We start from the raw sequence: 110632 nt of genomic DNA, 5'->3' as shown, positions 1-110632 counted from the left end.
TTTTATCCGTACTTCATCTGCCAAAAGAGCTTTTCCTGCGCCATTTGTACGGATAAGATGGCTCTTTACCGTAGAATAAATCCCTCTAAAAAGCAAAAATGGAATAGTAGTCCGTGAATAGGACTCACTGATAGCGCATCCGCGCCGAAATTTAAAAGATTGCCACACCAAATGCCGCGCCGATACTGGGCTGCATTGATCAGGTGTGGTCAAAATGTTGTCAAACAAATAAATTGTTGTCAGAATAATTGCTCTGAAATCCGCATAAACACTGGATTTCAGAGCAATTATGATTTTAGATGTATTTAAGTGTTCTAAAAAAATTCTAAATCAAAAATCTCCGCAAACCCGCATGAATACTGAGGTTTACTTATCAAGAGATTTTAGGGTCGGGAAAAGCAGCACATCACGTATACCTGCACTGTTAGTCAACAACATGCAAAGTCTGTCGATACCGTAGCCGATACCGCCTGTTGGTGGCATACCAATCTCAAGGGCGTTGAGGAAGTCTTCATCTGTGTGCTCTGCTTCTTCGTCGCCGGCAGCTGCGTTAGCATCCTGAGCTGCGAAACGCTCACGCTGATCGATAGGATCGTTAAGCTCTGAATAAGCGTTACACATCTCCCAAGTATTGATGAAGAGCTCGAAACGCTCAACCTTCTCAGGATCTGAAGGTTTCTTCTTGGTAAGAGGTGAAATTGCAAGAGGATGATCCATGATAAATGTAGGCTGGATCAGTTTCTCTTCGCAGAACTCTTCGAAGAAGAGGTTGATGATGTCACCCTTAGTGTGACGATCTTCAAATTCTACACCACGCTCTTTGGCAATTGCCTTAGCTTCTTCGTCAGTCTTAACTGTATCGAAGTCAACGCCTGCGTATTTCTTGATTGCGTCGTTCATTGTAAGACGCTCAAATGGCTTTCCAAGGTCAATGATATTGTCGCCGTAAGGAATCTGTGTTGTGCCACAAACCTTCTCTGCAAGGTAACGGAACATGCTCTCTGTAAGTTCCATCATACCTTCATAATCTGTATATGCCTGATAGAGCTCCATAAGTGTGAACTCTGGGTTATGTCTTGTGTCTGTACCTTCGTTTCTGAATACACGGCCAATCTCGAATACTCTCTCCATGCCGCCAACGATAAGTCTCTTGAGGTAAAGCTCAAGTGAGATACGAAGCTTTCTCTCTTCATCAAGAGCATTGTAATGTGTGAAGAATGGTCTTGCAGCTGCGCCACCTGCATTCTCAACAAGCATAGGAGTCTCTACTTCCATGAAATCTCTGTCTGCAAGGAAGTTACGGATCTCTCTGATGATAGCTGATCTCTTCTTGAATGTTTCCTTAACATCTTCATTCATGATGAGGTCAACGTATCTCTGTCTGTAACGAATTTCTGTATCAGTAAGTCCATGGAACTTCTCAGGAAGTGGCATAAGAGACTTGGATAAAAGAACCAGCTCCTTAACATGAACTGAGATCTCACCTGTCTTTGTTCTGAAAGCAAAGCCCTTAACACCGATGATGTCACCGATATCCATTTTCTTGAAATCAGCATAAGCCTCGTCTCCAAGATCATTTCTTGAAACGTAGAGCTGCATGCGGCCATCTCTGTCCTGAAGGTTAGCAAAAGAAGCCTTACCCATTACACGCTTGCTCATCATACGGCCTGCAAGTGAAACAAGTTTCTCTGAAGGTATATCAGAAAGAGGAACTACTACTGCCTTACCCTCTTCGTCTACAGGAGGAACAAACTCTAATGAATCAAAGTTGTCTCTGATCTCCTTTGTATGATGTGTCTGATCGTATTTTACGATCTTGAAAGGATCTCTTCCTGCTGCCTGAAGCTCAGAAAGCTTATCTCTTCTAACCTGACGAAGACGACCAACGTCTTCCTGTGGTGCATTGTTGTTCTGCTGATTATTATCTGCCACTTTACTTCCTCCTTATGAACATGTACATGCTATATTCTTGATTACTGATCGGGTAAAAGAAATATCAATACAACTTACCCACTTGCAATCCAAAAATCTGATTAAGTTTATAATCGAGTAGTGAAGATGGAATCACACTCTACTCTCCCGCAAGTCGCCGGTCAGTTTTAGCTTAAACATTCCTTCCAGCGGCCCTGCGATATAAAGAGCCAGCAAGTCTTCTGACCGCTGGCTCATAAATTACATCTCTGCAATACTCAGAGTCTGATAGTTTTATCAGTTCTCTGATCTCTCAATTCCAAGTACTTTGTACTTAAGAACACCAGCCTGTGTCTCTACAGAAACTGTCTGTCCTTTTTTAGCACCGATAAGAGCTCTTCCAACCGGTGACTCGTTTGAAATCTTACCCTTAAGGCTGTTTGCCTCTGATGAACCTACAATCTTATATTCAAGATCCTCATTGAACTCAAGGTCACGGATCTTAACTTTACAACCGATGCTGATCTTATTGAGGTCTACATCCTCTTCTACAACGACTTCTGCGTTCTTAAGGATTTTCTCGAGAGCTTCGATTCTAGCCTCGATGTCGCGCTGTTCGTCTTTTGCTGCATCATACTCAGCATTCTCAGAAAGGTCGCCCTGTTCTCTGGCTTCCTTGATCTTTTCAGCTACTTCTTTACGCTTAACTACCTTTAACTCATGAAGCTCATCTTCATACTTTTTAAGTCCTTCATAAGTTAATATGTTTTTCTTTTCTTCCATTATGATATTCCCTACCCTTCATAAAGATTGAATAATAAATCTATATAAAAGCATTTGCTAAACAAGCTACTTTTAACTTTGCCATTATACAGTCTATAAGTTTTCATGTCAATGAAACATAAACACTATTTTAGACAATTTTCTAAACATTTAATAATTGCCTTAAAGCATTATTTCTGCACAGGCTTTTTTTAGGGAATCCATGTCTTCCATCTGGTTTATCTGATTCCTGAATTTGGCACTTCCCGTCATTCCTGTTGTGTACCAGGAAACGTGCTTTCTCATCTCTCTAATTCCGATGTAATCGCCCTTGTACTTAAGCTGCAGATCCGCATGTCTTATGACGGTATCGTAGATTTCCTTATTGGTCGGGCGTGGACAAGTCGTTCCTGTTTCAAAAAAGCTCTTTATCTCTCTGAATATAAATGGATTGCCCTGAGCTGCTCTTGCGACCATTACGCCGTCGCACCCTGTCTCATCAAACATTCTCTTTGCGCTCTCTCCGTCTACCACATCGCCATTTCCGATAACGGGGATCTTAACCGCCTCTTTTACTTGTCTGATGATGGACCAGTCGGCCTGCCCTGAGTAGTACTGTTCTCTGGTTCTTCCGTGAACTGCAACTGCTGCCGCTCCGCCTTCCTGAGCAGCCAGCGCGCATTCAACCGCGTTTATGCTCTTATCATTAAAGCCTTTTCTTATCTTCACAGTGACAGGCCTGTCAGAAACTTGCACAAGTGCAGCTACTATCCTTTGTATCAGCTCCGGATTTTTCATAAGAGCTGAGCCCTCGCCGTTTCCAACAACCTTCGGAACAGGACATCCCATGTTTACATCCAGGATATCGTAAGGTCTGTCTTTTATCATCTCTACTGCCTGCTGCATGACCTCTGGTTCTGAGCCAAAGAGCTGAAGAGATACCGGATGTTCGTCCTCATGAATATCCATCAGCATTCCGGTGTTCTTATTTTTATAGGTAATGGCCTTGGCACTTACCATTTCCATACATACAAGACCAGCGCCCATTTCTCTGCATAACAGACGAAAAGGCAGGTCTGATACACCTGCCATTGGTCCGAGTATTATATTATTATCAAGGGTTACGCTTCCAATCTGTAACTTGCCGTATCCGCTCATCTTTCTCCTATCTAATGTAGTTCTGCTCACGCTTTACTCGCCAGAATAAGCTTCGTTCAATCTAATGTAGTTCTGCTCTCGCTTTGCTCGCCAGAACAAGCTTCGTTCACGCAAATCATAGATTTGCTATCTCAGCTTTCATCCAGGATATCAGCCGGATTCTCATGAAGAACATAGATCCTGTAGTAGAGTCCAAGTGCCTCGAAGAGGTCCTGTCTCTTTCTTCTTACTTCTCCTACCAAAAGACCTGCTGTGATCTCGTCGTATGTGATGTCCTCTTCATCAGCGTTTGTCTCGATACTGATATTTCCATCCTCTTCAAATACGATCGTGAAGATTCCTCCTGCTTCCTGTGTAAAAAGAACACTGATAATATTCAGCTCTTTTTTAATGCTTTCAGGAATCTCCTTAAATAAGGGATTAAAATAGTATTTCTGCTCATAGGCATTGGCTCCGCAGAGAACTATCCTTCCGCCTGCTGCCTCTTCGAATATTCTGCCCTTATTGGTCTTTTGCATTTCATCTATTTTAAGGTCTTCTTTTTCCTCAAATTCTTTTTTGTATTCTTTTTCAAAATCCTGTGCGCTCATTCTTTAACTCCAATTATTCCGGTCTGTCACCGTCTTCAAATTCACGAAGCTGAGGTTTGCTCTTTCTGTTTTTCTCGTAAAGAATCTGAAGTCCCCTGAGTGTAAGGGTTGGATCATAGACATCTATCTCTTCTGTTTCATCAGCAATAATCCTGCCAAGGCCTCCCGTTGCAACTACCTTCATGTCGGTATAGCCGGAAGCTTTTTTCATCTCATTGACAATGTATTTAGTCTGGCCAATCTGTCCGTAGATGAGTCCAGCCTGCATGCTGGAGATTGTCTCTTTAGCCAGGATGCTCTCAGGCTTCTTGATCTCTACTTCAGGAAGCTTAGCTGTGTCTTCCCAGAGGGCTTTTGCTGATATTCTGATTCCAGGCGATACCACTCCGGTAAAAAACTCGCCTTTTTCATTTACAATAATATAAGTAGTTGCTGTTCCAAAGTCAATGACAAGTACAGGGCCGCCATATAGTTCAAAACCGGCAACCGCATCTACGATCAGGTCTGGACCGGCTTCTCTTGGATTGTCGATCTTAACTTTGATTCCTGTCTTGATTCCCGGGCCAACGATATATGGCTTTTTGCCAAGGTATTTCAGAATAGAATTCACCAGAGCATGCATGACCTGCGGTACAACACTTGCGATCATTACGCCCTCAATATCTTCTTTTTTAATATTGTTCAGGTTCAAAAGAGATATGAGGTTAAGCCCATATTCATCAGATGTATGAGAAATCTGTGAGATCATTCTAAATGAAGTAACAAGCTTTTCCCCTGAATATACGCCAAACGTAATATTTGTATTTCCAACATCAATTACAAGAATCATTTCTTTCTCCTATAGAAGAATATCATTATCAATCAATTGTTTATTTGACCAACCTATAATCATCTTAGCTGCATTTTACACGTAGCTGTATAGTCCTCTGACTGTGACTTCGCCGCCGTTTATTATGTGCTCTTTTCCATCCCCGGTAACAACTATAAGGGCTCCCTCATTGGTAATACCTCGTGCGACAGCTTCATATTCGCCTTTTGGGTCAAGCACTTTAACGTGTTTATCTATATTAATAAGTCTCTTTTCATACTGCTCTTTTAAAAGAGACATATCAAAAGTCTTATTATATTTTTCGTAGTTATCTTCAAAACATTTCATGCAATGAGCAATAACCGCATTTCTGTCTGTCATGATTCCTGTCTCAGAAAGGATGGACCCGGCTATGTCTTTTATGGAATCAGGGAAATCTCTCATATTGACATTTATTCCGACGCCTATGACCACATCATTTATGGTGTTGTCGCTCTTCATGTGAAGCTCGGTGAGGATCCCGCAGATCTTTTTACCTGCGATGACTACGTCATTGGGCCATTTGATCAGAGGAAAAACTTTCACCTCAGAAAGAAGCTGTCTTGATATATCAACGTCAGTTCTTTTGCCAATCTGCTGATCTTTGGCCTGAATGATTGCGTTCTCTATGCCCTCAGCAACTGAAAGCCCCATTATAAGGGTCAACATGGAAATCTTTTCAGGTGGAGCATCCGGTCTTATCATAAGACTCATAGCGATATTTGTTCCGCTTGGTGTCTCCCAGCTTCTGCCACGTGATCCTCTACCGACTGTCTGTTTGTCAGCTACCACAAGACTTCCATGTGGTGCGCCTTCTTCGCCCAGTTTTTTGGCATCATTATTTGTTGAATCTGTTACTTCCTTGTAGACAAGATTACGGGCAGCCCATTTTGTATGGAGCTGCCCTTCAATATTTTCTTTAGTTAACATTTTCAGGCTTCCTTTAGTGTAGCATACATCACTGCTTTGATAGTGTGCATACGATTTTCTGCCTCTTCAAAAACGATAGATCTGTCTGATTCAAATACTTCGTCAGTTACTTCCATTTCATCGAGGCCATATTTATTCTTTATGTCCTTACCAATGCCTGTGTTAAGATCATGGAATGATGGAAGGCAATGCATAAATACACATTTTTCACCTGCATTATTCATAATATCCATAGTTACGCGGTAGGGTTCAAGATCTTTTATTCTCTCTTCCCATACTTCATCCGGCTCCCCCATAGATACCCAGATGTCTGTATAAATAACATCTGCCCCTTTTGTTCCCTCCAATGGATCCTCTGAAAAATCAATTACTGCGCCTGTCTGTACTGCTATTTCCTGACAGGTCTTAACAAGTTCTTCCGATGGGAAATACTTCTTATTGGATACCGCAGTGAAATGCATTCCGAGTTTTGCACACAGAACCATTAATGAGTTACCTGTATTGTATCTTGCATCGCCCATATATACAAGATGTATTCCTGAAAGCTTTCCAAAATGCTCTTTTATCGTCAGTGCATCTGCAAGCATCTGTGTCGGGTGGAACTCATTGGTTAGTCCGTTCCATACAGGCACCTTGCTGTATTTTGCTATAGTCTCAACTATCTCTTGATCAAAACCACGATACTCAATTCCGTCAAACATTCCTGCAAGAACCCTGGCGGTATCTGCGATGCTTTCCTTTTTCCCAATCTGAGAATCGTTTGGATTAAGATATGTCGATCCCATTCCAAGATCGTGAGCAGCTACTTCAAAAGCACATCTGGTACGGGTACTGGTCTTTTCAAAAATAAGAGCTATGTTCCTGCCCCTTAAGACATCTGTAAGTACACCATTTTTCTTTTTCTCTTTCAGCTCTGCTGCAAGATCAATAAGATAAAGAATCTCCTCAGGTGTGTAGTCCAACAGTTTCAAAAAGTCGCGTCCAAATAAATTCATATCTCATCCTCCGTTCTGTGGGAAATAGTATAAGGGATTGCTACTGCAATCCCTTATATATTAGCATAAATATTCATTTATGTGAATGATTTTGTATAAATATTCAATTGTTATGCATTACCAGAATACATGTGCTCCGATAACAATACCATCCCTTCCGTTTATCCTTCTGAAGTGAAGGGCTGTTCCAACAGTTGTTTCACCACTTATGGCTGCCTGAGCTGCCTGATAGTTTGTATCAGAAATCTTACCACTGTTGTATACCTTGGCAACTGTTCCGTTAAGTGCAGGTGTAAACTGACCTGATGCGTAGATTACACTGTAAATACTGCTAGGATAAGCTCCACTCTTGACACGGTTCATAACCACCGCACCTACCGCAACTCGTCCTTCATAAGGCTGATTACCTGCCTCACACTGGATAAGCGCTGCAAGAAGCTTAACTTCATCTGCATCTGCACTAACAGCTCCGGTATTCTTCGTGAGGGCTTTTTTTCTTTCTTCCTCTTCACGAATCTTGATTGCTGCTATTGTCTCACCCTGGTCAATCTTGAACTCAGTAGTGACATACTCTGACTGAACATATCCTGTCTCATCATTATAGTCTACGCTGATCCAACCATTTCCCAGATCTTCCATCATATCTACGAAGGCTTTTTCACCGAGAACTCCGATTATCTCTGAATCCTCTGAAGCCTCACTTCTAACATTCAGAGCACTGCTCTGACTTGTCACAAGCTGCTTGCCTACATCAGATGCAAGTTTTTCAGCATCTTCTCCAAATAAAAGATACTCATCCTTGGCCCAGCCGATGAGATCACCTGACTGAAGCTTTGTCCAGCCATCTTTCCTCTCAAGAATCTTACCACCGCAGTCCTTATAGAGAACTCCGACCTTCTGTGCGTCCTCTGAAGGCTCTTCTCTTACATTCATAGCCTTGCCAACATTGGACATAACTAAAGTTGACTCAGTCTCTTCTGATGATGCAGCAGAACTCGCTTCTGAAGATTTCTCAACACTTGCCGCCACCTTTACTTCTGTAGCTGTCACATCAATTCCCAAAGGTGCAATCGGACTAACAATGTTAGAAATGCCTGCAGAAACAGAAATACTGTTTGCTCCGCCAACTGCATGTACCGTCATCACATGGGAATCAAATAGAACTAAGATGAGACCGCAAATCATGATAAGTCTCATTATCCCACGGGATAACTCTAGCTTTTTTTTCATATCTTTGCTTTCCTCTTTGCTACCCTAGCGAACGCCTGGGTAAATGTTACGAAAATATTTCAACTTGTTACCAAGTCGAAAACACTCTGAAAGAGATATTAACAAACATATGATATTTTGTCAAATATTACGACTTTTTTCAATACAGGCTTGGACTGCATCCATAACTGTTCCTCTAAATCCCTCCTTCTCAAGGACATGTACAGCCTCAATGGTTGTACCGGAAGGAGAACATACCATATCCTTTAATTCTCCGGGATGTTTGCCTGTTTCAAGAACCATTTTTGCACTTCCAAGAACAGACTGCGCAGCGAACTCGTAGGCCTGCTTTCTTGGCATTCCTCCTGCCACTGCAGCATCTGCCATTGCTTCTATGAAAAGAAATACATACGCAGGTGATGAACCGCTTATTCCAACTACTACATCCATCATGGATTCAGGGACTGTATAGGCTTTTCCAAAACTCTCCAAAAGTTCCATTACAAAATGGAAATCATTGTCCGTAACAAGATCGTTTCTGCAGACTGCAGAGCAGCCTTCCAAAACAAGAGCAGGAGTGTTAGGCATTACTCTTATGATCTTAACCGGTTTCTCAAACTCTTTTGCAAGCCAGTTGATGGTCTTACCAGCAGCGATGCTTACTATGATCTTGCTATCATCTACTGTGTCCATAATATCTGCGATAACAACCTTGAGATACTGCGGCTTTACTGCAAGGATGATGATATCTGCGTCCTTGGCTACTGCTTCATTGGAGCTTCTTGTCTGAATTCCGTACTTGTTTGCGACCTTTGTTCTTGTGGTTTCAGTTGCTGCTGTTCCTATGATCTCGTTTGGTCCCATAAGTCCTTTGGCTAAAATGCCTCCGATCATAGCTTTTGCCATGTTTCCAAGTCCGATAAAACCAATTGTCATTTTAATTACCCCCTTCTTTGTCTGGATGCTTCAAATGTAAGTATTGCTGCTGATGTTGCAGCGTTCATTGATTCTACTTCACCTTTCATTGGAATAAGAATGTACTCTGTTGCTGCATCCGCAGTCTCTTTTGTAAGGCCATTTCCTTCATTTCCTATCAAAAAAGCTGATGGTTTTGTATAGTCAAATTCATCATAGCTCTTTTTCCCTTTAAGATGCGCAGCATAAGTATTGATACCATTTGCAGAAAGTTTTTTTATCATTTTAGGAAGGCTTTCTACATATATAAAAGGCATTCTGAAAATTGAGCCCATGGTGGATCTGATGACCTTTGGATTGTAGATATCAGCCGAGCCTTTGCTGAGGATCACTCCGGTAACACCGGCTCCTTCACCTGAACGAAGCATTGTTCCAAGGTTTCCTGGATCCTGAATGTTCTCAAGAATAAGGATGAGCGGTTTTGCGCCTTCATCATCTTTATTATAACCTTCCAAAACTTCCTCTTCTGAATAATGGTACTGGGAAATCACCGCCAGAACTCCCTGAGGCGTTTGGGTATCTGCCATTTTCTTCATGACATCATCTGCCACTTCCTCTGCACCATATCTCCAAAGAATCTCTTTATCTTCCTCAGTGGCTTTATCAAGAAATCTCTGCGTTACATACACTTCTCTTACCTGAAGAACAGGCGCCTCTCTGAGCATTTTCATACCCTCAATGACAAATACGTCTCCGTCCTTGCGGGCCTTGCTCTTTTGCACATAAGCCACTACCTGTTTTACTCTATCGTTATTAGTACTTGTTATCATTATCTTTCCTCTTATTCCATATACCCGATTAGTGTATATAGTATAACACAACAAACAAAGGATAAAAAAACGACGGATATAAAAAATCCGCCGTTGAATCAATCTGTTATCAAATATGCTATTAAAGAATACGTGCGATTTCGTACATGTACTCGTTTATATTCTTTTTCATTGCAAGAGCTTCGTCAATATCGTAGTCAACGAACTGGCCATTGCGATATCCAACTACTCTGTTTGTCTTGCCTGCTGCAAGAATATCTGCTGCATAGCATCCCATCATAGAAGCATATACACGATCCTTACATGTTGGGCTACCACCACGCTGCATGTAACCAAGAATTGATGCTCTTGTCTCAAGGCCTGTAGCAGCCTCAATTCTGCGGGCCATTGATGTTGAATGTCCGATACCTTCAGCATTTACGATGATGTGATGTGTCTTACCTTTCTTACGGTTATCAATGATATTATCAATGATGCGCTGCTCATTGTAATCATATTTCTCTGGAAGAAGGATATCATCAGCACCGTTAGCAATTGAACACCAAAGAGCTATGTAACCTGCGTGACGTCCCATAACCTCTACAATACTAACTCTTTCGTGTGATGAAGATGTATCACGAATCTTGTCGATTGCTTCCATAGCTGTATTTATAGCTGTGTCAAATCCGATTGTGTAATCTGTACAGGAAATATCAAGATCGATTGTTCCCGGGATACCTACTGTATTGATACCCTGCTGTGAAAGCTTCTGAGCTCCTCTGTATGAACCGTCACCACCGATAACGATAACTCCATCTATACCATGCTTACGGCAGATCTCAGCTCCCTTAGCCTGTCCCTCAGGTGTTGTGAATTCCATACAACGTGCAGTTCCAAGAATTGTACCACCGCGCTGGATGATATCAGATACACTTCTTCTGTCCATATCAATGATTTCTTCATTGAGAAGACCCATGTATCCTTTCTTGATACCCTTAACCTTAAGACCATTAGCTAAAGACTTACGAACAACTGCTCTGATAGCAGCATTCATTCCAGGTGCGTCACCACCACTTGTTAATACGCCGATTGTTTTTATCTGCTTTGCCATATGATTTCCTCGATTCCTAAAATGCAATACCTAAACACAAATAAATATTGATAAATTTATGACATTTTTTCTAGAATATATTAGCGCAATTATTTTAAATCTGCAATGGAAACGTTTCTTATTTCAGCTTTTTTTAACATTTTCACTAATTATTTTATCATATTGTCTGCTTTCTTGTAGTATTGGATGTTAATGTCTTTGATGCTATAATCTTCTAATAATCATTAAAGTTGAGGAAAAACATGGCATTTACGCATCTTCACGTCCACACTGAGTACAGTCTTTTGGACGGTTCTAACAAAATAAAAGAATATGTAAAAAGGCTTAAGGACCTTGGCATGAACGCCGGCGCAATTACAGATCACGGAGTAATGTACGGCGTGATTGACTTCTATAAAGCATGCAAAGATGCCGGTATAAACCCTATTATCGGCTGCGAAGTATATGTTGCTCCTTCTTCGCGATTTGATAAGGAAGCTTCTGCCACCGATGACAGGTACTATCACCTGGTACTTCTGGCTGAGAACAACGTAGGTTACGCCAATCTTTCACACATCGTAAGCCGGGGATTTACCGAAGGTTACTACTACAAGCCCCGTGTTGATATGGAGCTTTTGGAGAAATACCACGAAGGCATCATTGCTTTGAGTGCATGTCTTGCCGGCGAGATTCCCCGCAACATATTAAAAAGAGAAAACGCCAAGGCAAAAGAAGCTGCCATCCGCATGGACAAGATATTCGGTCACGGGAATTTCTTTTTAGAACTGCAGGATCACGGAATTCCTGATCAGAGAATTGTGAACAATACTCTTTTAGCCCTCTCCGATGAGCTTGATATTCCGCTGGTTGCAACCAACGACTGTCACTACACTTATGCTGACGACGCGGAAGCTCACGATCTTCTTTTGTGCATCCAGACTGGTAAAAAAGTCGGTGACGAGGACAGACTTCGCTACGAAGGCGGACAGTACTATGTAAAGAGTGAAGATGAAATGAGAGCTCTTTTCCCATATGCAAAAGAGGCTCTTGATAATACGCAGAAAATTGCTGACAGATGCCATGTTGAAATTGAATTTGGTGTCACAAAACTCCCACATTTTGAGGTTCCGGAAGGGTACGATTCATGGACTTACCTGAATAAGCTGTGTCTTGATGGACTTCACGAGAGATACCCCGATGATGACGGAACTCTAAAAGAGAAGCTTGACTATGAGCTTGGCGTCATAAAACGCATGGGTTATGTGGATTACTTCCTTATTGTATGGGATTACATCAACTATTGTCGTGAGCACGACATTGCGGTTGGCCCGGGGCGTGGTTCTGCTGCCGGAAGTATTGTTTCCTATTGTATGCACATAACCAACATCGATCCAATTAAGTATGATCTTCTCTTTGAGAGGTTCCTTAATCCTGAGCGAGTGTCCATGCCTGATATTGACGTGGATTTTGAGTACGAGCGCAGACAGGACGTTATTGACTACGTAACTGAAAAATACGGTGCGGACAAGGTTGTGCAGATTATCACTTTTGGTACTCTTGCTGCCAAGGGTGTTATTCGTGATGTGGCGAGGGTTATGGATCTTCCTTACAGCTACGGCGATCAGATTGCAAAGATGATTCCAAACGAGCTGAACATTACGCTTGAAAAAGCTCTTTCCATGAATCCGGAGCTGCGGACTCAGTACGAAACTGACGGAACAGTTCATAAGCTCATAGACATGTGTAAAAAGCTTGAGGGTCTTCCAAGGCACACCTCTATTCACGCGGCCGGTGTTGTTATCTGCCAGGCTCCAGCTGAGGACCTGGTTCCTTTGTCCCGCTCTGCTGAAGGAAATATCACAACTCAGTTCACCATGACCACAATAGAAGAGCTGGGACTTCTTAAAATGGACTTTTTGGGACTTCGCACTCTGACTGTTATCAAGGACGCTGTGCGCTTTGCCAACAATTCCATCGGCGCCAAAAAAGGTGATCCTGATTTCATCGATATAGATAAGATTGATTACAATGACCCCAATGTCCTTGCGCTTATTGGAAGTGGCAAGTGCGATGGTATATTCCAGCTTGAATCAGGCGGTATGCAGGCCTTCATGAAGGAGCTTCGCCCGCAGTCTCTCGAAGACATCATTGCAGGAATATCTCTTTATCGTCCGGGCCCAATGGACTTCATTCCGAAATATATTTCAGGAAAAAATGATGCTGCATCCATCAGCTATCAGACTCCTGAACTTGAACCTATATTAAAGCCTACTTATGGCTGTATCGTATACCAGGAGCAGGTTATGCAGATAGTTCAGCAGCTTGGTGGCTACACTCTCGGACGAGCTGACCTTGTAAGACGTGCCATGAGTAAAAAGAAACAGCATGTCATGGAGGTTGAAAGAGCTAACTTTGTATACGGCAATCCCGATGAAAATGTTCCGGGATGCGCTTCAAAAGGCATTTCTCCTGAAATTGCCAATGCCATTTACGATTCCATGATGGACTTTGCAAAGTATGCATTTAACAAATCTCACGCTGCCTGTTATGCAGTAGTTGCCCTGCAGACAGCATGGCTTAAAAACTACTATCCTGTGGAATTCATGGCCGCACTCATGACTTCAGTTATTGATAATCCTAGCAAAGTTTCAGGCTATATCATGAGCTGCAGAAACATGGGAATAACTCTTTTGCCTCCTGATATCAATGAAGGCTACTCTGGATTTTCAGTTACAGACCATGATGGTAAAAAAGCCATAAGATACGCGCTCACTGCCATCAAGGGTGTCGGAAGGCCGGTAATTTCAGCCATTGTAAAAGAACGTGAGCTTCGTGGAAAGTTCAAGAATATCAACGATTTCCTTACCCGCATGCAGGGAAGAGAAAGCGACGTCAATAAAAGAGCTATTGAAAACTTCATAAAGGCCGGAGCTCTTGACTGCTTCGAGGGCAGCCGAAAACAACTCATGACTGTTTATGTACAGATAATGGATCAGCTCCATAACAGCGGAAGGAATTCAATGGCCGGCCAGATGTCACTATTTGATTTTGCCGGAGAAACAGAGAAGAAACAGTACGAGGTACCACTTCCGAACGTAGGAGAGTTTCCCCGTGAGCTTCTTTTGGAGTTTGAAAAGGAAGTCCTTGGAATCTATGTTTCAGGTCATCCTCTTGAAGAGTATGTGGGAATGTGGAAAAAGAATATCACAAATACCACAGCAGATTTCTATCTTGATGATGAGACGGGCGTTCCTAATGTAAAGGATAACGTCAACGCAAAGATAGGCGGCATCATAAGTGATAAAAAGATCAAATACACCAAGACTGATCAGGTTATGGCATTTTTGTCCTTGGAAGATATGGTTGGAACTGTAGAAGTAATTGTCTTCCCAAAGACCTACGAAGCCAATGCGCCGCGCCTTAACACAGATGCCAAGGTGTTTATTGAAGGCCGCGTATCTGTCGAAGAGGACCGCAATGCCAAGCTCATTGCCAGCAAAATCACGCTGTTTGATGAAATCGCAAGAACAGTGTGGATAAGATTTGCCAATATAGATGAATACTCTGCTAAGGAGAGGGAGCTCTTTTCGATGCTTGCAGAAAGTGACGGCAAAGATGAAGTCACTGTGTATCTCACCGATACCAAGCAGGTGAAAAAACTCGGCAAAGGCTACACAATAAGAGCTGACAAAGATATGATCGAAATACTCTCAAATGCATTTGGAAGAGAAAACGTTCAGGTTGTTTGATACAACCTGAACGTTTTTTACCTGGTCATAAGATTCCAGAGCTCATCATCTGTTAGGTGCGCCTTGATCCTGAGTATAAGGTGTACTTTTTCTCCACCGGATTCTTTTTGGAACTTGCGCTGCCACTTATAAAAGTGCGGGCCATCTCCCAGTACTCTAAGATATGACATAAGGCTCTCAGCCACAAATCCTGACTGCCTGATATCTGCTTCGCAGTCATTTTCATAAAAGCCTTCCCATATGCCGTGTTCATGGCTTCTCATAACATTGTAGCCTTCAAAAAATGCCTTTTTTGCAAGACCGGCTTCATAAAAAGCTGTGAGATAATCAACCGGCTTACCATTAGCCCCCTCCTCAAGCACGTCGATAAATTTGCCGCCTTCTTTTTGATCATCAAGACAGGTCAGTATTGCCCTGCAAATATGGTATGCCCCAAGATAGCTGTAATAGTGGTACTGAACCTGACAGATAAGGTTGTTATCGAATCTTTCTGCTGCAACATGGTTTCCTTTTGCTATCATAGCTTCTTTTATCTTATTGCAATCTTCAAGGTACTTATTGTAATCATCAAGTGCTTCCTTATATTTTTCTTCATGCCACTTTACCTGTTCTAAGAGAGTATCTCTTTTACAGATCCAGTTAAGTTCAGAAAGCGCCTTGGTTCTTGAAGGTTCAAGCTTATCAAAATTGCTGATAAAACCGCAGGCAAGAATCCTTGATCCATGGTTGCTGAACTGCTCTCCTGCGTGGTCATCATCATTAGGACCGTACTTGGGAGTATAATCAGGCCATGCTTTATAGGCATCTTCTATCCTTGAAATAAAGTCAGGCGTGGTGATACTGCCATAATATTTTCTTACAAAGTCATGAAGATGTTCAATCCCATATTCCTGCGCATTTAAGCTCTCTCTGCTATTACAATCAGAATTACTCTCATCGCAAGCACTCCACATTTTGGCTATCAAATCCAGATAATAAGTGTGGGGCTTAATATTGGAGCAGTTAATTATCCAAAAATCATCTGCGCCATGGGCATAGACATCAGTAAGCTCTTTTACCACAAATTCAGGAGCATTGGGAAGCATGGTCATCATGGCTGCTGCCTGAAGGTCATAGAAAGATGCATGGTAATAAATTCCATGAGCACTGTTATCCCCTTCATGAGGCAGAGCATAAACCCTTGGATTATGGTTATTCTGTCTTCTTGAAACCATCTTGCCAAAGCCGTTGTCTGCCCAGATTTTAATTACATCCTCAGGGAAAGTCAAAAATCCATCCTTATACAGCTCCATTGTCTCGCCGTAAAGGTTTGTACAGCAAACTGCGTCCTTATCCGATTCTTTTACCAGCTTGTACTGTTCAAGGATCAGATCGCTCATTAACTTGCCACGGGCTGCAGGTGTATCATAGGTTGGATCATCTGCCCAGAAAGGTCTGTCACCCTGACCTCTAAAGCCCAGATTCCACACAACCTTACAATTCTTTTGATCTTCTATAGCCTGCTTCCAGAGACCTCTGAAAAGATCCGGATACTTGTCAAAGCTTGCCTCCATGTCAGGATAAGCCCTCGCAAACATCTGGGCTCCCAAGGGTTCCGCATGATGGTGAGTTATCCAAAGTCCGTAATCATTAGCAAGATCTTTGTACCTATGAGAATTGTGGTCTGTCCCGGGGATTGTCATATTTCCACCACAGCGAAGAAGTGCTTCAAATGCCATTTCCCAGGGAAAGTTCTCGCCTACTTTTTCCCGCCATCCATCAAAAAGGACTTCATCATTGATAAACCACCCTCTGAATCTTACTTTTGCCGGCTTTGATTCATAGTGATAGTTATCAGGAACTACGTGTTCAGGTTGTTTATAAAGCTCCTGCTCATTCCAAAACCAGAAATTCTGAACCCCAAGAAATTCTCTGCTGATATGATAAATACCATAGATAAGTCCAAAGTCACTTTCAGAAGTAATCGTTAGCTCATGGTCCTTCCGCTCAACTATAAACCTTTCCTTTGAAGCGTCATATGAAATTGACTTTTGTATTACCGGTGAAGTCATGGTATTTGTTTCATTTTCTGCTGTTTTTTTAGTTCGAATCAGCCTGATCTCAAGTCCGGATTCTGAGTTTTTTTCACATGTGTTTTTTAAATCCCTCTCAAAAGCCTTAACTGCCTTTTGTATCGGTACGCTATCCACATCACCGGTGATTTTTGTGTTGATATTGATCTGCATCATTTCTATTTATAACCCCATATCACTTTAATATGCATTCTTGAATCAACAATTCAAGAATGCATACATTTGTATATCACATTTGTTGAAGCTTTACCTTTAGAAGTCTGTATATTATCTCATGTCCGTCATCATTAGGATGGAGTCCGTCAGGACAATATCTTTCTTTTAAGAAATCCTCCTGAGGTTCGATACCACTTTCCTTATAAAGGTCAACGACAGGAAGTGCATAGTACTGTGCCACCTCCCTGATAATCTTAACATAGTCCATGAGCGTACCCCAGTTGCGGATTCCTCTCTCGTTATATGCCCTGTCTTCTTCAGCCCTGTGCAGGGGAGTCATGACTACTACTTTTGCTTTTGGATATCTCTTAAGAACCTTCTGATACAGATCATGGAGTGCCCCATAAAAAGTATTAGGAGTCCTGTCTGTCATATATCCTTTTGCTGCATCACCATGTCCATAATCATTAGTACCGCCAAATATGACAACAACATCAGCATCCTTTTCCATCGAGTCAACTCTCGACGCAAAGTACTGGTCCATCCTTTCATCATATGGCACCTGCTGTTCTGCAATTCTGGTGCCACCTATCCCGTATCCTCTGCAGATGCATCCATCTCTTTCAAATCTCTTCCAAAAGAAATTCTCAGGAAGGCTCGCTCCATGCCCTTCCGTAATACTGTCTCCGAGAAAATTGATCTTTAGTCCCTCTAGTTTCATTTCATCTTCCTCCAGTAATACTATTAGTTATAAAGTAAAGTATTATACTATTTCCATAATCCAAAGGTCATAAGGCTCTATAGTCATACTCCCTGTAGCAGCCATAGTTTCAAGCGTGTATGGGTTCCAAAGTGAAATGCCTCTGTACTCTCCATCCTCCCAGTTAACTGTAATGGGCTCCAAGCCTTCATTAGCAAGTATAAGAAGGTTCTTGCCATCCTTCACAATGTGACTGCAGCGAAGGTCATAGATATCACCGGAAAATGCAAGTTCTCTGTGAACCCGCTCAAGAACCGGATTTAGAAGTTCCTGTCCCTGCCCTATAAGCACTTTTCCGCCGCTTTTTTCAAATTCCTCGATAACCTTTCTGCCACTCTCATCAAGGGCATTGTATTCATCCGCTTCTGCCAGCAAAACCGAATACTCCTGCGCAGCAATACACAGTTTTCCCTCTGCAAGCCGGCACCTTCCAAGAAGCTCCGCTTCCAGATAATTGAACTCTATCTGATTGGTAAAAAGAGGCTTTGCAAGCTTCCATGACAAAGTATCCTGTCCGCATAAAATGGCGACCTGAGCACAATTCACAGAATCAGTGTTTAGATAACACATCCTCTTAATAAAGTCGCTCATCTTGCGATACTCCGGCCAGAAAGGATTGTTAAGTCCCACCTCCGGCGGACGCTCATCTCCCCTGTCTTCTCTTATTGAATAGTAGAACGCATGAGGGTAAATCAGATTTACTCCTCTGACAAAAAGCCAGTTAAGATACCATCTCATATCCTTTTCTGTGAAAAGCTTAGGATCCTGTCTCTCTCCACAACAACCAAAGCACTCATTGCCGTTTCTTCTTTTTCCCCGATGCCTTGCACTGTCTGAAGAACATTTTCCCATTGTAGAATGCTCTCCCTGAATTGCGTGTCCATCCTCAGGCTCAACAAATCTCCATACTATATCCTGGCATGGTCTCTGGAAATACTTAAGATATCCAATATCTGTGCTCTTCTCCGGATGGCCCGTAAGGTCAATGCCGTGGGATGTACACCAGTCCGAAAGCTGTTTGTAGTAGCTGTTTGCAAGTCTGTTATGAACTACCTGCCTGTATATCCTTTTTGTATCAGCTGCCGCGTTTGCGTTTTCTTCCTGTCCTGCAAAATCGTCTTCTCTTTTTTTGGCATCTGCTTTCTCAAACAGATACTTTATATCTTCCTCTTTTCCTCCTGCGGCCTTGAACTCATCAATAAGCCCCTCGGTCCAGGGAATGATATCTTCTCTTGCGTTTCTTCCGAGTATATTAGGTTCGTCGGTAAAAAAGGCTATAATCGTATCCCCAAAATACTCAGAAAGTTCAGCATAATACTTTTCATGAGTAAGCTCTATAAACTTAGCTACAGCCTTAGGATTTAGAAGGTCTGCACTTTTGGGAGCATTTTCCTCTCCATCATCTTCCCCGGGATGAACTCCTCTTATGGTGCCGCCGCTTGAAACAAGTACGTAGACTATCTGATGTCCATCCTCTGTAGTTTCCGCAACAATCTTCTCTCCTTCATCGCCAAGATCCTCTTTTCTAATTTTCTTAAGTCCCTGTGAGGCAAAAGAAGAATCCGATTTTACCACTTCTCCATGGGCTGAACCTGAAGGATACATGGCTTCGTCATAAAGCACCACCTTCATATCCATTTCTTTTGCTTTTTTCACTGCGAACTTAACATAATGAAAATACTCATCAGACAAATAACCAATGGAAGAGGGCAGCCCCTTTCTGGGATGAATTACAAAGCCATCCACCCCCTTGTCCTTCATTTCTTTCATCTGTCTTAAAATCTCATCCTCTGACAGATCGTCATTCCAAAACCAAAACGGAATTGGTGTAAACTCCTTAAGCGCCTTGATTTCCATACCTTCTCCCTCATCAATTAATCCTTATATACTTAAAAGCTCCTGATGATTCGCCTTCCCCGCCAATAATTCCAATCCCCAGCATTGTTCCTACAAAACTTCTGTCCATTACAGATGGAGAAAGAAATCTGTTTGAGACAGCTGCACTTATGCTATCATGCCCCTCGCATGATGCTTCAAACGCATAACTGTCTTTATTTCCTTTGATTTTCAAGCAAACAACGTCTCCGTTAACTTGCGGCAAATCCACATTAAGATACGTTGCTTTAATCTCATCTGCTTTTTGATCCAGTACAAGCTTATACTGATCTTTTTCCCTTTTTATTCCCCAAAAGATATTAAAATCATCAGCAAGAAAAACCCGTATTCCAGCGGCTGCGCCTTCGCCAAGTCTACTTCCGGATACTATTATTTCCACCTGACATTCAAAGTTAAGATCCGGCTGCCTTACATATGCAAATGCTTCCGAAGTGCCATCTTTAAGCTCTGCTAAAAGACATCCGGGCTGCCTTTTAAAATTATTCTCCCCTTTTCCCCTAAGAAATCTCCACTCAACAGGCCATTTATCATTTGTAAAAGAATCCACAAATGACTTATCAGTTTTCTGCAGCCCCACAAGATCATCACATTCATTTTCAATGTGCGCCATTTTCCCCTTCACCACAGGCCATCCGTCACTGAATTCCACCGGAGAAAGAAATGTTTCTCTACCAAGATGGGAAACCGAAAGCTTACCGGGTCTGCACCCCAAATGAACCATATAATAATGCCCCGTTTCTGTCTTTATAAGGTCTCCATGGCCGGTACAGCTGATTGCTTTACCGGTATCATTTCTATTTGTAAGAATGGGATTCATTGGGCAGTTTTCGTAAGGTCCTAAAATATCTTTGGATCTTGCCACTATTTCCATATGCCCTGAATATGTACCTCCCTCAGCTGCCATCAGATAATAATACTCGCCTATATGATAAATATGCGGTGCCTCAAGCCAACCGCCATCATTTCCTCTATACACGCACTTAAAGTCCTGCAATATTTGTCCTGAATAAGGATCCACCACTCCGAGCCACACTCCCGGTCTACCATCACTCCAATCATTGGTGCAGAAGTATGCTTTTCCATCCTCAAAAAATAATGATGGATCTATTCCACCAAAATCTACCCATACCGGCTTTGACCATGCTCCCTCAGGATTAAAAGTATGAATTATCAGATTGCCAACCTTCTCAACCGCAGCGCAGATAAAAAATACTCCATCCAGATATCTTATTGTCGGTGCCCAGACGCCTCCATTTATATCAAGATTATCTGTATCAATTTCATCTATGCTATCCAACGCATTTCCCACCTGTTCCCAATTCACCAAATCCTTGCTTCTAAATACAGGAATGGCCGGAAAATAAGCAAAACTTGAATTAACAAGGTAGTAATATCCTTTTGCAAAGCATATACTTGGATCTGCCGCAAAGCCTGTTATTATCGGATTATTAAACCTCATAGTGTTCACTCCTATACTGTCCAGGAGTTTTACCGGTATACTTTTTGAATCTGCGGGTGAAGACATGATCATCTTCGTAACCTACTTCCATGCTTATATCCCTAATTTTCTTATCAGTATGCCTAAGCAGCTCTTTTGCTTTCTCCATTCTTACCGTTGCAAGATAATCAGAAGGGCTGATATCCATTTCATTTTTAAAATTGACAGAAAGCGTAACAGCGCTAACTCCAAGCTTCTCAGCCAAAACACTCATAGTAAAGTCTGAGCTTGCATAATCCTCTTTTATATATTTAATTGCTTTTTGTACCATAGAATCATCTTCGGATGTTTTTTCAGACTTGTTGCGCATAAGTCCCCTGCAAACATCCAAAAGTACCCCTCTAAAATCCTGAACAGTCATACACTGCGACAAGGTATAAACACTGAAAATATCACTATTCTCATTATCATCCCATTCATCAATCAAAAGATGAATAATATCGTTGCACATAAGTCTGAATCCCATCAGAGACTGTCCATTTTGCTGCATATGCTCTGCAATCTCATCGACAGTTTTTTCCATAGCATCTACCTGTCCAAGTCTTATGGCATTTTTCAGTCTTTGCATAAATCCAGCCGGAAGCTCTTTTATGGACTCTATTACAGACACGTCGCTATAGTAAATAACCGCATCGTTATCGGCAAGAAATCTGTTATCGTAAGCTGCATCCGCTTCAAGATATGCCCTTGAAGCTTCGCTATAAGCTCTATGGAAATCACTGGAAGAAAGGATAAACTTTTCGCAGTTATTCTTCCCAACAGCCAGCATTTTATCAAGAAATTCTTTTATGCAAACCTCATCCTCTCCAAAGACAACAAAAAGGCTCTGTCGTTTTGCAATAAGGTTAAGACCGTAGCCAGTAAGTCTCTTTTCAGCTTTTAGCATCTCAAGAATTATGTCGTTAACCCTACGCTCATTGCCATTCTCTTTTTCACCAGTCAAAACAACTGTATAAATCTTATTTGCAATGGCCAGTTCCGCACTAGCCGCATTTTCAAGCACATCTTCATCGTCTTCAAAACCGTCACAGACAAAATTATTGACGAATTTGCCTCTGCGATGTTGAAGTCCCTCTATCTCTGAGGCTTTTTTGTTCTCATCAAGAGCCCTGATTCCTCTCTCAATTGTTGCAAAACTGTCATCATCTTCGTTTAAAAGATTAGAAATATTCTTTACACGTTTTCCCATCCTTTTTCTGATTATCACTACAACTGCAGATAAAACCAAATATGAAATGATTGTTATAAAAAATATGGTCCACTGTCCCTGGACAAAGCTGTCATAAAAGCATGAAGCAGACTGTAAAGTCAGATATTCTAAACCACTGTTACCTTTTTTATAAACAGCTGCATAATTATCCCCATTTATTCTGATGAGTTTGCCTTCAGGAAGTGATTCATAACCATCCAGGTCCGTAAGTTCAATTCCAAGGTTTCCTCTCGCAGCTACAACCTGCCCGTCGTAAATGATCATGGTCTGCCTTTCATCTGCAGGTTCTGAGTTAAGAAGTTCATCATAGTACCTGTTGCCCACTATGAAGGCCACTGTTCCTCCCATACGTGGAATCACCGGAAAGAAAAATATGGAAACTCTGTCGCTAAGTTCACCATATCTGGCTATTACATAACCTTCTGCTTTTTGCTCTGGAATAACCTTCATAACGTCTGCATTTTGAAGATAATCTCTTATAGTATCTTTGGATGAACTTTCAAGAAAAAGTCCATCATTGAGAAACATTGTAAGTTCAATAGACGTTGCCCCATTATATACATAATGATCATCCCGGTAATAATAGAACATCTGATTAAAGGACTGACTGACCTTTGTATACTGGTATAATCGATCAATAAGATACCTTGCTTTCACAGGCTGCTCACTTAATTTGAACATGGTAATATCTTCAGAAAACGAAAGCTGAGTCATGATACTGTTCATTATCTCTATGTCATTTTCCTGTCTATTAACAATGCTATTCTGATACTGCCTGTTTGATGAAAAGAAATTATCAAGCATCGTCCTATAATAAAAAGAATACAGATATCCTGCTATTATCAGAATAATAATTCCAATAAAAGCATTAAGGATCAGCATCGACTTATATATTTCATTTGTAGTTCTTTTTCTATGCTTTCTCATATATCCCCATTAATCAAAAGAAATAATCTCAGCCTCTACTAAAGGCTCGCCATCAGAACTGGCTATAACCTGTAGTTTTCCATTAAATGCATGTCTTTCACAAGCCAACTCACTCTCATGACATGATGGATTCCCATTTCCAGCACCAATAAGCGTTGTTCCTTTGCCTGTAGCAATGCGAATGAGCGGACAGGCATTGGGCACAGTCCTTCCATCTTCATCCACAACATCAATATTCCATATACTGATATTATCACTTGTGAGAATATTTTCTTCGTATTTTCTGACCATTAACTTGTCTATCTTTTTCGTTGTGACAACCTTCTCGCAGTACTCTTTTTCTCCTCTTGTTCCCACTGCTTCCAGTACTCCCGGCTCATATACTACATTCTCCCACTGAACATACCAGTTGCTTTTAACAGCCTTTTTACCATAGCTTTTCCCATTTACAAAAAGCTCAATTTCATCCATGTTGCAATAGGCATAAACTGTCAGCATTTCTCTAGGATTTACCGGATTATTCCAATGAGGAAACAAATGAATAGTAGGTTTTTTACCCCACCAGCTCTGATAGTAATAAAAACTGTCTTTTCTAAATCCGCAATAATCAAGTATTCCGAAAGTAGACGATACTGCCGGCCATGGCATTGGGGTCGGCTCACCTCTGTAATCAATTCCTGTCCATAAAAACGCTCCTGCCAAATACTGTCTTTTGGCGGTTTCTCCCCAAAATTTTTCTCCTATTTCAAATCGTTTTTTTACTCTTTGAATGTCTGTACACTTACTTATGTTATTCGGATCTAAAGTAAAAAAATGTCCCTTCGACTCGTCAGTTGAATATATTCCTCTTGCTGAACTATTCGCGGCATCAATTTCTGTGATTATAACTGGCTGATCAGGAAAATGAGCATGATAATCGTCCCAGGCTGTGTCACAATAATTAAATCCCATAACATCCAAATGCTGTGCAACTCCAAAATATTTTGTTGCGTATTCAAATCGATCTTTTCCATCCCAGCATACGATGGCACTCGTAAAGTTTCTTGTTGAGTCAAGCCTTCTGATTTCTCGTTTAAGCCTTTCAGTTACCTTTATTGTTTCATCCAAATGCTGAACATTTATTTCTTCATTGCCTATTCCCCAAAGGAATACAGATGGATGGTTTCGCCCTTGTTTTATGACTTTTCTTAATTGGTCTATGTCCTCCGCAGCACTGCTCATCCTTCTGTTTTCAGAAAAGACAAGAATTCCTAAACGATCACACAAATCCAGTAGCACATCTGAAGGCTGATGATGAGCAGATCTTATGGCATTCATCCCCATCTTTTTCATCTCACGAAACCGATATTCTACAACACTATCCGGCATTCCAATACCAACTCCTGAATGATCCTGATGTACGCAAAGCCCTTTGACTTCAAGTCTCTTTCCATTTAAATAAAAGCCATCATCGGCTGTGAATTCTACTTTTCTTATTCCGAAAACCACATCCTCACATCTATAGCTCCTGTTATTGTCTTTTTCTTTAATTGTGGTCTTAAGGGTGTAGAGAACAGGATTATCAACACTCCAAAGTTCAAAACTTCCCTCTTTTAAAGAAATTACTGACTTTGCCAGTTCCATCTCCCAATCTGCTACATTTAAGTCCACATGACTTTCTGCAATCTTTGTATTTTTTTCATCTATGATCAAAAAGCTTACAGTGATATCTTTATTCTTATAGGATCTGTTCACAACCTGTGCACTTACTGTAATATCTGCTTTTTTCTTTTCTTCATCCAAAAATACTTCCACTTTATTTTCATAAGGAAGTATCATAAGCTCTTCATACTTATAAATCCAAACATGTCGATAAATACCACCGCCCTCATACCACCAGCCTTCTCGTTCTCTTGGATCAACCCTTACACAGATCAGATTTTCACCTTCAACTAAGAAATCGGATATTTCAAAATAAAAATATGTATATCCACTCCTATAGGAGCCTACATACTTTTGATTTACATATACATCACAGTTTCTGTACACTCCATCAAACTTTATAACATAATTCTTATCAAGATCTTCTTTATTTACTATAAAATATTTTCTGAACCAGGCTACCTTAGGCTCAAGACAACCACCAGCATGCAGCCTTGAACGAATAGACTGCATTTCAGGGATATTTCCCATTCCTTCTGTGTCAGCTGTATCCAGAACAAATCTGCCTTCCCGCACATAATCATATGGAAGATCAACACTTCTCCAATCATCTTCATCGCATTTTTTTGCTGTTGCACCGAAATCATATGCTCCGGCTTTTGCTCCTCCCCATCCGCTCTCAGGGCAATGCGGTTCTAAATCTTCTATCTTAAATTTCCACCCTTTATCAAAAAGAATCTTCTCCATTCTAAAATACCTTCATAAAAAACTATACGCGGAGCCTATGCATTAAAGCATGGCCCCGCCTGCAATCCTTCTATAAAAAATTATTCCATATCCATTGTATTTATTGCATCCTGATAAATCTGTACGTAACTGTCTGTATCCATACCATCAAAAATAGCAACAAACTGATCCCAGGTCTGATCAGTAACTCCATTTGTTATGAATGATGCCACATTCTCAACAACAGCATTGTTAATATCAGTTTCTTTTAATGTAATGCTCTGAAGCTGTTCAGATGTAAGAGGCGCAAACTTAAAGTAGTCATTTGAATATTTCTGAATGATTCCAGCATCATCATAAATCTGACAATACTCAGTCTTTTCTACGCGCTGTGCTGGCATGTTGAAGTTATCATAAATGTATGTTGCAGGAGCAAAGAACATAGTATTACAATCAATGTAATTCTTCACATCAGCTGTTCCATCATTGAGTGAATCAATTTTTCCATTCTCATTGTATGTCCAGCCGGTTCCATCAGTCGCATCTTGTTCACCGTAGTATAGTGAAAACATCATTTCAGTATCAAGCATAGCATCAAGAAGTCTCAATGAATCCTCTACGTGCTCATTGGTGACTGTAAGATAAGCGCCTCCCTTTGCGACCTCAAGTATTCTTGCAAATTTAGCTGAGCTATCAGGTGTATAAAGAGTACATGTTTTCATGACACTATCATCAAAGCCCATAGCTATAAGTCTCCATGCAGCAAAGAAGCCAACATTTCCTGCTTTTAGCTTGGTTTCGATTGTGTTGATATCCTGTGAAATAACTTCTGCATCAACAAGTCCCTCTTCATAGCAGGTATGAAGCCATTCCATGCACTGTCTGAAATTTTCTGTTGTAGGAGCAAAAACTACATTCTTATTATCATCAATAAAAATCCATCTGTCGGAATCAACAGGAACTCCAAACATTGGAAGAATATATCTGATTCCATAAAAGCCTGTATCAAGGCCCATCTCCAATGGTATTTCATTGGTTGTATCACCATCGCCATCAGCATCCTCTGACTTGAAGGTTCTTAGTACATCTGTCAGCTCATCCACATTAGTTGGTGTCTCAAGTCCCAGATTATCAAGCCATGTATTATTTATGAAATAGTGCTGATTCGTATTAATGTTCTGTCCTACCAAATAACCGATTGCATATTTATTGCCATCTGAAGCAATAAGACTTGTTGTGGGATCTGCTTCCTCAGCCTCTCTTCTGGCTGTATAGTTTGGCATATACTGACTTGTAAGATCATCATTAAGTGTCTTCAAAAGCCCCTGTGTAACTCCATACTCTTCATAGTCTACAGAAACTGTGTTGGCAATAATGATGTCAGGATAATCTCCTGAAGCAAACATCAAATTCAATTTGGTTTCCCAATCTGATCCTTTTACAACTTCCCATTCAATGTTAATTCCAGTCTGCTCCTCAAGTCTTTGCACTGCTGGCATTTCTGAAACATCTATAAGAGAATCAACATCTCTTATTCCAAGCATAATCTTTAAGGTTAAATCCTCACCACCTTTAGTAGCTTCACCTGATGTTTCCGTTTCTGAACTTGCCACCTGATCCTCTGATGTTGTGTCTGCACTGCTTCCGCATCCTGAAACGATGCCCATAACCATCGCTGCAGAAATAAGTGCCGCTAAAACTCTTTTTTTCATTGTAAACCCTCCTTATATTTAACAGTGCGTTGACACTGTTATAATCATATCATCCTTTTAGTGATCCTATCATTACTCCTTTTTCAAAATACTTTTGCATCACTGCATACAGAATTACTACAGGGCCAGTAGCCACAACTATGATGCAGTATTTTGCTACATTGGCAATCCTTGTCGCTTCTGCCATTGATGCTGCACTGTCTGCCATTGAGATCATATAATCTCCGGACTTGTCCACCTGAAGTGTAGCCAAAACTTCCCTTAGAACTGTTTGCAGTGGATACAGGGATCGATCTCTTAGGTACACAAGTCCTGTAAAGTAGTCATTCCACTTTGCCACGCCATAATATACCGCTAACACTGCAATGATTGTTTTACTAAGTGGCACCACCACCTGTATAAAGTATTGGAAATGCGTTGCTCCATCCAACATTGCTGCTTCATATAATTCATGCGGAATACTTGTTTGGATAAAAGTCCTTGCCACCATAAGATTCCATACGCTCACACATCCCATAAAGATTATTACGAATGGTGTGTTATAAAGCTTAATGTCTTTTAACGTAAGAAATGTAGGTATAAGTCCTCCGTTAAAAAACATTGTGAAGACAAAATAAATATTGAATAGAGCTTTCCCTTTAAACTTAGGTCTTGATAGTGTATAGGCTGCACAAAGTGTTATGGCAATGCTTAGAATTACACTTACAAAGGTGTAAATAATCGAATTGCCATAGGACCTGATCAATTCACTGTATTTGAATATCGCCTGATATCCCATCAAAGAAAAATCTACCGGATGCCAGATAACTTCTCCCCTTACAATGGCATCTGGATCTGATACAGAAGCTATAATTACCAAATACAGCGGGTATAGTATCAAAAACATTACAAGTACCCAAAATACTGTGTTAACAATTCCAAAGATTCTGTTACTTAAACTTTTCTTAAAATAGGCCGACATCTGTTAACCTCCTCGAAAGCTTATTTACAGTAATAATAAGCACAAAGTTTATTATGTTTATAAAAAGACCTATAGCCGCTGTGTACGAAAACTGACCGCTTCCAAGACCGATGTTGTAGACATATACGCCGATTATGTCAGAAGTTGGAATGTTTCCAGCTGTTTGCATTACCAGGGCTTTTTCCGTATTGCTGCTCAGAAGTCTTCCACAATCAAGCACAAGAACCATCATTATTGTAGGAAGCAGACTTGGAAGATCTATGTAGCGAATCTTCTGCCAGATGCTGGCTCCGTCAATTTCTGCCGCCTCATAAAGCGCCTGATCAACTCCTGCTAGTGATGCAATAAATAAAATCGTATTGTATCCGGCTGACTGCCATATTCCTGATATTATGTATATGGACCTGAAAGCCTCAGCACTGGACATGTAGTCGACAGCATTCAGCCCTGCAAATCCTCTTATGATATTGAGGATTCCACTTGTGGGCGATAAAAATATGTAAAGCATTCCTGCCAAAACAACTGTTGATATAAAATATGGAACATAGATTGTTGTCTGTATCATTTGGCGAATCTTATTTCCTTTTACCTGATTAAGAAGTATTGCCATAATAATTGGTACAGGAAAGCTCCATAACAAGTAATAGACATTGAGCAACAGAGTATTTCCCAACAAGCGCTTAAAATAATAAGCATTAAAGAAGTTTGTGAAATGTTTGAATCCCACCCATTGACTTCCTGCTATTCCACTAACTGCTTTGTAATCCTTGAACGCAATCTGGATACCATACAAAGGCAAATAGTTGAACACAAAGAAATAGATGACAGCCGGCGCTATCAAAACATAAAGCTGCCAGTTGTTCTTAAGATAAGTATGTAATTTTTTCCCCATAAAAATTAATGCACCTCCGTTCCTTTTCAAAAATCACTTTAGAAACAAACGGATACACATAATAGTCCCTTTAATTTTAACCCCTGCGAAAAGCCCTAAAACAGGGCAAAAAAAGGCAAGGGACTAAATTTTAATCCCTTGCCTTTAATATTTGCACCTGTTTTTTATTTACTGAACTGCTGCCTTAAGCTCTTCTACCTTGTTTGTCTGCTCCCAAGGAAGGTTAAGATCGTTTCGGCCAAAGTGTCCGTAGGCAGCTGTCTGCTTGTAGATAGGACGACGAAGGTCGAGCATCTTGATGATTCCTGCCGGACGAAGATCGAATACCTTGCGAACTGCCTCTGTAAGCTTCTCATCAGAAACCTTACCTGTTCCGAATGTATCTACAAGAATTGATGTAGGCTCAGCTACACCGATAGCGTATGAAAGCTGGATCTCTGCTCTGTCTGCAAGGCCTGCTGCTACGATGTTCTTTGCAACGTACCTAGCTGCGTATGCTGCAGAACGGTCAACCTTTGTGCAGTCCTTTCCTGAGAAAGCTCCGCCGCCGTGACGGGCAGCTCCGCCGTATGTATCAACGATGATCTTACGACCTGTAAGTCCTGCATCACCCTGAGGTCCACCGATAACAAAACGCCCTGTAGGATTGATGTAAATCTTAGTACCGGCATCAACCATAGCGCTGTCAACTACTGCATCAATAACGTACTTTCTGATATCCTCATGGATCTGTTCCTGAGTAACCTTCTCATCATGCTGAGTTGAGATTACGATAGCTTCGAGTCTCTTAACTTTTCCATTCTCATCATACTCAACAGAAACCTGGCTCTTACCGTCTGCTCTAAGGTAAGGAAGTGTTCCGTTCTTTCTGACTTCTGTAAGCTTCTTTGTGAGCTTGTGAGCAAGGCTGATAGCGTAAGGCATGTAATCATCTGTCTCGTTTGTAGCATAACCAAACATCATACCCTGGTCACCGGCACCGATAGCTGAAAGCTCTTCATCAGTCATCTGGTTCTCTCTTGCTTCAAGAGCTTTGTCAACGCCCATAGCGATATCAGCTGACTGCTGATCAAGAGCTACAAGTACTGCGCATGTGTTTCCATCAAATCCCTTTGATGAATCATCATAGCCGATTTCCTTGATTGTCTCACGGGCAATCTTAGCGTAGTCAACGTGAGCCTTTGTTGTGATCTCACCTGTAATAAGAACGAAACCTGTACAAGCTGCTGTCTCGCAGGCAACACGGCTCATAGGATCCTGTTCCATGCATGCATCAAGAATTGCGTCTGAAATGTTATCGCATATTTTATCAGGATGTCCTTCTGTTACTGATTCTGATGTGAAAATAAATTTATCCATATAATACCTTTCTGCGCCCTGGCGCTACATAAATGATTCTTCTGCTACACTAAACTCGAAATAACCTAGTGTACAGAAGTGGTTCGCACTAGATTCGAAAAAAAACTCATCAAGTGCTCTGCACAAAAAATCCACTCGATTTATGACGCGTGCATGTCACAAATGAGTGGAACTAATCATCACAAGTTCCTCTTATTGCTCGTAGTCCGAAACTCGGAATTGCACGCTCAGGTTGGCACCTTCCTGAATAATCAAGGGGTTGCCGTGGCTTCATAGGTCCTATGTACCTCCACCACTCTGAATAAGAGAACAATAAATTGTAAAAGCGGATATATTACTATATCCGCCTAAATATTACCTTATATGGATTATAAAATCAATAGGTCAAATGATAACATTTGTCTTATAAAAGTATAAAAAAATGATAGGCACCTATCAGAAAGCCTTATCAAAGGCATGCTCATATGTCATCAAACTATCAGATGATCTTGTCAAAAGTATCAGCAAGTGCAGGATAGATGTTCTTAAACTGCTGGTATCTTGCCTCATATTTTTCAACAAGCTCAGGATCAGGCTTCTCAGTCTTATCAACCTTAACGATTGCAACTGCTGCCTCTTCTACGCTCTTATAAGCTCCACATGCTACCATAGCAAGCATTGCGCCACCCATTCCAGGTCCTTCCTCACAGGCAGGAACATCAACTTCGATATTGAGGATGTTAGCGATCATCTTTCTCCAGAGAGGGCTCTTTGCACCGCCGCCGCAGATCATTGTTCTCTTTGGCGCAACTCCGATAGACTTTGCAACTTCATACATATCTCTTGTAGCAAAAGCAACGCCCTCAAGAACAGCCTGAGTCATATCTTCTCTTGTTGTATCCATTGTGATGCCTGTAAATGTGGCACGTGCGTTAGGATTGTTCCATGGTGATCTCTCTCCCATGAGATATGGTAAAAAGAATACGTGGTTCTCACCAAGCTTCTCAATACCCTTCTGCTCATCGGCATAATCCTTGGTCTTAAGGATTTCATCCATCCACCACTTATTGCAGCTTGCTGCGCTGAGCATGCATCCCATAAGATGGAAATGTCCGTCTGCATGATCAAAAGAATGAAGCGCATTGTTCTTATCTACTGCAAAAGAGTCAGCTGACATGAAGATTGTTCCGCTTGTTCCAAGCGAAATATTACATCTGTTGTTGCCTACTGTACCTGTTCCAACTGCAGCTGCCGCGTTGTCTCCGGCACCTGCTGCCACTACAACACCTTCATTTAAGCCAAGTTCAGAAGAGAGCTCTTTTGTAAGTTCTCCAACCTTCTCATAGCTCTCAAAGAGCTGTGGAAGCATATCCTCAGTGATATGGCAGATATCGCACATCTCCTTGGACCACTTGCGGTTCTTGACATCAAGAAGGAGCATTCCTGAAGCATCTGAATAATCTGTGCAGAATGTTCCTGTAAACTTATATGCAAGATAATCTTTTGGAAGCATTATCTTTTTGATCTTTTTGAAGTTCTCAGGCTCGTTCTCCTCAACCCAAAGGATCTTAGGAGCTGTGAAACCTGCAAATGCGATATTGGCTGTATACTCAGAAAGCTTGTCTTTTCCAATCTCGCCGTTTAAATAGTCAACCTGTTTCTGTGTTCTTCCATCGTTCCAAAGAATAGCAGGACGGATAACGTTGTCATTTTCATCAAGGATAACAAGTCCATGCATCTGACCGCCAAAGCTGATGCCTGCAACCTGCGTTTTATCCACATCCTTAAGAAGTTCCTTAAGACCATCTACAGCCTCTCTGTACCAGTCTTCAGGGTTCTGTTCTGACCATCCCGGCTGTGGGAAATACAAAGGATATTCCCTTGAAGTTGTTCCATGAATAATTCCCTTTTCATCCATAAGTACGAGCTTAACAGATGAAGTCCCCAAATCTACACCTATAAAAAACATACCTTCCTCCTAATAATTGTAAAGAATTTGTTTCTTACTCTGCTTTATCAACATCGTTGGAAAACAAAAATTCAGATTTCCACAATCATTATTATACCTTCTTTACAATCAACTATCCTTGCATATTTTGCTCTAATCTAACTAATTATTTGCATTAACTAAAAGACCACTCTGAATAATCAAAGTGGTCTTAAAATCAGTCGTTAGCATTTCCTTTAAATATCACAATGCCTTTTTTCTTGAACTTCTTTGGAGCCTCAGTAGCTGTTGCTGTCTGAACTGCCTTCGGTGCAGCCACTGGTGTCTCAGCCTTCGCAGCACTTGTAACAGGCCTCTTAACAGGAACAGCTTTTCTGGTTACTCCTGCTGCCTTTGCAACCTGATCAACAACTGAAGTTCTCTTTGGTGCAGGCTTTGAAACTTTGTCCTCAGCTTTTACCTTTGGAGCAGGTCGCTCTGCGGCTTTTGCAGCAGCTTCTGCCGCAACTTTAGCTGGATCCTGAAGCTTCATTGAAAGAGATATTCTCTTTTTATCCAGCTCAACATCAAGAACCTGAACATCTACGATATCTCCCACACTTACAGCCTCAAGAGGATGCTTAATATACTTGTCTGTGATATGTGAGATATGAACAAGTCCATCCTGGTGAACACCTATATCTACAAAACATCCAAAGTCGATTACGTTTCTGACTGTTCCCTTAAGTACCATTCCCGGCTTTAAGTCCTTCATATCAAGGACATCGCTTCTAAGGATTGGTGCAGGCATATTTTCACGAGGGTCTCTTGATGGTTTCTCAAGTTCTGAAAGGATATCTGTAAGTGTGATCTCACCGATTCCAAGTTCCTCAGCAAGTTTCTTTTTATCGGACTCGGATACTTTCTTTGACAGTGATCCTGTTGCTGGAGCTGTATTTGAAGTATTTTCAGTCGCTTTTTCCTTCTTTGAATTTGAAGATGGTGCCTCATTTTCTGTAACAGCAAGGTTACTTCCTGCAAGAGCAGCAGCCAGGGCAGCCCCCATAGCTGTGCCTGTATTCCTGATAACAACCTGCTTTACTTTTTTCTGTGGCTTTGGCTTTTCTTCCTTTTTAGCTGCAGGCTTTTCAAGTGAAGCTTTAGCTGCATTCTTCTGAGCCTGTCTTACGTCATCAAATGTGATTCCAAGCTTATCCATGAGCTTTAATGTAGCATCATAGGACTCAGGGTGAACACTTGTGGCATCGAGAGGGTTCTCACCGTCAGTGATCCTTAAGAAACCTGCACACTGCTCGTATGCCTTAGGTCCAAGCTTTGGTACATTTAAAAGCTCTGCTCTGCTGTTAAACTTACCGTTTTCTTCTCTATATTCAACAATGTTCTTTGCAATAACTTTGCTGATACCTGAAATGTACTGAAGAAGTGGAGCTGATGCTGTGTTGAGGTCTACACCAACTTTGTTAACGCAGGTCTCTACTACACCTTCAAGGGCTTCTCCAAGTTTTTTCTGGTTCATGTCGTGCTGATACTGACCAACACCGATTGACTTAGGATCGATCTTAACAAGCTCAGCCAAAGGATCCTGAAGTCTTCTGGCAATTGAAGCTGCACTACGCTGTCCTACGTCAAACTGTGGGAACTCCTCTGTAGCAAGCTTACTTGCCGAGTAAACTGAAGCACCGGCTTCACTTACAATAACGTATTGAACAGGCTTATCCAGTTCTTTTAGCAGCTCAACAATAACCTGCTCAGACTCTCTTGAAGCAGTACCGTTACCTACTGAAATAAGATCAACATCATATTTATCAATAAGCTTTTTAAGCTCAGCCTTGGCTTCCTCAACTTTGTTTTGAGGAGCTGTAGGATAGATAACCTTTGTATCAAGAACCTTTCCTGTTGCATCAACGATTGCAAGTTTGCAGCCTGTTCTGAAAGCCGGATCCCAGCCAAGTACAGTCTTGCCGGCAATAGGTGGTGCCATAAGGAGCTGAGTAAGGTTTTTGCCAAATACTGAAATAGCTCCATCCTCAGCCTTTTCTGTGAGTTCATTTCTTATATCACGCTCAATTGCAGGTGCAATGAGTCTTTCATATGCGTCCTGATTAATCTCCTTTATTACAGGAGATGTGACAGGGTTATCATTTTTAATCATCTTTTTGTCAAGGTACTGCAAGATCTGTTCTTCAGGTGCCTCAATCTTGACAACCAGGAACTTCTCTGCTTCTCCACGATTAAGAGCAAGCACTCTGTGTCCGAGAACTTTTTTAACAGGCTCTTCGTAATTGTAGTACATCTCGTACACGCTCTGAGCCTTCTCGTCCTTGGCCTTACTTGTAAGCATGCCCTGCTCCATTGTTGTTTCTCTAATATATGTTCTAAAGTCAGCGTTGTCAGAAACATCCTCGGCTATGATATCCATAGCTCCCTGAAGTGCCTCTGCAGGGTCGTTAACTCCTTTTTCCGGATCAACGAATGCTGCAGCCTCCTCCTGAAGCGGCTTGGTTGTCTCTTGTGCCAAAAGAATATTTGCAAGACCTTCAAGTCCCTTTTCTCTTGCAACGCTGGCTCTTGTTTTTCTCTTTGGTCTGTATGGAAGATAAAGATCCTCCAGAGCTACCATTGTTTCTGCAGCTATGATCTTGCTCTTAAGTTCATCAGTCATCTTGCCCTGTTCTTCGATAGAAGCAAGTACCTGCTCTCTGCGCTCTTCAAGTCCTCTTAAGTACTTAAGCCTTTCATCAAGATTACGAAGCTGCTCATCATTAAGTGAGCCCGTTACTTCCTTTCTGTAACGAGAAATAAATGGGATGGTGTTACCTTCGTCAATAAGTTTGACAGCAGCCTCTACCTGCCACTTTTCCACGTTAAGTTCTTCTTTGATCTTTAATACAATATCCATACTTTCCTCGCTTATAAAAAGCTATTTAATAATAAATTTTTGCTGAAAATTCTATAAATCAGCACACTCCCTTATTATACCAAGCATTTTGTACTGTTTTCAAGACTTACATAAAAGCACAAACATTGTAAAAAAGCGGTTAATATTGTATATTTAATATATGAAATTGTGTTCGCGAGGAGTTTTGTATGAGCGATAACGGGGATGATAAGTACTACTACAATAATTACAACTACAACAAGAGTCACAATCAGCTTGACAGTCATGTAAACATGGCAACTGTAGCTCTTGTCACAGGACTTATAGCTATTCCTCTTTGTTTTGTCATGAATATAGGAATTGTTCTTGGAGGTGTAGCAGTTGTCCTTGGCATTTTGTCCAAGGGGGCAGAGAAAAAGTTGCTTCCTCAGGCAAAGCGCGGAATTATATATGGAACTATTGGTATAGTTTTAGGTTACATTGTTTTTGTTTCATCTATGCATACTATTCTTACTGATCCTACCTACAGGCAACAGCTCAATCAGATGTCTGAGCAGATGAACGGTCAGAGTTTTGACGATCTGTTAAAAGAGCTGGGGCTTAGCGATCTGTAACAGTAATAGCTTATGCGAAAAGAGGTGCCTATGAGTATGATCGGTGCAATAGGCGGTGGATATGGAATGTTCAATGGTTATGCAGCCACTTCCACAAGTGCTGCTGAGGGCCCAAAGCCAGTCCTTAATCCAAACGAGTCTACCCAGAAAGCTCCTGGAAAAACATCATCTCCTGCAGAGTGTGAGACCTGCAAGAACCGCAAATATCAGGACGGTTCTGATGAGATGGTTTCCTTTAAGAGCGCACAACACATTGATCCTGCAGCAGCAGGTGCAAGAGTCCGCGGTCACGAGGCGGAACATGTAAGTAATGCATATAAAAAGGCAGCCCAGAACAACGGAAAAGTCTTACAGGCTTCTGTTTCCATCAAGACAGCTGTATGTCCTGAATGCGGGCGCGTTTATGTATGTGGTGGAACAACAGCCACCAAAATAAAATATGAAAACGAGGAGAATCCTTATCAGAAGGCAAGAAAGTCCATGGACAGACTATGGAGCGTGGGGAACAATGTAGATCTTGCCGGATAAGGCAGGGCTTATCATTAAAATGACTAATCTTAAATCATCAGCAGAACTTAAAGCAATCGCAAAAGAGCGCTCTCTTGAAAAATATGGAACACTTATATCAGCGGATCTTATCGTTATCATCATACAGCTGATTCTTTCTGCCATTGTCACTGTTTCCAGTTCCGGAAGCATTGTTCAGTATGTAATAAATGAGGTAATAGTGCTTATTGTAAGCATTCTTTTAGGTGTGCTTGTTTCAGGCAAGACATTCCTCTATATGAATCTGATCTATTCACAGAATGTCACCATCTCAGATCTCTTTTTCGGTTTTAAGATTTTCCCGGAAAAGGCTGTGAAAGTTCAGTCTCTGTTTGTGCTTGTAGACTTCGTTATAGGGCTTCCTGCCACATATCTTCTCTATCTGTCACAGCACAACTCTTCACCAAATCTTTTCCTGGGTACAATACTTGCTCTCTTCATAGAGCTTATAGTAAATATTTACGTTCGTCTGACTTATTCACAGGCTTTTTACCTTCTTCATGATTTCCAGGACAGAAGTGCAAAAGAGCTTTTATCTACAAGCAGACGTATCATGAAGGGCAATCGTTTTAAGCTTCTTTATCTCAATGTATCATTTATCCCGATCATGCTCCTTGGAGTGATAACTCTTTTTATCCCTCTTCTGTGGATAAATGTATATCGCAATGCTACGCTTGCAGCATTTTATCAGGACCTTATCATGCAGTATGCAAATAATACAGTAGAACACTAAAAGGATGGTATATTATGGACTTAATTGATGCAATCAAAGCTATCGATAAGCCCCACGAAGATGACATTCTAAACAGACTCTACACAACTTGGGGTGAAAACATTGATCCTTCCAATCTGTTAAAAGAATATCCTCGTCCGCAGTTCGTCCGTGATAGCTACATCAATCTCAACGGATATTGGGAATATCTTTTTGCCCCGGTTAATTCAAGAGATGAGCTTCCTTCCCGAATGGAGGGAAATATACTTGTACCTTTTTCACCGGAAGCCATCCTTTCAGGAGTCGAAAAGAAGCTCCTTCCGGACCAACTTCTGTGGTACAAAAAAAATCTCCCCTGTATTACAAGAAAATCAGCAACTTCCAGAATACTTCTGCACTTTGGGGCAGTTGACCAGTTTGCTGATGTATTTGTAAATGATTCTCTTGTCGGTTCTCACAGCGGTGGATATCTGCCATTTACAATTGATATAACTGATTTTCTTTTTTTCAAAGAGGATAAATTAAATACTTCTGATAATACTATTTACCTAAGAGTCCGCGACACAAGTGATTCATCTTACCATAGCCGCGGCAAGCAGACTTTAAAACGCGGCGGAATGTATTACACGGCTCAGAGCGGAATATGGCAAACCGTGTGGATTGAAGAGGTTCCCGAAATCTATGTAAGAGAGATCAAAATACATCCGGGTGCAGACCTTCATTCCGTGACTATAGAAGTTGCAACCAACAAGAAGGCTAACGTAACAGTAAAAATTCCAGGACACGAACTTGTGAAGTCGCCTGATTCCGATATTCATCCGGGAACAACCTTTAGTGGCGACTGGTCATTTTCGTCAGACACATATCCTACTATTGGCGTAGATCATTCTGCTGTTGCTCCTTCGTATTATAGCTTTAAATTCAAGATTGAAACTCCTCACCTGTGGAGTCCCGAGGATCCTTATCTGTATCCGATTCAGATTTTATGCGAGCAGGACCACGTAAGCTCCTATTTTGCCATGAGATCTTTTGAAGTCAAATATGATGACAGGGGAAAGTCAAGGTTCTTCTTAAACGGAAGACCATATTTCCTCATGGGAGTTTTGGATCAGGGCTACTGGCCTGACGGTCTCTACACAGCTCCATCTGATGATGCACTTATATATGACATAACTGAGATGAAGCGCCTCCATTTTAATATGATGCGCAAACATATAAAGGTTGAGTCTGCGCGTTGGTACTATCACTGCGACAGACTCGGAATGATAGTTTGGCAGGACATGGTAAGTGGCGGTTCTTCTTATGCCAAGCCCGTAGTTTCTTATCTGCCAACTCTTTTCCCTAAGGTATTCGGACGCATGTCCGACGGACCGGCCTACTACAAGACTTTCTCAAGAGGCTCGGCCGAAGGTCGCAGGGAATGGCTCGACGAGATGCAGAACACCATAAGGTATCTCTATAATGTTCCGAGTATTGCAACATGGGTACTCTTTAACGAAGGTTGGGGACAATTCAATGCTGCAAGTGCCACCATTATGGCAAAAGAGCTAGATAAGACACGCCCTGTTGATCAGGCCAGTGGATGGTTTGATGAAGGAAGTGGAGACTTTAGAAGTGTTCACAATTACTTCAGACCTCTTTCCGTGGAAAACGACCCAAACGGGCGAGCATTTGTCATATCCGAGTACGGTGGATACACTTGCCACATAGATGGCCACTCCAGCGTAGACAGAGTTTACGGCTATAAAAAATACGACACCTTAGATGAACTTGGTGTCGCATACTACAATCTTATAAATGCGGATCTAAAGCCGCTTATTCCAAAGGGCCTTGCCGGTGCAGTTTACACGCAGGTCTCCGACGTCGAAGAAGAGGTCAACGGTCTTATGACCTACGACCGCAAAATAACCAAGATAAATCCTGACATTGATCCAAACATGACAAAGAGGATCAATTCTTAAACTAAAAGCTCCCTGATGATCGGGGAGCTTTTCTTATATCATAGGAAATTGCTTCCTATGATATAAATAAGGATCAGTAAACTTCTACCTGACCTCCAAATATTCTTCGTAATTTATTCCTTACCATAATGAATGCAGGGATAAGGAATAGGTCTGCAAGAATCCATGCTGCCGGTGAAGCAAGGCATATAGCAATAAATCCAAATTTAGGAACAAGGAGAATGGCAACGACGCTTCGTCCTATCATCTCCATGACTCCCGCAAGGACGGCAAACATTGAAAAGCCCATGCCCTGAATCAGGAATCTCACTATGTTAACAAGAGCAAGAGGAACATAAAACATGCTGTTATAGAAAAGGAACATGTGAGCATTATCAAGACAGGCTGCCTCTCCTGCGTCAAGGAATATCATTGAGAACTGTCTTCCAAAGAGGGCAAGCACTACGAATGCAAGGATTGCATAGCCGCATCCAAGCTTAACTGCTGCCACAAGGCCCTGCTGAAGGTGGTCAAGCTTTTTGGCTCCGACGTTCTGACCTCCATAGGTTGCCATTGTTGAGCCAAGAGCATCAAACGGAATACAGAAGAACATTCCCACCTTACCTCCTGTTGTAACAGCAGCTGCCGCATCTGTACCAAGGGCATTGATGGCTGTCTGGAGGATAACGCTTCCAATAGCTGTTATTGAGTACTGAAGTCCCATTGGAACCCCCATATTAAACAGGATAACAAAGTGATCTTTGTCAAGCTCCCAGTCTTCTTTCCTCAAATGAAGGATATCTATCTTTTTGATTATGTATACGAGACACATTGTGCCCGCAGCCAGCTGTGAAATTACCGTAGCGAAGGCTGCTCCGAAAATCCCCCAGTGAAAAGGAATGATAAATAGAAGGTCCAATACAATATTGAGAACTGAAGCAATTATCAGATACTCTACAGGGTGCTTGGAATCTCCAAGGGCTCTTATTATGGCAGAAAGCAGATTATACATATATGTAACCGGTATTCCAAGAAAAATAACGATAATATAAATATATGCATATTCAAAGACATCTTCAGGAGTCTTCATGATAACAAGTATCTGTTTGCAGAAAACGCTGACAAAAAATGTCATTACAACTGCGAATATAGAACAAAGAATGATGGCATGTGACACGAACTTTCTCATGCTCTTATAGTCTTTTGCACCAAATCTCTGAGCTACAGGAATCGCAAATCCGTTGCAAACTCCCATGCAGAAGCCCATTATAAGGAAGTTAACAGCACCTGTTGTACCCATTCCTGTATATGCTTCTTTTCCCAAAAACCAGGATACTATCGCAGTATCTATGATGTTGTATAGCTGCTGGAAGAGCATTCCCCAGAAAAGTGACATGGCAAATCCAAAAATCAGAGACATTGGATTTCCAACTGTAAGATCTTTTATATTACTTGTCTTCTTCATAAATTACCTATTTTTCTTGAATCCTGATTCATAACGCGCTTCGCAAAAAGTTTTGCTCAAACAAATATAAGTCAGAGCATTTATAAACCCTGACTTATAATATCTAACAACGAGATAGTCTACTACTTTTTATCAAAATTTCAAGTGAATTTTTTATGACCAATTATTCCATTGCTGTAAAGCTTGTAACTTCACCCCAATCAGACTCTTCGGCGCCGATATCCTCATTTGCAAGGGCCTTGATTCTGAAGTAGTATGTGTTGCCAATTTCAGGTGTAAATTCAAGGTAGTTATTTATAATTCTGCCTTCTTCTACTGTTGGCTCGACGACACCACATCCGCTCTCAACTTTCTGAGTTAGCGCTTCGTCAAGATAAGTCTCAACCTGGTAACTTGTGAGTGCTTCGCTTGCAAGAGCATCCTTGAGGTCGATTTCAATTCTGTCTACAGTGTGAATATAAGGAATTCCTGGCTGATATGTAGCCTTTGGAGCAGTAAGTACACCGCACTTCTTATATCCGTTAAGGACAGCAACCTGTTTCTCATTATAATTAGCATCAAGCTCATAAAGGACTACTGCATAGTTTTCACCAAATGGCACGCAGTTAATGTTACCAACTCCACCATTTGCAGACTGTGAGCCAAGTACTACCGCACCATCGGCTACGGTTCCGTTTGAAACATCTGAATCGTTATAAACTTTGATAACATAGCTGTTATCTGATGAAGTGAAACTAAAATCACCATTTTCCTGTACTTCAAAATCTTTTACATTTCCACCAGATTCAAGCTTTGATACAGCAAATGCTGCAACTGCAACCACAGCGATAACTGCTACGATTATTGCAACTCTCTTGGCATTACTGTTTTTCTTAAGCTTTTCTGCAGACTCCTCAACTTCCTTAGGTTTTCTTACAAGCATAAAGATGCAAAGAGCAAAAAGTACTACAAATACTGCAATAAGTGCATAAAGTGCTTTCTGCCACCAAGGAAGGACAGCGACAACGATATCATTTGAAGAAATGCCATTCATTGCTGATGAATTTACAACTGCATAGCAGATACGATGACATGCTTCCCTTAAGTTAGACATTACATAAGCGTTATCTTTGTATTCATCAAGCTGGCTTGTACGACCATGATTGTCATACAGACCGTCATACATATCTGTGCCTGTACTAACTGCTCTTGGTGCATACATATAGCTTACACAGATAATTCCTTCATTGTCACTATCAGCATCAGTAATTGTGAATCCATCAAACCCAAACTCGCCTCTTACTACATTGTTGATGTATGAATGCATACCATTCCATGTAGTTCCGAGTCTGTTAAATCCTGTCATTATAGCCTTCGCATTTCCCATATCAGCTCTGAGAACCTTTGAGAATGCATTGAGATAAATCTCTCTTATAGCCTGCTCATTACTCCATGTACCAACACCTTCTCTGTGTGTCTCCTGGTCATTAAGGAAGCAGTGTTTTTCATAAACAATGATACCCTTTGACTGGATACCGATACACTCATTTGTTCCGATTGATCCGGCAATAAATGGATCTTCTGAATAATACTCATAGTTTCTTCCTGAATAAGGAGTACGATGTGTATTTATACCAAATCCATAAATACCTGAAATGTGAGAGTGTAATCCGTCTTCACCAATGAGTTCACCAACTCTTTTTACAAGTTCGTCATTGTATGTCTGTGCACGCATGCTGGCTGAAGGATAAGATGTTCCTTTACCACCGCCAACGAATGTTGTACCAAAACCAGTAGGTCCATTCTGATCTGATGTTGCAGGCTTTGAGATTGAGTTAACGGCTGCTGTTGTATGACCGCCTCTGATAAGAAGAGCTTTCATCTCCTCATAAGTCATCTGATCAAGAAGTTTGTCCCACATAGGATTATCATAAGCTTCGCCTTTTAAGGTAATGAGCTTAAGACCATAATTAGCTCCAAATACCGGCATCTTATATTCATCAGAATTAACTTCCTCAATTTCCGGGAAATAATCGCTCTGAACTTCCTCAAACATTTTGTCTGTCATGTTAAGAACAACAGATTCATGAGGATACGTTGCTACCCAATCATTTCTTGTAAGATATGTTATCTTCTGAGATTCATCATACTTATTGATATCAACATCATCAAACTGGTTTGTGATGTCTGCACCTGTAACAGCAGAGTGCGCAAATTTTTCTTTATCAAGATCAGCTACTGTGATTGTCTTTACAAGATCAGCATTTCCTTCTGCATCCATTCTCTGGTCTGTTGTCTCAGGTGAAAATCCCTTAGCAGCGAGAATGTTGTTAACAGCTTCGTGTGTTCCATTTGCAAGAGTAAAGTAGTATTCTCCGGCATCAAGAATGTATGTCTTGGCATTATTTGAATCGTAAGCAGCAAGTTCTTCTTTAGAAATTGTTATAGTAACTTTTTCACTCTGACCAGGCTCAAGTGATTCTGTCTTATCATATCCGCAAAGTTCAACAGATGCCTTCTCAACACCATTTTCTTTGTCATAGTCTGTATAAGGAGACTGGAAGTATACTTCAACTACTTCTTTACCTGCTACAGAACCTACGTTAGTAACATTAACGTTTACAGTAACATTGTTTTCATCTTCTGTTACTTCATAATCAGAATATTCAAAATCAGTATATGAAAGACCATAGCCAAATGGGAAGGCAACAATATCGTTATAAGCATACTGTCCAGGATTTCCTGTCTGCATTACATAATCTTCATATCTTGTCTCATAATATCTATATCCAATATAGATTCCTTCCTGATAAACCTGATAATTCATCTGGTTCATGAAAGCTTCAGGAATAGAACTTGATTTTACTTTTTCAAGGTAGTCTTTTCTGTAGTTTGCATACTGATGCTCACCAAAGTTCATCATTGCAGGGTTTTTAGTATTGTCATAGCAAATTGTATCTACAAGATGACCTGATGGATTGATATCACCTGTAAGAATTGCACCAAGAGAATCAATTCCGCATTCACCTGTTGTTGAGATTACAAGTACTGCATCTACGCCATAATCCTGAGTAAGGAAATCAACCTGAGGCATATTGGCTGCGTTGATTGTTACGATGATACCTTTCAATTTGCCTTCAGCTTTAAGATTCTTTAAGCCCTCAAGTACGCTCTTTTCATCGTCATTAAGTTTAAGGCCATTTCCATCCATGCCGCTTTCTGTGGCTGTGATTGCACCGAGATCAGACTGAGTAAGTGCATTGTCAAGTCCACTTGGGATATCATAGCCTTCGCCGGCAACTCTTGATACGTTGAAGATAGCAACATCATTGGCAATCATGCTGTCAAATGTGCTGTCTGACTCAAGTATAGACCAATTAACTTCATTTATAAGATAGTCAGCAGGGCTTGTGATAGAAGGGCCGCTTCTCTTAAAGTCTTTTCCTGCTCCTTCACTGTAAAACTTCCAAAGTGCACTGTTAGGTACAAGGCCTGCATGCTCCATAGAAGTATAGAATGTATACTCTCCTGTAGAAGCTGTACTACCTGACCCCGTTCCTGATGTCAAAAGATTCACAGTTGACTGGCTAAAAAGCCCTACCTTTGTCCCCTTCTGAATTGGAAGAAGTCCATCATTCATTACAAGGGCAATTCCTTCAGCCGTTACTTCTTTACAAAGTTCTTGTCCGGCTTTAACAAGGGCCGCATCATCATATACTTCACTTCCAGATGCAGTAAGCTGTGTGCTTCCGTCTGCATCCTTCTTTACAAATTCACTGGGGAAATAAACAACATTTTCCTCAACATCACTTTTGATAGTCTTGTATGGAACAACGCCTAATGCCCAGTTAATTACAGTACCATAGTGTATCGCAATCGGAGTACCTATGATGAAAACAAGCATAAGAATACCTGTTATAACTGTCAGGATTTTCCATATCAGTTTTTTCTTTTTCATTATTATTCTCCTTCTCCTATTATAATTCTTCCATCGCCTGCTGTAGTGACATTCCTGCTGCTATAGCTTCCTTACGCCTCTGATTGACTTCCTGGATTTCCTTCATTTTTTCCCCTGTAAGGATATAGCCTTTCATTGCTATTATTGTGGCAATCCACGCTACCATAGGTACTACGCAGAAAAGTATGATAACAACTACATTCATCCCTGATGAGTAGGGCGTATCTGCAGTTGGAAGAGACTTGATTCCTATCAGGCTTACAGCGATTCCGACTACTGTAGCTGACAGTGAGGAAACAAGCTTATCCACAAGGGAAAAGAGTGTTCCCATGATTCCAGGAATATATTTTCCCGATCTGTATGTTTCATAATCTGAGCAGTCTGCCACCATTGGGATAGGCATATCTGCTGTTGAATAATAGGCACCATATCCAACACCAAAGAACACAAGGAAAAGAACTGTGTAGATATTGATGCTGAGCTTTCCGTTTGAAATAAGTGAGAGGTTAACTCCCGGCACACCCTGCTTCCATGCAAGTAAAAGTGCAAGTACACCTACATAACAAACAAGTGCAAGTGATACATATCTAAGGAGTGACGCTCTCTGGCCTTTCTTCTGACTGGTTCTTACCGTGAGAACAAAGAAAGGAACTGAGAATACATAGCCAACAATCATCATAGGAAGGTAAAGTCCGTCATAGTTGCCCATCATAGAGCCGTAAAGCATGCACAGTACTGTTGTGTTTGTAGCAATCGAAAGAGCGAGTTTGCAGCCTGCGCCTGCGATCATAAGTCTCTTCATAGGGCTGTTGTTTTTGATGATCTCTACATATTCGGAAATCTTTACTTTCTCCTGCTTGCTTCCACCGATTCCGAAGTACTTCGGCTGGTCTTTTTCCCAGATACCGATAATGGCAAGGATTGTAAGTACGATTGAAACTATGATTCCAACTGGTGTTAAAACCTTGTAGAAATCAGCGCTTGAGTAATCCGCTACATTTGCTCTGATGATAGGAGCAAGGAACTGCATAACTCCCATTCCTGCAAGAGAACCTACAGTATTAAAAATTGTGAAAAGAGGTCTCTGGCCAGGATCAGATGTAAGAACTGTCTGACCGGCCCTTGTGCAAGAGGTCTGGAATGTATAACCGATAACCCAGATCGCATAGAGTCCTACAAAAGCTACATACCTAAGAGCCATCATTGTTTCAGGTATCTTAGGGGTGATGATATACATAGTGATAATGCTAAGTGCCATAATGACATTTCCGATCACCATGAAAGGTCTGAACTTACCGAATTTACCGTTTGTTCTGTCCATAAGTGCGCCGATAACAGGATCTGTAAAAGCATCAAACACTCTCATTCCTGTTACCATTACCGATGCAAATAAAACGCCAAGTCCAAGTACGTTGGATCCAAAGGTCGCAATATAAGCAAGGACTAAAACGTAATAAACATTGGTAGCTCCGTTGTTCAGAGGAAAAAGAACCAACTGATAGAGCTTTGCTCTGTTTATTCCGTCATTTTTTGTTACTGCTTCTGACATAACTTCTCTCCCATTTTATTTTGTCCAATTAGCACCCTTATCTCCTGATTCTTTCAATATATATTCAGGATTTGGTCTGCTTACTTTTCTAAAGACTGCTTTGTCGCGGCAAGCTCCGCTCACAGCCATAAATTCATTTTCTCCTGTCAAAGAAACCTTGAACTCAAATACATGCTGGCCATGCTTGGTCTCAAGCTTGTTTCCATCTTTGTAAAGAGTAACTTCGTTCTGATTTGAATAAACCTTTACAGTTATCTTGTTTGAGGTTCTGTCCCTAAATCTCTTGGATGTGATATGAACAAAAGGTTCTTTGCTCCACCATGCTTTGTAGATGTAGAAGCTGTCTTTCTTGGTCTTCCTGTCAAAAGTAATAAGTCCCTTGTGGTTCATACCCGGCTCACCGCCCTGATTTCTGGCATCAGCGGCAAAGTCAAACATGTTCCACACGTGTGTTGCCCACATAAATGGATTTCTTTCAAAGCATCTGAGCATGTACTCGTGATAATGGGCCTGATACTCCTCTGTGTGGTCGCCTCTTCTAGGTCTTTCTGAATGAAGGTTTGGCATTCCCTCACATCCATATTCCGAGTAACCAAGGCTTCTGTCCGGATAAACGAAGTGGAAAAATCTCATCCACAGGTCATTTAAGAAAAGTCCCGGAACATACCAGCCAAGATAAAGGTTCCAGCTTACAGTATCTGTGATATGCGCCACTTTATTGAATGGTCCGCAGACAGCATAACAGGCAAGTGTTGTAAATCTTGTCTTATCCATTTCATGACATAGATCGTTAAGCTCTCTGTGGTTATCCAGCATATCCTTTTTATCTTTTGTGGATATCGTTATCTCATTGGAAATACCCCAGCACACAATCGATGGATGGTTATAGTTCTGAATGATCAGTTCTTTCATCTGGCTGATGGTGTTGGCTCTTGCGTTTGGCATGTGCTCTGAAATATAAGGAATCTCAGCCCACACTACCATTCCTCTCTCATCGCAAAGATCATAGAATGTCTGGCTGTGCTGATAATGTGCAAGTCTGATGGTGTTGGCTCCAACCTCGCAGATAAGATCCATATCCTCTTTGTGCATCTCATCTGTGATTGCATTACCAAGGCCTTTCCTGTCCTGATGTCTGCTAACGCCGTGAAGAGTATATTTTCTACCGTTCAGATAAAAGCCTGTCTTGGGGTGATAATGGAAATCTCTGACACCAAAACGTGTCTCTACTTCATCAACCACATTTCCATCAACCAAAAGCTCTGCCTTTAATCTGTAAAGATATGGGTCATCGATTCCATCCCAGAGATGAACATCCTGAATGAGCATATCTGACCAGCCCTCATCCATAGATCTGTGAGACATCTCCTGACATACTTCATTTCCCTCTTTATCAAAAATCGTGACACGCACTTCCCCTGAATCAGTGTTGAGCCACATTTTTGTGGCTACCTTTGCTTTTTTATATCCTTCAATAGGAGTTGCTGTAACCTGAAGTCCCTTGCCTCCGAAGTAATCCAGGTCAAATCTCTTTTTATTAACTACTACGAGCTTTACATCTCTGTATATTCCGCCGTAGAAAGTGAAATCCGCCTTTTGTGGATAAACTTTATCGTTCGGTCTGTTATCCACTTTCACAAGAAGCTTGTTCTGTCCATCATTCAAAACTTCTGTGATATTCTTTCTGAATGTAGAATAACCACCTTCATGTCTGATTATTCTTTCATCATTTAAAAAGACGTCGCACTCTGAATTCACTCCGTCAAACTCCAGGTAAACGTCTTCGCTGTTTCTATCAAAGGAAGGACTTTCAAATTTCTTTTCATATGTTGCCAGTGTCCTTAGATAGTCATTTCCACCATCCTGACCGTCGATATTGTTCCAGGTATGCGGAATATTGACTACTACTTTTTCTTTTCCATCAATAGAAAAGTTCCATTCGTTGTTAATGTAGTGAATTTTTCTCATGCTAAATCTCCTTTATATGGTTAAATCTTACAAAATTGCAATATATGATTTCAATCATTGTGGAATAAACGACAGTTTTAACAGCATAATTTACAAGGCACAATCTAATGCTGTAAAATATACCTATGAAACAGTTCAGAGTTGCTATTGTAGAAGACGATACAGAGTATTCTTCATTCCTTGAAAGCTGCCTTAATAAATATGGGAGCGAAAAGGGATTTGATTTTAATGCAAAAATATATACCAAGGCCGAGAGCTTTTTAGATGATTACAAAAAGGCTTTCGACATTGTTTTTATGGACGTGGATTTGGGAAAAGGTTTCCTCAATGGTATGGAAGCCGCTAAAAAGCTGCGCCTTATTGACGATACAGCTCTTTTGTTCTTTGTTACAAACATGCCTCAATATGCGCCTGAAGGCTACGGCGTTGACGCACTTGACTACTGCCTAAAGCCCATCAGTTACAGTAACCTCTCTGTAAAGCTTGACAAGGCCATGCGCCTTTTAGAGGGCAGGACAGGCCAGCCCGTTAAGGTAAAAGACAAAAAAGGCACTCATATTCTCTCTTCCAATGACATTATGTATATAGAAGTAATGGGACACGATCTTATGTTTCACACTGTAGATGAGATAATTGATTCCTACGGCGGGTTGAGCGAAAGGGAAACAGAGCTTGCAAACTGCAATTTTGCCAGATGCAGTGCTTCCGTCCTTGTAAATCTCGCCTTTGTCAAAGGGCTTTACGGCGATGAGATCAAGGTCGGCAGAGATATGATCAAAATCGGTCGTTCCAAGAAAAAAGCTTTTTTGGAGCAGCTTAATCTGTACCTTGGAGGTTGAGTATTAAATGAATGGTTCTTGGATAAGCAGTTTTACATCTGTTGGTTATTACCTCGAGATACTCATTGCTGAGTTTCTATTCCTTCAGACCTTTGAAAAAAGAAATCTATTTATATTTAGATTTGCAGCTCTTTTGCTGATTTCTTTTCCACTTGTATTTCTTATAGATCTTGATAGTACAGATTCTACATTCATCAGATTTTTCATGCTTCTTTTAATCATCGGAGTATCCATAATCTTTTATCTTAGTAATTACAAGGGCAATACCTTTTCAGTCATTTCTTCCTGTATCAACGGTGTTGCCACGCAGCATATCGCCAATAAGTTTACTGTACTGATATCACTAATTCCTTTTGTAAAAAGAATAAATGCCATTTCTTTTATCTGTCCAATATTGTTAGAGATGCTTGTCTTTTCAGTGGTGTACCTGGTCGTATTCTTTTTGGTTGCTACGAATTTCCATTTTGAAAAGAACTCCATCAGGCTAAATGTTCTCTCTATCACGATCATCCTCACATGTATCGGAGTAAACAGACTGGTTGTAGACCACAGTTCTGACAACATCTACTACGAGCTTGCAGCTTGCATATACGCTATCATATGCTGTGCCCTTACCCTAGCCATGCAGCTTTATCTGTACAGATGGCAGGAAGAAAAATCAGAGTCCATGGTTATAAAAGGTCTTTTGTCTGCTTCTGAAAAGCAGTATGAACAGTGGAAAGCAATGGTTCAGTTTACTAACATCCAAACCCATGACCTAAAACATATGCTGGACAGAATCGAACGTCTGGCAGAAGAAAACAAGCTTGATGTGCCGGATCTTTCACCTATCAGAGATTCAATTGAAGGCTTCACTCCCCTGGTAAAAACAGGCAACGAAGTTCTTGATGTTCTTCTTAGAAATATGAGCACTCTCTGCAAACAGCAGAACATCCGCTTTAACTGCGTAAGCTACACAGATTCTCTCGGTGCCTATGACAGCATGTCCTTGTATTTTCTTTTTGCCAATGCAATAGATAATGCAAGAGCCGGCGCCGATTCTGTAACAGATCCCGACAAGCGCGTGATAGATGTCAGCCTTAAAAAGTTCGGCGATTCCGTCATCATTCATATTTGGAATTACTTTGAAGGGGAGATTGTTTTTGACGGCCAGCTCCCGGTCAGAGAAGACAGCGAAAACGGCCACGGCTTTGGCATAAAGAGTATAAAGATGCTCGTGGATAAATTCGAAGGTGCCATGAACACATACGCTGAAGAAAATGTATTTCATCTTAATATTATTCTGCCTATTTAACTTTTAAAACCGGGGCAATTAATGTACAATAATTCTATCTTTACTAGCACATTCTGTGCGGAAACGGGGATAAAATGGACAATATTAAGGCTGTAGTTTCTCTAGGACACGAAGCTCTCGGTGTAACAACCAATGAGCAGATGAATGCAACAAAGGTCACTGCCAAGGCGTTGGCGGATCTCATAGAAGCTGGTTATCAGCTCGTCATTACCCACAGTAACGGACCTCAGGTCAGCATGATCCACAAAGCAATGACTGAGCTCCACAGAATCTATATCGACTACACGGCAGCTCCCATGTGCGTGTGCAATGCCATGAGCCAGGGCTATGTAGGTTACGATATTCAGAACTCCCTAAAAACAGAACTTACAAGTCGCGGCATCTCAACACCTGTAAGCACACTCCTTACCCAAGTTACAGTAGATCCTTATGATGAGGCTTTTTACGCTCCTACCAAGGCAATCGGAAGAAACATGTCAAAAGAAGATGCTGACACCGAAATTAAAAAGGGTAATTTTGTAAAAGAAATACCGGGCAATGGATATCGCAGAATAATCGCAGCTCCAAAGCCTATAGATATAGTAGAGATTGACGCCATCAGAGCACTTGTTGATGCAGGTCAGGAAGTTATCGCCTGTGGCGGCGGCGGAATTCCTGTAATCGAGCAGGGCCACGTATTAAAAGGTGCTTCCGCTGTAATAGAAAAAGATGCTATTGCAGGTAAGCTTGCAGCAGATCTTAAATCAGACAAGCTCATTATCCTGACTTCTGTTCCATACGTTTACACAAACTTTGGAAAAGAGGATCAGCAGCCTATTCAAAAGATGAATATTGAAACAGCAAAGAAACACATTGAAGATGGAGAATTCGGTGAAGTCGACATGCTTCCCAAGATTGAGGCAGCTATCGAGTTCCTTGAAGCAAACCATGAAGGCGAAGTTCTTATCACTTCTCTTGACTCTGTTAAGGATGCGCTCAAAGGCAAAGCAGGAACACAGATCGTATTTGAATAATAACTCAGCATTACTAAAATAGCCCAGTGCACACGCACCGGGCTATTTCTTTATCACTTTTTACCTATCACTGGATTGGCTGCGAATCCTCTTTTGCTATGATAAATGTTGCAGACCCTGCAAAAACTGCTGCCCCAGCCAGAATTCCTACAATTGCAATTTTATGCTTTGCTACCATTCCTACAATACTTTTTATATCCACTCCCATATGCTTCCTCCCAAAAGCAGTTCTACTTATATGCTCTAATGTTGTCGAATTTTACTTTTGTTCCAACACCAAACACTCCCCAGTCTGATCCCTGCGCCATATACATCCTTGTTGTGAAAGCCATTTTCTCATTGACATACATGCAGACAACACCATCTGAAACCAGCATAGAGACATCAAGCTGATCCGATCCTGAAATATCGAAATCGACATAGGACTGTGCCTTTCTCTCCATGATGTTTTCGCCGTTGTAAAACTCAATTCTGTTTGTTGCCCCATTAAATATGATGTTCAGTCTCCCCACATTTTCATCATTGGTGTTGAAGCAAAAACCAAACATGCCGTCCTTATCGAATTCCTTTATGGTTGTCTTTATGAGATAACTCCCCAGAAGGTCCTTGAACCCTGCCATCTCATACTGATCTCCTGCAAAAGAGATACTGCCCTCTTCAACAGATGTAGTTTCTGTCATTTTTAATGGCTCTACTGCCAGTTCATTAGAAAAGAGCTCTTCGACTTTTGGATTTAATACAGGAAAAAGGCTGCCATCTTCATTCTGTCTCAAAAGATGTGTGACCATATTTCCGCCCCAGTCATAGTCCTCTGAGTCTGTGTGCTTCTTTTTGGTTCCATTCCAGCCTACGACATAGAGATTATCCCCATCTGTCTCCATTCGGCCGGCGTAAAATCCATTACAGTCAAAAATATCCTGATCCGGAATTGTAAATGGTCCATCGATACTGTCCGCTATTCTGTAATGTACCAGCCTGTCAGGCCACTGATCAGAAAATGCCAGATACCATTTCCCCTTATATGTAAGAAGTGATGGACATTCCAGATTCGAATCCGTCCCCATGTCATTTTCAAAGAACACGCCGGCATCTTCCCAGCTCTTTAGATCATCTGATGTGAACCTGGCTATAACTCCTATGTTGTCCTTTCTTGTGGCTACCAGCATGTTATAAAGGCCATCTGATTCTACATAGTATACGTAAGGGTCTCTGAAATCGTTTTGTGCATAATTATCACCGGCATACAGCGTATCCTCTGGAATTTTTTCCCAATTCTCCATGTCTGAACTTACGGCGTGCATGACCGCTTCTTTTGGCTCAAACATATCATTATGTCCAGTATAAAAAGCATGGTACTGACCATCCTTCCCCTTAATAACTGATCCGGTACCAAGCGCTATATCCTGATCTTCAACAGATTCCCCATAATTTATGACAACTCCTTTGTCTTCATAAGAAGAGAAATCTGTAGTCTTTATAAGTCCCCAGGGGTGATAGCCCTGTTTACCATCCCTTTGATCAGCCAGATAGAATACATTGTATGTCCCATCGTCATAAAAAGGCATTGTATCACCTACAAGGCCCTCCACCGATGCAGGAAAAATCACATGATCTTCTATGCTCTCCCCCAGGTAGTTTTCTTCCTTAGTTTCCACAGTATCCACTACTTCTTCATTCGTTTTTTCTGCCCCACATCCAACACTTGCCACAGCGAGAATGCCAACCAATACCAAAGCATTTAACCGTTGCATAATTCCTCCTTTGGTGCTTTTGCACTATCTTTTGACAGATTCAATATAGCATTATGTTTCATTTGTATCAACACAAAAGTGCATATGCCTCACATTTTCGTATAATACTACATTTTTTCTGTTTTATTTTTTGTTTAATATGCACACTTGTTTCTCCAAGAATGTTGCATTTGACACATTCATGTAGCTAAGATATGATATTTTAAGGTCCGACTTTATTTGATTGGGGATACATTATGAGTAAAAGAGTTACTTTACAAGAAATAGCAGATGCTCTCGGAATGTCCAGAAATACTATATCCAGAGCACTTAACAATTCCGGAAGCGTATCCATTGAGACCAGAAACAAGATATGTCAGATGGCAACAGCAATGGGATACAAACAGTTCAATTTGGTTGACACAGCTGTCAACCCTTCCACGTCACTGCCTGCCGCAAATAGCAGAAAAACAGAGATTGCACTGCTTACACATGCTTTTCCCGGAGCTTCGCACTCAGGAAACAAGCTCCTTGAAGCATTTCAAAACAGGATCGATTCTTTGGGGTACAAGCTTTCAATTAATATAATCAAGGATACTGACATTGATAACTTAACCCTTCCTACCAATATAAATCCTGATAATATTGCGGGTATTTTCTGTATAGAAATGTTTTCTGACAAGTACAGTAAATTCCTGTGTGATCTAAATATTCCTATTCTTTTTGTAGACACACCTCTTGTGCAAAAAATATCACTAAATGCAGACACACTCTACATGGAGAATATCACAAGCGTTTATCGCCTCGTAGACTCTTTTATCCAGGAAGGAAAAAAGAACATTTCTTTTGTAGGCGACAGATTTCACTGTCAGTCTTTTTACGAAAGATGGCAGGCATATGTTTCAGCAATGACTGACAACGGTATTAGTATCGAAACCGGCAACAGTATTTTGGAGGATGACTCCATGCCTTACCGTGACATTGACTGGCTTGCTGATAAGGTCAGAGCTTTAAATAAAAGGCCGGAGGTTTTCTTTTGTGCCAACGATTTCCTTGCCATATGCACAATTAAAGCCCTTAGAAAACTAGGCTTAAATGTACCTGATGATGTATTGGTATGTGGCTTTGACAATGCACCTGAGGCAACAATTATTGATCCGGGTTTAACAACAGTAAAAATACACAGCAGTTCAATGGGATATATTGCCGCAGATATTTTACTTTCACGAATTGCCAATCCGCATACTCCATATAAAAAGACCTATATAGAAACCGACATAATCCTTCGTGAGTCCACAGGCTCAGTGCACATCTCTGTCTGAATCAAACATTAGCTCAATCATCTGTTAATAGAATGTTAACTTGTAAGGATGCCCCCGGTGTGCATATAATAACTTCATGGGTTTAGTAGTTTATATTGAAGATTGGAGTAGTTATGACAAATAATAAAGACGACGAATTTGATTTCAGAGAAGTCAAAGAAGGTGAAGAATCTGAAGTTGTAGATACTACAAATGATTCAACTGCCTCTGACAATAAATCAGATAATACATCAAATAATAATGAAGAAAAACCTGAATACGAAGATGTCTGCTTTGTATGCAGACGACCTGAAAGCAAGGCCGGCAAGATGTTCCATCTTCCAAACAACATCTGCATCTGCAACGACTGCATGCAGAAAACCATGGATACCGTAAGCCAGTTTGATTATCAGAATCTTCTGAACAATCCAAATCTCATGAATGAACTCAACAAGAATCAGAATGGATTCCCTGGATTTGGATTTTTTAGCATGGACAACAACAACTTTAATATGGGCGGCATACCAAACTCTCAGAAGATTAAGAAAAAAAGTGAAGGCAAGGTAAAACCTGCTTTTGACATCAAGAACATTCCTGCACCGCACAAGATCAAAGCTAAACTTGATGAGTATGTGATTGGTCAGGATCAGGCCAAAAAGGTTATGTCTGTAGCTGTTTACAACCACTACAAGAGAGTTGCCACAGACACAATGGATGACATTGAAATTGAGAAGTCAAACATTCTTTTACTGGGACCAACAGGAAGTGGAAAGACTTACCTTGTAAAAACTCTTGCCAAGCTCCTTGATGTACCGCTTGCAATTGCTGATGCCACATCACTTACAGAGGCCGGATACATCGGCGATGATATCGAGAGTGTTGTAAGTAAGCTTCTTGCCGCAGCAGGCAATGATGTAGAAAAGACTGAACATGGAATTATATTTATTGACGAAATAGATAAAATTGCCAAGAAAAAGAACACCACATCCAGAGATGTAAGCGGTGAATCAGTTCAGCAGGGAATGCTCAAACTCCTTGAAGGCTCTAACGTTGAAGTACCTGTAGGAGCCGGCAGCAAGAATGCAATGGTTCCTCTTACCACAGTAAACACCAGAAATATACTGTTTATCTGCGGCGGTGCTTTCCCTGATCTTGAAGAAATCATTACTCAGAGACTTAATAAGCAGACATCAATTGGTTTTGATGCTGATCTTAAGGATAAATATGAAGATGACCCTAACATTCTTTCTAATGTTACAGTCGAAGACCTTAAGAAATTCGGAATGATTCCTGAATTCCTTGGAAGACTTCCTATCATCTGTACACTTCAGGCTCTTACAAAGGATATGCTCATCCAGATATTAAAAGAGCCTAAAAATGCGATACTTAAACAGTATCAGAAACTCCTTGCACTGGACGAAGTTGATCTTCAGTTCGACGACAGCGCGCTGGAAGCTATCGCAGAAAAAGCGCTTGAAAAGGATACCGGAGCCAGGGCTCTGCGTGCGATCATCGAAGAGTTCATGCTTGATATTATGTATGAGATTCCAAAGGATGAGAACATTGGACGCGTAACCATCACAAGAGACTATATTGATGGTAAAGCCTCTCCTCTCATCGAGATACGCGGTGATTCCATCCAACCAAAGCTCCCTGTATTCAACACCGACCAAGCTACATCAATATAAAGACATAAAAAAAGAATGTCGCTTGCGACATTCTCGCGCCGAGCGCGGTTGCATTTATGCAACATCTTCCAATCGCGCGAGTGCGCATCCTTAGCGGAGCGATTTTTTATAACATAGGAAGCAATTTCCTATGTTATAAAAAGATGCTGTGAAAAATGATTTCTCATTTTTCACAGCATCTTTTTTATTATCATTAGTGTCCGCCGCCCTGCTGCTGGCTGTTTCCACCATTCTGTCCATTCTTATCGTTTGGAAGTGCGGGCTGCTGCTGACCATTGTACTGGTTTTCACCTGATCCTGCTGCGTTAGAATCTGTACTGCTTGATGTGCTGGCAGCTTCGCCAAGTGTTACATCAAGAGTTACTTCTGCGTAGCCTGAATCGCTCTGTCTCATTACAGTGATTGAAACAGTTGTGCCCTTAGCGTAGTACTCAAGTCTGCTCTGAAGATCATCCATTGATGTGATTTCTTCTCCATCAAATGCAATGATAACATCACCGCTCTTAATACCTGCATCGGCTGCTCCGCCGCCTTCATATACATCGTGAACAAGTACTCCAAGAGGAATACCATATACTTCATGGATTTCTGAAGGAACGCTTACACCTGAGATTCCGATGTATCCTCTGTCTTCCTCAGATACCTTGCGCTTTGTCTCTTCGTTCATGAGCTTGTCGATGATAGGCTTTGCTACTGAAATAGGAATAGCATATCCCATACCTTCTACTGTATCGCCGCCAATCTTGTTGGAGTTGATACCGATAACTTCGCCCTGAATGTTCAAAAGAGCTCCACCTGAGTTACCTGGGTTGATAGCTGCATCTGTCTGAATAAATGTATGTGTTACGCCCTCTTCAGTTTCAACTTCTCTGTTGATAGCTGAAATAACACCTGTTGTAACTGACTGACCATAACCAAGTGCGTTACCGATTGCTATTGCAGGTTCGCCAAGTGTAAGTGAGTCGCTATCTCCAAGAGTTGCAACCTTGATTGAATCAAGTGTATCTGATGAAACCTCATCGATTGATACAGCAATTACTGCAAGGTCCATGTCTGAATCAGATCCCTTAACAACTGCTTCAACTGAACTATCATCATTAAAGATAACTTCGAGCGAATCAGCACCTTCTACTACATGGTAGTTAGTTGCGATCAAAAGCTCTGTATCATTCTCACCTACAATAATACCACTACCTGAAGCTGTAGCTTCCTGTGTCTGTGTGTAGCCAAAGTAACTTGCTGATGCTGTGTAGTTATTGTGGATAATTACCATTGCAGGCATTACCTCTTCAACTACCTCTGTGACATCTGTTACAACAACTGAAGTTGCTGCACTGGTTGTTGTAGTCTCAACCTTCTTCTCTGTCGACTGCTCTGTTTCTGTGCTCTCTGAGCTTTCTGCAGTTTGTGTCTCTTCCTCTTTTGTCTGATCCTTAGTTACTTCCTGAGACTTTTCGCTTGATGCTAAAAGTGAAATATGTCTTGAATATGCATAATATCCCGCACCAACGCCGCCAACTACCAAAGCAAGGATTAAAACTGCTGCAATAACAATTGCTGCTGTGTTTTTCTTTTTGGGTGGCTTAGGTGGTTCAGGTGTACTTCCAAAATTATTACCACTATACTGATATGTACCATATGTCTGCTGACCATTTCCATATCCGTATGAATTCTGACCGCCATATGAATTTTGATTATTTACATAATTATTATTTACATATCCATTTGAAGAAGTACTTTGTTGCCCGTATCCAGATCCATAACTGTAAGATCCATAAGAATTGTTCTGTCCGTTTTTCTCATCTTCAAACATCTCTACTACCTTCTTCCTTTCTTTTTATGAAATTCAGTATAGTTTTATTCTGTGACGAAATTGTGTTCAATTTATAATATAAAAATAATATTTTTTTATAATTAAGCAATACTTATGAAAAGAAATTTCACTTTATAATAAGAAAATTCTCACATTCATTGCATTTACAGCATTGCATGTGAGAATTATTCTCAATAGTCTTCTTCTAGTACTTGAATTTCCATATAGTCAAATGGTACTTCTTCAATAAAAGCATCTTTAGTAAATCTGCACTTGGCATGAATCTGAAAATCTCTAACTATCGGCTTAAGCCAGATTGGCTTTGAAAGGTCCATTTCATAACATGCCTTCTCTATTGAATTCATAACTTTATGTGTTCTGCTGTCCGCAGTATCATCGCATACAACAATGTCTTTGATCAGATGATTATCATCTATAAGTTTAACCCACAATCGAAACATCAGTGAATACCCCGCTGTCCTTAAGCCCTTTCAGAAAAGCCTCCCTGGAACGATTAATTATCAGTTCCTGCGGAAAATCTATGCTCTCGAGCATATTTACAGCTTTATCCATACGACCTATCTCGATAGAAATATGTGCATCAGTGTTTATACAGATGCTGACACCAAGCTCTGCGCATCTCTCAGCAATATTTCTGCAAAGCTCTTTGTGATGTCCCTCAAAAGAAAAACTGTGTTCATTGATCTCTATTGGCTTATGGAGTTCTTTGGCCCTTAAAAGAACTTCATCCAGTTCAAACGGAACTCCCGCTCTTCCAATATGTCCAATAAAGAACACCTTAGGATTCTCAAGAGCATTTATGTACATCTGTGTGTTCCTTGCGATAGACTCACCAATCGTGTGTCTCTTGGCATGAACACTTGCAATGACATAATCGCATCTGTCAAATACCATCTTCTGTAAATTCTGAGGTGGATCGTATGTATCACCTATAGTTGATTTCAATACCTCAATATCGTGACCAAATAAATGACCATCCATGTCAACGATATCTGCTTCACAACCCCTTAAAAGTGTAACCCCCTGCCAATTTCTTGGCCACATATTGGTACAAAAGAGATACTGATAATTCTTAACCTCTTTGTAATCCCCAAACAGCATATCACTGAAGTGATCTGTGCTGCCCAAGAGCGTCATACCCGCTTCCTTCGCTGCTCGTACATTTTCTTCAATAGTTGAATAAGCATGTCTTGAATAAAATGTATGAGTATGTGTGTCACACTCAATTTTGTACATTATAAAACCTCATTTAAATCTTTAGTCGTCGTATCCATTTGGATTCTGACTCTGCCATCTCCAGGAATCAGCGCACATTTCCTTGATTCCGTTCTGAGCCTTCCATCCAAGTTCTTTTTCTGCCTTGTCAGCATTGGAGTAGCATGTAGCTATGTCGCCTGCACGTCTCTCCTTGATAACATAAGGAATCTTAACTCCTGTAGCAGCTTCAAAGTTCTTTACAATGTCAAGAACGCTGTAGCCCACACCTGTTCCAAGGTTGTAGATGTTAAGTCCGCTGCCCGGTTCAAGCTTCTTAAGGGCCTTAACATGTCCGAGAGCAAGGTCTACAACATGGATATAGTCGCGGACGCCTGTTCCGTCCGGAGTATCATAGTCATCACCAAATACGTTGAGCTGTGGAAGCTTTCCAACGGCAACCTGTGTGATATATGGCATCAGGTTGTTAGGAATTCCGTTAGGATTCTCTCCGATTGTTCCGCTCTTATGTGCTCCGATAGGATTGAAGTATCTAAGAAGAACAACGTTCCACTCTGGATCTGCCTTCTGAATATCTGTAAGAACCTGCTCAAGCATTGACTTTGTCCAACCATAAGGGTTTGTGCATGTTCCCTTAGGACACTCTTCAGTGATCGGAATAAATGCAGGATTGCCATATACTGTTGCCGATGAAGAGAAGATGATGTTCTTGCAGCCATGCTTTCTCATAACATCTACAAGTGTAAGAGTTCCTGTTATGTTGTTGTCATAGTACTCCCATGGCTTCTGAACAGATTCTCCAACAGCCTTAAGACCTGCGAAATGAATTACGCTGTCGATCTTCTCACTTGAAAAGATTTTCTCAAGTCCTTCTCTGTCTCGTATATCTGCCTCGTAAAATGGTACTTTCTTACCTGTTAGTGCTTCTATTCTTCCAATTACTTTTTTACTGGAGTTAGCAAGGTTATCCATAACTACTACATCGTAGCCTGCGTTCTGAAGTTCTACTACTGTATGTGATCCAATATAACCTGCTCCACCTGTTACAAGAATTGCCATAATCCACCTCTTTCTATAAAGTGATGGATATTTTTGTGCGATCATTTTGAGGACGCTTGCGCTCCATGTGCTTCGTAGCAGTACTAATGTCCTAAAGAACAGGACATAAGTACTGACGAGCACAAAGGCTCTCAAAATTGCTCCCACAAAAAATCCATCTTAATTTATTAAAACTGCTTTGTTCTCTCTATATATTATGGTCAGCCTTGTTTCTTTTCAACTTTCTATTGTTAAATCAAGCTGTCATTTTGTTAACTATTCTTATTTATAGTTCTATGCCACACTTCTTGCAGAGCTCTCTTGCGGACTCTACTGAGTCAATTCCTTCTTTGTTTTTGATAGGTGCAAACTCGTACTCTCTTACTACTTCGTATGGAAGACAGCTGTCGAGTTCGTGGATCATATCAAGAACGAGCTGCTCGAACTTGCATCCGTTTGGCTTCTCAGGCTTTACAAGATTAGCATTCTCATCGATGTATGGAATCTTCTTCTCAACTACGTGAAGAGGAAGTGTCTTTTTAGCAATCTCATTAAGTGCCTTCTCGTTAAAGAGATAGTTAAGGATTACTCCGTAGTTGTATGCAGGATCACCATTCTCATCCTTGGCGTCCATCATTTCCTGTGAAAGCTCATAGTACTCAACAATTGATGGCTTGCCATCTTCAAGGCACATAACTCCAACCTTCTCATCAGGAGCATTCTTTCTAACAACCTTTGCACCACAGTCAACTGCTGCATTAACTGTAGCACCTACGAAGCAAGGATCTGCTATTCTCTGAAGAACGTTGTCTACTGCAAAGATATCGATCCATTCGATGCCCTCTTCTAAAATAAGGTCACGAAGACCAGCCTTGAGCATTGATGAATACCAGCCTGCATTTCCGTTAGGTGATGTGGAGATTCTGTTCTTGCCCTCCATATAAACCTTTCCCTCATAGTCAGAAGCAGGTGCCATGTCCTGTTTAAAGAATGTAACCTTTTCCTCAGGATATCCGAAATAGTTGTGTTCCTTAAGGAAGTTTATTGTTGCGTCATTGTTCTTTTCACTTGTCATGATAAAGAGTCTTAAGTATGTTCCACCGGCCTGCTTAACTGTATCAAGAAGGTTCTCGATAATTCTCTGGAAAATGTAAACATGCTTGGTAAGTCCGATATCATACATACCCTTTGGATTGTCAGAGCCAAGTCTTGTTCCCATTCCGCCTGCAAGGAGACAAGCTGCTACTTTTCCGGCTTTGATAGTCTCAACACCAATCTTTGTGAACTCTTCTTTTCTCTTTTCAATCTCAGAGATCTGCATTGCTGCCAGAGGAGCAAATTCTCCTCGTCCCTCGCTCTTACCAAGGTTCTTGCAATTCTCAAGCACAGCAAAATCAGTCTCATCAATCTGCTGTAAAAGCTCCTGCTTCTCAGTCTCGCTGAGTTCATCGTAGTATTTAAGAACATGTTCCTGACCGAACTGTTCAAGTTTCTTTTTAGCTTCTTCGAAATTCATTAACGTTTCCCTCATCTTTCAAATTATAAAAACTCCAAGGAACATTTTAAGTGATTAGCAGACTTTTTACAAGGTGACAAAAAAGGCATACATACCACGTATTAAATGTGATATGTATGCCTAAAATATTAACGCTTAAATATTCGATAATTATCAGCCTGCTGTAGTTGAAGCAGCTGCAGCATCTGCTGCCGGTGCAGGAGCCGGTGTTCCCGGTGTCCAGCCTGCAGGATCAACTAAGATTCCGTTCTTATCAAATGTACAGTTTACGTTATCAAGTGGTACTGTAACAGATGTGAGCATCTTACCTGTGTTGCCATCGAAGAATCTCCAGCCTTCTGCTGTCTGTACCCAACCAAGTGTCATATGTCCATCTGTTGGCTCAAGATAGTATGTTCCGTCTGAAATCTTTGCAAGTCCTGTTACCATCTTACCGTCAGCTCCAAAGTAATAGGACTGTCCATCTATAACATTCCATCCTGTAACCATCTTGCCATCGGCTCCGAAGTAGTATCTGCTTGCTACATCTCCTGACCAACCGGTCTGCATTACTCCGTCATCACCAAACAGGTAATTGGCTCCCTCTACTGTCTGAAGTCCGGCAAGTGCGGTATGTGTCTCAGGATTGAAATAGAATCTCTGTCCCTGCTCGTTGGAGTACCAACCGCTTATAGCAATACCGTCTGCTCCAAACATGTACTTACCTGTTTCAAGTGCATGCATTCCTGTCAGCATCACACCATTTCCGTCAAAGAGATAAAGATTCTTTCCAACCTGTGTAAGTCCGACGTGCATTGCATAATTATCATCAAAGAAATGGATTCCGTCTTCCAGCTGAACAAATCCCTTCTGACAAATTCCATCTGCATTTGCATAGTACACACCGGCTTCTCCAAGGTTAAGGAGACCTGTGCATCTTACGCCATTTGCGTCAAAGTAAAAACGTGATCCGTCGATATCATTAAATCCTACAGCCGCAAGGCCGCCCTCAGTTGGTTTAAAATAGTAGATACCGCTTTCGTCCTGGAACCACCCGGTCTGAACAAATCCGTTTTCATCTGTGTGATATCTTCCATTTGCAAGATTAAGCCATCCGTACTGCTTGCGGTAGTTGCTGTAGTAATATACATGTCCGCCCCAGCTGTTAAAGCCTTCTCCGATTATTCTTGAGAAGTAGTCAACATAAAGGTGGTTAACGTCTACTCTTGTAGGAATTCCTGAATATGAACCATGACTGCTTGATTGCCACATTGCATATTCACCTGCATAATCGCAGGTAGAATTGTACTGTGCAATCCATTTTGCAGAAGCTACATTTGGCATCCTGTTGAGAAACCAGTTTCTGCTTGAATAAACCATTGTCTCATATCCGTTGGCATTCAGGATACCACAGAATGTATCGGCGATAGCCTGAAGCTGCGCTGAATTCAAGTTTTTCTGACAGGCATCTTCAATATCGATTGCTACCGGGAATGTTACTGTATATGGTGCAATCCATGCCAAAACCTGGTTTGCTTCTGCGGCTGCTGCCTCAGGTGTTGTTGCATAAGAATAAATATAGACGCCTGTTCGTACACCTGCTGCATTAGCTCCATTTATATTGTTAGCAAACTGCTCATCTAGTCCTTTTTTGGTTGTGCCCACTCTGATCATGGCAAATCTGATACCCGCTGCCCTGACCTGCTGCCAGTTGATTCCTCCCTGATATTTAGAAACATCAATACCAACTGCCACTTCCGGGCCGGATGCTCCTGCTGCAGCTGTGATTCCAAAAGCAGGAACAAAAGATAGGAAAGCTATTACCGCTACTAGCAATCCCATAGAAAAAAAGATTTTTCTAGCTCTTTTCATTTAAATTAAACTCCCCTTCAACAATATTTTACAAAACTCTTAACATTTTAATTATAAAGGAAAAGCCACCTTGGAGCAACCTCCAAAGTGGCTTCTATTGTCAATCTGCTATACCCTATACATATAGATCTTCTGCTGCACTAAACTCGAAGTAACCTCGTTAAGTGCACAGAAGTGGTGCGTACTAGACTCGATAATACCTCGTCAAGTACTTTACACAAACGGGTTCTCTGTTGGGTAAGGAAGTGATGCTGGCTGGTTGTAACCGATTGTCTCAGCACCAACATACTTGAATACTTCGTAAAGAGCCTTTCCAAAGTGACCAAATGCAACAGCACCATGGTGAGGGAAGTTCTGCTGAATGAGTACATGTCTGTAGAATCTGCCCATCTCAGGAATAGCGAATACACCGATTCCACCGAATGACTGTGTAGCAACAGGAAGAACTTCACCCTGAGCAACATATGCGCGAAGGTGGTTGTCTGATGTGCTCTGCAGTCTGTAGAATGTGATATCACCAGGAATGATATCTCCTTCAAGTGTTCCCTGTGTAACTTCTTCAGGAAGGTTTCTAGCCATGATTCTCTGGAACTTCATCTCACAGCTTGAAAGCTTGCTTGTGCATGTGTTTCCGCAGTGGAAGCCCATGAATGTATCTGTGTGCTTGTAATCAAACTTGCCCTTGATAGACTGCTCATACATGTCAGCAGGAACAGAGTTGTTGATATCAAGAAGTGTAACAGCGTCGTTACTGATGCATGTTCCGATGAACTCACTGATTGCGCCGTAGATATCTACTTCACAAGATACAGGAATTCCGCGACCTGTAAGTCTTGAGTTTACATAGCAAGGAACGAATCCAAACTGTGTCTGGAATGCAGGCCAGCACTTACCAGCGATACATACATATTTCTTGCCGCCTCTGTGCTCTTCGATCCAGTCAAGAAGTGTAATCTCATACTGAGCAAGCTTCTCAAGAATTTCAGGCTTCTTGTTGCCTGCACCAAGGTCTTTTTCCATATCAGCCTTAACTTCTGCGATCCTAGAATCTCCGGCATGCTTGTTGAAGCTCTCGAAGAGGTCAAGCTCTGAGTTTTCTTCAATCTCTGCACCCATGTTGTAGATCTGCTGAATAGGAGCGTTACAAGCAAGGAAGTTCATAGGACGAGGTCCAAAGCTGATAACCTTGAGGTCTCTAAGTCCAACGATTGCTCTTGCGATCGGAACGAACTCGTTGATCATCTTTGCACACTCATCAGCTGTTCCAACAGGATACTCTGGAATGTATGCCTTTACTCCACGAAGGTGAAGGTTGTAGCTTGCGTTGAGCATACCGCAGTATGCATCTCCTCTGCCATCAATAAGATCTCCCTGTGACTCTTCTGCAGCTGCACAGAACATTACAGGTCCATCAAACTTCTCAGCAAGAAGTGTCTCTGAAATTTCAGGTCCGAAGTTTCCAAGATATACGCAAAGAGCGTTACATCCTGCTTTCTTAACATCTTCAAGAGCCTCAAGTGTCTGAACTTCGCTCTCGATGATGCATACAGGACACTCATAAACGTCCTTATCCCCAAATGCTTTCTTGTAGGCCTCAGCCAAAGCCTTTCTTCTGTTTACAGCAAGTGATGCCGGGAAGCAGTCACGGCTTACTGCAACAAGTCCAATTTTTACTTCTGGAATGTTAATCATAAAAATCCCCTTTCTCGCGTAGAACGCTTAAAACTTATATTGTTTTCCCCTAATTATTTTATTTGCATCTAAAATATTATCTGTCATTGCTGACTAAAATACAATCTTGCAAAATGTAGAAAAACACTTCACTTTTTTATTCATATTGTACGCAATCAATGTCACAACTTAACATCAAAGCTTGCACACTTATGTCCTGTGAGCTCCTCAGAACGGGCATCAGGCTGCTGTGTTCCGAAATAAATCTTGAAGTTCTTGCCAAATATCTTTCTCTCACCATCTTCATTGACAGATGTGAAGGCTTTCTTATCAAGCTTTATTGTTACCTCTGTTTCTGCGCCTGCCTTAACATGTACTCTCTTAAATCCGCAGAGACGTGGATAAGTTGTGGCAAACTCAGAATCAAGATCCTTGATGTAAACCTGTACAACTTCGTCTGTGTCTACTTTGCCTGCATTTACTACTGTAACAGTAAGCTCTGCATCAAATGTATCAGGTTCACTACCATTATCCATATGTAAATGGTTGTCAGGCTTAACATAGCAGTCACCGTATGTAAGACCATATCCAAAAGGATAAAGAGGTGTTCCGGTAAAGTATCTGTAAGTCCTGTTCTTCATTGAGTAGTCTTTGAAGTCAGGAAGATCATCTGCTGACTTGTAGAAAGTAACAGGAAGCTTTCCTGAAGGTGATACATCACCAAAGAGGATATCAGCTACATCTTTTCCGCCTCTTGCTCCGGGATAAAACGCCTGGAGAACTGCATCCGCATCATCCTGAGCCTTCGAAAGGTCTATCGCACTTCCAGCCATATCGATGACGATTGTAGGCTTTCCGCACTCAAGTACTGAGTAAAGGAGCTGTCTCTGTGGAAGAGGAAGGCTCAGGTTTATCTTATCACCTGATGCAAACTGGTTTCCTGCATCGCCTTCTTCACCCTCAAGGTTCTCATCAAGGCCCAGTACAACAACTACTACATCTGAGTAATCTGCAACTGTCTTAGCCTCTGAAAGTCTGTCCGGAAGGTTTGGATCAGAAAGATTACTTATATTGTCTTTGAAGATATCGCAGCCTTCTGAATAAAGAACGCGGACATCTCCTCCAACTTTGTCCTGGATTCCCTCAAGAACAGTGACATATCTTGAAGCTGTTCCATGATAATTTCCAATAAGTGAAAGACGTGAGTTAGCGTTTGGTCCAACTACACCGATAGTCTTTATCTTGCTCTTATCAAGAGGAAGGATTCCGTTGTTTTTCAAAAGAACTACTGACTCTCTTGCTGCTCTATGTGCAACTTCAAGGTGTTCTTTGCACTCAACAACATCGAAAGGAATCTCATCATACTCTGTCTTATCAAACATGCCCAAAAGGAATCTTGCTGTAAAGAGTCTTTCACAGGAAGTAGTGATAGTCTCCTCGCTTAAAATACCTGCTCTGTAGGCATTCATTATTTTCTGATATGTGCATCCGCAGTTAAGATCACAGCCCATTTCAAGCGCAAGCTTTGCAGACTCTTCAGGACTCTTTGTAACCTTGTGATTCTCATGGAAATCTTTTACTGCCCAGCAATCAGATACGAAGTGGCCTTCAAATCCCCACTTGCCTCTGAGTGTGTCAACCATAAGTGGCTTGTTAGCGCAACATGGCTCGTCGTTGGTTCTGTTGTAAGCACCCATGACTGCCTCTACACCGGCCTCTTTTACGCATGCTTCAAATGCTGGAAGATATGTTTCTTCAAGATCTTTCTTAGAAGCCTTGGCGTTAAAGAAATGTCTTTCGCCCTCAGGACCTGAGTGAACAGCGAAGTGCTTGGCACATGCGACCGCCTTCATATACTCTCCATCGCCCTGAATTCCCTTAACAAAAGGAACTGCCAGTCTGCTTGTAAGGAATGGATCCTCACCATAGGTCTCATGGCCTCTGCCCCACCTGGGATCTCTGAAAATATTAACGTTTGGTGCCCAGAAAGTAAGTCCCTTGTAGATATCTCTGTCTTCTCTCTTAGACTGCTCGTTATACTTGGCTCTTCCCTCTGTAGCAATGATCTCGCCGACTTCTTTCATCAGTTCCTCATCAAAAGCTGCAGCAAGACCGATTGCCTGCGGAAACATGGTAGCTGTACCGGCTCTTGCCACCCCATGCAGAGCTTCGTTCCACCAGTTGTAAGCAGGGATTCCAAGTCTGTCAATAGCAGGTGCGTCATAGCGAAGCTGAGATGCCTTCTCTTCAACTGTCATCTTAGCAACAAGCTCTTTTGCACGCTTTCTTGCTTCTTGTCTATTCATATCTATACCCCTTAAGTTTCTTTTGTTTACCATATTTATTGTATAGGTGGAGCATCTAATTTTCTTACCATATTTTGCCTTTATTAGCTTAATTATTGTTGTTACGTTCGGGCAATTCGACAAGGTAATAACTTTTCCTTTGTATAAGCGTAAGTGGGAGTATTATGACTCAAGAACAACTCACACAAAAACAGCTGCCACAATTAAGTGACAGCTGCTCAAAATTTCTTTTGCCGATACTAATTATCTGATGTTTTCGGCATCGCCATATGTAGCTTCCCATTTCTGAGTTCTCTCATCAATGATAGCCTGTCCGCCTGAACCAAGGTAATCAGCAATACCCTCATCCCAAACAGAATCGAATGTATCTACACTTGCGCTCATAGCCTGATCATAGATCTGATCTCTCTTAGCTGAAAGTGTATCGCCTACACCACCTTCTGCTTCGATGTCACCAGTCTTAACGTTGATACCAATTCTTGTGTCAGTCTTTGCAAGTTCGTTAGCTTTGATTACATCCTCAACGTCGATTCCTGCATATGAGTGAGCAAGAGTCTTCTCTGTGAGGTCATCAGATGTAAGGTGAAGACCATTACATGTGATTGTGTAGTCGATGTTCATACCGGAGTTCTGGATTGCATCGCCTGTTGCAGCAACGATCTCATATCCACCGTCATCAAGCTTGTTGCATGTAACACCTTCTTCACCAAGCTGTAAGAACTGGATTGTCTCAGGTTCTGAGATGAAATCAAGGTAAAGCATTGATGCAAGAGGCTCATCGTTTGTTGCAGGGAAGAAGATCTTACGATCGATAGGGCCTGCAAGGAACTTGTTGTGTGTTCCGTTCTTGTCTTCGAATGGATCGATTGCAACGTACTTAGCGTCGTCGCCTACAAGTCTCTTAAGGTTAGCCTGTATTGAATCCTCACCGTTTCTGAAAGGATAATCCCAGTTGTGTGTGAATGCGCCAACATAACCAGCCTTCATCATGTCATCTTCTGTTGTGTCGCCTGATCCGTAGATAGCAAAGTCATTCCACATAAGGCCTTCGTTGTACCACTGGTTAAGAAGCTTAACTGCTTCCTTTGTTCCGTTCTGTGTAAGCTTTCTGTCATCGAAGCCGTTTACATAGAACTCTTTATCAGAGATATCTGGATCAATGAAAGATTCAATAAGAGTACCAGCTCTCCAACCTACATCGTAAGAAACTGAGTAAGGAACCATCTTGTCAGCGTCTGCTCCAAGAAGTTCGCTAGCATTGTCCTTGAATGCTACGAGCATGTCATGGAACTCCTGCTTTGTTGTAGGTTCAGCAAGACCGAGCTTATCAAGCCAGTCCTTACGAACGAATGTAAGAATTCTGTTCATGTTAGCAAGTTTTGCTTCAACTGCCCATGTCTGACCATTCTCAGGATCAGCATCCCAGTAAAGGTTTGACTCGCCAAGCCATGTCCAAAGGTTAGGAAGTTCATCCTTGTAATCATCAATGTAAGGTCTAAGATCAAGAACACCGCCCATGTCAGCATATGTCTTGATTGTTGGATAAGAATAAGTTACACATACATCAGGTGCTGTACCGCCTGCAAGAAGGTTGTTGATCTCATCAACCTCTGTCCAACGAGGAACTGCTACGAACTCAACTTCTACGTTGTGCTTCTCGAGCATTCCCTTCTTGATGTAGTCTGTGTACACGTTGTTTGTTGGGTCTGAACCGCCATCATTACCACGGTCATAAACCTCAACTGTGATGTGTCTTGTGTCTGCGAACTTACCATCTGTAAGTTCTGAAGCAACTGCTTCTGTTGATGTGTCAGCCTGAGCTGTTTCAGTCTGAGCTGCTGATGCATCAGCGTTTGCCGGAGCACTTTCAGCGGCCTGCTCACCGCCCTGGCTACCGCATGCTGCAAGTGAAAGAGTCATTGCAGATGCAAGTAACATAGATAATACCTTTTTCCTCATAACATACCTCCATTTATCTTTTACCCCCGAAGGGGGAGTTAACTATTTTTTCATAAACCTTTAATTTTAATAAGGAGGTTCTGGCTCACACTACGTGTGAGCCAGAACACGTTCGAACCAGATTCGAAAAAACCTCATCAGGTTCTCTCAGCTCATTCTTTTACCGCTCCAAGAGTAACTCCGTGAATGAAGTACTTCTGAAGGAACGGATAAATACACAAAATAGGAATAGTTGAAAACATAACTATTGCGGACTTAAGTGAATCCTTAAGACCAGGTGCTGAGAATCCTTCCTGTGTAGCAACTTCTACTGAATTGATGTTGTTCAAAATGTTGTAAAGAAGAAGCTGCAAAGGATAGAAATCCTTGTTTTTCATAAACATAAGAGCATCTGAGTAACCATTCCAACGTCCTACTGCATAGAAAAGAGCAAGTGTCGCAAGTACAGGCTTTGACAGTGGAATGTAGATTGACCAAAGGATCCTGAAGTATGATGCTCCGTCAATTTCTGCTGATTCTCTAAGTGACTCAGGTATTCCATAAAAGAAGCTTCTCATGATGATCATGTTATAAACGCTCATGCAATATGGAACAATGAGTACCAGTGGGTTATCAAGAAAACCAATTTTCTGCATAAGCAGGTAGTTTGGAATAGTACCTGCAGAGAAGAACATTGTAATTGTGATAAAGATGTTGATAACACCTCTGCCTTTTAAGTTTTCAAAGATCAATGGATATGCACATATTGTTGTCATAAAAAGTGAAACGACTGTGCATATTACTGTTAGGATTACTGTCCAAACAAATGCGTGAATGTATTTAACATCACCAAGAACGGTCTTGTAAGCATCGAAGTTGAGTCCCTTAGGTAAAAGATATACTTCATGTCTTACAAGGAAGTCTGTACCTGAAAGTGATCTGGCCAAAAGGTTGATCATAGGAATAACACAGATAAGACTTATAAGTACACATATAAAAACGAAAACCCAATCCCCAATTTGTGTTTTGGTGGATCTTATAGTTCTACTTTCATCCATTTTATATATTCTCCTTTAAAATTATGCGCTTGCCAGCAATATATCACCAGATTCCTCTCTCACCCAGCTTACGTGAAAGCCAGTTGGCAGCAAGCAGGAAGAATACATTTATTACTGACTGGAAAAGACCTATCGCAGTTGTCAAGCTGAACTGCAGTCCCTTAATACCAGCTTTATATACATATGTAGAGATAACTTCCGCATACTTCATAACAAGGTTGTTCTGAAGTGCGAATGGTCTGTCAAAGTTTGATCCAATGATATTACCAAGAGCCATGATCAAAAGAACTACGATAGTAGGCTTGATTCCCGGAAGTGTAATATGCCACATCTTCTGGAAACGTCCGGCACCATCTACGCTGGCTGCCTCATAAAGCTCAGGTGAAATACCTGCAATAGCAGCAAGATATATGATTGAGTTCCATCCAAAACTCTGCCATACACCAAGGCCGATATATGTTCCAACCCAGTGCGCAGGATCATTAAGAAATGGGATTGGCTCTCCTCCAAATGCCTTGATAGCCATATTCACAAGACCATCTGTAGGTGTAAAGAGCTGAAGTGCAAGACCATAGATAATAACCCATGAAAGGAAATGAGGCATATATGCAATAGTCTGAACTGTCTTTTTGAACATTTTAAATCTGAGCTCATTTAATATAAGAGCAAATATGATCGGTATTGGGAATCCGATAATCAGATCAAAAAGGTTAAGAACAATTGTGTTTCTCAAAGAATTGATAAAGTCTTTTGTACTAAATGCTTTGATGAAGTATTCCATACCATGATTCTTGGCCCAAGGCATTTCCCAGATAGACTGGACAATGCTGTATTTCTTGAACGCGATCATGATATAAAGCATTGGAATGTACTTGAAAACAATCAGATAGATGATTGGCAGAGCAAGAAGAACGTATAACTGCCAGTAGCGCTTGATGTAGACACCAAAGGACTGATTACTCCCCTTCCTCTGTGTTTTGGTTCTGCTCATAAACTCCTCCTAAAACCCCTATATTCTTTTATAGAAATATTGCACAATTTCTACTCTCTTATTGTAAGTTATCGACGTCAGATATTCCTATCAAATATTGACTATCACTTACTAATAAATGCGCACTTTGTGCACTATGCACAAACATAAAAAGCTGATAACTGTAGGTTTTGTCCATACAGTTATCAGCTTCTATTCTATTTAATATATCTTTCTGCCCTTTTGGTCAGAAATACCACTCTTTCTATAGAAGTAAGAGTTCACCTGATCTCTCCACTCTTTTGCATTGTAGATCTGAAGTTCAAACCTGTGGGAGACATTCTCAAATACTTCTGAAGGAACCTTTCCTTCAAGACTCTTCCAGGTTTCAAAGAGCTGTTCAGCCTCAGCCTCACCTTCAAAGTGGCTGTCGTAAATGTGCTGGATCAGTGTCTTTCCTGTTTTAAGCTTCCATGTATATGGAATGTGATGGAAGAAAAGAAGCAATTCCTCAGGGCACTTTTCAGGATCATTGTACTTTTCAGCATTCTCTTTGTAATACTGCTGAGCGTATCCTGTTCCCTTATCTGATCTGTCAACACCTATTCCAAGGTGGTCTGCCCTGTGATATGTGCCCCATCTTGAGTACTCATATCCATCAACGCTTGGGCCGTAGTGATCATGTGGTGTAACCATCCAGCCGATTCCAAGAGGACTTGTGTACTTTTCATATATTTCGCGGGATCTTAGAAGCATATCTGTGAGCTTGTCTTCATCCACTTTTTCAAGGGCAAATGTAAGTCTTATCCACTCTCTTGCTATTTCTTCAGAGGAAAGCTCTGTGTCAAAACTAAGTCTTCCAAATCCATAAAGGTTAGCTGCTGCCAGGTAATTTCCTGTCCAGTTCTTGTCATTACCGGTATTGATAACTGCTGCCATTCCTGCAAGTTTATTGCCAAATGCTCTTCCGCTCACTACATCTGCAACAGTATCATTTTCTTTTTGACAATAGGTCTTAAATCCAAGAACCTCTTTGAACATCGGCATGAGATAGCAAAGGTCTATCTGATGTCCTGTGTATTCCTGTGCAATCTGAACTTCCAGCATCTGATTGGTCTTTGTCAGTCCGCCGATAAGTGGAGAAATAGGCTCTCTGATCTGGAAGTCCATAGGACCGTTCTTTATCTGAAGGATTACGTTGTCATGATATGCGCCGTCAAAGTCTTTGAAGTAATCATATCCGGCTCTTGCTCTGTCTGTCTTGTAGTCTCTCCAGTCCTGAGTGCAGTTGTAGACAAAGCATCTCCAAATGATGATTCCGCCATAAGGAGCAACTACATCTCCCAGCATATTTGCGCCATCTGCCTGTGTTCTTCCGTATGTAAATGGTCCGGGTCTTCCCTCTGAGTCAGCCTTTACAAGAAATCCTCCAAGATGTGGAAGCTTTCCGAATACTTCTTTTGCTTTCTCTTTCCACCAGCCTATAACCTTTTCATCAAGAGGATCACAGACTTCAAGTCCGCCCAGCTCTATTGGTGCAGCAAAGTTAAGGGACAGATATGTCTTTATGCCATAATCTGCAAATACTTCTGACAGCTCTTTTACCTTATCAAAATATCTGTCTGTAATAAGGTAAGTTGCTGCATCTTTTACATTAACGTTATTTATTACAACTCCGTTAATACCAACACTGGCCATAAATCTTGCATAGTCACGTGTTCTCTCGTCAACCACAATCTCTTTATTTTCGAAAAAGAAGGACTGGCCTGAGTAACCTCTTTCGATACTGCCATCCATGTTGTCCCAGTGGTTCATCATACGAAGCGGGTTGGATGGAGTTTTTTCCACATTGACCTCAGAGAGCTTTTTTCCACAGGAGAGCTGTCTTAAAAGTTCAAAGGCTCCATATAATGCGCCGTTATCATCTGAGGCCAAGATGCTTACTGATGAAGTATCGCTCTCAAGCTTAAAGCCTTCCTTTGCGATGGCATCAACTTTTTTAATTGTAAGAGCAATGTCATAAGAGCCTGCGTTATCCACAACCTCATCTGAAAGTATTCCCTTTAATCCACTTTTGAGCTCACAAAGTGCACTCTTTATCACCTGTGAATCCTTGTTAAACCCTACCACTTCACAGCTAACAGTTTTGTTATCATTACTTACGTTCTTATACCCAAGCCAAAGCTGTGTCCATTCTTTATTCCCCATTTTAGTTCAAATCCTTTCTCCAAAAAATCTTCTTTTATGATAAAATATTCCACGTAATCTTGCAGTTTCCTAGGAGCGTAATTAACATGATAAGTGACATCAATGAACAGGCTCGTGAAGACATCTTTTATGACACACTAAAGGGTGTTCTTTTATATCACAACACACTTTCGGAATATCCTCTGCACTGGCACAACGAAGTTGAGCTGATTCTCATAGTTTCCGGAACTCTGAATATCAAGTTCCACAATGATACACAGTCCATGATCTGCTGTAACCCCGGTGACATTGTGCTTATAGCACCCGGAACCTTGCACGAATATCTCTCAGATACTCCCGGCGGCGAAAAGCTGATTCTCCTGTTTGATATCGGTGGATATTCTCAGGTTTCATCACTTGTTCCTCTTCTTAAAACTCTTCCGCCTTATGTTCACATCAAGCAGAATGAGTATCCTCTTGAGGACGCCCGCCTTCAGAACTATTTCTGGGAAATAGACAGGCTTTATGGCGAAAGCGATGAGTTCCTGCATATATCTGTTTATTCACTGGTAACTCTTATTCTCGCCCAGATAGGAAGCATGCATCCCAATGATGTAACATCTGGTGTCGTGAACGATGACCCACAACGCAAGAACATCGACAAGCTTGTTTCTGTTACCAACTACATTGATTCCCACAGATCAGATGACCTTAGCGTTGAACAGCTTGCTGAGATTGCAGGCTTTTCCAAGTTCCACTTTGAAAGACTCTTTAAGTCTTACATGGGAATCTCATGTTATCAGTACATTACAAAGCGCCGCGTGCTCATGGCCCAGGAACTTTTAGGTGACACAGATCTCTCCGTTATGGACATTGCCATGCAGTCAGGATTCTTTAGTCTTTCAACCTTTAACAGAGTGTTCAAAGACACCAACGGCTGCTCACCTACAGAATACCGCAAGCTCTACAGAGCAGGCGCGGACTTAAAATCATAGGTTTTTGTTTTTCCTCAAAAAACCAGGAACCTATAAATAATTATTCTATCGTAATCTCAAATGGTGTAAGCGGTGTGCCTGTTTCGTTTTCAATAAGGCCGCCGTGGTAAGTATTTTCACAGCACCATTTGAGTTTTATTTTTTTACTTCCTTTATCTATCTTAACTAATACCTTATCTCCCAAAAGAGCTGCCTCTGCCATTTGTGCAGTGCCTTCTTCATTTTCGATATAAAAATCAAGAAGCTCATATCCCTTTCCTTCATCAGCAACTTTAAGGCCTGCAGTGTGAGAAAGTTTTATCTCAGCATAAGCTTCATCATCCTCTGTGACAATCTTTGCGCTTATGGCTTCCGGTCCCTTGTATTCTGCGCCGCAGCCATATTTCATATGAGCTGCCCAAAGAGCCATTCTCTCACCGATAGGCTCTTTTACGGTAGGATGAAGGTCATTGTCCTCTCCAAGTCCCAATGTAACAATGAGTCCTGTCATTGGAATTTCAAGTATCTTATTCTGAACAAGCCTGAATCTTCCCCAATCATCTTTACATGGAAGTTGGTCTATTACAAAGTTTGGAAGCTGAACTGCTATAAAAGGAAGATTCTCATCATTCCAAAGCTTTCTGTAGCCAAGGACCATTCTCCTGGTAAGATCAGCATAGTCCTCATCTCTTTCAACATTTGACTCACCCTGATACCAAACCACACCATCTATAGGATAGTTTTTACAGGGAGCTGTCATGCCATTAAAAAGCCCTGTTGCTTTCCAGTTTACAAAATCTGTAGGCTGTATCTGCTCGCACTCTGCAGCAATCCTATATTTATAAGTACCATTCAGATAAACGGTTGCATCCTGATTAAAGATCTTTAGCTCTTTTTCCGGAGTAAATCTTCCAAGGCCGTTCTCCACACAAAGTCTTATAACTACTTCGTTATCCTTTTCTCTTGTAAGTCCTTCAGGAATATCGTATTTACGAGGCGGATACTGATAAGCTGTCTCACCGACTTTTTGTCCGTTTACAAAAATAGTGTCGCTGTCTACCATAGTTCCCATAAAGAGTCTTGCAGCCTTCCCCGCAAGTTCTTTTGGCAGATCAAATTTCTTTCTAAACCACACAGAGCCTATAAATCCGTCAAGCTCAGTTTCCTTGAAAAATCCAGGAACTTCAAAGGTTTTCCAGTCGCTGTCATCTGTATTTTCCAGCTGCCAGTTGTTCTTTATTCCCTCATCTTTCTGATAAAGAGAGTTCCTCCATGCATCGCCATTTGCAATATTTCTGGCGATCTGTCCGTCATAGAACTCTTTGTCTGCGTATCTGTCAGCCTCTTCCAAAAGCTCATCATAACCCTCAAGCATTTCTCTGCCCATCCAGCCAAAAATCCTTGAGCCACCTAGGCTTGCATTGATTATTCCTATGGTCTGGCCTGTAAGTTTTTGAAGATGCTTGGCAAAAAAATACCCTACAGCAGAAAAATCCATAATTGTCTCGTGCTTTACTTCTGTCCAGCTACCGGTGTGATGTTCCTCTAAAGGTCCGCTGTAAGAAGTCTCCTCAACAATCTTGAATGTACGTATTCTGCTATTCACATCGTTCTTTACGACTTCAGGGTACTGATCCTTACATCTTGTAAGTGGAAGTTCCATATTAGACTGACCCGAGCACAGCCAGACAAGGCCAAGCATTACATCCTTAACAACCTTTTTCTCGCCCTTATCATCACTTACTATAAGCTCGTATGGGCCGCCGCTCTCGCGGGCAGGCAGATACAGATCGAATCTTCCATTTTCATTCGTTTCTCCACTAACCTGATCCTTTTCAAGTGTAGCTGTAACCTTTGTGCCGGGTTCATCCCAGCCCCATATATGAATACTTTTTCTTCTCTGAATAATTGCTCCGTCGGAGAGTAAACGCGGTAATCTAAGCGTAGACATGATCATAACCTTTCCCATTTATATTTATTATGATTATACTTTGTGCACGCAATTTTTTACCTCATTATAAGTGCGAATAACTCCCCAGTTATTGCTTACAATAAAAGAAGTGCCTGCAGAGATAGTTTTCTCTACAAGCACTTTCTATTATCTTACAACTCCGAACCCCAGGATTGTAAACTTCTTATCGTTCATGCCGTCCGCCATTTTAATCTCGACTTTGTGCTGTCTGTTTTTCTCTTCATTGAAGAGAATCACGGCATTACAATGTGTCCATCCAACCTCTAACGGATTGACATCCTTTATCTTTTTTTCATCCACAAAAACCTGTGCTGTTCCAAATGATGCGCTTCCTGAATCCTTGAACACCAACAGCAGCTTACTGCAGTTAATGCTCATTACAAAAGGTTCAGGGTCCGGGCTTTTCCCATTATATGCCCAGTTATTCGGAAATTCAGGCTTTGGAATAATCTCTTCATCCATTTCCACAAGCTGAATATCCTTATCGACATCGTCAAAAGAACCGGCGTCAAGTTTTGTTATCTTGTATTTCTTTTTTAAAGCCCCTAACTCTTTTTTATCCAGCAGTTCAACTTTCTCAAAGTCCCCACCTATTACCGGATGTGGAAGTTTATCATCTTCTTCATATGAAGTGTCTCTTGATTCATTGACATTATCAATCAGATTTATGAGACAGTCGCTCATTATCTGATGACCAAGATTGCTTGGATGGTATACATCATAAAAGAACTGATTCTTGGATATAACTCTTCCATCTTCCGGAAGAAGTTTAAACTGCTCTGTTACCGCATCCATAACACTGACCATCGGTATGTCATACCTCATACCTACAGGTCCTAATCTGTCCTGCAGATTCCAGTCAAAAGAAAATACTGCAAAAAGCAAGACTACAGCTGGTTTCCATGGAAGTGCCAGTGCCTTTCTTACAAGGCTTTCATAGCAGACTCCCTTGGTCTCGTCGCCTTCATCGTTTACAGCAAATTCTATGACTATAAGATCAGGCTTTTCAGCATAGTCCCTGAGGACATCTCGCTCAAATCTTATCATTCCAAGCTCTGAAGGCGTTCCTCCAACACCTGCCTTGATAAAATTTACTTTCCCGCCTTTGATATATCTCTTCTGAAACTCATCTGCAAAAACTTTTGCATAGCATTTCTCATTTATTGGTATAGCTCCGGCTCCTTGTGTAATAGATCCTCCAATAAAAGAAAGTGTAACGTTCTCACCGCTTCCGGCCTTACTTAACACTTTTTCAAGTCTTGCTGTGTTTCCGGCATGCAACAGACTCTGTGAAATCATCTTTTTATATCTTGAAGACTTAAAATCAACAAGCTGCTCCATTGGCTGAACCGGAGCAATGAACCCCTGATTGAGATAGAATCTTACATCAGCTGCTGCCTGAATTCCGGAAGTTTCAAACTCAAATCTTATCTGCCCCACTTCTTTGTCTGCAACTTCCCAATCAATCTCTTCAAGATTTATCACTGTCTCCATGCCATCCATGAAAAGCTCCTGTGTTATCTGCGTAGCTTTTTCTCCCGGATGTTCAGGATACATCTCAAGCACGAATTTCACCGGCTCTTTTGCATCGCGTCCTGAAACACTGACGCCTATGCTGTGGACAACCGTCTTAAAGCCCTGAGCTGACTTAAGCAGCTCTAACATGTATTCATCTTCGATGTTGCCTGATAATTTTGCAGCATCTATAAGTCTTCCACAGTCCATATAAAGAAACTGAACGCCCCGGCCATCAGGCTGAGGCGCTCCAAATATTTCTTTACCCTGCATTATGAAAAAGAAAGGTCTTTTCTTTGTAGGATCTTTGGGGGCCTTAGGGCCCCCAACAGATTTACTGAGCGTTTGCTTCGTCAACATAAGCTTTCCATGTGTCACGGATTGCTTCTACCTGCTCTGAAACAACTACGCCTGGTCCAATGTTCCATACAAAGTCTGAGCCAAGACTGAGGTTAGGAATCATTCCGTGGTAAGCAATTGTTCCCTTTTCTGTCATCATAGCGATTGTCTCATCAACTGCTCTCTCATCAAAGACACCATTTCTGGCTGTTGAAAGATATCCGTTGTAATCAAGGTACTCAGCTGAAGGAGCGTTTGTATAAAGGTTCCATGCAAATGCGATCTTCCAAGCCTTGTCTGCATCGTAGCATGCTGGAATTGCAATTGGGTTGTTTGTCCAAACGTTGATGTAGTCGTCCATCTTAGGTCCCTTAGGGAACATAACGAATCCAACTTCATCCTGCATATCCTCAAGGAAGTTACCAGGTGTTGCGCAATACTCATCATCAACCATGAATGCTGCCATACCATTGATGAATGCTTCCTTGTAGTAATCCCACTCAGCGCCCTCCGGATCTGGCATGTCATAGTTTGTAAACATCTTTACTGTCCATTCAAGAGCTTCAAGTGTCTCAGGAGACTCAAGGTTATATACATACTTGCCGCTTGCATCCTTGTCGATGTATGATCCACCATTTGAGAATACAGCTGCTGTTGTCATGTTACCTTCGTTAAGTGTAAGGCCCCAAACATCTACAGTACCATCATTGTCCTTATCCTGCTGAACCTTCTGCATAAGTTCTTCGAACTTATCCCATGTCCATGTTCCGTCAGCCTGCATATCGTAAAGTGACTCAGGATCGATTCCGGCATCCTTAAGAAGTCTCTTGTTGAAATATACACCTGTACGTGCTTCTGAATATCCAGCGAACATAGCATAGATGCTGTCTCCTTTAGAATACTGCTCATGGAGCTTGTTTCTCTGGAACTTAATATCATTGAAATCAAGACAGTCAAGTGTCGAAAGGTCATACATAAGACCATTAGCCATAGCTGATGTGATAGCCGGGTCATCACGAAGTGTGAAGAGATAGTTCTCGTCGCCACCTGTTGTAGCATAATCTACGAAATCTGTAGGTGTTGAACCCCAGTCACCAAATGCCTGAGATTTGATAGTGAAGTTGTATGTCTCCTGAATCCAATCTCTGTACTCCTGAAGTGCTTCTTCATAATCGTTAGCTGGAGCTGCAGGCTCATCTGATGACCACCAGTCACGGATGATGATCTCCATTCCGCCAAGGTCGATTGGGTTGCCGCTTGCATCTGTGATTACCTGATATGGATCATATTCATCAGATGGTGCTTCTGTAGCTTCGGCAGCTGCCTCTGTAGTAGCTTCTGCTGTAGCTGTTTCTGTGTTTGCTTCTGGCTGAGCAGAATCAGTTGTTGCAGGTGCTGCTTCCTGTGAGCCACAAGCTGCCATGCTAAAAAGCATAGCTGCCATTGTAATAACGGCTGTTGCTTTGTTTGTTAGAGACTTTCTCATACTCTAAAAATCCTCCTTTACCCCCTAAGGTAATATTATTGTTATCCAGACTTATTGTCCGGGTGGAACCTTACATTTTGATACCTGTGCTACTGATACTCTCAACAAATGCTCTCTGTGCAAAAAGATAAAGAACAATGAGCGGAACGATGATCATAAGTGTTCCTGTTGCGAGAATACAGTTTGAATAAGCTATTGAAATTGTTGTTTTTACACCGTTTATTCTCTGAATATATGCTCCGAGACTATCCACAATTCTTGAAAGACCTGTGCTTATAAGCTTTGTGTTTCCAAGGAACATTCTTGAATAAAATCCATCTGTCCACTGCCAAACAAAGGCGAAGAGGAAACATGATGTAAGAATTGGCTTTGCCTGTGGAAGCATGATCCTGATAAAAGTCTTAAATGTTCCGCAGCCATCTACATAAGCGGCTTCTTCCAGATCCCCGGGGATATTTCTGAAATACTGCCTTATCATGTAGATATAAAGACCATTCTTAAGTCCCATGCATCCGGCGCTCATAAGATAATATGGGAGTTTTGAACCCCTCAGGTTAATAGTCTGACCTGTTATGAGCTGTGAAAGACCAAGTACATCAAAAAATCTGAAGTGCAGATGGAGTGAGCTGGCAATGGTCTGTGGCGGAATGAGGATAACAAGTATCACACATGCAAACCAGAATTTCTTTAATGGAAATTCAAATCTTGCGAACCCGTATCCAACCAGTGTGCACATTGCAATCTGAAGCGCTGCTATCGTAAGTGATATAAGAGTTGAATTAAAAAGCGCTTCTTTAAAACTTATAAGCTCTGCTGCCAGTCTGTAGTTAGCTGTTGTAAAGTGCTCAGGAATAGAGATAACAACCGGATTATAAAGATCCTGCTCTGTCATGAAGCTGACAGATATTTTATTCAGGATCGGCTGAATGATCATGAAGCACATTCCAAAAAGAAGAATGAATCTTATAATGCTTACAGCTCTTTCTCCTATTACTTTTCTAAGCAGATATCCTCCGGACTGTTTGTTCCTCTCCCAAAAGCTCTGCTTTGCGTAGGCACTATTTGTTTTTACATTAGTCATAGTAGTAAACCCTCTTAGAAATAAAGAATGATGTTATTCCCACAAATGCAAGTACCAGGATGAAATAGATCCATGACATTGCTGAAGCATTTCCATATTGCTGCTGCTCGATCATTACTTTCTGGATCTTTTCGATTACTCCATTATCTGATCTCATACAGAAATCAACAACTGTGTAGATCCAGTTAACAAGGAACAACGAGCTTATCATTGGGAATGTTATCTTCCACAAACTCTCCCATTTTGTACATCCTTCTATATCAGCGGCTTCATACATACTTGATGAGATTGTCTGAAGACCTGACAAAAAGATGATGATCTGAATTCCGGAAGCAAGTGCCACATCGTAAATGTTATCTATGACTTCAAATACCTGTTCAAAAGCTCTCACGCCCACGCCTGTTGTTCTAAGTATTGATTCAAGAGCTCCTGTAATACTCACACCCTCTGTTGTCTGTTCAATACTCTGTGCCAGATTTGCCATAAGCTGGTTGTTTGATTCAAGTCCTACGATCACGCCGGATGAAAGGATAACAGGTAAAAAGAATATTGCTCTTACCAGGGCTCTTCCTTTAAATTTCTGATTCAGTACAAGTGCCACAAAGAAGCTGAATACTATGATCGCCAGTGAGTAAACCATCATTCTTGAAAGTTCCTCCCACAAAAGCCTGTTGTATTCCGGGTCAACCCTGAACGCAAATATGTAATTGGTAATTCCTGAAAATGTCTTTGTAACCTTTCCTGCTGACAGATCAACGTTACAAAAACTCATGTAACAGGATTCAAAAAGAGGTTTTATCATGAACAGCAAAAAACCAAGAATAAATGGTGATATGAAACAATATCCCGATATGGCTTTTCGCTTTTGTAATCCTGCCAGTTTATTTTTCTGCTTACTCATAAAGGATGCCTTCCTTATCTCTTAACGATATAGTCTCTTGCCGGTACTTTTACGCCTTCATCGGTAGTAAAGTCGCTGTAACCGTAATTGACATATACTTGTGTTCCATCTGCATATTCTGTACATGAAACATCTGAATTTAAGTTCTTATGTCCAACCATTTCCTGATTGAATGTGTGTCCAAGTTCTGCATTGTATCTGTTGTAGATACCAAGCATCTTGTCTTTCCAGGAATCATATGTTGAACCATAGTAATCTGTGTACAGAGTTTTCTGAGTGGCAAAAGAGCTCTCTTCCATAAATGAGAAGCAAAGGCCTGCTCCATACTCAGCGCTATATAGAACTTCGTTTTCAGCATTACCGCAAATGTTTATTGGATTGCCTGTATAATCAACTCTTCCGTGAACTGCTATCTGGAAGAATGGAACACATTCATCAAGGATTGTGTATTCACTTCCTCTTAAATCCATCTCTGTAACCATGGAACAGAAAGGAATTGCATAATCGTTACCCATGTTTATCATGAGCTTTGATCCGCCATCTGCGTATCCTTTAAGCTGCTCAACCTGGAGATTCTTTACAGCTTCTCTGCTGTAGGTCTTCTTTCTGGAGAAGTCAGAAGAAAGATCCATTCCCAAGTTTTCAAAGCAGGCACCTGCGCCAAGACTGTTACTGCTCTTTACAAGTACATCTGACAATTTCTTTGAAAGATCTGTGTGAAGAAGGAAGTAGTTGTTATCTGTGTTTTCCCTCTGTGCATAAGTTACATGGCTGTAATTGTAAAGCTCAGCTCTTTCCTTACTTATGAATTTTGCTGCATCTCTAAAAGAGAAGAATCCATCAAGAAGGTTGCTGTCATATGCATACTCTGTTACACCGTTGAGGTAGACTTCAGCTCCTTTTTCATCAGCAGAAGCTATCATGTTCTTTAAGTCTTTTTTGCTTCCAAGATCAGAAATTGTTTTTGTTTTCCTAAGTATCTTTTGCTGAACACCGCCGTTACACCAGCCAAGCATTTTTACTTTCATGTTTGAAACGCCGTTTGCACTAAGGTCTTCAACTATATTTGCTGCATCTTTATAACTTGTGAGCTTAAGTGGTCTTGATACAGGAACACCCACAACCTGCTTAACCTTATCGATGGCTCCCACCATTTCAATAGCAACAGGAGTGCTTTCATCGCTAACAAGGTCCATATATCCTGCGTACTTGTCCTGGAGATATTTGCCATAGCACTTGGCCATGTCCACATAATCTCCTGAATTTACGAAGGTGTACCTCTGAGTCAGAGTCTCATCAGGTAACTCTTTTATGTATTCATAAATATCTGAGTTGGCGATATCGCCTACATCATATTTTTCTCTCTGACAGATACTGTATTTTGCATTTACGTAGTTGTAACTGTGGTTCTTTCCTGCAATGTCTGCCTGAATAGATGCGTATGGGCTTCCTTCCTCCAAGATGCAGATAAAAGAATCATTTCCTTCAGATACACCGTACACACCGTAATATGCTCTTGTGTTGTGTACTACAGCATCTCTTGAAAGGCACATATCCCAGCCATAAACGTTTGTGTAATAGCTGCTCTGTGAAGTCTTACCATTGTTGAAGTTAATTGTTGCTCCGCCACCTTCAGGAACAAACATAAATCCTTTATCGTTTGGACCGCCTGCTCCAAAATATGGAAGAGGAGTTATTGTATAGATAGGTGTTTCTTTGTCGTACTCAAGGTCTTTAAGTGGAATCTCTACCACCAGATCTTTTCCCTCGAGCTTGTAAACTACGCTGACATTGAACACTGGGTTTTCTGAAGTCTTAACTGAAAGATCAAGCTCTTTGTCCGCAAGGAAATTCTCATATGTGTAACCAACTGCTGCAAACTTCTCTTCAATGGTCTTTTTCACATTCTCTTTTGTTCCACTTCTGAGAACGTAGATAACTTCATTTTCCATGCTTGGATAATTTGCTAAGAGCTCATCCTTGTTGTCCTTTGCTGTGAGCTTGTTGATGTCGTATTTCTTGTAGTACTGCTTAACAAGATCAGCTTCTTTCTTGTCCATCTTTGAAAGCCAGTCATTCATCTCTGTTTCAGTGATAACCGGCGGTACCACATATTCTTTTTCTACATTACCAAGTGAGTAGTTGACTCTGATCTCATTGTCGCCCGGAACGATCTCGTATATTCCGTTGTTTGTGCTATAGCCAAAAGTGCTGTAGGTTGTCTCAAGTCCCTGTGTTATGGAATATGACATAACAAGTGGAGACTGAAGGAATGACTTCTGATCATCAAGAGCTGCCGTATCCTCTAAAACGTCAGCAGGATTTGAGCGCCATACTTTTCCGGAATCCTTAACCTCAAGCTCGAAGGCTGTTGTCAAAGGATCCATGGTGAGTTTCAGTTCACCGTTGTCTACTACAACAGGTGTGTCATTTCCCTCAAATGTATAAGGCTGAACCAGCTCTTTTTCCTCTGCTACAGGCTTGTAGTTAATAACAAATATGGCTGCAATAACTATGATCAAAGCCAGAATAATCGAGGGCAAATGCTTTACTATAGTTGTCAGGATCGCGCCTGCATATATATTTTTTGGTTTCTTATTTTCTGTCTTCAAATCCGTCACCTCTTGTTATTACTACATTCGGAACATCAATTCTTTTCCCAGGGAAATGAAATATGCAATTCCCTGAGCGACCATACTAAAGAAGATCATCAGGATGAATATCATTACCAGCATCGCAAAAAGGGTTGCTACAACGAACAATAAGTTCTTTCCTGCTGAGTATTCGTGGATCTGCCCCATTGCCGCTATTATCAAAAGAGCTGAATAAACTAATGATAATAAGCTTACAACCGAATAGAATTCTGCTTCCTGAACCGTTACAAAATTACTGAATATCATGAGCGGAAACTGTATCAGGACATATGGAGTAAATGCGTAACATGTTGCCATGTAGACCTGTCCAAGTCTTCCTTTTCCGTCGAACAGTGTTGTAAGTCCCCAGTTTCCAAGTACCCAGAGCGTAAGCGGGAAAACTATACTTGCCAGATACATGAAAATATTTAAGTCTTCCCAGTAAACTTCCATAAACAGAAAGCTCGTATAGCGAAGCTTCAGTATTCTTATAAGAAGCGCAAGGGCAAGTATTGTATTCGCTGCTGCGTATGTACCTCTTTTTTCATGAGTAAGATCCCAGAATCCATCCAGAGGATGAGTCGTGCAGTAAAGTGCAAACTTAAGGGAATCTATATATTTTTCCTTTGGAGTAAGGTTTTCTCTAACATTTGCTATCATAGCTTCACCTGTTTTCTTCTACTTTGAATATGTCAGCATTATCAATCTGCCACTTGATACTCTTTATCTTTCCTATGGTAAGAGGCACAAGGAAAAGTATGAGGATAATTGCTACTATCCATCCGATATGAGCCTCAACCCACTCTTTTCTGTACTGTTTGTATGCCTTTGAGTAATTCTCTCTGTCATACTTAAGTTCGAAGTACTTCATGGCATCTTTGTACTGTTCCTGACGAAGAAGTGCTCTTCCGATTCCGATATAAGCAAGGTCGTAGTTGCCGTTTTGGTCCATTACCTGCTGCCAGTAATTACCGGAAGCTTCGTAATTTCCCTTGTCGAATTCCTCTATTGCGCTGTATACCAGATTTCCAAATTCAGTAGGAACAAAGGATGTTATCGAGCAGTCAAGGCTGTCTACAACATAAAGCTCATGGCCGATGTGCTCAATTGCTGATGGTCTTCTAAAGTATCCATCCATGTTACCGTTTCCACCGAAAGCAAATACCATTCTGCCCTGGTCATCATATGCAAAAAGTCTTCCTCTGTTTCTGTCCAGGCACACATAGATGTCATTGTCCATAACTGTTACATCTGTGAGGATTGAAGGTCCTTCATATCCACCGCCGGATCCAAGGTAAAGATCTCCACCCACTGACCAGTTGCCGTTGGAAACCAGAATATCGTCACCCATGAGGTTCAATTTTCTTACAGCATTCTCATCTGATCTTGCCTGATCTTCCGTACGGGCTTTTGTTGCGTATATGAAACCTTCATAGTCCATGTAGATGTTTTCATACTCTGTAGGAACGAATGACTCAAGTTTTGCTCTCTGTTCCTGAGAAGCAAGTTTCTTCCATATATAATCTGTCCAGTCAAAGCTAACAGGTGTGGCTCCTACAAATCCCGAAAAAGTACCATCATTTTCGTACTTTACAAGACCTTTGTTTATTCCGGATGCGATGCAGTAAACTCTTTCAGCTGTATCAACTACCAGTTTATTGGGCTGGAAAACAAGGGCAGGATCAAGGGTATTATCTGTAGGTTTGATAAATTCCATCAGATAATTGAAATCCTTATCAACCTTGAGTATCCTTGCATTTCCCTGATCTGCTATAAAGATGTTGCCGTCCTCCGAAACTGAGATATCAGTTGGATTGTTAAAGGTCGCAGGTCCTGATCCGCCTTTTATTGAATCTACAACTCTTACAACTTCAAGCTTCTCAGGTGATACTCTGTTCAGTTCTATGATCCTGTTGTTACCTGTATCACACAGATAAAGAGAATTGCCGACAGCAAACAGTCCCTGAGGATTTTTTAGTTTGACATCAAGTCCAAGCTCAGAAGATGTGAGTACTTTGCTGACAGAATACAGATCCGGGCTCTCCTGAACATCTCCCCAATAATCATAGTTATATGTGTAGTGTTTCTCTTCTGCGCAGGCCGTAACAGGCTGGAAAAGCACAACTGATACACCAATGAATGCTGCTAAAGTTCTTATGAATAAATTCTTTTTACGCATATCGCCTTGACCTTTCGCTTTAATCTTTAAGACCTGAGCTAGCCATTGTCTCAAGGATCTGGCTCTCAGAGAATACAAAGATAATGATTGGAACGATCATAACAACAACAAGAACGGCTGCTCCCTGTCCTGTTCTTGCAATTCCTCCGCTCTGGATCTGCTGAAGGGCATATACAAGAGTTTTTCTTTCTTCTGAATAGATATATGTTGATGCCTTGTTGTTCCAAAGAGCCTGAACCGAGAAGATAATAAGTGTCATCCACGCAGGCTTAACGTTTGGCATTACTATTCCTGAAAATACTTTCCACTCATTGGCACCGTCAATCTTGGCTGCTTCTATAAGTGATGTAGGAAGTCCTTCCATGAACTGCTTCATAAGGAAAAGACCCATTGGTGAAGCGAAGGCCGGGATGATAATTGACCAGTAAGTATCGATCCATCCGAGTTTATTAAGTATCAGGTAGTTAGGAATCTGTGTTACCCAACCTGTGAACATCATGGCTACTGTTACAAGTTTGAAAAATGCCTTGTTTCCCGGGAAATCATATTTCGCAAGAACGAAAGCTCCCATTGAGGCAATGATAAGGTGTCCTGCTGTTCCAACAAATGTGATGAAAACTGTGTTGAACAGGTATCTTGTAAATGTGACCCAGGATTTTCCCATTGTTACAAACAAATCTGAGAAGTTATCAAGTGTTGGATGCTGTGGGAAAATTCTCGGTGGGAATTTAAAAAGTTCATCCAGAGGCTTAAGTGCACTGCTGACTGCGTATATGATCGGAAAAGCCATGACTATGGCAACAAGTACAAGGAAAACGTAAAGCGCTATATCCCCTGCAATTGATCTGTTCGGTTTTCTTTTCTTAATTAGCTTCTTGCTCATATCAAGTTCCAACTCTCCTTAAAAGACTCTGGATTGCCTTGTTGCAAAGTATCATCATAAGGAACAATATTGTTGCTATTGCGCAGGCATAACCCATTTCAAATCTTGAAAAACCATAGTCAAACAAATGAGTAACAATTGTACGTGCAGCATAATCTGTACTTGGATATCCACAAAGGGCCATAGTCACATCTGCGACACCAAAGGATGATGTGATTGACATAACTGCACCGAACATAAGCATTGGTTTCATGTTTGGAAGTGTGATATACCAAAGCTCCTGCCATCTGTTCTTTATTCCATCCATGTATCCGGCTTCGAACTGAGCTCTGTCTACGCCCTGAAGTCCGGCTACGAATGAAAGGAATCCTGTTCCCAAACTCATCCAGAGGATAACCAGCATACATATTGGAAGCATGTAATGTGGATCAATAAGCCAAAGCTTAGGACCATCAATGATTCCCACACTCATCAGGAAAGCGTTTACGTATCCGTAAGCATCTCCTCTAAAGAACACTGAGAAGATAACATAACAGTTACCTGCAATTGATGGCGCATAGAACACGATTACCGCTATACTTCTGATCCATCTTGGAAGCTCATTTATAAGCCATGCAAACAGGAAAGAAAGGATGTACCCCAAAGGCCCTGTTATCAGTGCTATCATCAGTGTGTTTTTTACACCTATCAGGAAGATGTCATCCTGAAGCACAAGGCTTATGTAGTTCTGAAGTCCGATAAATCTCGGCGGTTCAAGGATGTTGTAATATGTGAAGCTGTAGTAGATTGATGCAACTACAGGGAACACATAGAACATAGTGAACAATATTGCATATGGAGCAAGAAAGAGATAACACATCTTGCGGTTTTTGGCCTTTTTAAGTGCCACTGTAAAATTATGCTTTCGAAGCTTTATATACTTCTGCAGATATTCCTTCATTGTCAGTTCTCCATCGGTCCTTGTTTTTTATTCAACCGGCATACCAAACTCAATACGTTTCTTCTTGATCTCTTCGTCAATGAGAATTGAGTAATCGATGATTGTCTCTCTGGAATCAACTTTCTCGTTGATTACTTTTCTTATGGCATTTGAGATGTGTCTTCCTGTGAAATATCCACCGGGAACTTCTCTGATACCAACTGTGTTGTCCCACTGCTCACTTAATACTTTGATATCATCTGCGCTCCAGGAAAGATTCTCGAATGCATCTCTGTTTGCTGTTGCATATCTTGCAGATGAACCAAGGAGTGCCTCGATCTCTCTACCGAATCTTACCTGCGTATCAGCATTTGCCCACCACTTCATGAACTCCCATGAATTTTGTCTGAGCTCTTCATCCTCTGTTGCGATCATCATTGTTGCGCTTCCTGTGATGAAGTCTGATCTGTCGATATATTTTTTACCGTTTGCATCTACTCTCTCGGTTCCCGGGATAAGTGTGAAGTCCCAGAGACCTCTTATTTCAGGAGCAGAAACCATAAGTGTGTTGTAGGTTGAATATGGTGCTACACCTATTGGCATTTCTCCTGCACGGAATCTGCTTACAAAGTCGTAGATAGTTGGGATTCCGTAGTCGTTAAAGTATCTTACGTAGTCATCGAATGCCTTTACTCCGGCTTCGGTATTAACCGTTGTCTTTGTTCCCGCCTCGTTGTACATATCTCCGCCATACTGGTAAAGTAGTGAGAAGTACATTGAAAGGTCAGGCACATTTGACATGATCGATGTTGACGCTGCTGCAGCTCCGCTACTTCCTGCTGCTGTCGGGATACCAATTGAAAGGTTATTTCCCTGAATGGTCGGAAGCATCTCGATCAGTTCTTTCCATGTCTGCGGAGTCTCAAGACCAAGCTCTTCAAGTACATCTTTTCTATAGAACATTACGTTGAAGCCCTGTGTCTCCGGAATACCGTAAATATGTCCGTCAAGTCTGTACTGTTCATATGAACTCTCTGAATAGTGAGATAAAACTTCTTCCCATCCATCAAACTGTGTTATATCCTCTGCTGCACCTCTGAGGGCGTAGTTTACAGGCTGATCGGCACCAACTGATAAAACTACGTTTGGTCCTCGTCCTGCAAGTACTGCATTAAGAAGTGCTCCCGGATCTACAATCTCTACGTTTACCTTTACCCCAGAATTTGGAGTAAAATCATCATCAACCATGGACTTAAGGATTGTTCCCTGATCTCTACCTGTTAGCACCCAAACCTTAACTACTTTGTCACTTGAGTTCTCATCATAAACATCACCAACTGAGTTGTAGTCTACAAAAAATGATGCAATAAAGGACTTTATCTCATGACCTGCTTTAGTAAAGAAGTTAGCCTTATCTTTTTTTACCTTTGCATCAGTTCCTGAAATCACCAGGTAATCCACATCAAGCTTTGTCTCACTCATCTTAAGAGACGCGGTACCAAGAGATGTTATATTGTCCTTGAATGTAACAAACTCTGTTGTGATCTTCTGAGGCTTTTCTATAAATCTTTCAAGCTGCTGCGCGATAGTCTGCGCTGTTGCGATGTTATCTGCTTTCTGTCCGGAGTAAGCAACCATATCATCGACGATCTTGTAAAGTCTTTTTGCTTCAAGATCCATGGCCTTCATAATTTCCGGATAAGTTGTATCAATGTGATAATCTCTGTACACATCAGGTCTTGCACCTGTGTATACCAGAATTCTTCTGTATATCTGATTCAGTCTGTAAGTTGAATCTTCCATTTCCTCAAGGATTGCACCCATTCCACCAAGAGTTGCCTCTAGTCTTATGTTGTGTGTTCCTTTTGTAAGATAAAACTTATAAGGATTTCCATCTCCATCCGAGAGAGTAATACAATCCCAATCGTTGCTGTAGCCAAAAGAGATTTCTTCCATTTCCTTAAATGGAATCTGTCCATCTATGAGTACGCTTCTATTTGATACAGAACCTCTTGCGTAGTTCTGTCTTGCCTTGACTGTGATGTTGTAATATCCATCTTCGGGAACTTCAAAATTCCATTCGATCCACTGTCCGGAAGCTCTCCAGGCCTCACCGCCAACGTAGTTAAGAACTGTTGTTGTAACACTGTTTGGAACTGTTGTAGGTGATGATCTGTCATATTTTGCATAAAGTGAAGATTCTGATCTTAATGTTGAATCCTCGCCCTGAACTACTTCAAGATAAGTTTTTGCAGCTTCTGTTCCTTCGCTGCCCTGATTGTTTGCGATATACTGCTCGTAGCTCGGTGTTTCTTTTACTCCGCAAAGCTCAACCCTTGAAAGGATCATAGGCTCATTGTCTGCAACGAATGTAAGAGTGTTATCGCCCTTTTCGAAGTAGAACACATAAGGCTCAGCTACGAATCCCATGTCATCTCTAAAGAATGCACTCTGCCAATCGAAGTACTCAACCTGCCTTGGACGGATCTCATTTCCCTGGTTATCTATCTTTTTCTCTCCACCGTCCATCCACATTCTGGTAAAAGAAATGTTTCTTGCATCTTCAAATGGAATCTCGCCGTTTACCAAAACAGTTCTCTCTGCAGGAACGCCTCTGGACTCCGGAATGTAGTAGTCGATATCTATCTGATACATTCCGGCTGCTTTAACATTTACGTTCCAGGTGATCTCTGAACCGGTTCCTGTGAAAACGCCATCTCTTGATGCAACTGATTCTTTGTGCACCTCACCTGTTGACTGATAATCAAAAAGGCTGACTTCCACGTTTTCCTGTGGATAAGCATCTTTTGCATGTTCATTTATATATCCGGTGTAGGCACCAACTCTTTCCATGCCTTCAATTTCTTCGGTAAGATCGGCATCTGCATATTTGGCACTGAAGTCTTCGATCTTTCTGCTTGAAAGGCCAATGCATATGCATACTATAACTGCCAGGATTCCCACAACTATTAAAACTTTTTTAAGTGTTTTGTTCATGTTTTTAGTCCCTATTTTTACAGTTATTATTCTTGAGCAAATACCCAGAAAGCCGGCTTAGGCTCGTAATTTCCATCAAAAAGCAATGGGCATTGTTTTTGCTCTTTATTGCTTCCACCGCCTACATTTGATCTGAACTGAAGCCATGAAAGCGTATCTATTGTTCCCCAGAAAGTCATGCCTGTTATGTTTACGCCTGATTTCTTGGCGGATTGAAGAGAATAGTACATCAGGTTGTAAATCTTTCTCTGCTTCTCATACTCTTCTTCCATCGCTTCAGGGCTTCCATCATAACCATCTGTAGCTCTTAAATCCCACTCTGTTACCTGAACTGCTCCTACGACTTTTCCGTAAGCCTTTATTGATGTTTCCATCTCAGCTGCTGAAGGGCCTTCCATACTGTAATGTCCCTGCATTCCCATGGCCGAGATCCTTGTTCCTTCGCCGGGAGCTCCTTCATTTTCCTTTATTTTCTCAAGGAGTTTGATGATTCCTTCTCTCTTTTTGGCATCGCATTCGTTATAGTCGTTGTAGTAAAGCTCAAGGTCTGCAGGTGCATATTTGTTGGCATATTTAAAAGCATTTATTATGAAGTCTTCATTCTGATATACATGCCACCAGCTTGAATTACCGCCGTGTCTATCTTCTAACAGGTCTTCTTCAGGTCTTTCTGTGTCAGTTCTGTAAGTTCCTGTCGAATCTGACACTGCTTCATTTACAACATCCCATCCATAAAAAAGATCTTTGTAAGGACTGCCTTCACCTGTGAAATGTGTAAGAACTTCTCTTATGTACCACTCAAGTCTCTTGTCCATTTCTTCGGCTGTCACATAATCTTTTGTCTTGTCGTAGTCAACATGGAAGAACCACTCCGGTGTCTGCGAATGCCACAAAAGAACATGTCCTCTTACCTTTATCTGTCTGTCAGGATTTGCCTCATTCCATTTAAGTATCTTATTAAGGATCTTTTCTGGATTAGTGTAATTAAGAACAGGAACTGTAATTGTTTCGCCGTTTAGTTCTGCCTCTTTTGTCCCCGGACATTTACTTACGCTATATCCAAAAAGCGAATCGGGTTTTAATTCATTTCCAAGGGTAACTGCATTAAAGTGAGTTGTTACCAGATCCCAAAGTTTTGAGTCCCAGGGCTCTTTTCCGGTTATCGCGCATCCGATTCGGCATCCCATCTTTTTTTCTACCACATCACGAAGCGCCGGAATTTCTTTTGCCACACCTTGTTGCTCTGCTGTGCTCATCGCTGTACTACCTTCTGTGTTTGATTCTGTATTTGATTCTGCGCTTGACCGCGCACTTGCCTCTTTGCTTGATTCTGTGCTGGATTCTACGCCGGATTCTGCTGAAGATACAGTTAAGCTACTCACGCTGCCGCAGGCTGATGTTGACATCATTACAGCCGCCAGAGCCATCACTGCAAGACATTTCCCCTTTACCATCAACTTTCCTCCCCGCTTTCTAGTAATCAATTTTTGCTAAATCATATTAAAGTTGACAATGTATAGCATATAGGCTACAGCCCTGACTTGCTTACCAGTTTTTGCCAGACGACATTCAGATATTGCGAATTGATTGCAAAAATTGCCCTTATTTTTTTGTGCATTATTCACAATTGGCATAGGGATGTGCTAGAATGTATTATCTAATATGAGCAGAAAAGAATAGAGAATAGCAATTTTTGAGAAGTTTTGAATATCACAAAATGTTATCATAATTTATGAATTATTCGTAAAATAGTATCTGAAATAAGAGAGGTTACAGCTATGCCGCCCAAGAAAGACCCATCAGTTAAGCTTGAATATTATCAACAGAATACCGATTACAAAACACGAGTAATGGTCAACAATGTTGAAAAACAGATTTTCCCAAAAGATAGTGCGCTTCGTATCTGGTACAACGAACTTTCATGTGACTATTCATCACATTGGCACAATGCTCTGGAAATCATTTCTCCTATTGAGAATTATTATGATGTTGAGATTGATGGCGTTTCACACCATGTAATGCCCGGCGAGATCATTATCGTTCCCCCAAGGAAATCTCACGCTCTTCATGCACCCAAGACAGGATGCAGATATGTATGCCTTTTTGACATTGACTTTTTTTCATCACTTCGAGGCTACACAAGCCTTATGCAGCTACTTCAGGAATGCATTCACATCACACCTGAAAACTATGCTCCTATATACAACGAAATCTATGACAGCTTTTCAATGATCTGGCAGGAATACTTCCAGAAAACAGAGTTCTATGAATTCTCAATTTACTCACACCTTTTCCAGATCATGACAATGCTTTCAAGATATCATCTCAGCAAGATCAATCTCTTTACTGAGAGCACTCCGGTTAAGAGGAATGAGTATTTTGAAAAGCTCAACTCTGTCATCGACTATATTGATAACAATTATGTATATGATATTACCCTTGAAGATGCTGCTGCCCTCAGCGGTTTTTCAAAGTTCCATTTTTCAAGGCTCTTCAAGGAATACATGAATTGCACTTTCTATGACTACCTGATAAATCAGAGAATCAAGGCCACAGAAGTTCTTTTGACTGATGACCGTCTCTCAATTACAGACATTGCGCTACAGGCAGGCTTTTCAAGTATTTCTACCTTTAACAGGACCTTCAAACAAAAGAAGGGCTGTACTCCTGGCGAATACCGCGCCCTCTATTCCGGTGGTCTTGGCAGAGATCGCGGAGATGTGCGAGCTAAATAAGCCTTGTGGATTGTGTATTTTTACTCACTACTCGTTGTCGTGATTTACTAAAATTCAAAAACAGATAAATGTCTCCTTTCATGCTTATTCAAAACAGTCGACATTTATCTGTTTTTTCATTTTGTAAATCATCGACGCCTGCGTATGATTCGTAAAAATACACAATCCATACTATCTATCTCTGCATTATCAGATTCGCATCCTTATCTCGTAAATTCCCATGAGTAAACCTGATATCCTTCGCCTTCGAAAACGAAGAAAACGTCATGCTTACCCTTTATTGTATCGTCAAATGTCATATGCATTGTCTCAGGCTCTTTTGTATTAAGATCTACACATATTGTTCCAATAGCATAAGATGCAGGAGTGTCTAATTTGACATAAATCTTACCAGTTCCGTTGCCTAGAGCTTTAATATCAAGCGCAGCAGCACCGGAATTTCCAAACTCAACTCCAGAAAGGCTTGTCCATGATCCGTCCTGGATTCCTGTAAGGATCATCTCTCCTGAGCCATATTTTTTAGCAACATCGCCATACTGTGTAGTCTTGATATCAGCACAGTTGCTCATGGTTACTGCAGGAATTTCTTTATATGGATCAAAGGCTTTTGTCTGGTCAACACCATGTCTTGTGCCTATGCTGGCTGTTGGCTCAAGGTCTCCGCCCAGCATCAGGCTGTCGATATTTGTGCTTCTGTATCCCTGAAGGATTCCCATTTCTTTTTCAAGAATTCTTGAATGATATGTGATATACCATTTACCGTCAAATTCAAACATGCAGTGATGGTTGTTTCCACCCTGGCCAAAGAACACCTGAGGATTCTTAAGAACGGCGTGGGCCGGTTCAAAAGGTCCCATAGGAGAATCAGATTTCATAGTAACTATCTCGCCCTGAGAAAAGCCAAGTTCTGACTCTGCCCCTGCAGGAACATCAAAATTAGAACAATATGAATAGTAGTAAACTCCGCCAATTTTGTTTATTCCTGAATCTTCAAACAGATATGGAACATTCTCGATAGGCTTTGGATCACCATCGATGCTTATCATGTCTTTCCCTAGTTTTACAACTCTTGCTGTTCCCGGATTTGAAGCTTTTTCCTTACAGGGTACTCCGCCGCCAAAATAGATATAGGCTTCTCCGTCATCGTCCATAAGTACAGCAGGATCAAAGAGCCATGTTACTTCCGCACATGTAGGCGTATCTCTTGAAATCAGTGGGCCATTTAAAGGATCTGTAAATGGTCCAACCGGGCTGTCTGCTGTAAGTACAGCGATTCCGTTTCCATTATTTGCGAAGTATAAAAAGAACTTATCCTTGCCATCTATTGTTTTGTAAGCTGCTGCCGGTGCCCATGAATTAGCTCCCCAGGATGCTGCTCCGTTTGTTCCTGCTGCATAAACTGTTCCGTGATCTGTCCAGTTTACAAGGTCGTCTGAAGACACTACATTTATAGTGTTTATGTTGCCATAAGTATTCTCTTTTACTGTTCCATCAGCATTGTAAGAGAATTTATCACCTGTCATGTAGATATAGACACGGTCTTTATATACAAGTGCATAAGGATCGGCACCAAATCTCTGAACCATAATAGGATTGTGTTCTGTAATCTTCTTGTAACTCTTCATAATCTCCACTCTATCTAAAACTTCCATTGAAATTTTCCCCGCCATCTCAGCATTCGCATAAGATGGCCTCTCTCCCTCATAATATCCGCAACCTCCAAGTAGTAACAGGGCTAAAGCCATGATAATTAGGTGTATAAGAGGATTCCCGGTTTTTATCGATTTAAACCAATGCATAGCCCTGCCCCATTGCTTCTTTAGAGTTTGTCAAAAGAAAATATAGCGAATTTAACATGTTCAAAACCACCAAAAAGTTGCTGATTTTGTTTCAGTAATTGCGGAAAGCCTCAATTTAGCAAGCTTTACGTAGTGTGTAGCAATATTTGATTGGAAGGTATGGTGGAAAAAATATAAATTACGATTAGGGTATAAACATTAATAATATGTATTGGGGAGATAATAAAATGCTTAGAAAAACACGCGTTGAAAACGGGCTTGTTAATGGCCTTCCGGGCAATGACCCGAGGGTAACTGTTTACCGAGGCATTCCTTTTGCTGAAGCACCAATTGGTGAAAATCGTTTCAGGGCTCCACAACCTTGCAAAGACTGGGAAGAACCTCTTGATGCCTTTGAATTTGGTCCTATATCTTATCAGGATACTCCTGGTACGGGAGATGGACTCTATGACAGAGAATGGCACATAGATCCTGATATTGCAAAGTCAGAGGACTGCCTTTACTTAAATATCTGGACACCGGCAAAAAAAGATGATGAGAAACTTCCGGTTTTAGTATGGTACTACGGCGGCGGTTTTCAGTGGGGATACACCGCTGAAATGGAATTTAACGGAGAAGCTCTTGCAAAAAAAGGAATCGTTGTTGTCAGCATAGCCTACAGACTTGGATGCTTTGGCTTTTTGGCACATAAAGAGATAACAAAAGAAAATCCTGACGCTCCTGCAAACTTTGGTCTTCTTGACCAGAAAGCAGGCCTTCACTGGGTTAGCAGAAATATTGCTGCTTTTGGCGGAGATCCTTCAAAAATCACAATAGCAGGTCAGTCTGCCGGCGGATCAAGTGTAATGCACCAGCTTACTCACGATGGTAACCGCGACATTATTAAAGGAGCTGCTATTTTTAGCGGTATTATCAGACATGTGAATGCAGAAGATGATATATTCAGGCCCCTTAATCTTGAACAGGCCGAGGCTCTTGGTGAGAAGTTCTTTGAATCTCTCGGAGTAAAAGACCTTGAAGAAGCAAGGAGACTCTCTTCCAAGGAGCTTCTTGACGGATACAATAGATTTATCAAAGATCATCCCAGAATGTACCCTATTGTAGATGGCAAGTTCTGCACAGGAGATCCTGTTGAAAGATTTGTTAAAAGAGATTGCGCAAACGTTCCTGTTATCTCAGGAAATACTGCAGATGAATTTACAATAAATGGAATCAGTATGGTTGAGTCCTCCGTAAAGGGCGCATTTACTGATGCTAATAAAAATGACGAGGATCAGAAGTTCTACTACTACAGATTCAATCCTGATATCCCAGGTGATGGCCACAAAGGTGATGCTTATCCCGGAACCTTCCATTCATGCGATCTGTGGTTCTTCTTTGACACGCTTGGAATGTGCCACAGACCTTACAAGGGCAGACACTTTGATCTGGCAGACCAGATGAGCAGCTATTTTGCAAACTTCGTAAAAACAGGTAACCCCAATGCAGAAGGTCTTCCTGTTTGGGAGCCTTATAAGAGCTCATCCCGTCACGAGATGGAGTTTCTCGGAAGAGGCGCCACACCAAAATTTGAGGGCGGTATAAGACAGAACAGCCGCAATCAGGCAGTCAATCCTTATCTTCCATCATGGGAATATATCCCGGACGGAGAGCCTTACGTATTTGGCGACAGAGTTTACGTATATGGATCACACGATCTGTATCAGGGTGAAACCTTCTGCCTTGGCGATTACGTATGCTGGTCAGCACCTGTAAAAGACCTTGGAAACTGGAAATACGAGGGCGTGATCTATCCAAAGACAGCTGATCCACTTAACCCTGACGGACATATGTGCCTCTATGCACCTGACGTCACAGTAGGTCCTGATGGCAGATATTATCTTTACTATGTTCTTGATAAGGTTTGCGTTGTATCTGTTGCTGTAAGTGACACTCCTGTTGGACCTTTTGAGTTCTACGGATATGTGCACTATGAAGACGGCACAAAGCTTGGCGACAAAAAGGGCGATGAGCCGCAGTTTGATCCGGGTGTATTAACTGAAGGGGATGAGACATATCTTTTCACAGGCTTCTGCGGACAAGGCGATAAGTCAAGACATGGCGCTATGCTCACTGTTCTTGATAAGGACATGCTCACAATTAAAAAAGCTCCCGAGTTTATTGCTCCCGGCAATTGCTACAGCGAAGGTACAGGCTTTGAAAAGCACGCTTTCTTCGAGGCACCTTCTATCAGAAAGCATGATGACACCTACTATTTTGTTTACTCTTCAGAAGTTATGCATGAGCTCTGCTATGCTACTTCAAAGAGCATTTACGGACCATACACCTATGGCGGTGTTATCGTAAGTAACTGTGATCTTCATATCGACAGTTACAAAAAGGCTGACGAAGCTACAGCTTATGGCGCCAACAACCACGGCAGCATTGTGGAGATTGACGGCGATTGGTATATCTTTTACCACAGACATACAAACGGAACCTGGTTCAGCAGACAGGGCTGCGCTGAAAAGATCCATTTTGAAAGCGACGGGTCCATCAAGCAGGTTGAGATCACTTCCTGCGGACTTAACGGCGGACCGCTCTCTGATATTGGTGAATATCCATCATATATTGCTTGTAACATATTCACTAATGACCATAAAATATATGTTGAAGCAAACGCCCCAAGAGTTGTACAGGAAGGCGGCGACAACACACCAAACAATGGCTACATCAAGGATATCGTCGATGGCACAACCATTGGATTTAAGTATTTTGAGTTAAATGATGCAACAGGTCTTCGCATTAAGACCCGAGCATATTTTAGCGGTACATTTGAAGTAAGAACATCTCTGGATAGTGAGCCTATATGCAGTATCAGCGCTCATGGTTCAAATATCTGGACAGCTTTCGAAAGCTCTTTTGCCAAGGTAAGCGGAACATACCCTATTTACCTTACTTACAAGGGCACAGGAAATTGCTCACTTGCTTCAATAGAAATTTTGCATTCTTGAATCAACAATTCAAGAATGCATCAACCAAGCCAATTTAAATCGACTTCGTCGATAAGGCTTGGTTGACTCTTCACTCATATACTCACGAAATCCGCAGTATATGCGGATTTCTGGAATTTAGTTCAAGATGTCATACTGATTTACAAGGAGTTTGTTATGAAAAGAAAGAAATTATTGACCCTGCCTCTTATCCTGGCTCTTTTGACAGGATGCGGGGCTCCTGCTGCACAGCCTGCTTCTGAAAATGCAGATAGTGAAGTTGCCAGCAATGGTGCGGAAACTGCTACTGAGCAGGCATCAGAAGAATCCTCAGATGCAGCGGCATCTACTACTGAAGCAAGTGCGAATGCGGCAAACGACACTTCTGCAGAGGCAAGCAGTGAATCAACAGCCGACGATGTAACTTCAAAACCAGAACCGGCAAAGGACAAATACGATATGCGAGATATCACACCTACAGATCTTGTTGCAGAGATGAAAACCGGATGGAATCTGGGAAACACATTCGATTCCTTCGGAACATCAGGAGTTGAGGCTGAGACCTACTGGGGCAATCCCAAGACAACAAAAGAGATGATCGATGCTGTCAACGAAAAGGGCTTTGACTGCATAAGAATCCCTGTGACATGGGCTGATCACTTGGGCGCAGCACCTGACTATACTATCGACGAAGCTTGGTTTGACAGAGTTGAAGAAGTCGTAAACTACGCCCTGGATGACAATATGTATGTTATCATCAACTCTCACCACGAAGAAGAGTGGAGAATTCCTGATGATGCCCACATCGATGCAGTAGATGAAGAGGTAAAAGCTATCTGGGTTCAGATTGCAAACAGATTTGAAAAATACGGCGACCACCTCATTTTTGAAGGTTTAAACGAGCCCCGAGTTAAGGGTGGTACAAATGAATGGAGCGGCGGAACAGGTGAAGGCAGAAAGTGCCTAGACAGACTTAATCAGACTTTTGTAGATGCTGTTCGTTCAACAGGTGGCAACAACGAAAAGAGACTTGTTCTCATTACAAGTTTTGCATCATCCCATGTTATTCCTACTATTGGAAGCATGAAGATTCCTGAGGATGATCACCTTGCTGTTTCAATCCACGCATATACACCTTATGACTTTACTTACTCTGCATCTGGCAATTCTTATGATACATGGGATGGTTCCCACAAGGGAGATATTGCCGGTGTAATGCAGGATCTTCAGAGAATCTTTGGAGCTAAGGGAATACCTGTACTTCTCACAGAGTATGGCGCCGAGGATAAAAACGGAAACTCTAAGGAAGTATGCAACTGGGTTACAGAATATCTTACAAGAGCCAAAAAGGCTGGCATCCCATGCTTTTGGTGGGACAACGGTCTCTTCGAATCAGGCAATGAGCACTTCGCAATCTTTAACAGAAATGACTGCTCCTGGTACAGAGAAGACGTTGCAGACGCTATAATGGCTGTATACAACGAAGAAAAATAAATGGACCATAGGAATGGACCATGGGACGGGGTTAGCGGTCCATGGTCCATTCCTTATATTCTCTCAGGATATCCAGTCCCAATAGCAGTGCTTTTTCATGTGAATCCGTTCCAAAATCTCTTGCATCGTACTCGTGGACATTTGCAAGTGAATCGGCTGTAAACAGGAATTGTCCGAAACTTGCGCCTCGCTTTCTGCAGCATGCTGCAAGAGCAGAGCACTCCATCTCTACTACGGAACAGCCCTCATCCAATCGGTACTTCACCATGTCTTTTGTCTCTCTGAAAAAGCCATCCGTAGTCCAGGTTGTGCATGTCTCAAAAGGAAGTCCGTGCTTCGCAAAAGCTTTCTCGATAACAGCCTTTGGTTCTTCGTCAAGCTCAATATACCTTGAGGGTGGAAGATAATGATAAGATGTTCCCTCTGCCCTAAGCGCCTTGGTTGGAACAAGAAAAGCATTTTCCGGTATCTTAGCCAGTACTCCGCAGGACCCTACTGCTATTACTTTCTTGCAGCCACAGCTCACCAGAGTATCCAGGACCTGTGTTGATGATGCTGCACCTATCGGGGATTGCACAAGGCAGATATCTTCATTTTCTTCGTGAAGCACATATATCTGAATGTTGTGAGATACTGTAATCAGCTCTTTTACCACTTCAGCCTTATTCTCCCTGGCATATCTATGAACCACATCTCCAAGGAAAGCAAACAGACACTTTTCAGGTAATGCTACTTCTTCCAAGTCATGATCTGGGGCGATGACCTCCGGTGAAATATCGTCATATTCCAGTATTGGTATCTCGTTTTTTATAATCATGCGTTTCCTCCTGTCTCAAATATGTTCGCCATGATGATCTCGTCTCTGTAGGTTCCGTCCTTTAGCTTGAAAGCTCTTGGATTCATCCCGTATTCCTTGAATCCCATCTTCTTGTACATGTGCCTGGCTCTGTCATTGTCAGAGAAAACTCCCAGCTCTACCTGCTCAAAGCCATTTGCTTTCGCCTGCTCAAGCGCAGTCTTCATCATAAAGCTCCCAAGTCCTATTCCTGTGTACATCAGGCGGATAGACATGCCAAGATATGCACGATGAAGATATTTTACATGTGGCCTCATGAGTGTTACTCCAAGATCTCCAATCAACTCATCGCCGATATAAGCACTTACCATGAAGTCTCTGTCACTTTCTGCAATATTTCCAAGTATCTCTTTGATTCTCTCAAGATTGAATGGACCATCTTCAGGTTCCCTCGCCATAAAATGCGTCTCAACTGAAACTGCCTCCCTGTGAAGTTTTACCTTCATTGCATCCTCAGGACCTGCACTCTTTATAGTTACCTCTCGTCCATCAGGTAAAAGAAATTTCTGCTCTTTTATTCTCATAGCCACCTCCATAAGTTTTTATATTTTTTGAAATAAAATAAGCCCCATCAAACTATCGCTTGATGAGGCCCTGTATACTATATCAGTTTGTAAGGCACTATCTATGCCTTACAAATAATCTTATCCTCATCACACATATCAAAAACAGACCCCTGAATCAAATTCACGGATGTCAAATTGACTATATTCATTGTGACGAGATTAAGTCTTATCATATTGTCTCTCTTTCTGAAAAATTATTAGTTGTTAGTATAATTGACAGAAAACTTAATGTCAACCGTTTTGTTGTTACGAAATTATTTTGATGTTATCGTCTTACCGTCAATCAATGGATACAACCAGTCATTAAGCTCACGGAATCTATAACCGGTTGATTCAGCCTTTTTGGTATTAAAACTTAGTGTATCTTCAAGACCATTATATGGGGCTTCATCCCCCTGACTACTTATCACAGCGCTTTTGCCGAGACGTTTCTCTATATGCTCAATGATATCTGAAATCTTAACGGTTTCTTTTGAACAGCCGTTTATCGGGCCTGATACAAAATGATCTGCCAGATATGCAATGAAATCACCGGCATCTTTTTCATATATAAATGCCATCTCCTTATCAAGGTCATCAACATTCATCGGCTTTTGATCTCTTATATGCTCTATATAGAAATCCAATCTTCCGGTGTAATCATTCTCACCCATAACAATCGGATATCTGACAAAAGAAATATTGGCAGGGTCCATATACTCAAATACTGCTCTTTCTGCCTGCCTCTTTGACTCTCCATAGTTCTGTATCCTATCAATCCAATTAAGTTCATATTCTTCAGCTTTAAATTCATCTTCCACAATCTCAGCGTGATCTTCAAAATAAACAGAGCATGTAGACATCTGTATATATCTGTCACATCTTACGTTTTCCAAAAGCGCCCTAACATCATTGGAACTGTAGGCAATCTTATCTATTATCAAATCAAAATGTTGTCCATCCAAAGCAGCTTTGACGCTTGCCCCATCCGTCCTATCCATTACAACATAGTCTACGGAGCCATCAAATACAGGCTTTGAATTACCTCTTGTCGCAATTGTAATTTCATGGCCGTTTTTGAGCAGGGAATTAACCATAGGTATCCCAAAATATCTCGTTCCACCAACAACAAGTATTTTCATATCATTCTCCCAGAAAATGCATAAAAGCTTTATTATCTATATAGTTTTGTATATATTCATTCGATGTCATTCCAAAATCTTCTTCAAATGACCCCTTAGAAGCAATAATACTGTCCACACCATATTTTGCTACAAGATCCGCCACTACAACCATAGCTGATTCGTAAGTAAGACGGTTTCCTACCTTATCAGTAGCTACCTTACCTCCGTATATATCATTAACTGTTCTACGACTTGCTTCTTCACGCATTTCAGTTCCAAAATACATCAAATCTGTAATGCCCAAAGCATATGTTAAACATGAATATTGATTTTGCTCATCTCCAACTTTTTCTCTTAATTTCTGATAGTTTTCTATAATGTTTTCTTCATATTGCAAAGTTCCGTCCTGTTCATAAATAGCTTTTAATTCATCATCTATAACACCCTCATCAAGCCAACTCTGATAATATTCATCCCATTGATTATGCCTGCTTACATATTCGTCCTCGTAGTCTGCGCAATAATACTCTGCAAGTCCTTCATTAAGCCATTGCTCTGTCTTAGAATATCCCAAAGTAATATGGACATACTCGTGGATGAACGAAAGCGGATGCTTAAGAACTATTACTCCATCTTTAGCCGTGGAAATATCAGACTTATCTGTCGGAATGACTTTAACATTTTTCCTAAAGCTCTCTTCGTCATAAATATCTGATTCTATAGCGATTCTTTTGCATAGCTTCTGTATTCCATCCTCTGCATCATATAACATGGAATATACATCATTAGCAGATTTCAGCCATTCAACTTCATGTATCTCCCATGTATTTCCTCCGCACACCACATAGATTGCTGTCCCCTGCTTTTCAGCTGTGGCTGATTCCACGATTTCATCAATCTCGTCAAATCTAAAATCAACGCCTGCATCAAGCACCGTAAGCCATTCACCTCGGTATTCCTTTTCAGCAAAGTCTTTATAGGAATAATTGTCCAATGCATATTTTGTAAGGTAATATGCGCAATCCCTGGACATCTGAATATCACTTTCTTTTGAATACTTCTCCGAAAAAAATAATGCAAATAAAGGGAATGTTTTTTCTTCTCTTTTTTCCAGGTACTCTATTACCTCATTCTCTGTATTGACAGGTGTATATCCAAATGCGTATTCTGAGAGTCCAACTACCTTCCAATAAGGTAAACCTGTACACTTATTAACAAATATTTCATAGAAATCGTCAGAACCGATCTCTAACTCAGTAAAATTGACCAGTCCATCTCTCTGTTCATGCCTTGTAGAGGGACCAATTGCAATCTCAATATCAAAAATGGGAACTATTACTGACAATTGCCTCCATGCATCCTTAACTTTATTTACCGACTCCTCACTTACATCATCTGACAGAAGTGTTATAGTGACATCGTCAGAGCCCCTCTCTTCAGTGATAGTGTCAGTGCTCTCAGACACATTTAAGTTTTTGTCATTATGCGCTGAACATCCGCATATAAGAATCATAATCATCAACACAATATATAGTCTTTTCATAGTCATTCCCCATTCAGCATTTGCTAATATAGTGTTCATTTTATCAAAAATTCTGAAAACTCTACAATAGCAATTCTATCTTAAATAGCATAAGCTGCATAGGATGACACCTTTAAATATTGAAGATTATCATTGAATGAGTTTTACCTAAAGCATAATGCTCTCTCTTTGTATATGCGTAAGTTGTTGGATATTAGGCAGGAACAGTAGTGGTGGCTATTTTCAAGCATGTGAAGGGCTTTATGGCCGCAGTTTCCAATACAAGAGTGCGAAGAAAACGAAAATTCTATTTTGGGCACATAAGCCTGATTTCAAACTTACAACATCCATTGCCAGGATTTTTGATTCGTTAGTTTGGGCATATACGGCTTTTTATGAAGTTACAACATCCAATAATTGATAATACTTTGTTTCATTTCACTCATCTAATGGATGTGTAAATCCATTTTTTCACGTATATGCCCATTTTCACTTCCTGAAAATTTGCCGATGGATGTGTTAACTTGAAAAAATAGCTATATGCCCGGAACGACATTTTTGTCTATGAAAATTCCGATACTTCTGGCAGAGGTACGGATAAGAATGCTGATAGAGTGTCATCTTATCCGTAAAATCGGTCAATATAAGCTTCATTTCCCGCGTGGCATACGGATAAGACAGCATACATCGTGCAATCTTATCCGTAAAATGAAAGATCATTGAGCAAAAAATAACCATATTGTACGGATAAAAATAAAGAATGGTGCTGGAATTATCCGTATGACAGGATGAAAAGGAGAAAATCTATAAGCAGTGAGTGGACTTCAAAAAACAATATATGCCAAAAAACTTTCCAATGTGAGCACGCTTGCATTGGAAAGCTTCGGCCATACATCCTTGAAAATAGCCGCCCCTACTGTTCCTGGAGTCAGAGCCCGAGGCAATAACACCCAGCCACACCGAAGGTGCTCGCCATTGACGGGTTCTGAGGGAAACGCTACAATGCTGAATCCGACGGTGAGATAATATCTACTGTTCCCATCATCCTCACCGTCGGCTCGCAGACCAAGGCGTTTTCCTTAGGTTCAGTCAATGGTGGCGTACGGAGCCGATTACCTACCAATTTCTTACAAGTTATTCAGAGCAATACTTACGCATATACAAAACGCAAGTATTTTGGTATTAGCATAAAACTTAAAAGCCGCCAGAGGCTAAGCTCTGACGGCTTTAGTTATTAGTTATATTTACTTTCCTGTCCGGAGGAACCGATTCTTACGAGAGCTCTGTAGAGCTTGGCTTCTGCACGGATACGTGTTTCTTTATCAAGCTGCTGATTCTTAAGAGTTTCTTCAGCTTTTGCCTTGGCAGCTTTAGCACGATCAACATCGATGTCTTCGCTCCACTCCCACGTAGTAGGAAGAACTCTGACTTCTCCGTTCATAACCGAAAGCATTCCACCGATACAGGCAGCCTTTCTTTCCTGGCCGTCGTCCATGGTCACTTTGGCGGTTCCCATACCAATAGCAGTACAGTAGTTGGTGTGGCGGGCAAGAATCTCCACATCACCATCTATTGTACGGAGCAGTATTTTCTGAACTTCGCCTTCAAATTCCAGACCATCCAGGGACACAACCTGTAAATGATAAGAAGTGGACATAGGTTACTCCTTTGCTATTACTTGTTAGCTTTTGCTTTCTCGAAGACTTCATCAATAGTTCCTACAAGAAGGAATGCACTCTCAGGAAGATCATCGCACTCACCATCAAGGATCATCTTAAAGCCTCTGATTGTCTCTTTAAGAGGAACGTATTTTCCGGGAAGACCTGTGAACTGCTCAGCAACTGAGAAGCTCTGTGACAGGAAGTTCTGAACCTTACGTGCTCTGTAAACAGTAAGCTTATCCTCTTCTGAAAGCTCATCCATACCCATGATAGCAATGATATCCTGAAGTTCACGGTATCTCTGAAGAACCTGCTGAACTCCTTTAGCTACTTCATAGTGTTCCTTTCCTACAATATCAGGAGAAAGGATACGGCTTGTTGAATCAAGAGGATCAACAGCAGGGTAAATACCCTTAGAAGCGATATCTCTTGAAAGAACGGTTGTTGCATCAAGGTGTGTGAATGTTGTAGCAGGAGCAGGGTCTGTAAGGTCATCGGCAGGCACGTATACGGCCTGAACTGATGTGATTGAACCCTTCTTGGTAGATGTAATACGCTCCTGAAGAGCACCCATTTCTGTAGCCAGTGTAGGCTGATAACCTACGGCTGAAGGCATACGTCCAAGAAGCGCTGAAACTTCTGAACCAGCCTGTGTGAAACGGAAGATATTATCAATGAATAAAAGCACATCCTGATTTTTAACATCACGGAAATACTCAGCCATTGTAAGTCCGGAAAGACCTACTCTCATTCTGGCTCCCGGTGGCTCATTCATCTGTCCATAAACCAGGGCAGTTTTGTCAATAACTCCACTTTCCTTCATTTCTCCGTAAAGGTCATTACCTTCACGAGTACGCTCACCAACACCGGTAAATACTGAAATACCACCGTGTGCCTTAGCAACGTTATTGATAAGCTCCATGATAAGTACGGTCTTACCTACTCCGGCACCACCGAACAAACCAATCTTACCACCCTTAGCATAAGGGCAGATAAGGTCAACTACCTTAATACCTGTCTCAAAGATTTCTGTAGCAGGAACCTGATCCTCATAAGCAGGGGCAGGACGATGGATTGCCCATCTCTCTACTCCTTCAGGTGCAGGCTGATTATCTACAGGTTCTCCAAGAAGGTTGAAAATTCTTCCTAAGCACTTGTCACCAACCGGTACAGTGATTGGGCTTCCTGTGTCTACGGCATCAACGCCACGAACAAGTCCGTCTGTTGAGCTCATGGCTACGCAACGAACTACGTCATCGCCAACCTGCTGCGCAACTTCTGCAACAAGTTTGCGATCCTCGATCATAATCTCTATGGCATTGTGAAGATCTGGAAGCTCACCCTCTTTGAAGCGGATGTCAAGTACAGGACCTGTAACCTGAATTACCTTTCCAACATGATTTTCACTCATTGTTAAACTCCTTAAAGTATTGTTTTGTTAATTCCAGAATCTGCGGAAGTTCTGCTCTCGCGGTACTGTTACTAGTCAGAGGAAGTTCTGCTCTCAGCTGCAGAGCAGCTTCGACAGAACAAGCTAGTACACCAAGCTCGAAAATACCTCGCTAGATATAAATCGGATGTTCTGCTCTCGTGCTTCGCACTCGCCAGAACAAGCTTCACACTAAGCTCGATTATCATCTCGCTAAGTGTTCAGCTTTCCGCTCCAGCAACAATCTCAGTAATTTCCTGAGTAATGCTTGCCTGACGGGCTCTGTTATAGTAGAGGCTCAAGCTATCGATCATCTCTTCTGCATTGTCTGTAGCTGCCTCCATAGCTGTTCTACGAGCGGCAAGCTCTGATGCATAAGAAATGTTAATACTTGAATACAGAATTCCAGCAAGATACTCTGGAACAATCTCATTAAACACTGTCTCACTGTCAGGCTCATACAATATCAGGTCTTTGGCTTTACCATCGCTTTCCACATTTTCAGATTTAAGATCTGAAAGCGGAAGAAGTGATGATGAGGTAGGCACCTGAGAAAGCATGGACACGAAATTCGTGTAGCACAGGAAGACATGTCCGAAACCGTCACCGCCATACGATCCGCAGATAAGCTTGGCTACCTGGAAACAGTCTGAAATGTTTACCTTGGCAACTTCGGCGTATTCCTCTGTGAGGATAGGCACATTTCTATGCTTAAAGAACTCCACAGATTTTTTACCGATAGGGAGAACTGTTACATTGTTCTTATCCTTGATCTCAGCTTCAACAAATTTAAACAGGTTGGAGTTGTAGCCGCCTGCAAGACCTCTGTCTCCGGCAATTACAACATACAGCCATCTATCATTTCCACTCTTGGTGTAGATTGAACGGAAATCATTGTTTCCGTTGGCTATATCTGTAAGTGTTGCAAGCATTGTCTCAAGATAAGGCTTTGAATTATCAGCTTTCTCTTTAGCTTTACGAAGTTTTGAAGCTGCTACCAGCTGCATAGCCTTCGTTATCTGCATTGTGCTCTGGACGCTTTTTATTCGGAGTTTAACAGCTTTCATTGATCCAGCCATTTAGTTTTCCTCCTGATTATTTTCTCTTTAAAAAGTTTTCAGTATAAGCGTTCAGTGTCTCTTTAAGCTTAGCTTCTGTTTCAGCCTCAAGCTTTCCAGTCTCACGGATCTCACGCATAGCTGCGATTCCGGTAGGATTGCTATCAAGGAATTCATAAAGTCCGGCTTCATACTCTGCAACATCAGAAGCAGCAACCTTGATAAGGATATTGTTGACAACAGCATAAAGAATAGCTACCTGCTTTTCTACAGGAACAGGCTGATTCTTGTCCTGCTTAAGAACTTCAACAATACGTTCACCTTGAGCAAGACGTGCCTTGGTATCCTCATCCAGATCTGAACCGAACTGAGCGAAACTCTGAAGTTCACGGTACTGTGAATATACAAGTTTAAGTGTACCGGCAACCTTCTTCATAGCCTTGATCTGAGCATTACCACCAACTCGGGATACTGAAATACCAGGGTTAACCGCTGGCATGATTCCTGAGTGGAAAAGCTCTGTCTCAAGGAATATCTGTCCATCTGTGATGGAGATAACATTTGTAGGAATGTACGCTGATACATCACCTGCCTGTGTCTCGATGATAGGAAGGGCTGTAAGTGAGCCTCCTCCATTTTCTTCTGAGAGTTTGGCAGCTCTTTCAAGAAGTCTTGAATGCAGATAGAAAACGTCTCCAGGATAAGCTTCACGTCCCGGTGGTCTTCTGATCAGCAAGGAGAGTGCACGGTAAGCTACGGCATGCTTGGACAAGTCGTCGTAGATACAAAGCACGTGTTTTCCTTTATACATGAAGTACTCACCCATAGCACAGCCTGTGTATGGTGAAATGTACTGCAGTGGGCTTGGTTCTGAAGCTGTAGCTGCTACAACGATTGTGTAGTCCATAGCTCCGCCCTTTTTAAGGTCTTCAACAAGAGCTGTTACTGTTGAACGTTTCTGTCCGATAGCAACATAAATACAGATAACATCCTTGCCCTTCTGGTTAAGGATTGTATCGATGGCAATTGTTGTCTTACCTGTCTGTCTATCGCCAATGATAAGCTCACGCTGACCTCTACCGATAGGGATCATTGAATCGATAGCCTTAATACCAGTCTGAAGAGGCTCCTTAACCGGCTGTCTGGCAATGATACCAGGAGCTGGTGATTCAACTGGTCTGAATTCTGTTGTTTCGATTGGGCCTGCTCCGTCGATTGGCTGACCAATGGCGTTAACAACACGTCCAATCATTTTTTCTCCTACAGGAACAGATACGACTCTTCCTGTACGCTTAACGGTCTGTCCTTCGCTGATTCCTACATCCTCGCCGAACAAAACCGCAGATACTACTGTTTCCTCGAGGTTCTGAGCCATTCCGAATGTACCATTCTCAAACTCCAAAAGCTCACCTGACATACAGTTCAAAAGTCCGCTTACACGTGCGATACCATCACCAACTGTAAGAACTGTACCAGTCTCGTTCTGAATAATTGCATTCTGATAATTCTTTATCTGGCTTCGAATGACCTCGGATATTTTTTCTGGTTTTAGTTCCATATTTTCCTCCGACCATTTTTATTTTTTGATAACACCCCGAATTGCTCCGTTGCATGCAACTTTCGCAATTCTTCATACATTCGGAATCCGTGCTATTGCACTACTTCCTCATGTATTTGCATGTCGCAAGTACTCAATGCTCATTGTGCAAGCACACTCGCATTTATTACTGCGACATTTGTGTTATCAAATTACTGTCTCGTCGACTCTTCTGCGAAGCTCGGATAACCTGCCCTTTAC

General features: G+C 41.4%; 77 protein-coding genes and 1 riboswitch (1 of these 78 running past the window's edge). Of the genes, 14 read left to right on the top strand and 63 right to left on the bottom strand.

Going from position 1 to position 110632, the window contains the following annotated elements:
- Positions 1 to 366: 366 nt before the first annotated feature.
- The 11 genes from lysS to pfkA form a co-directional block, all read right to left on the bottom strand.
- A complete protein-coding gene (gene lysS / locus BM146_RS05625; RefSeq protein ID WP_074885599.1) occupies positions 367 to 1932 on the bottom strand; it encodes a lysine--tRNA ligase in 1566 nt (521 codons plus the stop codon).
- A gap of 276 nt (positions 1933 to 2208) precedes the next feature.
- Entirely contained in the window at positions 2209 to 2694 is a 486-nt protein-coding gene (gene greA, locus BM146_RS05620) for a transcription elongation factor GreA (RefSeq protein ID WP_022775872.1), read from the bottom strand.
- Between the two features lie 162 nt (positions 2695 to 2856).
- Positions 2857 to 3831 (bottom strand): tRNA dihydrouridine synthase DusB, encoded by a 975-nt coding sequence (gene dusB / locus BM146_RS05615; RefSeq protein WP_074885595.1) that lies wholly within the window; start codon positions 3829 to 3831, stop codon positions 2857 to 2859.
- 131 nt (positions 3832 to 3962) lie between these two features.
- The gene (locus BM146_RS05610) at positions 3963 to 4421 is read right to left on the bottom strand and encodes a DUF6145 family protein (protein ID WP_242949347.1); all 459 of its coding nucleotides are present in this window, start codon (positions 4419 to 4421) and stop codon (positions 3963 to 3965) included.
- Positions 4422 to 4434: 13 nt separating this feature from the next.
- A complete protein-coding gene (locus BM146_RS05605) occupies positions 4435 to 5250 on the bottom strand; it encodes a type III pantothenate kinase (RefSeq protein ID WP_074885592.1) in 816 nt (271 codons plus the stop codon).
- A gap of 75 nt (positions 5251 to 5325) precedes the next feature.
- Positions 5326 to 6198 carry a biotin--[acetyl-CoA-carboxylase] ligase gene (locus BM146_RS05600; protein WP_074885588.1) on the bottom strand — a complete coding sequence of 291 codons (873 nt, stop codon included), beginning with the start codon at positions 6196 to 6198 and terminating at the stop codon, positions 5326 to 5328.
- Positions 6199 to 6200: 2 nt separating this feature from the next.
- Positions 6201 to 7193, bottom strand: coding sequence for an ornithine carbamoyltransferase (argF, locus tag BM146_RS05595; RefSeq protein WP_074885585.1), 993 nt, complete (start codon positions 7191 to 7193; stop codon positions 6201 to 6203).
- Between the two features lie 117 nt (positions 7194 to 7310).
- Positions 7311 to 8423 (bottom strand): cell wall hydrolase, encoded by a 1113-nt coding sequence (locus BM146_RS05590; RefSeq protein WP_074885582.1) that lies wholly within the window; start codon positions 8421 to 8423, stop codon positions 7311 to 7313.
- A 120-nt stretch (positions 8424 to 8543) separates the two neighbouring features.
- The gene (gene proC, locus BM146_RS05585) at positions 8544 to 9338 is read right to left on the bottom strand and encodes a pyrroline-5-carboxylate reductase (protein ID WP_074885579.1); all 795 of its coding nucleotides are present in this window, start codon (positions 9336 to 9338) and stop codon (positions 8544 to 8546) included.
- Between the two features lie 5 nt (positions 9339 to 9343).
- Entirely contained in the window at positions 9344 to 10147 is an 804-nt protein-coding gene (locus tag BM146_RS05580) for a TrmH family RNA methyltransferase (protein ID WP_074885575.1), read from the bottom strand.
- A 121-nt stretch (positions 10148 to 10268) separates the two neighbouring features.
- Complete coding sequence (pfkA, locus tag BM146_RS05575; RefSeq protein ID WP_022775861.1) at positions 10269 to 11237, bottom strand: 6-phosphofructokinase; 969 nt, start codon at positions 11235 to 11237, stop codon at positions 10269 to 10271.
- A 242-nt stretch (positions 11238 to 11479) separates the two neighbouring features.
- Here pfkA and BM146_RS05570 point away from each other — a divergent pair, with 242 nt between their 5' ends.
- Positions 11480 to 14965 (top strand): DNA polymerase III subunit alpha, encoded by a 3486-nt coding sequence (locus BM146_RS05570; RefSeq protein WP_074885572.1) that lies wholly within the window; start codon positions 11480 to 11482, stop codon positions 14963 to 14965.
- A gap of 17 nt (positions 14966 to 14982) precedes the next feature.
- Here BM146_RS05570 and BM146_RS05565 read toward each other — a convergent pair whose 3' ends face one another.
- From BM146_RS05565 to BM146_RS05510, 12 genes are all read right to left on the bottom strand, one after another.
- A complete protein-coding gene (locus BM146_RS05565; protein WP_074885569.1) occupies positions 14983 to 17193 on the bottom strand; it encodes a glycosyl hydrolase 115 family protein in 2211 nt (736 codons plus the stop codon).
- Positions 17194 to 17266: 73 nt separating this feature from the next.
- A complete protein-coding gene (locus tag BM146_RS05560; protein WP_074885563.1) occupies positions 17267 to 17914 on the bottom strand; it encodes an SGNH/GDSL hydrolase family protein in 648 nt (215 codons plus the stop codon).
- 42 nt (positions 17915 to 17956) lie between these two features.
- Positions 17957 to 19810: a hypothetical protein gene (locus BM146_RS05555; RefSeq protein ID WP_074885561.1), complete on the bottom strand. Its 1854-nt coding sequence runs from the start codon at positions 19808 to 19810 to the stop codon at positions 17957 to 17959.
- Between the two features lie 13 nt (positions 19811 to 19823).
- On the bottom strand, positions 19824 to 21308 hold the full coding sequence (locus BM146_RS05550) for a glycoside hydrolase family 43 protein (RefSeq protein WP_074885560.1): 1485 nt from the start codon (positions 21306 to 21308) through the stop codon (positions 19824 to 19826).
- Positions 21298 to 23484 carry a helix-turn-helix transcriptional regulator gene (locus BM146_RS05545; protein WP_074885557.1) on the bottom strand — a complete coding sequence of 729 codons (2187 nt, stop codon included), beginning with the start codon at positions 23482 to 23484 and terminating at the stop codon, positions 21298 to 21300. The genes BM146_RS05550 and BM146_RS05545 overlap by 11 nt, the downstream gene beginning before the upstream one ends.
- A gap of 9 nt (positions 23485 to 23493) precedes the next feature.
- Entirely contained in the window at positions 23494 to 25872 is a 2379-nt protein-coding gene (locus BM146_RS05540; RefSeq protein WP_074885554.1) for a glycoside hydrolase family 2 TIM barrel-domain containing protein, read from the bottom strand.
- 80 nt (positions 25873 to 25952) lie between these two features.
- On the bottom strand, positions 25953 to 27563 hold the full coding sequence (locus tag BM146_RS05535) for an extracellular solute-binding protein (RefSeq protein WP_074885551.1): 1611 nt from the start codon (positions 27561 to 27563) through the stop codon (positions 25953 to 25955).
- 49 nt (positions 27564 to 27612) lie between these two features.
- Positions 27613 to 28524: a carbohydrate ABC transporter permease gene (locus BM146_RS05530; RefSeq protein ID WP_074885549.1), complete on the bottom strand. Its 912-nt coding sequence runs from the start codon at positions 28522 to 28524 to the stop codon at positions 27613 to 27615.
- The gene (locus BM146_RS05525; protein ID WP_074885547.1) at positions 28508 to 29416 is read right to left on the bottom strand and encodes an ABC transporter permease; all 909 of its coding nucleotides are present in this window, start codon (positions 29414 to 29416) and stop codon (positions 28508 to 28510) included. Before BM146_RS05525 ends, BM146_RS05530 begins: the two co-directional genes overlap by 17 nt.
- Positions 29417 to 29584: 168 nt before the next feature.
- On the bottom strand, positions 29585 to 30775 hold the full coding sequence (metK, locus tag BM146_RS05520) for a methionine adenosyltransferase (protein WP_074885544.1): 1191 nt from the start codon (positions 30773 to 30775) through the stop codon (positions 29585 to 29587).
- 189 nt (positions 30776 to 30964) lie between these two features.
- Positions 30965 to 31083, bottom strand: a riboswitch (SAM riboswitch).
- Between the two features lie 170 nt (positions 31084 to 31253).
- Entirely contained in the window at positions 31254 to 32723 is a 1470-nt protein-coding gene (gene xylB / locus BM146_RS05515; RefSeq protein ID WP_074885538.1) for a xylulokinase, read from the bottom strand.
- A 196-nt stretch (positions 32724 to 32919) separates the two neighbouring features.
- The gene (locus BM146_RS05510) at positions 32920 to 35601 is read right to left on the bottom strand and encodes a Tex family protein (RefSeq protein ID WP_074885529.1); all 2682 of its coding nucleotides are present in this window, start codon (positions 35599 to 35601) and stop codon (positions 32920 to 32922) included.
- 188 nt (positions 35602 to 35789) lie between these two features.
- On the opposite strand from BM146_RS05510, the gene BM146_RS05505 reads away from it, so the two are divergent.
- From BM146_RS05505 to BM146_RS05490, 4 genes are read left to right on the top strand one after another with little or no spacing between them, the layout of a single operon-like run.
- Complete coding sequence (locus BM146_RS05505; protein WP_074885525.1) at positions 35790 to 36194, top strand: DUF4190 domain-containing protein; 405 nt, start codon at positions 35790 to 35792, stop codon at positions 36192 to 36194.
- 30 nt (positions 36195 to 36224) lie between these two features.
- Positions 36225 to 36722, top strand: coding sequence for a hypothetical protein (locus tag BM146_RS05500; protein WP_074885523.1), 498 nt, complete (start codon positions 36225 to 36227; stop codon positions 36720 to 36722).
- Between the two features lie 19 nt (positions 36723 to 36741).
- A complete protein-coding gene (locus tag BM146_RS05495) occupies positions 36742 to 37473 on the top strand; it encodes a DUF975 family protein (RefSeq protein WP_207649896.1) in 732 nt (243 codons plus the stop codon).
- A 14-nt stretch (positions 37474 to 37487) separates the two neighbouring features.
- Positions 37488 to 39413 carry a glycoside hydrolase family 2 protein gene (locus tag BM146_RS05490; RefSeq protein WP_074885518.1) on the top strand — a complete coding sequence of 642 codons (1926 nt, stop codon included), beginning with the start codon at positions 37488 to 37490 and terminating at the stop codon, positions 39411 to 39413.
- 73 nt (positions 39414 to 39486) lie between these two features.
- Here BM146_RS05490 and BM146_RS05485 read toward each other — a convergent pair whose 3' ends face one another.
- The 4 genes from BM146_RS05485 to BM146_RS05470 form a co-directional block, all read right to left on the bottom strand.
- Complete coding sequence (locus BM146_RS05485) at positions 39487 to 40857, bottom strand: MATE family efflux transporter (RefSeq protein ID WP_074885515.1); 1371 nt, start codon at positions 40855 to 40857, stop codon at positions 39487 to 39489.
- Positions 40858 to 41020: 163 nt separating this feature from the next.
- Positions 41021 to 44794: a glycoside hydrolase family 3 N-terminal domain-containing protein gene (locus BM146_RS05480; protein ID WP_022772420.1), complete on the bottom strand. Its 3774-nt coding sequence runs from the start codon at positions 44792 to 44794 to the stop codon at positions 41021 to 41023.
- 19 nt (positions 44795 to 44813) lie between these two features.
- Positions 44814 to 46343 (bottom strand): MFS transporter, encoded by a 1530-nt coding sequence (locus BM146_RS05475; RefSeq protein ID WP_074885512.1) that lies wholly within the window; start codon positions 46341 to 46343, stop codon positions 44814 to 44816.
- Between the two features lie 15 nt (positions 46344 to 46358).
- Positions 46359 to 48311 (bottom strand): glycoside hydrolase family 2 protein, encoded by a 1953-nt coding sequence (locus tag BM146_RS05470; protein WP_074885509.1) that lies wholly within the window; start codon positions 48309 to 48311, stop codon positions 46359 to 46361.
- Positions 48312 to 48436: 125 nt separating this feature from the next.
- On the opposite strand from BM146_RS05470, the gene BM146_RS05465 reads away from it, so the two are divergent.
- From BM146_RS05465 to arcC, 3 genes are all read left to right on the top strand, one after another.
- On the top strand, positions 48437 to 49150 hold the full coding sequence (locus BM146_RS05465) for a LytR/AlgR family response regulator transcription factor (protein WP_022772424.1): 714 nt from the start codon (positions 48437 to 48439) through the stop codon (positions 49148 to 49150).
- A gap of 7 nt (positions 49151 to 49157) precedes the next feature.
- Positions 49158 to 50444: an ATP-binding protein gene (locus BM146_RS05460; RefSeq protein WP_074885504.1), complete on the top strand. Its 1287-nt coding sequence runs from the start codon at positions 49158 to 49160 to the stop codon at positions 50442 to 50444.
- 74 nt (positions 50445 to 50518) lie between these two features.
- On the top strand, positions 50519 to 51457 hold the full coding sequence (gene arcC / locus BM146_RS05455; protein ID WP_074885501.1) for a carbamate kinase: 939 nt from the start codon (positions 50519 to 50521) through the stop codon (positions 51455 to 51457).
- 67 nt (positions 51458 to 51524) lie between these two features.
- On the opposite strand, the gene BM146_RS19375 is transcribed toward arcC, so the two are convergent.
- Positions 51525 to 51665 carry a hypothetical protein gene (locus BM146_RS19375; protein ID WP_177201598.1) on the bottom strand — a complete coding sequence of 47 codons (141 nt, stop codon included), beginning with the start codon at positions 51663 to 51665 and terminating at the stop codon, positions 51525 to 51527.
- Positions 51666 to 51687: 22 nt separating this feature from the next.
- A complete protein-coding gene (locus BM146_RS05450) occupies positions 51688 to 53208 on the bottom strand; it encodes a glycoside hydrolase family 32 protein (RefSeq protein ID WP_074885499.1) in 1521 nt (506 codons plus the stop codon).
- 236 nt (positions 53209 to 53444) lie between these two features.
- On the opposite strand from BM146_RS05450, the gene BM146_RS05445 reads away from it, so the two are divergent.
- Both BM146_RS05445 and clpX read left to right on the top strand, forming a co-directional pair.
- Positions 53445 to 54509 carry a LacI family DNA-binding transcriptional regulator gene (locus BM146_RS05445; protein ID WP_074885498.1) on the top strand — a complete coding sequence of 355 codons (1065 nt, stop codon included), beginning with the start codon at positions 53445 to 53447 and terminating at the stop codon, positions 54507 to 54509.
- A 113-nt stretch (positions 54510 to 54622) separates the two neighbouring features.
- On the top strand, positions 54623 to 56176 hold the full coding sequence (gene clpX / locus BM146_RS05440; protein ID WP_074885496.1) for an ATP-dependent Clp protease ATP-binding subunit ClpX: 1554 nt from the start codon (positions 54623 to 54625) through the stop codon (positions 56174 to 56176).
- A 193-nt stretch (positions 56177 to 56369) separates the two neighbouring features.
- Here the strand turns inward: clpX and BM146_RS05435 are convergent, their stop codons facing one another.
- The 12 genes from BM146_RS05435 to BM146_RS05380 form a co-directional block, all read right to left on the bottom strand.
- Positions 56370 to 57989: a S1C family serine protease gene (locus BM146_RS05435; protein WP_074885494.1), complete on the bottom strand. Its 1620-nt coding sequence runs from the start codon at positions 57987 to 57989 to the stop codon at positions 56370 to 56372.
- A gap of 191 nt (positions 57990 to 58180) precedes the next feature.
- A complete protein-coding gene (locus tag BM146_RS05430) occupies positions 58181 to 58450 on the bottom strand; it encodes a hypothetical protein (RefSeq protein ID WP_074885491.1) in 270 nt (89 codons plus the stop codon).
- A complete protein-coding gene (locus BM146_RS05425; protein ID WP_074885490.1) occupies positions 58431 to 59246 on the bottom strand; it encodes a phosphatase in 816 nt (271 codons plus the stop codon). The genes BM146_RS05430 and BM146_RS05425 overlap by 20 nt, the downstream gene beginning before the upstream one ends.
- 21 nt (positions 59247 to 59267) lie before the next feature.
- Positions 59268 to 60284 carry a UDP-glucose 4-epimerase GalE gene (galE, locus tag BM146_RS05420; RefSeq protein ID WP_022772438.1) on the bottom strand — a complete coding sequence of 339 codons (1017 nt, stop codon included), beginning with the start codon at positions 60282 to 60284 and terminating at the stop codon, positions 59268 to 59270.
- A 265-nt stretch (positions 60285 to 60549) separates the two neighbouring features.
- Complete coding sequence (locus tag BM146_RS05415) at positions 60550 to 61779, bottom strand: UTP--glucose-1-phosphate uridylyltransferase (protein WP_074885487.1); 1230 nt, start codon at positions 61777 to 61779, stop codon at positions 60550 to 60552.
- A gap of 153 nt (positions 61780 to 61932) precedes the next feature.
- A complete protein-coding gene (locus tag BM146_RS05410) occupies positions 61933 to 63630 on the bottom strand; it encodes a GH25 family lysozyme (protein WP_074885484.1) in 1698 nt (565 codons plus the stop codon).
- Between the two features lie 213 nt (positions 63631 to 63843).
- Positions 63844 to 65322, bottom strand: a complete 1479-nt coding sequence (locus tag BM146_RS05405; protein WP_074885479.1) for an L-fucose/L-arabinose isomerase family protein — start codon at positions 65320 to 65322, stop codon at positions 63844 to 63846.
- Between the two features lie 161 nt (positions 65323 to 65483).
- A complete protein-coding gene (locus BM146_RS05400) occupies positions 65484 to 67607 on the bottom strand; it encodes a glycoside hydrolase family 3 C-terminal domain-containing protein (protein WP_143087424.1) in 2124 nt (707 codons plus the stop codon).
- Positions 67608 to 67850: 243 nt separating this feature from the next.
- The gene (locus tag BM146_RS05395) at positions 67851 to 69566 is read right to left on the bottom strand and encodes an extracellular solute-binding protein (protein ID WP_074885472.1); all 1716 of its coding nucleotides are present in this window, start codon (positions 69564 to 69566) and stop codon (positions 67851 to 67853) included.
- Positions 69567 to 69718: 152 nt separating this feature from the next.
- Positions 69719 to 70603, bottom strand: coding sequence for a carbohydrate ABC transporter permease (locus BM146_RS05390; RefSeq protein WP_074885469.1), 885 nt, complete (start codon positions 70601 to 70603; stop codon positions 69719 to 69721).
- A gap of 43 nt (positions 70604 to 70646) precedes the next feature.
- Entirely contained in the window at positions 70647 to 71594 is a 948-nt protein-coding gene (locus BM146_RS05385; protein ID WP_074885466.1) for an ABC transporter permease, read from the bottom strand.
- Positions 71595 to 71795: 201 nt separating this feature from the next.
- On the bottom strand, positions 71796 to 73781 hold the full coding sequence (locus tag BM146_RS05380; RefSeq protein ID WP_074885463.1) for an alpha-glucuronidase family glycosyl hydrolase: 1986 nt from the start codon (positions 73779 to 73781) through the stop codon (positions 71796 to 71798).
- An 86-nt stretch (positions 73782 to 73867) separates the two neighbouring features.
- Between BM146_RS05380 and BM146_RS05375 the strand changes: the two genes are divergently transcribed.
- Positions 73868 to 74755: an AraC family transcriptional regulator gene (locus BM146_RS05375; RefSeq protein ID WP_074885460.1), complete on the top strand. Its 888-nt coding sequence runs from the start codon at positions 73868 to 73870 to the stop codon at positions 74753 to 74755.
- A gap of 40 nt (positions 74756 to 74795) precedes the next feature.
- On the opposite strand, the gene BM146_RS05370 is transcribed toward BM146_RS05375, so the two are convergent.
- The 12 genes from BM146_RS05370 to BM146_RS05315 all read right to left on the bottom strand — a co-directional run bounded on the left by BM146_RS05370 (position 74796) and on the right by BM146_RS05315 (position 93093).
- Complete coding sequence (locus tag BM146_RS05370; RefSeq protein ID WP_207649895.1) at positions 74796 to 76685, bottom strand: sialate O-acetylesterase; 1890 nt, start codon at positions 76683 to 76685, stop codon at positions 74796 to 74798.
- 147 nt (positions 76686 to 76832) lie between these two features.
- A complete protein-coding gene (locus BM146_RS05365; protein ID WP_074885454.1) occupies positions 76833 to 78581 on the bottom strand; it encodes an SGNH/GDSL hydrolase family protein in 1749 nt (582 codons plus the stop codon).
- Positions 78556 to 80046, bottom strand: a complete 1491-nt coding sequence (locus BM146_RS05360) for an ABC transporter substrate-binding protein (protein ID WP_074885452.1) — start codon at positions 80044 to 80046, stop codon at positions 78556 to 78558. The genes BM146_RS05365 and BM146_RS05360 overlap by 26 nt, the downstream gene beginning before the upstream one ends.
- Positions 80047 to 80116: 70 nt before the next feature.
- Positions 80117 to 81127 (bottom strand): carbohydrate ABC transporter permease, encoded by a 1011-nt coding sequence (locus BM146_RS05355; protein ID WP_074885449.1) that lies wholly within the window; start codon positions 81125 to 81127, stop codon positions 80117 to 80119.
- The gene (locus BM146_RS05350) at positions 81120 to 82028 is read right to left on the bottom strand and encodes a carbohydrate ABC transporter permease (RefSeq protein WP_022772457.1); all 909 of its coding nucleotides are present in this window, start codon (positions 82026 to 82028) and stop codon (positions 81120 to 81122) included. The genes BM146_RS05355 and BM146_RS05350 overlap by 8 nt, the downstream gene beginning before the upstream one ends.
- 14 nt (positions 82029 to 82042) lie before the next feature.
- Entirely contained in the window at positions 82043 to 84640 is a 2598-nt protein-coding gene (locus BM146_RS05345) for a DUF5696 domain-containing protein (protein WP_074885445.1), read from the bottom strand.
- Between the two features lie 21 nt (positions 84641 to 84661).
- Entirely contained in the window at positions 84662 to 85321 is a 660-nt protein-coding gene (locus tag BM146_RS05340; protein WP_074885443.1) for a Yip1 family protein, read from the bottom strand.
- A gap of 4 nt (positions 85322 to 85325) precedes the next feature.
- A complete protein-coding gene (locus tag BM146_RS05335; protein WP_074885440.1) occupies positions 85326 to 86840 on the bottom strand; it encodes an NHL repeat-containing protein in 1515 nt (504 codons plus the stop codon).
- A gap of 19 nt (positions 86841 to 86859) precedes the next feature.
- Positions 86860 to 87723, bottom strand: coding sequence for a carbohydrate ABC transporter permease (locus BM146_RS05330; RefSeq protein WP_022772462.1), 864 nt, complete (start codon positions 87721 to 87723; stop codon positions 86860 to 86862).
- 1 nt (position 87724) lies between these two features.
- Positions 87725 to 88663 (bottom strand): carbohydrate ABC transporter permease, encoded by a 939-nt coding sequence (locus tag BM146_RS05325; RefSeq protein WP_022772464.1) that lies wholly within the window; start codon positions 88661 to 88663, stop codon positions 87725 to 87727.
- Between the two features lie 27 nt (positions 88664 to 88690).
- Positions 88691 to 91639: an extracellular solute-binding protein gene (locus BM146_RS05320; protein WP_074885436.1), complete on the bottom strand. Its 2949-nt coding sequence runs from the start codon at positions 91637 to 91639 to the stop codon at positions 88691 to 88693.
- 26 nt (positions 91640 to 91665) lie between these two features.
- Entirely contained in the window at positions 91666 to 93093 is a 1428-nt protein-coding gene (locus BM146_RS05315; protein ID WP_074885433.1) for an endo-1,4-beta-xylanase, read from the bottom strand.
- Positions 93094 to 93417: 324 nt separating this feature from the next.
- Here BM146_RS05315 and BM146_RS05310 point away from each other — a divergent pair, with 324 nt between their 5' ends.
- Positions 93418 to 94374, top strand: a complete 957-nt coding sequence (locus tag BM146_RS05310; RefSeq protein WP_083413414.1) for a helix-turn-helix transcriptional regulator — start codon at positions 93418 to 93420, stop codon at positions 94372 to 94374.
- Between the two features lie 203 nt (positions 94375 to 94577).
- Here the strand turns inward: BM146_RS05310 and BM146_RS05305 are convergent, their stop codons facing one another.
- Positions 94578 to 96026 carry a glycoside hydrolase family 43 protein gene (locus BM146_RS05305; RefSeq protein ID WP_242949346.1) on the bottom strand — a complete coding sequence of 483 codons (1449 nt, stop codon included), beginning with the start codon at positions 96024 to 96026 and terminating at the stop codon, positions 94578 to 94580.
- Between the two features lie 374 nt (positions 96027 to 96400).
- Between BM146_RS05305 and BM146_RS20280 the strand changes: the two genes are divergently transcribed.
- On the top strand, positions 96401 to 99166 hold the full coding sequence (locus BM146_RS20280) for a carboxylesterase family protein (RefSeq protein WP_177201597.1): 2766 nt from the start codon (positions 96401 to 96403) through the stop codon (positions 99164 to 99166).
- A gap of 156 nt (positions 99167 to 99322) precedes the next feature.
- Positions 99323 to 100639 (top strand): glycoside hydrolase family 5 protein, encoded by a 1317-nt coding sequence (locus tag BM146_RS05295; protein ID WP_083413413.1) that lies wholly within the window; start codon positions 99323 to 99325, stop codon positions 100637 to 100639.
- A 31-nt stretch (positions 100640 to 100670) separates the two neighbouring features.
- Here the strand turns inward: BM146_RS05295 and BM146_RS05290 are convergent, their stop codons facing one another.
- The 9 genes from BM146_RS05290 to atpH all read right to left on the bottom strand — a co-directional run.
- Positions 100671 to 101456 (bottom strand): nucleoside phosphorylase, encoded by a 786-nt coding sequence (locus BM146_RS05290; protein ID WP_074885427.1) that lies wholly within the window; start codon positions 101454 to 101456, stop codon positions 100671 to 100673.
- On the bottom strand, positions 101453 to 102019 hold the full coding sequence (locus BM146_RS05285) for a GNAT family N-acetyltransferase (protein WP_074885423.1): 567 nt from the start codon (positions 102017 to 102019) through the stop codon (positions 101453 to 101455). The genes BM146_RS05290 and BM146_RS05285 overlap by 4 nt, the downstream gene beginning before the upstream one ends.
- 296 nt (positions 102020 to 102315) lie before the next feature.
- Positions 102316 to 103182 (bottom strand): NAD-dependent epimerase/dehydratase family protein, encoded by an 867-nt coding sequence (locus tag BM146_RS05280; protein WP_074885420.1) that lies wholly within the window; start codon positions 103180 to 103182, stop codon positions 102316 to 102318.
- Between the two features lies 1 nt (position 103183).
- Positions 103184 to 104707: a hypothetical protein gene (locus BM146_RS05275; protein WP_074885417.1), complete on the bottom strand. Its 1524-nt coding sequence runs from the start codon at positions 104705 to 104707 to the stop codon at positions 103184 to 103186.
- Positions 104708 to 105920: 1213 nt separating this feature from the next.
- The gene (gene atpC, locus BM146_RS05270; RefSeq protein ID WP_074885413.1) at positions 105921 to 106343 is read right to left on the bottom strand and encodes an ATP synthase F1 subunit epsilon; all 423 of its coding nucleotides are present in this window, start codon (positions 106341 to 106343) and stop codon (positions 105921 to 105923) included.
- Positions 106344 to 106360: 17 nt separating this feature from the next.
- Positions 106361 to 107758 carry a F0F1 ATP synthase subunit beta gene (gene atpD, locus BM146_RS05265; protein WP_022772480.1) on the bottom strand — a complete coding sequence of 466 codons (1398 nt, stop codon included), beginning with the start codon at positions 107756 to 107758 and terminating at the stop codon, positions 106361 to 106363.
- A 239-nt stretch (positions 107759 to 107997) separates the two neighbouring features.
- Positions 107998 to 108855, bottom strand: a complete 858-nt coding sequence (gene atpG, locus BM146_RS05260; protein ID WP_074885410.1) for an ATP synthase F1 subunit gamma — start codon at positions 108853 to 108855, stop codon at positions 107998 to 108000.
- A gap of 16 nt (positions 108856 to 108871) precedes the next feature.
- Positions 108872 to 110392, bottom strand: coding sequence for a F0F1 ATP synthase subunit alpha (atpA, locus tag BM146_RS05255; protein WP_074885405.1), 1521 nt, complete (start codon positions 110390 to 110392; stop codon positions 108872 to 108874).
- A 186-nt stretch (positions 110393 to 110578) separates the two neighbouring features.
- On the bottom strand, positions 110579 to 110632 hold the final stretch of the coding sequence (gene atpH / locus BM146_RS05250; RefSeq protein WP_074885403.1) for an ATP synthase F1 subunit delta. It continues 486 nt past the right edge of the window; only the last 54 of its 540 coding nucleotides appear in the window; its start codon lies off the right edge, out of view; the stop codon is at positions 110579 to 110581.

Origin of the sequence: Butyrivibrio proteoclasticus (assembly GCF_900115735.1) — a bacterium.
Classification (GTDB): Bacteria; Bacillota; Clostridia; order Lachnospirales; family Lachnospiraceae; genus Butyrivibrio; species Butyrivibrio proteoclasticus_B.
This window is presented reverse-complemented; position numbering and strand designations above follow the sequence as displayed.

What these genes read in the sequence shown, in the direction of transcription:
- BM146_RS05435 (WP_074885494.1), bottom strand. Translation starts at nt 57,989, where the DNA reads ATGTTTGAAGATGAGAAAAACGGACAGAACAATTCTTATGGATCTTAC.
- BM146_RS05320 (WP_074885436.1), bottom strand. Translation starts at nt 91,639, where the DNA reads ATGAACAAAACACTTAAAAAAGTTTTAATAGTTGTGGGAATCCTGGCA.
- argF (WP_074885585.1), bottom strand. Translation starts at nt 7,193, where the DNA reads ATGAATTTATTTGGACGCGACTTTTTGAAACTGTTGGACTACACACCT.
- clpX (WP_074885496.1), top strand. Translation starts at nt 54,623, where the DNA reads ATGACAAATAATAAAGACGACGAATTTGATTTCAGAGAAGTCAAAGAA.
- BM146_RS05535 (WP_074885551.1), bottom strand. Translation starts at nt 27,563, where the DNA reads ATGAAAAAAAGAGTTTTAGCGGCACTTATTTCTGCAGCGATGGTTATG.
- BM146_RS05415 (WP_074885487.1), bottom strand. Translation starts at nt 61,779, where the DNA reads ATGAATTTCGAAGAAGCTAAAAAGAAACTTGAACAGTTCGGTCAGGAA.
- pfkA (WP_022775861.1), bottom strand. Translation starts at nt 11,237, where the DNA reads ATGGCAAAGCAGATAAAAACAATCGGCGTATTAACAAGTGGTGGTGAC.
- BM146_RS05375 (WP_074885460.1), top strand. Translation starts at nt 73,868, where the DNA reads ATGATAAGTGACATCAATGAACAGGCTCGTGAAGACATCTTTTATGAC.
- BM146_RS05400 (WP_143087424.1), bottom strand. Translation starts at nt 67,607, where the DNA reads ATGAATAGACAAGAAGCAAGAAAGCGTGCAAAAGAGCTTGTTGCTAAG.
- BM146_RS05555 (WP_074885561.1), bottom strand. Translation starts at nt 19,810, where the DNA reads ATGGAAATCAAGGCGCTTAAGGAGTTTACACCAATTCCGTTTTGGTTT.
- BM146_RS05480 (WP_022772420.1), bottom strand. Translation starts at nt 44,794, where the DNA reads ATGAAAAAGAAAAAACTGATATGGAAAATCCTGACAGTTATAACAGGT.
- BM146_RS05610 (WP_242949347.1), bottom strand. Translation starts at nt 4,421, where the DNA reads ATGAGCGCACAGGATTTTGAAAAAGAATACAAAAAAGAATTTGAGGAA.
- BM146_RS05310 (WP_083413414.1), top strand. Translation starts at nt 93,418, where the DNA reads ATGCCGCCCAAGAAAGACCCATCAGTTAAGCTTGAATATTATCAACAG.
- BM146_RS05525 (WP_074885547.1), bottom strand. Translation starts at nt 29,416, where the DNA reads ATGGGGAAAAAATTACATACTTATCTTAAGAACAACTGGCAGCTTTAT.
- arcC (WP_074885501.1), top strand. Translation starts at nt 50,519, where the DNA reads ATGGACAATATTAAGGCTGTAGTTTCTCTAGGACACGAAGCTCTCGGT.
- BM146_RS05465 (WP_022772424.1), top strand. Translation starts at nt 48,437, where the DNA reads ATGAAACAGTTCAGAGTTGCTATTGTAGAAGACGATACAGAGTATTCT.
- BM146_RS05500 (WP_074885523.1), top strand. Translation starts at nt 36,225, where the DNA reads ATGAGTATGATCGGTGCAATAGGCGGTGGATATGGAATGTTCAATGGT.
- metK (WP_074885544.1), bottom strand. Translation starts at nt 30,775, where the DNA reads ATGGATAAATTTATTTTCACATCAGAATCAGTAACAGAAGGACATCCT.
- BM146_RS05290 (WP_074885427.1), bottom strand. Translation starts at nt 101,456, where the DNA reads ATGATTATAAAAAACGAGATACCAATACTGGAATATGACGATATTTCA.
- BM146_RS05590 (WP_074885582.1), bottom strand. Translation starts at nt 8,423, where the DNA reads ATGAAAAAAAAGCTAGAGTTATCCCGTGGGATAATGAGACTTATCATG.
- BM146_RS20280 (WP_177201597.1), top strand. Translation starts at nt 96,401, where the DNA reads ATGCTTAGAAAAACACGCGTTGAAAACGGGCTTGTTAATGGCCTTCCG.
- BM146_RS05385 (WP_074885466.1), bottom strand. Translation starts at nt 71,594, where the DNA reads ATGAGCAGAACCAAAACACAGAGGAAGGGGAGTAATCAGTCCTTTGGT.
- BM146_RS05285 (WP_074885423.1), bottom strand. Translation starts at nt 102,019, where the DNA reads ATGAGAATAAAAGAGCAGAAATTTCTTTTACCTGATGGACGAGAGGTA.
- BM146_RS05445 (WP_074885498.1), top strand. Translation starts at nt 53,445, where the DNA reads ATGAGTAAAAGAGTTACTTTACAAGAAATAGCAGATGCTCTCGGAATG.
- BM146_RS05390 (WP_074885469.1), bottom strand. Translation starts at nt 70,603, where the DNA reads ATGGATGAAAGTAGAACTATAAGATCCACCAAAACACAAATTGGGGAT.
- BM146_RS05505 (WP_074885525.1), top strand. Translation starts at nt 35,790, where the DNA reads ATGAGCGATAACGGGGATGATAAGTACTACTACAATAATTACAACTAC.
- BM146_RS05295 (WP_083413413.1), top strand. Translation starts at nt 99,323, where the DNA reads ATGAAAAGAAAGAAATTATTGACCCTGCCTCTTATCCTGGCTCTTTTG.
- BM146_RS05350 (WP_022772457.1), bottom strand. Translation starts at nt 82,028, where the DNA reads ATGAGTAAGCAGAAAAATAAACTGGCAGGATTACAAAAGCGAAAAGCC.
- BM146_RS05325 (WP_022772464.1), bottom strand. Translation starts at nt 88,663, where the DNA reads ATGAAGGAATATCTGCAGAAGTATATAAAGCTTCGAAAGCATAATTTT.
- BM146_RS05565 (WP_074885569.1), bottom strand. Translation starts at nt 17,193, where the DNA reads ATGATGCAGATCAATATCAACACAAAAATCACCGGTGATGTGGATAGC.
- greA (WP_022775872.1), bottom strand. Translation starts at nt 2,694, where the DNA reads ATGGAAGAAAAGAAAAACATATTAACTTATGAAGGACTTAAAAAGTAT.
- BM146_RS05580 (WP_074885575.1), bottom strand. Translation starts at nt 10,147, where the DNA reads ATGATAACAAGTACTAATAACGATAGAGTAAAACAGGTAGTGGCTTAT.
- BM146_RS05550 (WP_074885560.1), bottom strand. Translation starts at nt 21,308, where the DNA reads ATGAGGTTTAATAATCCGATAATAACAGGCTTTGCGGCAGATCCAAGT.
- BM146_RS05430 (WP_074885491.1), bottom strand. Translation starts at nt 58,450, where the DNA reads ATGTTTCGATTGTGGGTTAAACTTATAGATGATAATCATCTGATCAAA.
- BM146_RS05380 (WP_074885463.1), bottom strand. Translation starts at nt 73,781, where the DNA reads ATGGGGAATAAAGAATGGACACAGCTTTGGCTTGGGTATAAGAACGTA.
- BM146_RS05470 (WP_074885509.1), bottom strand. Translation starts at nt 48,311, where the DNA reads ATGAGAAAAATTCACTACATTAACAACGAATGGAACTTTTCTATTGAT.
- BM146_RS05485 (WP_074885515.1), bottom strand. Translation starts at nt 40,857, where the DNA reads ATGAAGAAGACAAGTAATATAAAAGATCTTACAGTTGGAAATCCAATG.
- BM146_RS05275 (WP_074885417.1), bottom strand. Translation starts at nt 104,707, where the DNA reads ATGAAAAGACTATATATTGTGTTGATGATTATGATTCTTATATGCGGA.
- BM146_RS05410 (WP_074885484.1), bottom strand. Translation starts at nt 63,630, where the DNA reads ATGAAAAGAGCTAGAAAAATCTTTTTTTCTATGGGATTGCTAGTAGCG.
- xylB (WP_074885538.1), bottom strand. Translation starts at nt 32,723, where the DNA reads ATGTTTTTTATAGGTGTAGATTTGGGGACTTCATCTGTTAAGCTCGTA.
- BM146_RS05495 (WP_207649896.1), top strand. Translation starts at nt 36,742, where the DNA reads ATGACTAATCTTAAATCATCAGCAGAACTTAAAGCAATCGCAAAAGAG.
- BM146_RS05280 (WP_074885420.1), bottom strand. Translation starts at nt 103,182, where the DNA reads ATGAAAATACTTGTTGTTGGTGGAACGAGATATTTTGGGATACCTATG.
- BM146_RS19375 (WP_177201598.1), bottom strand. Translation starts at nt 51,665, where the DNA reads ATGGGAGTGGATATAAAAAGTATTGTAGGAATGGTAGCAAAGCATAAA.
- BM146_RS05475 (WP_074885512.1), bottom strand. Translation starts at nt 46,343, where the DNA reads ATGTCAGAAGCAGTAACAAAAAATGACGGAATAAACAGAGCAAAGCTC.
- BM146_RS05540 (WP_074885554.1), bottom strand. Translation starts at nt 25,872, where the DNA reads ATGGAGAAGATTCTTTTTGATAAAGGGTGGAAATTTAAGATAGAAGAT.
- BM146_RS05335 (WP_074885440.1), bottom strand. Translation starts at nt 86,840, where the DNA reads ATGCGTAAAAAGAATTTATTCATAAGAACTTTAGCAGCATTCATTGGT.
- BM146_RS05560 (WP_074885563.1), bottom strand. Translation starts at nt 17,914, where the DNA reads ATGAAACTAGAGGGACTAAAGATCAATTTTCTCGGAGACAGTATTACG.
- dusB (WP_074885595.1), bottom strand. Translation starts at nt 3,831, where the DNA reads ATGAGCGGATACGGCAAGTTACAGATTGGAAGCGTAACCCTTGATAAT.
- BM146_RS05600 (WP_074885588.1), bottom strand. Translation starts at nt 6,198, where the DNA reads ATGTTAACTAAAGAAAATATTGAAGGGCAGCTCCATACAAAATGGGCT.
- BM146_RS05545 (WP_074885557.1), bottom strand. Translation starts at nt 23,484, where the DNA reads ATGAGAAAGCATAGAAAAAGAACTACAAATGAAATATATAAGTCGATG.
- BM146_RS05510 (WP_074885529.1), bottom strand. Translation starts at nt 35,601, where the DNA reads ATGGATATTGTATTAAAGATCAAAGAAGAACTTAACGTGGAAAAGTGG.
- atpA (WP_074885405.1), bottom strand. Translation starts at nt 110,392, where the DNA reads ATGGAACTAAAACCAGAAAAAATATCCGAGGTCATTCGAAGCCAGATA.
- BM146_RS05450 (WP_074885499.1), bottom strand. Translation starts at nt 53,208, where the DNA reads ATGCAACGGTTAAATGCTTTGGTATTGGTTGGCATTCTCGCTGTGGCA.
- BM146_RS05355 (WP_074885449.1), bottom strand. Translation starts at nt 81,127, where the DNA reads ATGACTAATGTAAAAACAAATAGTGCCTACGCAAAGCAGAGCTTTTGG.
- atpC (WP_074885413.1), bottom strand. Translation starts at nt 106,343, where the DNA reads ATGTCCACTTCTTATCATTTACAGGTTGTGTCCCTGGATGGTCTGGAA.
- BM146_RS05365 (WP_074885454.1), bottom strand. Translation starts at nt 78,581, where the DNA reads ATGTTGACGAAGCAAACGCTCAGTAAATCTGTTGGGGGCCCTAAGGCC.
- BM146_RS05340 (WP_074885443.1), bottom strand. Translation starts at nt 85,321, where the DNA reads ATGATAGCAAATGTTAGAGAAAACCTTACTCCAAAGGAAAAATATATA.
- BM146_RS05395 (WP_074885472.1), bottom strand. Translation starts at nt 69,566, where the DNA reads ATGAGGAAAAAGGTATTATCTATGTTACTTGCATCTGCAATGACTCTT.
- BM146_RS05570 (WP_074885572.1), top strand. Translation starts at nt 11,480, where the DNA reads ATGGCATTTACGCATCTTCACGTCCACACTGAGTACAGTCTTTTGGAC.
- BM146_RS05305 (WP_242949346.1), bottom strand. Translation starts at nt 96,026, where the DNA reads ATGGAAGTTTTAGATAGAGTGGAGATTATGAAGAGTTACAAGAAGATT.
- BM146_RS05315 (WP_074885433.1), bottom strand. Translation starts at nt 93,093, where the DNA reads ATGGTAAAGGGGAAATGTCTTGCAGTGATGGCTCTGGCGGCTGTAATG.
- BM146_RS05405 (WP_074885479.1), bottom strand. Translation starts at nt 65,322, where the DNA reads ATGATTAACATTCCAGAAGTAAAAATTGGACTTGTTGCAGTAAGCCGT.
- BM146_RS05370 (WP_207649895.1), bottom strand. Translation starts at nt 76,685, where the DNA reads ATGTCTACGCTTAGATTACCGCGTTTACTCTCCGACGGAGCAATTATT.
- BM146_RS05490 (WP_074885518.1), top strand. Translation starts at nt 37,488, where the DNA reads ATGGACTTAATTGATGCAATCAAAGCTATCGATAAGCCCCACGAAGAT.
- BM146_RS05605 (WP_074885592.1), bottom strand. Translation starts at nt 5,250, where the DNA reads ATGATTCTTGTAATTGATGTTGGAAATACAAATATTACGTTTGGCGTA.
- BM146_RS05460 (WP_074885504.1), top strand. Translation starts at nt 49,158, where the DNA reads ATGAATGGTTCTTGGATAAGCAGTTTTACATCTGTTGGTTATTACCTC.
- atpD (WP_022772480.1), bottom strand. Translation starts at nt 107,758, where the DNA reads ATGAGTGAAAATCATGTTGGAAAGGTAATTCAGGTTACAGGTCCTGTA.
- BM146_RS05330 (WP_022772462.1), bottom strand. Translation starts at nt 87,723, where the DNA reads ATGAGCAAGAAGCTAATTAAGAAAAGAAAACCGAACAGATCAATTGCA.
- atpG (WP_074885410.1), bottom strand. Translation starts at nt 108,855, where the DNA reads ATGGCTGGATCAATGAAAGCTGTTAAACTCCGAATAAAAAGCGTCCAG.
- BM146_RS05360 (WP_074885452.1), bottom strand. Translation starts at nt 80,046, where the DNA reads ATGAGAAAGTCTCTAACAAACAAAGCAACAGCCGTTATTACAATGGCA.
- proC (WP_074885579.1), bottom strand. Translation starts at nt 9,338, where the DNA reads ATGACAATTGGTTTTATCGGACTTGGAAACATGGCAAAAGCTATGATC.
- galE (WP_022772438.1), bottom strand. Translation starts at nt 60,284, where the DNA reads ATGGCAATTCTTGTAACAGGTGGAGCAGGTTATATTGGATCACATACA.
- BM146_RS05425 (WP_074885490.1), bottom strand. Translation starts at nt 59,246, where the DNA reads ATGTACAAAATTGAGTGTGACACACATACTCATACATTTTATTCAAGA.
- BM146_RS05530 (WP_074885549.1), bottom strand. Translation starts at nt 28,524, where the DNA reads ATGTCGGCCTATTTTAAGAAAAGTTTAAGTAACAGAATCTTTGGAATT.